At 54.0% G+C, this 115,343-nt stretch carries 83 protein-coding genes and 1 tRNA gene (2 of these 84 cut by a window edge); 38 read left to right on the top strand and 46 right to left on the bottom strand.

All coding sequences use genetic code 11. The features are described from left to right. Positions 1-612: the 3' portion of a ThuA domain-containing protein gene (locus VN12_RS21265; RefSeq protein ID WP_205855113.1), read on the top strand. 294 nt of this gene lie to the left of the window's left edge; 612 of the gene's 906 nt are visible here — the last part of the coding sequence; its start codon lies off the left edge, out of view; it ends in the stop codon at positions 610-612. Positions 613-651: 39 nt separating this feature from the next. Here the strand turns inward: VN12_RS21265 and VN12_RS25965 are convergent, their stop codons facing one another. The 4 genes from VN12_RS25965 to VN12_RS21235 form a co-directional block, all read right to left on the bottom strand. Continuing rightward, positions 652-3,039 carry a CotH kinase family protein gene (locus tag VN12_RS25965; RefSeq protein WP_168164547.1) on the bottom strand — a complete coding sequence of 796 codons (2,388 nt, stop codon included), beginning with the start codon at positions 3,037-3,039 and terminating at the stop codon, positions 652-654. 103 nt (positions 3,040-3,142) lie between these two features. Beyond that, the gene (locus VN12_RS21245) at positions 3,143-3,868 is read right to left on the bottom strand and encodes a DUF4956 domain-containing protein (protein ID WP_168164546.1); all 726 of its coding nucleotides are present in this window, start codon (positions 3,866-3,868) and stop codon (positions 3,143-3,145) included. Then, on the bottom strand, positions 3,865-4,683 hold the full coding sequence (locus VN12_RS21240) for a polyphosphate polymerase domain-containing protein (protein ID WP_146678678.1): 819 nt from the start codon (positions 4,681-4,683) through the stop codon (positions 3,865-3,867). Before VN12_RS21240 ends, VN12_RS21245 begins: the two co-directional genes overlap by 4 nt. A 220-nt stretch (positions 4,684-4,903) precedes the next feature. Further along, positions 4,904-6,142: a PQQ-binding-like beta-propeller repeat protein gene (locus tag VN12_RS21235; RefSeq protein WP_168164545.1), complete on the bottom strand. Its 1,239-nt coding sequence runs from the start codon at positions 6,140-6,142 to the stop codon at positions 4,904-4,906. Positions 6,143-6,387: 245 nt separating this feature from the next. On the opposite strand from VN12_RS21235, the gene VN12_RS25960 reads away from it, so the two are divergent. Beyond that, the gene (locus tag VN12_RS25960) at positions 6,388-6,564 is read left to right on the top strand and encodes a hypothetical protein (protein WP_168164544.1); all 177 of its coding nucleotides are present in this window, start codon (positions 6,388-6,390) and stop codon (positions 6,562-6,564) included. Between the two features lie 81 nt (positions 6,565-6,645). Here VN12_RS25960 and purB read toward each other — a convergent pair whose 3' ends face one another. The 6 genes from purB to VN12_RS21205 all read right to left on the bottom strand — a co-directional run bounded on the left by purB (position 6,646) and on the right by VN12_RS21205 (position 12,359). Then, a complete protein-coding gene (gene purB / locus VN12_RS21230) occupies positions 6,646-8,025 on the bottom strand; it encodes an adenylosuccinate lyase (protein ID WP_146678676.1) in 1,380 nt (459 codons plus the stop codon). A gap of 18 nt (positions 8,026-8,043) precedes the next feature. Next, positions 8,044-8,640 (bottom strand): riboflavin synthase, encoded by a 597-nt coding sequence (locus VN12_RS21225; RefSeq protein WP_146678675.1) that lies wholly within the window; start codon positions 8,638-8,640, stop codon positions 8,044-8,046. Between the two features lie 39 nt (positions 8,641-8,679). Next, a complete protein-coding gene (gene rsmA, locus VN12_RS21220) occupies positions 8,680-9,591 on the bottom strand; it encodes a 16S rRNA (adenine(1518)-N(6)/adenine(1519)-N(6))-dimethyltransferase RsmA (RefSeq protein ID WP_240491219.1) in 912 nt (303 codons plus the stop codon). A gap of 42 nt (positions 9,592-9,633) precedes the next feature. Next, the gene (locus VN12_RS21215; protein WP_146678674.1) at positions 9,634-10,101 is read right to left on the bottom strand and encodes a RidA family protein; all 468 of its coding nucleotides are present in this window, start codon (positions 10,099-10,101) and stop codon (positions 9,634-9,636) included. Between the two features lie 149 nt (positions 10,102-10,250). Continuing rightward, positions 10,251-10,760 (bottom strand): hypothetical protein, encoded by a 510-nt coding sequence (locus tag VN12_RS21210; protein ID WP_146678673.1) that lies wholly within the window; start codon positions 10,758-10,760, stop codon positions 10,251-10,253. A gap of 18 nt (positions 10,761-10,778) precedes the next feature. Then, the gene (locus VN12_RS21205) at positions 10,779-12,359 is read right to left on the bottom strand and encodes a HEAT repeat domain-containing protein (protein WP_146678672.1); all 1,581 of its coding nucleotides are present in this window, start codon (positions 12,357-12,359) and stop codon (positions 10,779-10,781) included. 317 nt (positions 12,360-12,676) lie between these two features. Here VN12_RS21205 and rpsR point away from each other — a divergent pair, with 317 nt between their 5' ends. From rpsR to VN12_RS21170, 7 genes are all read left to right on the top strand, one after another. Next, positions 12,677-12,976 carry a 30S ribosomal protein S18 gene (gene rpsR, locus VN12_RS21200; RefSeq protein ID WP_146678671.1) on the top strand — a complete coding sequence of 100 codons (300 nt, stop codon included), beginning with the start codon at positions 12,677-12,679 and terminating at the stop codon, positions 12,974-12,976. Between the two features lie 123 nt (positions 12,977-13,099). After that, the gene (locus VN12_RS21195; protein ID WP_146678670.1) at positions 13,100-13,525 is read left to right on the top strand and encodes an acyl-CoA thioesterase; all 426 of its coding nucleotides are present in this window, start codon (positions 13,100-13,102) and stop codon (positions 13,523-13,525) included. A gap of 22 nt (positions 13,526-13,547) precedes the next feature. Then, positions 13,548-14,048 carry a hypothetical protein gene (locus VN12_RS21190; RefSeq protein WP_146678669.1) on the top strand — a complete coding sequence of 167 codons (501 nt, stop codon included), beginning with the start codon at positions 13,548-13,550 and terminating at the stop codon, positions 14,046-14,048. A gap of 28 nt (positions 14,049-14,076) precedes the next feature. Continuing rightward, positions 14,077-14,733, top strand: a complete 657-nt coding sequence (locus tag VN12_RS21185; protein ID WP_168164543.1) for an HAD family hydrolase — start codon at positions 14,077-14,079, stop codon at positions 14,731-14,733. A gap of 69 nt (positions 14,734-14,802) precedes the next feature. Continuing rightward, positions 14,803-16,113: a CpaF family protein gene (locus VN12_RS21180; protein ID WP_409994261.1), complete on the top strand. Its 1,311-nt coding sequence runs from the start codon at positions 14,803-14,805 to the stop codon at positions 16,111-16,113. A 4-nt stretch (positions 16,114-16,117) separates the two neighbouring features. Then, positions 16,118-17,083, top strand: a complete 966-nt coding sequence (locus tag VN12_RS21175) for a type II secretion system F family protein (RefSeq protein WP_146678666.1) — start codon at positions 16,118-16,120, stop codon at positions 17,081-17,083. 17 nt (positions 17,084-17,100) lie between these two features. Next, positions 17,101-18,081 carry a type II secretion system F family protein gene (locus VN12_RS21170; RefSeq protein ID WP_240491218.1) on the top strand — a complete coding sequence of 327 codons (981 nt, stop codon included), beginning with the start codon at positions 17,101-17,103 and terminating at the stop codon, positions 18,079-18,081. Between the two features lie 137 nt (positions 18,082-18,218). On the opposite strand, the gene VN12_RS21165 is transcribed toward VN12_RS21170, so the two are convergent. Further along, a complete protein-coding gene (locus VN12_RS21165; RefSeq protein WP_146680026.1) occupies positions 18,219-19,589 on the bottom strand; it encodes a polysaccharide biosynthesis/export family protein in 1,371 nt (456 codons plus the stop codon). A 139-nt stretch (positions 19,590-19,728) separates the two neighbouring features. Next, positions 19,729-20,427, bottom strand: coding sequence for a hypothetical protein (locus VN12_RS21160; RefSeq protein WP_146678665.1), 699 nt, complete (start codon positions 20,425-20,427; stop codon positions 19,729-19,731). Between the two features lie 518 nt (positions 20,428-20,945). Here VN12_RS21160 and VN12_RS21155 point away from each other — a divergent pair. From VN12_RS21155 to VN12_RS21140, 4 genes are all read left to right on the top strand, one after another. Further along, a complete protein-coding gene (locus VN12_RS21155; RefSeq protein WP_168164542.1) occupies positions 20,946-23,615 on the top strand; it encodes an O-antigen ligase family protein in 2,670 nt (889 codons plus the stop codon). A 101-nt stretch (positions 23,616-23,716) separates the two neighbouring features. Further along, positions 23,717-24,733 (top strand): ROK family protein, encoded by a 1,017-nt coding sequence (locus tag VN12_RS21150; protein WP_146678663.1) that lies wholly within the window; start codon positions 23,717-23,719, stop codon positions 24,731-24,733. A 128-nt stretch (positions 24,734-24,861) separates the two neighbouring features. Continuing rightward, the gene (gene lepA, locus VN12_RS21145; RefSeq protein WP_146678662.1) at positions 24,862-26,703 is read left to right on the top strand and encodes a translation elongation factor 4; all 1,842 of its coding nucleotides are present in this window, start codon (positions 24,862-24,864) and stop codon (positions 26,701-26,703) included. A 70-nt stretch (positions 26,704-26,773) separates the two neighbouring features. Next, positions 26,774-27,868, top strand: coding sequence for an NADH:flavin oxidoreductase/NADH oxidase (locus VN12_RS21140; RefSeq protein WP_146678661.1), 1,095 nt, complete (start codon positions 26,774-26,776; stop codon positions 27,866-27,868). A gap of 48 nt (positions 27,869-27,916) precedes the next feature. Here VN12_RS21140 and VN12_RS21135 read toward each other — a convergent pair whose 3' ends face one another. The 3 genes from VN12_RS21135 to VN12_RS21125 are packed head-to-tail and all read right to left on the bottom strand — an operon-like array spanning position 27,917 to position 34,454. Continuing rightward, on the bottom strand, positions 27,917-31,459 hold the full coding sequence (locus VN12_RS21135; protein WP_146678660.1) for a YhaN family protein: 3,543 nt from the start codon (positions 31,457-31,459) through the stop codon (positions 27,917-27,919). Further along, complete coding sequence (locus VN12_RS21130) at positions 31,456-32,706, bottom strand: exonuclease SbcCD subunit D (protein WP_146678659.1); 1,251 nt, start codon at positions 32,704-32,706, stop codon at positions 31,456-31,458. Before VN12_RS21130 ends, VN12_RS21135 begins: the two co-directional genes overlap by 4 nt. Positions 32,707-32,765: 59 nt before the next feature. After that, entirely contained in the window at positions 32,766-34,454 is a 1,689-nt protein-coding gene (locus VN12_RS21125; RefSeq protein WP_205855112.1) for a sulfatase-like hydrolase/transferase, read from the bottom strand. Between the two features lie 150 nt (positions 34,455-34,604). On the opposite strand from VN12_RS21125, the gene VN12_RS21120 reads away from it, so the two are divergent. The 5 genes from VN12_RS21120 to VN12_RS21100 all read left to right on the top strand — a co-directional run bounded on the left by VN12_RS21120 (position 34,605) and on the right by VN12_RS21100 (position 42,786). Beyond that, complete coding sequence (locus VN12_RS21120; protein ID WP_146678658.1) at positions 34,605-36,068, top strand: DUF1501 domain-containing protein; 1,464 nt, start codon at positions 34,605-34,607, stop codon at positions 36,066-36,068. Between the two features lie 548 nt (positions 36,069-36,616). Further along, complete coding sequence (locus tag VN12_RS21115) at positions 36,617-38,704, top strand: efflux RND transporter periplasmic adaptor subunit (RefSeq protein WP_146678657.1); 2,088 nt, start codon at positions 36,617-36,619, stop codon at positions 38,702-38,704. A 16-nt stretch (positions 38,705-38,720) separates the two neighbouring features. Next, on the top strand, positions 38,721-40,022 hold the full coding sequence (locus tag VN12_RS21110; protein ID WP_168164541.1) for an efflux RND transporter periplasmic adaptor subunit: 1,302 nt from the start codon (positions 38,721-38,723) through the stop codon (positions 40,020-40,022). A gap of 95 nt (positions 40,023-40,117) precedes the next feature. Beyond that, positions 40,118-42,349 carry a biotin/lipoyl-binding protein gene (locus VN12_RS21105; RefSeq protein WP_315850176.1) on the top strand — a complete coding sequence of 744 codons (2,232 nt, stop codon included), beginning with the start codon at positions 40,118-40,120 and terminating at the stop codon, positions 42,347-42,349. 101 nt (positions 42,350-42,450) lie between these two features. Beyond that, positions 42,451-42,786: a DUF3467 domain-containing protein gene (locus tag VN12_RS21100; protein WP_146678655.1), complete on the top strand. Its 336-nt coding sequence runs from the start codon at positions 42,451-42,453 to the stop codon at positions 42,784-42,786. A 103-nt stretch (positions 42,787-42,889) separates the two neighbouring features. Here the strand turns inward: VN12_RS21100 and VN12_RS21095 are convergent, their stop codons facing one another. After that, entirely contained in the window at positions 42,890-43,750 is an 861-nt protein-coding gene (locus VN12_RS21095; RefSeq protein WP_205855111.1) for a class I SAM-dependent methyltransferase, read from the bottom strand. A gap of 194 nt (positions 43,751-43,944) precedes the next feature. Between VN12_RS21095 and ilvN the strand changes: the two genes are divergently transcribed. Together ilvN and ilvC are read left to right on the top strand one after the other, a co-directional pair. Then, on the top strand, positions 43,945-44,472 hold the full coding sequence (gene ilvN / locus VN12_RS21090) for an acetolactate synthase small subunit (RefSeq protein WP_146678653.1): 528 nt from the start codon (positions 43,945-43,947) through the stop codon (positions 44,470-44,472). Positions 44,473-44,563: 91 nt separating this feature from the next. Then, positions 44,564-45,571, top strand: a complete 1,008-nt coding sequence (ilvC, locus tag VN12_RS21085) for a ketol-acid reductoisomerase (protein WP_146678652.1) — start codon at positions 44,564-44,566, stop codon at positions 45,569-45,571. A 494-nt stretch (positions 45,572-46,065) separates the two neighbouring features. Here ilvC and VN12_RS21080 read toward each other — a convergent pair whose 3' ends face one another. Next, entirely contained in the window at positions 46,066-46,953 is an 888-nt protein-coding gene (locus VN12_RS21080; protein WP_146678651.1) for a DUF1571 domain-containing protein, read from the bottom strand. A gap of 212 nt (positions 46,954-47,165) precedes the next feature. Further along, positions 47,166-48,392, bottom strand: coding sequence for a glycosyltransferase (locus VN12_RS21075; RefSeq protein WP_205855110.1), 1,227 nt, complete (start codon positions 48,390-48,392; stop codon positions 47,166-47,168). Between the two features lie 151 nt (positions 48,393-48,543). Between VN12_RS21075 and VN12_RS21070 the strand changes: the two genes are divergently transcribed. Continuing rightward, entirely contained in the window at positions 48,544-49,845 is a 1,302-nt protein-coding gene (locus VN12_RS21070) for a hypothetical protein (protein WP_146678649.1), read from the top strand. A 32-nt stretch (positions 49,846-49,877) separates the two neighbouring features. Here VN12_RS21070 and VN12_RS21065 read toward each other — a convergent pair whose 3' ends face one another. Genes VN12_RS21065 through VN12_RS21035 form a run of 8 tightly spaced genes read right to left on the bottom strand, consistent with a single transcriptional unit; the run spans position 49,878 to position 61,214 of the window. Continuing rightward, positions 49,878-51,533 carry a sulfite reductase subunit alpha gene (locus VN12_RS21065; RefSeq protein ID WP_146678648.1) on the bottom strand — a complete coding sequence of 552 codons (1,656 nt, stop codon included), beginning with the start codon at positions 51,531-51,533 and terminating at the stop codon, positions 49,878-49,880. Between the two features lies 1 nt (position 51,534). Next, on the bottom strand, positions 51,535-53,352 hold the full coding sequence (locus VN12_RS21060) for a NirA family protein (protein ID WP_146678647.1): 1,818 nt from the start codon (positions 53,350-53,352) through the stop codon (positions 51,535-51,537). Further along, positions 53,349-55,631 carry a molybdopterin oxidoreductase family protein gene (locus VN12_RS21055; RefSeq protein WP_146678646.1) on the bottom strand — a complete coding sequence of 761 codons (2,283 nt, stop codon included), beginning with the start codon at positions 55,629-55,631 and terminating at the stop codon, positions 53,349-53,351. The genes VN12_RS21060 and VN12_RS21055 overlap by 4 nt, the downstream gene beginning before the upstream one ends. Next, positions 55,628-57,235: a 4Fe-4S dicluster domain-containing protein gene (locus VN12_RS21050; protein WP_146678645.1), complete on the bottom strand. Its 1,608-nt coding sequence runs from the start codon at positions 57,233-57,235 to the stop codon at positions 55,628-55,630. Before VN12_RS21050 ends, VN12_RS21055 begins: the two co-directional genes overlap by 4 nt. A 9-nt stretch (positions 57,236-57,244) precedes the next feature. Next, complete coding sequence (locus VN12_RS26265; protein WP_205855109.1) at positions 57,245-58,033, bottom strand: ABC transporter ATP-binding protein; 789 nt, start codon at positions 58,031-58,033, stop codon at positions 57,245-57,247. A gap of 15 nt (positions 58,034-58,048) precedes the next feature. Continuing rightward, positions 58,049-58,885, bottom strand: a complete 837-nt coding sequence (locus VN12_RS26260; protein WP_205855108.1) for an ABC transporter ATP-binding protein — start codon at positions 58,883-58,885, stop codon at positions 58,049-58,051. Then, positions 58,872-59,912 (bottom strand): ABC transporter permease, encoded by a 1,041-nt coding sequence (locus VN12_RS21040; RefSeq protein ID WP_146678644.1) that lies wholly within the window; start codon positions 59,910-59,912, stop codon positions 58,872-58,874. The genes VN12_RS26260 and VN12_RS21040 overlap by 14 nt, the downstream gene beginning before the upstream one ends. Positions 59,913-59,936: 24 nt before the next feature. Next, complete coding sequence (locus VN12_RS21035) at positions 59,937-61,214, bottom strand: CmpA/NrtA family ABC transporter substrate-binding protein (RefSeq protein ID WP_146678643.1); 1,278 nt, start codon at positions 61,212-61,214, stop codon at positions 59,937-59,939. 569 nt (positions 61,215-61,783) lie between these two features. Here VN12_RS21035 and VN12_RS21030 point away from each other — a divergent pair. The 3 genes from VN12_RS21030 (at position 61,784) to VN12_RS21020 (ending at position 67,324) form a co-directional block, all read left to right on the top strand. Beyond that, positions 61,784-63,367 (top strand): alginate export family protein, encoded by a 1,584-nt coding sequence (locus VN12_RS21030; protein WP_146678642.1) that lies wholly within the window; start codon positions 61,784-61,786, stop codon positions 63,365-63,367. 214 nt (positions 63,368-63,581) lie between these two features. Further along, positions 63,582-65,081, top strand: a complete 1,500-nt coding sequence (locus VN12_RS21025; RefSeq protein WP_256388107.1) for a sigma-54-dependent transcriptional regulator — start codon at positions 63,582-63,584, stop codon at positions 65,079-65,081. Further along, positions 65,081-67,324 carry an ATP-binding protein gene (locus tag VN12_RS21020; protein WP_240491451.1) on the top strand — a complete coding sequence of 748 codons (2,244 nt, stop codon included), beginning with the start codon at positions 65,081-65,083 and terminating at the stop codon, positions 67,322-67,324. The genes VN12_RS21025 and VN12_RS21020 overlap by 1 nt, the downstream gene beginning before the upstream one ends. Positions 67,325-67,398: 74 nt before the next feature. Here VN12_RS21020 and VN12_RS21015 read toward each other — a convergent pair whose 3' ends face one another. Beyond that, entirely contained in the window at positions 67,399-67,755 is a 357-nt protein-coding gene (locus VN12_RS21015; RefSeq protein WP_146678639.1) for an RNA recognition motif domain-containing protein, read from the bottom strand. A gap of 496 nt (positions 67,756-68,251) precedes the next feature. Here VN12_RS21015 and VN12_RS21010 point away from each other — a divergent pair, with 496 nt between their 5' ends. Both VN12_RS21010 and VN12_RS21005 read left to right on the top strand, forming a co-directional pair. Further along, positions 68,252-72,352 carry a cytochrome d ubiquinol oxidase subunit II gene (locus tag VN12_RS21010; RefSeq protein ID WP_146678638.1) on the top strand — a complete coding sequence of 1,367 codons (4,101 nt, stop codon included), beginning with the start codon at positions 68,252-68,254 and terminating at the stop codon, positions 72,350-72,352. A gap of 52 nt (positions 72,353-72,404) precedes the next feature. After that, complete coding sequence (locus VN12_RS21005) at positions 72,405-74,090, top strand: potassium channel family protein (RefSeq protein WP_146678637.1); 1,686 nt, start codon at positions 72,405-72,407, stop codon at positions 74,088-74,090. Between the two features lie 65 nt (positions 74,091-74,155). Here the strand turns inward: VN12_RS21005 and VN12_RS21000 are convergent, their stop codons facing one another. The 5 genes from VN12_RS21000 to VN12_RS20980 form a co-directional block, all read right to left on the bottom strand. Then, the gene (locus VN12_RS21000; protein WP_146678636.1) at positions 74,156-75,958 is read right to left on the bottom strand and encodes a potassium/proton antiporter; all 1,803 of its coding nucleotides are present in this window, start codon (positions 75,956-75,958) and stop codon (positions 74,156-74,158) included. Between the two features lie 154 nt (positions 75,959-76,112). After that, entirely contained in the window at positions 76,113-77,546 is a 1,434-nt protein-coding gene (locus tag VN12_RS20995) for a neutral/alkaline non-lysosomal ceramidase N-terminal domain-containing protein (protein ID WP_146678635.1), read from the bottom strand. 76 nt (positions 77,547-77,622) lie between these two features. Next, complete coding sequence (locus tag VN12_RS20990) at positions 77,623-78,297, bottom strand: histidine phosphatase family protein (RefSeq protein ID WP_168164539.1); 675 nt, start codon at positions 78,295-78,297, stop codon at positions 77,623-77,625. A gap of 4 nt (positions 78,298-78,301) precedes the next feature. Next, the gene (gene lpxB, locus VN12_RS20985) at positions 78,302-79,633 is read right to left on the bottom strand and encodes a lipid-A-disaccharide synthase (RefSeq protein ID WP_240491216.1); all 1,332 of its coding nucleotides are present in this window, start codon (positions 79,631-79,633) and stop codon (positions 78,302-78,304) included. 119 nt (positions 79,634-79,752) lie between these two features. Beyond that, complete coding sequence (locus VN12_RS20980; protein WP_146678633.1) at positions 79,753-80,100, bottom strand: P-II family nitrogen regulator; 348 nt, start codon at positions 80,098-80,100, stop codon at positions 79,753-79,755. Between the two features lie 186 nt (positions 80,101-80,286). Between VN12_RS20980 and VN12_RS20975 the strand changes: the two genes are divergently transcribed. From VN12_RS20975 to VN12_RS20955, 5 genes are all read left to right on the top strand, one after another. Continuing rightward, positions 80,287-80,368: transfer RNA gene (locus VN12_RS20975), tRNA-Leu, on the top strand. A 23-nt stretch (positions 80,369-80,391) separates the two neighbouring features. Then, positions 80,392-81,294 carry a TrmH family RNA methyltransferase gene (locus VN12_RS20970; RefSeq protein WP_146678632.1) on the top strand — a complete coding sequence of 301 codons (903 nt, stop codon included), beginning with the start codon at positions 80,392-80,394 and terminating at the stop codon, positions 81,292-81,294. A 189-nt stretch (positions 81,295-81,483) separates the two neighbouring features. After that, a complete protein-coding gene (locus VN12_RS20965) occupies positions 81,484-82,494 on the top strand; it encodes a DUF6666 family protein (protein WP_146678631.1) in 1,011 nt (336 codons plus the stop codon). Between the two features lie 204 nt (positions 82,495-82,698). Beyond that, positions 82,699-86,481 carry a protein kinase domain-containing protein gene (locus VN12_RS20960; protein WP_146678630.1) on the top strand — a complete coding sequence of 1,261 codons (3,783 nt, stop codon included), beginning with the start codon at positions 82,699-82,701 and terminating at the stop codon, positions 86,479-86,481. 57 nt (positions 86,482-86,538) lie between these two features. Then, positions 86,539-87,636 (top strand): EAL domain-containing protein, encoded by a 1,098-nt coding sequence (locus VN12_RS20955; RefSeq protein WP_146678629.1) that lies wholly within the window; start codon positions 86,539-86,541, stop codon positions 87,634-87,636. Here the strand turns inward: VN12_RS20955 and VN12_RS20950 are convergent. Further along, positions 87,633-88,409, bottom strand: coding sequence for a YceH family protein (locus VN12_RS20950; protein ID WP_240491215.1), 777 nt, complete (start codon positions 88,407-88,409; stop codon positions 87,633-87,635). The two genes, VN12_RS20955 and VN12_RS20950, sit on opposite strands and share 4 nt — an antisense overlap. Before the next feature lie 136 nt (positions 88,410-88,545). Continuing rightward, entirely contained in the window at positions 88,546-89,607 is a 1,062-nt protein-coding gene (pheA, locus tag VN12_RS20945; protein WP_146678628.1) for a prephenate dehydratase, read from the bottom strand. Between the two features lie 259 nt (positions 89,608-89,866). Between pheA and dnaK the strand changes: the two genes are divergently transcribed. Continuing rightward, a complete protein-coding gene (gene dnaK / locus VN12_RS20940) occupies positions 89,867-91,771 on the top strand; it encodes a molecular chaperone DnaK (protein ID WP_146678627.1) in 1,905 nt (634 codons plus the stop codon). A gap of 148 nt (positions 91,772-91,919) precedes the next feature. Further along, positions 91,920-92,621 (top strand): metal-dependent hydrolase, encoded by a 702-nt coding sequence (locus tag VN12_RS20935; RefSeq protein ID WP_146678626.1) that lies wholly within the window; start codon positions 91,920-91,922, stop codon positions 92,619-92,621. Positions 92,622-92,699: 78 nt separating this feature from the next. Here VN12_RS20935 and VN12_RS20930 read toward each other — a convergent pair whose 3' ends face one another. Next, the gene (locus VN12_RS20930; RefSeq protein ID WP_146678625.1) at positions 92,700-94,136 is read right to left on the bottom strand and encodes an ATP-binding protein; all 1,437 of its coding nucleotides are present in this window, start codon (positions 94,134-94,136) and stop codon (positions 92,700-92,702) included. Then, entirely contained in the window at positions 94,133-94,819 is a 687-nt protein-coding gene (locus VN12_RS20925) for a response regulator transcription factor (RefSeq protein WP_146678624.1), read from the bottom strand. The genes VN12_RS20930 and VN12_RS20925 overlap by 4 nt, the downstream gene beginning before the upstream one ends. A gap of 773 nt (positions 94,820-95,592) precedes the next feature. Between VN12_RS20925 and VN12_RS20920 the strand changes: the two genes are divergently transcribed. Continuing rightward, positions 95,593-97,134 carry an OprO/OprP family phosphate-selective porin gene (locus VN12_RS20920; protein WP_146678623.1) on the top strand — a complete coding sequence of 514 codons (1,542 nt, stop codon included), beginning with the start codon at positions 95,593-95,595 and terminating at the stop codon, positions 97,132-97,134. A gap of 140 nt (positions 97,135-97,274) precedes the next feature. Here VN12_RS20920 and bioA read toward each other — a convergent pair whose 3' ends face one another. The 5 genes from bioA to VN12_RS20895 form a co-directional block, all read right to left on the bottom strand. Then, positions 97,275-98,648 (bottom strand): adenosylmethionine--8-amino-7-oxononanoate transaminase, encoded by a 1,374-nt coding sequence (gene bioA, locus VN12_RS20915; protein WP_146678622.1) that lies wholly within the window; start codon positions 98,646-98,648, stop codon positions 97,275-97,277. After that, entirely contained in the window at positions 98,648-99,583 is a 936-nt protein-coding gene (locus tag VN12_RS20910) for a MotA/TolQ/ExbB proton channel family protein (protein ID WP_205855107.1), read from the bottom strand. The genes bioA and VN12_RS20910 overlap by 1 nt, the downstream gene beginning before the upstream one ends. A 62-nt stretch (positions 99,584-99,645) precedes the next feature. Beyond that, positions 99,646-101,652, bottom strand: a complete 2,007-nt coding sequence (locus VN12_RS20905; protein WP_146678620.1) for a hypothetical protein — start codon at positions 101,650-101,652, stop codon at positions 99,646-99,648. A 46-nt stretch (positions 101,653-101,698) separates the two neighbouring features. Next, the gene (locus VN12_RS20900; protein ID WP_146678619.1) at positions 101,699-102,649 is read right to left on the bottom strand and encodes a DUF808 domain-containing protein; all 951 of its coding nucleotides are present in this window, start codon (positions 102,647-102,649) and stop codon (positions 101,699-101,701) included. 163 nt (positions 102,650-102,812) lie between these two features. Continuing rightward, on the bottom strand, positions 102,813-103,802 hold the full coding sequence (locus VN12_RS20895) for an NAD-dependent epimerase/dehydratase family protein (RefSeq protein ID WP_146678618.1): 990 nt from the start codon (positions 103,800-103,802) through the stop codon (positions 102,813-102,815). A 172-nt stretch (positions 103,803-103,974) separates the two neighbouring features. Here VN12_RS20895 and VN12_RS20890 point away from each other — a divergent pair, with 172 nt between their 5' ends. The 3 genes from VN12_RS20890 to VN12_RS20880 are packed head-to-tail and all read left to right on the top strand — an operon-like array spanning position 103,975 to position 108,414. Next, positions 103,975-105,432, top strand: coding sequence for an MFS transporter (locus VN12_RS20890; protein WP_315850175.1), 1,458 nt, complete (start codon positions 103,975-103,977; stop codon positions 105,430-105,432). An 8-nt stretch (positions 105,433-105,440) separates the two neighbouring features. Then, a complete protein-coding gene (locus VN12_RS20885; protein ID WP_146678616.1) occupies positions 105,441-107,336 on the top strand; it encodes a sigma-54 interaction domain-containing protein in 1,896 nt (631 codons plus the stop codon). A gap of 1 nt (position 107,337) precedes the next feature. Next, entirely contained in the window at positions 107,338-108,414 is a 1,077-nt protein-coding gene (locus VN12_RS20880) for a Gfo/Idh/MocA family protein (RefSeq protein WP_146678615.1), read from the top strand. Positions 108,415-108,435: 21 nt separating this feature from the next. Here the strand turns inward: VN12_RS20880 and VN12_RS20875 are convergent, their stop codons facing one another. Both VN12_RS20875 and VN12_RS20870 read right to left on the bottom strand, forming a co-directional pair. Then, complete coding sequence (locus tag VN12_RS20875; protein WP_146678614.1) at positions 108,436-109,509, bottom strand: dihydrodipicolinate synthase family protein; 1,074 nt, start codon at positions 109,507-109,509, stop codon at positions 108,436-108,438. Further along, positions 109,496-110,542: an NAD-dependent epimerase/dehydratase family protein gene (locus VN12_RS20870; protein ID WP_146678613.1), complete on the bottom strand. Its 1,047-nt coding sequence runs from the start codon at positions 110,540-110,542 to the stop codon at positions 109,496-109,498. The genes VN12_RS20875 and VN12_RS20870 overlap by 14 nt, the downstream gene beginning before the upstream one ends. 88 nt (positions 110,543-110,630) lie before the next feature. Between VN12_RS20870 and VN12_RS20865 the strand changes: the two genes are divergently transcribed. Then, positions 110,631-111,464 (top strand): GNAT family N-acetyltransferase, encoded by an 834-nt coding sequence (locus VN12_RS20865; protein ID WP_146678612.1) that lies wholly within the window; start codon positions 110,631-110,633, stop codon positions 111,462-111,464. A 17-nt stretch (positions 111,465-111,481) separates the two neighbouring features. Here the strand turns inward: VN12_RS20865 and VN12_RS20860 are convergent, their stop codons facing one another. The 3 genes in view from VN12_RS20860 to VN12_RS20850 are tightly spaced (at most 46 nt apart) and all read right to left on the bottom strand, a layout consistent with a single transcriptional unit that may run on beyond the window. Further along, positions 111,482-113,665 carry a Tex family protein gene (locus tag VN12_RS20860; RefSeq protein ID WP_146678611.1) on the bottom strand — a complete coding sequence of 728 codons (2,184 nt, stop codon included), beginning with the start codon at positions 113,663-113,665 and terminating at the stop codon, positions 111,482-111,484. Positions 113,666-113,711: 46 nt separating this feature from the next. Beyond that, on the bottom strand, positions 113,712-114,533 hold the full coding sequence (locus VN12_RS20855) for a sugar phosphate isomerase/epimerase family protein (protein WP_146678610.1): 822 nt from the start codon (positions 114,531-114,533) through the stop codon (positions 113,712-113,714). Positions 114,534-114,562: 29 nt separating this feature from the next. Further along, on the bottom strand, positions 114,563-115,343 hold the 3' portion of the coding sequence (locus VN12_RS20850; RefSeq protein WP_240491214.1) for an SGNH/GDSL hydrolase family protein. The gene runs 35 nt beyond the window's last position; the window shows 781 of its 816 coding nt (coding positions 36-816); its start codon lies off the right edge, out of view; the stop codon is at positions 114,563-114,565.

Genomic DNA, 115,343 nt, shown 5'->3' with positions numbered 1-115,343 from the left:
TTTCTCTTCTACACCACGGAAGACCTCACCAAGCCGGGTGGGGACAAAGAACCTCCGATGACCGCACAAGGAAAAAAGAATTTCCTGGAGGCCATCGCAGCCGGCAAAGGCTTTATAGGAAGCCACTGCGCCTCGGACACGTTCCACAGTCCCGGCGATCGCACCAAGGCATCTGCTGAGATCGATCCCTACATTCAGATGATCGGAGGAGAGTTCATTCGCCACGGCCGTCAACAAAACGCAACCATGCGCGTTACCAGCAAAAACTTCCCAGGATTGGACAAGGCCGGAGACGAGTTCACATTGCACGAAGAGTGGTATTCGCTCAAGAACTTCAATCCCGATATGCACGTCATCCTCGTTCAAGAAACGAAAGGGATGCAAGACAAGGATTACGACCGACCTCCTTATCCAGCAACTTGGGCGCGCAAGCACGGCAAGGGTCGGGTCTTTTACACCTCCATGGGACACCGCGAGGACGTGTGGGCAAACCCCGTGTTCGAATCCATCTTCATCGGGGGACTGCGCTGGGCACTTCAAGAAGTAGACGCGGAGATCCCTGGCAATCTCGCCCAAGTCGCTCCGGAAGCGTCCGTGCTACCGAAGCTTTAAACAGCGGAATGTCTACCTCTCTCGGGAGACCCAGAGCCTTTACCTCGCTGCGGTTGGCGCAGCGAGGGCCTTCTTCAAGTACTCGTAACGCGCTTTGGCAAAGTCGAGAATCGACATATCGCGGCCATCGATTCGACCAGAAGACTCGGTCGCAACGGCTTTTCGAAATGCTTCATACGACTCCAGTTTGCGCGTATCCTGCTGGACATACGGGTCGATCATCGGCACGTAATGTTCGATGCGCGATTGCAAGAAATCTCCCCCGAGTATTTCTTCGTTGATCTTCGCGAGGATCTCCAAGTATCGAGCCCGATACTTCGGTACAGCGAGCAGTTTACTACGCAAAGGTTTTGAGCTGTCATCCAGCCCGGTAAGCGGATCCAACTCCACGGGAGATCGCATGGCTCCCCCACGTGGTCCGGGTTCACGATCCCCGCCTCTTCGATTTGGTCTCCCGGGACCGCCCATGCCAGGACCGCCCATGCCAGGACCGCCCATGCCGGGCCCCCCCATGCCGGGCCCCATCGCAGGCTTCAGCGTTTCGTTTGCATCGTGAATCGCGACATGGAAGACTCCTTGGCTGTCGCGATAGAGAGAGTAGTCGCTCGCGCGCGTCCAGTAACCATCGTTGTTGACGAGGCCGATGTCGAGAGCCAGGAAATGAAGGACCCCTTCGACATTCAATATCGGTTCAATCTTCGCAGGCAGATCCTCCACGGGTGTGGTGTTGAGAGTTTTACAGAGTTCGACCAGTGCGTCCCAATCCTCTTTGCGATCTTTGCTCTTGATCTGGTAGGTTCGTTTGTAAGCGTCGAGTTCGTCACCAAAGTATTCGAGTCCCCCACGCCCGCCAGGGCTCCCCGGCACTTTCCATCGAGCCCCTTTCGCATCGGAGAAACGGGCTTCGATGAACTCCTTATTGAACTGTTCCGCATTGACATACAGCCCCCAACTTTCGCCATTGATCACGACATGGACGAAATTGGCGACCGGTGCCAGCGCGTACTTCTGTGCTGCTTCCAGATAGAGGATGGTTCGTAAAAAACTGGGATCCTCGTGGGCGTTGAGCAAATTAAGGGTTTTGCGACCATAAAGACGTTGGTCTTGATCGGCGAAATCGAGTGACAAGTTGAGCGATCGCTTGCTTCCCGCAGGGACCATCCCAAAGGAAGACATCCCCCGAAAATGGACCCCTACCTGCGGGTATCGATTTCCGTCCACAACGAGATCGGCGGGGACATCCACGTCCGTATTGTTGAAATCGGCTAGCTCTTCCTCCCAGTCATTCCCTTCGAAGGTTAGGAATAGCGTCCGTATCACTTTGTCCGTATACAGCGGTTCGGCCGGATAAACCTTCACATCCTCGAGCGAGATGCGAGGGCCGGGAGAAGACGGCTCGGTTCCACGCCGACCGGGAGGCCCAAAACCAGGTCCGCCAGGTCCACCGGGTCCACCGCGCCCACCCGGACCTCTCGGTCCTCCGGGGCCTCCGCGATTGGGTTGCTTCTTGAGAAACGCGCGGGCTTCGTCCCGTTCGGCGCGCTCCAGCCGTTCGTTTCCGTTCTTATCAAACTGAGCGACCAAGGGGCGAGATTCGGACATGGGGCCCCCTCCCATCCGAAAGGGAGGGGCGGGAAAGGAAAACGTCTCGCCAGCGATCTTGTTCCAATCACGCTTTTGCTTTTCATCGAGAAGTGCGAGGATCTTTGCTTCGGTTTCGCTCTGCAGGTTCCCTTCGGGTCCCCCGGGCCCAAACCCGCCTGGTCCAAACTCGGGAGGCCCGAATCCTGGGGGACCAAACCCACCCGGTCGCCGCGGTGGCCCTCCAAAGAGACCGCCGAACCAACCGGGCCCTTCGTTCTCGCGTCGCGAATCTTGAAAGGGAATTCCCAGAGGTTCCAGCAGTTCTCGAAGGCTCTCGCGCTGGGGCCCCGTGAGCTGCAGCTGATCGTGAAGCTCCTTTTCCGCCCAAGCACGAATTCCCTTTCGTCGCACTTGCAATTGGGTCAGTCTTTCCCTTTGCGGAACGCTGAGAATCTCTCTTAGTTTTTCATCGGATTCCCGTTGGATCCTTTCGGTTTGTTCACGCAATTTCCCCAATGCTTCGTCGCGTTGATTTGGTTCCAACTCTGGCAACGCGGCAAAATCAACTTCACCCATTGCCTTCTCGATCGCTTGCCGATGATCGCTTTGGATCGCCTCCAGCTGCTGCTTTTTAGAATCTTCCAGCTTGATCTCTTTGCGGACTTCCTCCATCTCCAGCATTGCGAGCCAGGAATCATCCAATCCTCGACCCGGAGGGCCCGGCATATTCCTTCCCATGCCCGGTGGCTGGCCAAAGGTTGGGAGCTGTGGATATGCGAAGAAGCTGGCTGCGGCTCCGGTGCACGCAATCGTTCCGATCACCCAGCGTAAATAGAACTTCATCCTAGATTCCTCGTTGTAAAGATGAGAAGTACTCCTAGAGGCGGGAGTCCGCGAGGACGCTCGCATTGGATGCAATAGTGTGAATAGCCTTGGCGTCCTGATATCAGCTCGTTGAGTCGACGGCGTCGGGTCTCTCCAGGGCTACGGACTGAACACCTTGGAGCCGGTTGATCCGATTGACCCAATCGAGTGGGTCGACGAGATCGCTCCACTCGACGTCGTACAGGATTTCGATCGCAGCTCCTTGTTTGATGGTCGTAATCTCAACGATTCGCTGAGAAGTGACCGCCTGATCGATCGCGTCCTGGATAACTCCACGCAGTTCGATTCCCAATCCCAATCTCAATCGAATCCTATAACGTTCCGATGTCCGACCCCCTCGCCCTCGCATGCCAGGTTTCGCCCACCATGGCATGTGCAACCCCACGGCTGCGAGACTGACGATCGGAATGCCGATCAAGGGAACGTTCCATTGGGAACATCCAATCGCCATGCCTACGACAACAGCAAAGATCACGAAGGCAGTGTCTCGAGTGTCCTCAACAACGGTGCGGAATCGAACGATTGCGAGCGCTCCCGCGAGTGAAAAGGCGCGCGCCACCGAATTTCCCACCACCGTTGTCACCATACAGATCAACACCGTGAGCAGAACGAGTGTTACGTACATCGATCGATCGTAGTGATTCTGAGATCGATGCTTGGTGAGGCGATAAACTTCAGCAACGGTCCACCCCAATAGGGTGGAACAGATAAATCGAATCGCCAGAGATAGACCGCTGGCCATTTCCCCTTCATTCGATTCAAAGAGCCCATGGATCCACTCGTTCATGCCACTGCTCCGTCTCTTGTTTGAACCCATTCGTTGGGGTCGCTTAACGCCGTTCGGTACTTCGAGAATTTCACGGGTGCGATTTGAAAGTCTTCCACCCACCGTTTCAGGTGAACGGGCAACGCATCGGTGAACTTGAATTCCACCACCGAATACCCAGGTACCATTGGCTGAATGCAATCCGTGCTAGGCAATTCTCCCTCCGTTCGGTTTCTATGGAGAAACGCCGACAATTCCAACCAATCTGCTCGATGGAATCGATGCGTCCCGAGACGATTGTCGATCGTAACTCGGAAAGGCGGCTCCGTTTGTTCACTAATGTATGCTTCACGCTCGTACTCCACCGCGCAGCTCGGGACCAAGCCAAAGGATTGAGCCTCATCCCAAATCGGGGACGATAGGGTCGAAGATTGATCCAAAGCATCGAGCGGAATGAGATCCCGATGTTTCGTGACGACACCTTTCTGGCGGCGTTTACGCTCGAGAAACAGCTCCTGATCCTCGTTGTAACGCCGGAATCGAAACTTGTTGCCGTCGGTTACCGAGGTGCGATGAAAAATGTCGAACGCGACGGTATCCAAATAGAGACTGCAGACTTTGTATCGCCCTGTTTTTCGATCAGCGAACGGATCGGTTTGCAGTTCGTTGCGCGCACGCTCGCGAAGTCGATTGGCTAAATCCCAAGGCAATAAAAACTTGAGTTCAATCGCCCGCTTTCCGTCGTGCCCCCCGTGTGCCAACCCTGGCGACAGGTAGTTTGCAGCCGCAGGGAGCGCGTAACACTCCCCGCATTCCGTTGTCGGGTTGGGATCCATGAGGCAAAGGATAAGAAAAGAGGATCGCAACCAGAGCCTACCTCTCTTCGAAAATCCGAAAGTGCAAGCTCTAACCCCTATGAGACTGGATGCGTTGAGGGGATAGAGTGCTTAACCCAGCCGTTGAGAGAGAGTTCCGAAAGATTTTTTGCAATCCGCTCCTCGGGAAAACTCGAGGCCGAGCCAGGGAAGAATGAGATCTCGTTTTAGGAGAACCAACTTAGGACCAGCTGTACACGGTCATTCCCTTTTGAGACCGAACCATCACTTTTCCTTGGAGAAGACCGACGTGAGCCCAAGCTTCTTCCTCGTTGGTGGTTAAGGCTCGTTCCGAAAGAACTTGAAGTTCCAATGGATTGTGCTGAATCAATCGGAGCGTTCCGTCTTGGTCGAGCGCGAGAATCCGATCCCCGTTGGTGACCAAACTCCAATACTCCCCAAAGGGTTTGGAAATCCAAGCTTCCTTGCCTGTGGATAAATCGAGGCAAGCAAACCGTTTGTTTCTCAGGTGCATGTAGAGATAGTTGCCGAGGACCACGGGCGAAGACATGTAGCCTTCAATTTTATTCTCCCACCGAATCTTCGGAGAACGGTTTTCTTCGATGTCGATCAAAAGCGAGCGACCGCCGTAACTGCTGGTAAAGAGAGCGTTCTTCCAGAGAGTGGGGGTAAGAATGTTCATTCCGCGAAAAGCGGCCACTTCGTATTTCCAGTAGGGCTCCCCGGACTCCAGATTCACACCCGCGAGGAACGTTCGAGTCTGCACGAGCAATTGGCGTACACCGTGCAATTCGCCAATGATCGGGGACGAAAATGCTCCGCTGGTCATCATATCCCCTGCATCTTGAAGAGAGGACCAGAGGATGGTGCCGTCGTCGCACCGGAGTTTGTGCAGGCCTTTGCCGGCCTGGATATAGAGGTGAGCCCCGTCCACAATCGGGGAGCAAACCATGCCAAAGTCAGGTACTTTGCCAAATCGCTCTGCGAAGTCGACTCGCCACTTTTCCTCGCCCGTCGCCGTATCGAGAGCGACCAAAACATCGCGAATCCCGCCTACGAAAAGGGTTTTCCCATCCGTGGCGGGAGTGGCGCGAATCCAATTGCCGTTTCGGGCAGCGAAAAAAGGAACATTCAATGTTCCTTTCCATTCAACTTGCCAGCGGACTTCACCATCCATGACCGAGAGCGCATAGACCGATTCTCTCCCCGCCTTGCTCTCCGTGGTAAAGACCAAGTCGCCCGACGCAATCGGACCTGAATAGCTATCACCCAGCGGACGGCTCCAAAGCGGGACCAAGCTCTTTTCATCCAGCGAATCTGGCCAAGCTCCTTCGACAACGCCGTTTCTGCTGGGACCTCGCCAAGTGGGCCAGTCCAATCGCTCAGCAAAGAGCAAGCGGGGCGTTGTCGCGATTGAGGCCCCTGCGGCCACAGACTTTAACCATGCACGGCGTTCCATTGAGTCCCTCTTTTTACATCGCAGACGATCGACGACCTCGCCCCCCGTTTCAGCACCGTAGGTGGCCCGGTTACGCGTGAGGACTGTAGGAGGGCGGGTCGGATCGTCAAGCTTCTCCAGACGCATAATTTGCGCAATTCGGAATTCGTGCAAAACAACGGTCATGCCGAATGTTCGATCGCGGCTGTTTGACTGGATGTTCGCTCCGTTCGTTGCCGATGACGAGAACAGGGAGTATCGAAAAAATGAAGTCAATCAAAGAAAAACTATCGCAATTCACGCAATCTGGAGACGGTCCGAGTCCTCTGGAATACTCGGTGATCGTCGCCTTGCTCGTCGCCGCTAGCTTGACTGTCATCTCGACCAGCAGGCAGATTGCGCATCCCTATGTCAGCCGCGTTCCCACGACAATGACGCGGTAAAACGATTTTTAGTGCGGGGTTGATCGAGCTCCCGACCGGGGCCTTGTGGATCGACCCTCTCACGTCGTCGGAACGTCGCTTCTAACGCGCCATCGGGGGGTGCACCCCTGTGTACCCAAACGGAGTCACCGCTCTCAATTCTTGCTTGACCTCCTCGCTGACCTCAAGCGAGTCGATGTACTGCGAGAACGTGTCCTGGTTCACCCTCGCCGCACCTCGGGTCAACGCTTTGAGTGCTTCATAAGGATTTGCAATCTTCTCGCGACGCAGAATGGTCTGAATCGCTTCGGCGATCACGATCCAGTTCGCGTCTAGATCTGCCCGAATCTTTTCCTCGTTCAGGACCAGTTTGCCCAATCCCCGATCGATAGAACGAAGGGACAGCGTGAAATGGGCAAAAGGAACTCCGATATTCCGCAACACGGTCGAGTCGGTTAAGTCGCGTTGAAGCCGGGAGATGGGTAGTTTGCTCGCGAGATGTTCCCAGATGGCATTCGCAATTCCTAAATTCCCTTCGGCGTTTTCAAAGTCGATGGGGTTCACTTTGTGGGGCATCGCGCTGGAGCCTACTTCGCCGGCTTTGATTTTCTGCTTGAAGTAGTCCATCGAAACATAAGTCCAAATATCTCGGCACAAGTCGATCAGGATGGTTCCGATGCGTTTGATCCCATCCATCTGGGCGGCCAAGTCATCGTAATGTTCGATTTGCGTTGTGAACTGCTGTCTTCGCAGCTCCAACCGCTCCTCGACGAACTTATTGCCGAAGGCGATCCAGTCGGTGCTCGGATACGCAACATGATGCGCATTGAAGTTCCCCGTCGCGCCGCCAAACTTGGCCGAGCAAGGAATTTGCTGGAGCAGTCGGAGTTGATGCTCCAGTCGCTCGACAAACACCATCACTTCCTTTCCCAGCCGTGTGGGGGATGCGGGTTGGCCGTGCGTTCTCGCCAGCATGGAGACAGGCTCCCATTCCATCGCTAGCCGACGCAGTTTCTCAATCAATTCATCCAGTCTGGGATACAGCTCTCGCTCAAGTGCATGCTTCCACGACAGGGGAACCGCAGTATTGTTCACGTCCTGGGATGTCAGTCCGAAGTGGACCCATTCCCGCTGATCGCCGAGCCCCATGGCGTCCATTTTATCTTTGATGAAGTACTCGACCGCCTTCACATCATGATTGGTCACCTTTTCATGATTCTTGACCTGCTCCGCGTCCGAAACATCAAACCCGGCGTAGATCTTTCTAAGTGCAGCGATTTGTTCCGCACTCAATGCCAAGAAACCTTCCTCGGAGAGAAGAACCAAATATTCGATTTCGACCCAAACGCGATACCGAATCAGAGCAAACTCGGAGAAGTAATGGTCGAGCTTGGGTGCATTCGAGGCGTCATCGATCGAGGCCAGTTGATTGCGATAACGTCCGTCGATGGGAGAGATAGCGGTGAGGTTTTGAAGTTGCATCGTTGGATTGAATCGTGGCTAAGTGTGACGTGGGGCGATCGCCCGTTGGATGTATTTCGCGAGGATGTCCGTCTCCAAATGGACCGATTGCCCGGGCTGGATCGTTCCCAGTGTCGTGACCTCGAGGGTATGCGGAATCAGCGCGATGGAAAACTCCCTATCATCGGCTTGCACGACGGTCAGACTCACTCCATCGATCGTGATGGAACCTTTGTCGACCATTTGACGCAGCAAGCCCAAGGGGGCTTCGAAATGGAAGTGAGACCATTCCCCTTCCTCTCGCCTGCGGACAAGCCTGCCGAGGCCGTCGATATGTCCGGTGACAAAGTGCCCCCCCATGCGATCACCCACTCGAAGCGACCGCTCCACGTTCAACCGATCCCCTGGTACCCGCGTGCTGAAGGTCGTCTTCGAAAGGGTTTCCGACCCGAGCTCAAAGGTGCATCGCGTTGTTTCGATTTCAACGACCGTGAGGCAACAACCCGCTACGGAAATACTGTCACCAAGCTTGACACCTTCGGCGAGCTCACCCAGCTCCAACTTGAGACGCATTCCGGGGCCGTCTCGGTCTGCCGAAACGATTGTTGCGGTTCCTTCAACCAATCCCGTGAACATATCGACGCGTTCGCTTTCTGAGGCAAGTCGTTTTCGGGTTCAGTCCGCTTGGGGAGGAGGAGTAAGCCGCCGGGATTCCTCGAGCAGATCGATGATCTGCTCCACAGAAAGCTGCTCCGCTCGCAAACTCTCGGAGAATTGGAGCTTGGCCAATATTTCGTCAACTTGGGGTTTGCTCAAATGATCTTGGGTCGCGGTTGCCAATTGAGACCGCAGGAATTTCCGTCGATGGAAAAACAATGCGCGCAGCGTTTTGTGGAAGTAATCCAAATCGACGATCCGCTCCCGTTTGGCAGCATTGGGGATGATTCGGAGAATGGACGAATCGACTCGGGGACGCGGCCAAAAGACCGTTGGAGGGAGATTTCGCAAGATCTCGCAATCACACTGCGATTGCATCCAGATGGTCAAGGCACTGTAGTCCTTGCAACTGGGGGGAGATACGATTCGTTCGGCAAGTTCCTTTTGGATCGTGACGACCATTCGTTCCGGCAAGGGATCTACCGAAAGGAGATTGCTAATGATGGGGGTCGCGACATTGTAAGGCAAATTCGCTACGAGTTTGAACCTCGCTCCGGGGAAGAGGGCGAGCTTTTCGCGAACCGTCTCCATGACTTCGTCTCGAAGATGGTTCTTATTCCGAAGGGCATCGAAGGTGAGCATCGTCACATTCGTGTTCTCCTCCAGTTCTCGCGCCGCGAGGACCTGCAATTCGCGGTCGATCTCGATGGTGATCATATGACCGACGTGGGGAGCGATTCGCTTGGTCAGCGATCCCATGCCCGTTCCGACTTCCAAGATCACATCGGTGCGCTGCAGATCCGCACCGCGCGCGAGGATGTCCAAGATATTGAGATCGATGAGGAAGTTCTGCCCATATTTGGTTTTGGGCTGCATTCCAGCCGCCTCAAACGTGCGGCTTAGGTAGGTATAGGTTTGACGTTCTGACATCCTGACGATTGTCGAGTCGCCGATCGGATGCTCAAGGCCTAATCAGGGGCGGATCTCGAAAATCGCTTCGATTTCCACGGCGATACTTCCCGGGAGCGCGTTTGTCCCTAGGGCACTTCGGACGCCGATACCATGATCGTCGCCCCAAAGGTCGACAAAAAGCTGGCTGCAACCGTTGATGACCGCTGGCGATTGCTCGAACTCGTCGGTGCAACGAACCAGTCCCAATAGCTTGATCACCCTGGAAACGCGGTCCAGACTTCCCAGTCCAGCCTTGAGGGTCGCGAGCATCGCGAGCCCGGTCTGCCGAGCCGCCGCCTGCCCCTCCTCGATCGACATATCCGCGCCAAGCCGGCCCGTGATGAGCGTTTTATCGCTGCGAAGAGGACCGTGTCCTGAGACGTAAGCCAAATTGCCCACGATCAACATCGGCTTGTACAAGCCCACCGGCTTCGGGGCTGGGGGCATCTCCAACCCCAGCGATTTAAGCTTGAGTTCCACATCAGACATCTTGATTGCTCCGCACGGGTAAATGGGCTTCCAATTGGCAAACGGACGCGAACTACGGATTCTAGCGGCAAGTGAGAGTGCGTTGAAGGCTGGAAGGGAAGGGAGCACCAGCGACTACTTCGAGCGACTACTTCGCGACTACCGCGTGACTATTTACTATCCTTGGCCATAGCATCCTTCGCCACGGATTCGTATCGATCCAAATCCGTGTTGAAGACTTTCCGAAAAACCTCGCGCCGCAATCGTTCGTCTCCCGTCTTGGGAGCAGCGGTGTGCCAATACATCGGGTCGACGAAAAGAATGGAGGGGGGGGCATCGCTTGGCAATCCCGATGCGACTTGCCGGACCATCGCGCATTCCAGCCGATTCAACCGATGCACCTTCAACAACTTGACGAACAATCGTTTGGGGCTGTTGATCGGTTTTTGATACCAAGTGATGAAGGTGACGGTGCTTTTCCAAACAGCCAGGATCACCATAAAGCTCCCAATCGCTCCCGCCGCGATCATTCCCCAGGGAGTAGGCGTTTCGTCATAGCCTTGGATTCGAAGCAATTCACCCAATGCCGCTCCCTTTGCGACGAAATCAATCAATGATTGGACCGGGGCCACGTCGCACAGCAGGGGAAGGATAGAGAGGATGGATTCCAAAAGACTCATAATGATTTCCGCATTCACCTAGCTCGGGCTCAATTGCAACTGCTCGAGCGCTTGGGATGCAGCTGTCTTGACCGACAAGTCCTCATCCGCCAGGAGCGGGCCCAACAGCTCCAAGGCTGATTCTCGATCGTTTCCGTACGCGATCGCATGGATGGCTTGGATACGAACCGATTCGTGTTCGTCGGAAAGAGCAGCGACGGCGATCTCTTGAAGCCGCTCGTCCTTGCCCAGGTATCGAATCATCCGAATCGCCTTGGTCCGTTTCGCCACCGAGGTGGATTGGGATTCGGTATCGATGTAATGCACACAACTGCTATCTGCAAACCTCACGATGCGGCCATAAGCTCGAACATGCGCTTCGGGCCAAGTATCCGAGATCTGAAAGAGTTCTTCGCAGCGAAATTCACTAAACAACCCATCCACGGCCGTTCGAATCACAGATGGCAGATCGTAGTAGAGCTCCAGCAGATCATCGATGGCCGATTTCAGAGACGCCTTCCAGGGTGGCGGTTCGTAGGCCGTAATGTCGGGCAACGAAAAGCAGTCGCTTAAAACCATCACCACGATCTCTGGCTTAAGTGTCCGAAGGCTGCGAATCGCGCTGGCGCATTCGACGGTGACGTCGGAACGATCGATGAGCGCGGCGCCCACGACAGCCCGAAGAATGACATCGGGAGTGGCCTCTGTCGCGACAAGGAGCCGAAGCAATGCTGCCACATCCAACTCTTCTCGATCGATTTTTTCCAACTCCATCCCCCCGAAACAGGGGAGGGAGAGACTGGCAAGATTCTTGGTGAGCACCGGAGAGACACCAAAACGTTTTTCCAGGGAGCAAAGGGTCTTAAGCGTCTCGATCGGGTTCCGCTCCAGGACGAGCTCTAACGTGTTAGCGCTGGAAAGTTTGCTCCAGAGCGAGCCGCACACGAGTTCGCTTACTTCGGTGCGGTGCAGCGTTCGCAAACGCTTGAGGAGCAGGCTGCAGTGGGGGTCTTGAATGGGCGAAAAAATTTCGCGGAACCCTTCATCATCCCAATGGAACGCGAGGATATATGCATCGACAATCGCACCGACCCGATGTTTTGAAAAGCGGCGAATCGATGGGAGCAGGTCTTCGAGGAGTTGCTCGCGCCCTGGCATGGAGAGGATGCCGACGTTTTGTCTAGCTTGGGCTCCGAAATCGGTTGCGAGCGAATCAAGAAGCTGAGTTGCCACGATCTGTTGCGAGTCTTCCGGAGACTCGGCAACGGAAACCAGATAATGAAAGAGCGGGGCAATCCGAAGTCGGGCGATCGCTACCAGTCCCTGTTGGCGCGATTCGGGGTCCCGCCCCGTCACCGCGGCTTCCACTGGCGTGGCGAGCATCGTGGAATGCGATGCGAGAAACGCGAGTTCCTCCGATTGGCATCGATCGATTCGACGCACAACTGCCCGCATTTCTTCGTCGCCCCCGCGTGCAATCAGACACTGAACCGCCGCCAATCGGACTGGCGGGATGAGACTGCTCATCGCGCATTCCAAAACCGGGATGGATGCCAAGTTGGACGGTATGCCGAGTACCTGAAAGGTCGACTGAAGCGGAGGGGTGAGAGAAGAAAACATCTGGGATTCCTGGGTCGATGAAGTACGACGTCATCCTGTGAAGGCAACCAGACGGCACACGCGAGATCTATCGACGAAAACTACGACAGAGAAGTCGAGGAAGTCCCCGGTAATGCGGCAAACCATGTAGCGCCACCGCATGATTTGCGGACTTTTCCGGTGCTTCGGAGGCTAAGTCTTTCGAAAAACCGACCGACAAACCCTTTTGCCTATTGAAGGGATGCTGATGCCACGATAAGATCCGCGACTCGACTTGTTTTTTTTAGGGGGAAGGAGTTCCCTCGTCCTCTGTTGCTTTCCAGTTTACCGCAAATAACATGTCTGACTTTCAAGGATCCTTTGGCCGTCGTCCCCCCAATGGTAAGCGAGTTCCTCGCAAACGCGCGAGGATGAAGGTGAAGGTCAAGAAAAAGGATCCGTTGCTCGTAGATGGCAAGCGTCCTCGTCCAATGTACGTTGACTACAAGGATGTGGAGCTGCTGTCCAAGTTGGTCAATCGACACGGGCGTATCGTTTCCCGCCGCAAATCCGGTTGCTCTGCAACCAGCCAACACGCGGTGAGCCAAGCGATCAAGCGAGCTCGATTCATGGCTTTGATGCCCTACGTAGGCGAGTAGGTATCTACCTGAGCTCCGGCCGATCATCTGGATCGGCTCCTCTGGGTTTCGGTCAGCCTTCCCCTCGGAGGCTACTTAAGTTCGTCCGCAGCTGAGGCGGCGGCTACTGGAGCAACGAATCGAATGGGCCCTTTCCGATGGGAACGGCGGGTTGAGTTTTGCGAAACGGACGCCGCTGGTATCGCTCATTTTTCTTCCTTATTTCAATATATGGAGCAGGCCGAACATGCCTTGCTCCGCTCGGTTGGGGCAAGCGTCTTTTCCCACGATGAGCATTCTGTCACGTGGCCTCGCGTTCACGTTCAAGCGGATTTTTTGGGACCCGCCACCTTCGAAGACACGGTTTCCATCGAAGTACGGATTCTGAAAATCGGCTCCTCCAGCATTCGTTACGGATTTGCATTGCATGGACCGCGTGGCCCCGTGGCAAAAGGGGAGTCGGTTTCGGTATGCTGTAGGAGAGTGAGGGATCCGAATGGAATGGTTACACTGGAAAAGGTATCCGTGCCAGCCTCTCTGCACTCCGCATTGACCCCCTATTTAGCCTGATTGTTTTGCCGGAGATCGATCGATGTTCAAACGATGTAGCGATTGGAGTCGGCCCCTGTCCCTTCTAGCCACCGGGTGCCTTGCGCTGGGAACGCTGGGATGCAAACCCGAGGCGGAGGTCGAGCGAGATCGTCTGGCTGCCGAGCAGAATGCCGCCGTGGCGGCTCAAGGTGACGCACCATTTCAGGCACAAAAGGCGGAGACGGGTGTCACAGGGAAAGGAAAAAGTTTGGACGATGTTTCGGACTACAACCCGGTCAAATTCATCTCCGGCCCTGCCTCAGCGTTCTTGAAGACCAAAGAACGCGTTTTCTTCGAGATCCAGCTCCCTAAGTCGTTGCAATTGTTCCAAGCCACCCACGGGAGGGTGCCGAAAAGCCACGAAGAGTTCATGCAGGAGGTGATGGCACCCCCGATGAAAATGCCCGATTTGCCGCAGGGATTGCAGTACCGCTATCGCCCCGATCTCGGGGAACTATGGGTCGAGCCGATCCAAAACAATGCCGGACCGGAATCACCCTAGCATCTACGGGAAGCGGAAAGGATTCGCTATGCGTTTCGACGCAGTAATTTTCGATTTGGATGGAACGTTGCTCGATTCGCTGCTGGATTTGGCGGAAACCGTTAACGAGGTTCTGCGATTGCTCGACCGTCCGCCCTACAGGGTTGACGAATATCGCTTCATGGTTGGAGATGGCGTCTCGGTGCTGTTTCAACGAGCACTACCCGAGACGGCGCACGATCTGGTTCTGAAAGAACGAGCGCTCCATCTCTTCGACAGCGTTTACTCTACGAGATGGAATAACCATTCCAAACCGTACGATGGTATCCCCTCGACGCTTGAAATTCTGGAAAACGTGGGCATGCGACTGTGCATTCTCTCCAACAAGCCGGATGCGTTTACGAAAAAGTGCGCTGCGCAATTCTTTCCATCGACAAAGTTTGACATGGTGGTAGGGCATTCCGAACGTTTTCCACGCAAGCCGGACCCGAGCAGTGCGCGCTGGATCGCATCGCAGTTGGGAATCCGTTCGGAAAGAATGGCTTATGTCGGTGATACAAACACCGACATGAAAACTGCGGTGGAGGCGGGGTTCCATGCGATTGGAGTAACCTGGGGGTTTCGCCCCGAGAGTGAATTGCGTGAATGGGGCGCAGACAGCATTGCCAACACCCCCGGGGAGCTTACAAAAGTTCTGACGGGATAGGACCCGCTGGCGGCTCCCTCTTCGCGACGATTTTGATTCGTTCGAATGTGGAAAGCCATGAAGCCAACAATGAGTCCAAGCCGCTCCCCCGATCAAACGAAGCAAGATGACTTTGAAAACATCAAGCGACGCATCCACCAGCGGTTGGTTGATAAGCTCGATCTTTCGCGCGTCGGTGACTTGAAGGGGGAGTCGTTTCGTCGCGAAATTCGCATCGTCGTCGAGCATCTCTGCGACAGTGAAAACACTCACCTGAATCGGTCTGAACGGGACCGGTTGATCGAAGAAGTACTCGACGAGACGCTGGGTCTCGGGCCTCTCGAGTTTCTACTCAAGGATCCCGCGATCAGCGATATTTTGATCAATGGTCCCAAGAACATCTTCGTGGAACGGAAGGGACAACTCGAAAAGACGGCCGTCGAGTTTCGCGACAACGCCCACTTGATGCAGATCATCGATCGCATCGTGTCAAAGGTCGGGCGACGTGTCGACGAAACATGCCCCATGGTCGATGCGCGACTGGAAGACGGATCACGGGTCAACGCGATTATTCCTCCACTAGCCTTGGACGGGGCCGCCGTTTCCATTCGTCGCTTTGGATCCAACCCGTTGAAGCTCGAGGGGCTGCTCAATTACAAAGCGTTCACTCCCGAGATGGTTATGCTTTTGGAAGGGTGCATCAAGGCCCGTCTGAACATCATCATCAGCGGTGGTACGGGTTCAGGTAAAACAACCCTCCTCAACACACTCAGCAGCTTCATTCCAAACGACCAACGGATTGTGACGATCGAGGATGCGGCGGAGCTTCAGCTCCAACAGGAGCACGTGGTTCGGTTGGAAACAAGGCCTGCGAACATCGAAGGAACGGGAGCGATAACCGCGACCGATCTCGTTCGGAACGCGCTGCGGATGCGACCGGAACGCATCATCATCGGCGAGTGTCGCGGTGGTGAGACGCTGGACATGCTGCAAGCCATGAATACCGGTCACGATGGCTCGATGACGACGATTCACTCGAACTCCCCGCGCGACGCGATCGCTCGTTTGGAAACGCTTGTCATGATGGCGGGGTTTGAATTGCCCGTGAAAGCCATCCGTCAACAGATCGCCGGTGCAGTCGATGTCATCATCCAGGCAAACCGGTTGCAGGGGGGTCCGAGAAGAGTTCTCAATATCACCGAGGTTCAAGGGATGGAGCAGGACACAGTGGTTCTTCAAGACATCTATCGATTTGTTCAGGACGGCATCGACGAGAACGGAAGGGCTGCTGGTTACTTCGAAGCGACAGGAGTACGACCTTCGTTCATGCCACGATTAGAGGCTGCAGGAATTCGTTTACCTGCGAGCGCATTCCGTCAACGCATCATGATGCGAGCGTAAAACGATGTTGATCCTTATCATCGCAGTATCTGTCGGGATTTGCGTCGCCGCGATGGTCGGTGCGGCCGCCTTTGCGATTCGTGGGGACGAAGACTCGATTGCGGAGTCGCGTCTCAGTTCGTTGACGAAACGACACAATCCCGATCTCCTCGACAATTCGGACCTTCTTCAATTGCGAGGAGGTGCGACCGGGGGGGCTCGCAATATCCTAGACGAATGGATGGCCAGCACGTTCGATATGCAATCGCTTATCGAGCAGGCGGACATCAAGATGAGTCTAACGCAATTCACTTTTCTGTGTATTGGACTAGCCCTGGCGGGAACCATTGGATGCGCGATGGCTCCGATCCCGATTTTCATTGCACCAGCCGCGGGCGCTATTCTCTTCTTTGTCCCTTTCCTGTGGGTCAATTTCAAAAGGAAACGGCGTATTGCGAAATTCAACGCACAACTCCCCGAAGCGCTCGAGATGTTGAGTCGTTCTCTTCGTGCAGGTCACTCCATCGGTGCAGGGTTTGGTTTGATCGCCGCGGAAATGCAAGACCCGCTCGCCCGCGAATTTGGACGTTGTTTTGAAGAGCAAAACCTGGGTGTATCGCTTGAGGGCTCTTTGGAAAGCATGGCAAAGCGAATCCCGAACCTCGACCTCCGGTTCTTCGTTACGGCGGTTGTATTGCAGAGGACGACAGGGGGTGACTTGGCTGAGATCCTGGACAAGATTGGGCGATTGGTGAGAGCTCGCTATCGACTGGCAGGGCAGATCCAAGCACTGACGGGGGAAGGCCGCTTGTCGGGCGTCGTATTGCTCGCGTTGCCGCCAGGATTGTTCGTGGTGATGTTGTTTCTCAATCGCGAATACGTGATGAAGCTCTTCTCCGATCCGATCGGGCAGTGGTTGCTAGGGGGAGCAATCGCCATGCAATTGGCGGGCGCATTGGTCATTCGCAAAATCATTGATATCAAAGTTTAGAACAACGGAGTCGGGTCGTGAACATTTACATGCTGGGCGCCTTGGATCAACGCTGGCTCATTCTAGGAGCTGTCTTCCTGGGTGTCGGCGCGTTGGCCTGGTTCCTTTTGGATCTGTTTTCGAAAGACCAGCAAGCGTCGGCGGAGATGCGTCTGGACCTTCTCAACGACCGGAAGCGGACGTCGCAATCTGCCGAAGATCGAGTCAAGGGAGTGAACAAGGTAACGAAAGCTTTGGAAATGGCCTCGCCGGCCCTCTCCAAACACTTGGAGCCGAAAACGAAGGAAGAAAAGGGCAAACTGGTTCAGCGACTATCCGAGGCGGGTTTTCGCTCGGAAGAGGCACCTGCGATGTTCCTGTCGATCAAGGTGATCGTCGCGATCTCCGGATTCGTTCTGGCAGGTGGCACGACGGCACTGCTTTCCGGACTCAATCAATCGGTCTTGTTAAAAGCGGTGTTGGGCGGAGGCATCGCATTCTTTTTGCCCGAATTGATCTTGGACTTCTTGCGATCCAGCCGCAAAAAACAGATCACGCTGGGGTTGCCCGATTGTCTCGACCTCATGGTGGTCAGTGTCGAAGCCGGATTGGGATTGGACCAAGCGATGCGGAAAGTTTCGGATGAGATGCGATCGTCGTATCGAATTCTGGCCGAGGAGATCCAACTTTGCACGCTTCATTTGCAGATGGGTAAAGTGCGAGCGAGTGTCCTCCAAGATCTCGGGCAGCGAACCGGCGTTGAAGATCTTCGAACACTCGCGACCCTTCTGATCCAAGCTGACAAGTTTGGATCGGGTGTTGCACAGGCCTTGCGAGTTCAAAGCGATTCGATGCGTATCAAACGGCAACAAATCGCGGAGGAAAAGGCAGCCAAGACGGCGGTGAAGTTGATCTTCCCGCTCGTGATCTTCATTTTCCCCGGAGTCTTCGTCGTTCTTGTCGGTCCCGCTGCGATCCAGATGGCGAGGGAAATGTTCCCCGCGATGCAGGGCAAGTAGCGTCGAGGCAGGCCAACCTCTCCGGTGCTTCGGATGCTCGCCCGCGTTCGCGGCGAGCAGCAGGGAAACGAAACAAGCCCCTCCGACCGGAGGGGCTCGCTATTCGTATCATGCTTCTGTGTTCGATCGCTCGAACGCTATCGGTTGACACCTTGCAATATGGCCTGCAGACCGAAGGTGAAGAAGGTTCCGATACTGAAGTTCAAGACTTCTTCGCAAGGTTTGTATCGGAGGATCAAGGTATCTCCGGGCATCACCAAGGGTCGTTCTCTCGGGTCGACCGCCGCCTTCGCTAAATCAACCTCGATAGTGATCTGACCGTTGCATGGGGTTTTGCGAAGGATGTAGAGAATTCCCGGTGGTACACCTCCGATGGAGTTGACACCGAATCCTCCTCCTTGCTGTTGTCCGCGTTGTCCGATACCGGTCCCTGCCATCGCCATGGCCCCGAGGACGTCCAAGTCGTAGTCGCGTGGGATCAACCACTCACCACCTGCCAACATCCCACCTGTGTAGAAGACTTCCGCTTCTCGTGATTCGATGTGCACCACATCCCCTTCTTCGAGGAGGATATCCTCGGGACGGAAGGAAGGAATCACTCCAGGTGGCAATCGCATCGGGATCTTGATCACGTTGGGATCATCAGGGAGTGGAGGAGGACATCCGCATGGATTGGGATTGGAATAGTAGGTTTGGTAGAACTGTTGGACAAACTGATCACGCTCTTGCTGTCGCACGCGGCTCGCTTTGAGAATCTTGACTTCGTTCTTCGCGTTGATGCCCGGCAATCCACCGGATGACATCAGAGCGTGGAGAACGTCGTTTTGGTAAGCGGGCAGTTTGATCATTTTTCCGGACGAACTCTGGTCGGAACCACGAACGTAGTTACCGCGACCTCCCATTTGATTGTTTGCCTGGAAGAACGGGTTCTGAACGGCGATGTCCTGGCGAACAACAACGACGTTGTAAGTCCGTTCCTGCATGAGCGTCACGCTCGGCTGCAGTCTCGCGTTGTCTTGGACGATCTTCGCATCCAAGTAGGCCTTCTTTACCAAGTTCGTCACTTGTTCAATCGTCATCCCTTTGACTTTGATCGGTTCGATCGAAGGTAGAGAGATGGTACCGTTCTCTTGCACGACAATTGGAAAACCGATCGATGGATCCAACGTGCTTTGCTCTGTTGGCAGATTCACCGGAGGTGGCTCAGGTGGTTTGTCTGCGGACGAGTAAGGCAGAATACCCTCGATGTAGACACCGAGAATATCCCCCGCATCGAGCAGGTATTGTCGGGGCGGCTCCTGTGTCAACCGCGACGGGTCGAGGGGCACCAAATTGTTTTTGGTTTGGGCCAGGAACTGAGGAGGCAATCGCCTCACCGGAATACCGGTGATCGGTTGAGTCAACGATGTGCATCCGGTACTCAGGCCTCCGAGCAGCAACAACCCAGTGACGGTCGCGGATCGGCAGAGTTGGGTTAAGGAGGAAGCGGTCTTCCACCATCGTTTCATTCGGTTCGTCATGGGATTCCGTTCCACAGACATGGTTCGCACCTCAAGGCCCAAGGTGGGCGATCAACATTCGGTTCGTTTTTGCGGGATGGTATCGAGCAAGGTCAGAAACCTCGATTCGATGAGGACAGAGTGCTCGCTACGGATTGGGCACAGCCACAGGCGTTGGGATCAAGCTAGCGCCTGGTTCCAAGATTTCGCCCTCGTGGAGCATCTCTTCGTCCATGGCAGGGTCCCCGAGTCCATTGCCGGGGCGAGCCATATTCGTAATGCCATCCGGTACAGCTTGTTGTGGAATGGGGTACATTCCTTGGTACGACGGATCGAGCATGCCGTGCTGAGCGTACTGCTGTTGGATCGACAACGAGGTCTGAATCTGAGAGTAGTTGCCGATGCCGTCTTCCTCCGCAGCCCGGGCCCCGTGAGGGAATCCAGAGAACCACGCGGAGACTTTGGCTTGTCCTTCGCAAGACTGATAGCGCCACCCCCAATACTCGCGAGGTGCGAACGTTGGCACACAGCCAGTTCCACCATCCGCGACGTCCATGTACCCCGCGCGAAATCCTCGAGCAAAGTCTTTGATGTATTTTTGATTGGCAAAGCAATCTTTGCGAGCGTGCCATGCACGTCTCGCCATGACCACATTGCGATCTCTCAGCATTTTTTCATTCCAACCGGCGTTGTACGTCCATGTGTTATGGAGTCCGGTGAATGCGGAACAGCCGCCGAAAGGTAATACGACGGCGCCCAGTAGTATTGCGACGACCAAGCGACGTCGTGAGCGTATTTTGGAGACATTGCTAATGGCTACAGCAAGCTCCTGGAATTTTACCGACATTCGGATGCCCCCTATTCGAATCCATCAGTGGGGTGGGAACGTGCTGCGGACACGCAGACCCAGGAAGCCCCATTGTTGGGAAGTATCGGTATCGGAGGTGGCAGAGTTTAATCTATGTAACGACCGCACCAACATTGGCGCATTTGTCACGAAAACCGGAACGCTCTCCTGTATCGATCGTGCCGCATCGTCAAGAATCAATCACGAGAGACTTACCTGTTTTTACAAATGCCTCCATTTTTGCCTTTCTTGGAGATTAGGCTAAAGATGCTTCGATGCCTCGTGAAAGACGGAGAATGATGGACAACGACCCCCAGCCCAACGAAGATTTGAAGACGGAACACGAATCAGGCCGCTCGTCGCGATCCAGACGGAGTTCTTCAACTTCTAGCCGGGGCACCCGACGATCGGGCGTTGACCAAGGGCGGGGACGCGCGAGCCGAAGTACGTCGAAATCCAGGGAGAAGAAAGAGGACTGGTTGACCACTCTGGTCGCCTGGCCCATCCGTATCGGCTGCATGGTATTACTCCTTGCATCCCCTTGGTTTTACGGCTCCGCCCCTTGGATTAGCCAGTATTTCCTGAACTGGGGGTTGTTCGCAGGCTCCCTAGCCATCCTGCTGTATGTCTTGATAGCGGCCTTCCGTTCCGGCGAAATTCCGGGGCTACCCGTTGCCTCTTGGTTCTTGTTGGGATTGTTCGCGATCGCAGCTTATCAGACATCGGCACAATATGAATTGCTCGAGTCCTCTCACGCTCCCCCTAGCGTGCAAGTGCAGCGCTGGGCACTAGGTATTTCGTCGGCGCCGCCCCCGATCGATGGCTATACGCTTCACCCCGATTCCTTTGTTGCAAATCAAATCCCATGCGATTTGCAAAGCGTTGCCTCGTCGCCTTTGACCCGCAGTATCGAACCGCTGCATTCTCGAGGCGCGATGGTGTCGCTCTTGCTGTGCGCGTTGCTTTGTTGGTGCGGAGCTGCCTTCTTTAGCTCTCGGCAGGGGCAGTTCTGGCTGTTCTTAACCATCACTTTCACCGGAGTGGCCGTCGCAGCCTTTGGCATTCAAGGTGCCCTTTCCTACAAGGAAGCCAATATCCTTGGTCTCCGCACAGGAGGTTCATTTGCCTCGTTTCAATCCAAGAACTCGGCTGGTGGCTTTCTGAATATTGCATTGGCCGGCGCGATCGGTCTTTTCGCGTGGACGCTCATCCATCTCAAGCGGAAGAAGATGGACGTTCGCTACCGGGTATCAGAAGAGAACACATTCATGAAGCTGAAAGGGGCTGTCGAGGATTTTTTTGCCGATCTCAATACAGCCCAAATCGCTTCCCTCCTATGCTTGGTATTGATCGTCGTCGCGCTCCTGATGAGTCTTTGCCGAGGTGCTATGGTCGCGGCCGTCGTGGCGGTCGTCGGGGCATCGATGATGGCCCATTACAAAAGTCGAGGACGAGGGGGAGCGATCGTCTCAGCGCTCTTGATCTTTGTCTCCGTGGGAGGCATGGTTGCATTGCAGGTCGATGAAGACGTGTATGGGCGCCTGCAGAGCTTGGCCGAATTCGATCTCGAGGAAGACGCGATCAATGGCCGAACCTACATTTGGGGGGTCGCGTGGAAAGCGATGCTGTTCTATGGATGGCTTGGTAGCGGGCTCGGTACGTTCCACTTCGCATACCTTCCTTTTCAGGACCCTTCGTCACCGGGATGGTTCTACCATCCTGAAAGCCTGTTCTTTCAGTGCGCGGTCGACCTCGGGTGGTTCGGTCTCCTCCTGATGATTCTGGGAATCTTTGCGTCGTTCCTATCCATCCAGCGCCGAGTACCCGGTGATGTCTGGAAGTATGGATTCCCCATGAAACTGGCGGGAGGCTATCTGCTGATCAGCCAATGCGCTCATTCCGCAGTGGACTTTGCAATGATCGTCCCCGCGCTCTTCCTCCCAACGTCGATCCTGCTTGGAGCAGCCAGCGCTTCGCTGCGCCGCGCCTGCGCGATGTCCAGCAAATACGCCGACAAGCGAGGGACGCTCGAATCGATGGCGAAACCTATCGCGAAGCCTCGACCGTGGGGAGCCTTGGTGTCGATTTCCGGGCTCGCCCTTCTTTCGGGTGCAATGGCTTGGCGAGCAGAACCAGACTTGGCGAATCTGGCAGCAAGTGAATCGATGGAATGGTGGGTGAAAGGTGAATCGAGAAAACCGATTGAAGAACAATCTCCCGACCGATACCGCGAACTGATTTCGCAGTGGCAGTTAGGGGCCGATGCGTTGAAGAACAATCCGCTCGCGCTCCGATTGCTCGCCGACGCCTGTTTGTATGATTTTCAGCGAAACCAGATGAACAAAGCGCCGGGCAATGTGAACTGGCAACAAGTTTGGCACACGACCGATCCCCTTTTACTCCAAATCGGCCTGGACCGATCTACGTCCACCAAGACTCAGGAAATCCTCGTCGAGCAAGCCGGCGGGAAACCTGCGGTGGAACGGCTTGAGCAAGCGTCTTTGTTCTATGCGCGAAGTCAATGGACAGCGCCCCTGGATTGGCGAGCTTGTTGGGGACGATGCTTAGCGACACTTCAATGCTCTCGCGACCAGATGTCGCGATTGATCTCCCCAGTTGATATGCTCGGCCGACATGTGCCTAAGCAGATGATCAACTCGGCACTATTATTTCGACAACAATTGACCGATGAGCAGCTAGACACGATTTGGAAGCAATCGATGCGTACCAAACCTAGTTCTTCGATTGCCACAGCCCGAAACTTGTTGGTGGAACGAGAGCCCGAAAAGATCGACATTTCGATCTTCCCACCTCGCAGCGACATCCTCCAGTCGCTGGCGCGCTCCGTGTTCACGAAAGAGAAGTATCCGGATTTGAATCGACAACTTTGGGAACTGGCGGTTGAAAAGTTCGATGGGTCCCAATTGCCGATTGGCAAGCGAGAATTGTGGTTGGCCGATGCCTCGAGAGCCCTTGAAAAACTCGACCAGGAAATCGAGCATCTCAAGGGTGCCCGGCGATTTATGCCCACCGATGTGTCTGTCGGACTGCGGTTAGCCAACTGCTACCTTGAGAATCAGGACCCTTTGGGAGCAGAGGCGGTAGCCGAAGAGCTGATCCGATTAGCCCCCAGCGATCCCACGGTGCAATCGTTTCGCAACAGATTGCGAGCCTATCGACTCCGTTAGGGCCGGGAAATTAAGCCTATGGGAACGGCGGGAATTCACCTATACTTTTCCCGTATCGCGACGCTTGCATCAAGCCGCAAATTGTTCCTTTTGCTGACGTTATGACCTCCCAGCCCATTCTGAATATCGCCGAAGCTCGCTCCCCCTTCGTCTTTGGAATCGATGTCGGCGGGACAGGTATCAAAATCGGGTTAGTGGATGATCATGGGAACACGGTTGGTTTTCGAGCCATTCCGACCGAGGAACCGCGTGGTCCCGCCGATGGGATGCGCCGCGTTGCGGAGACTTGCCATGAAATGCTCACCGAACTCGGATTGAGTCTTCGCGACGTCCGTCGCGCCGGTCTCGGTACGCCAGGCAGCCAGGACATCCCGAAAGGGATGCTGATCGAGCCACCCAACCACCCGCATTGGCACCACTTCCCCATTGTTGCTTGTTTGGAAAAGGAAATCGGATTGCCGGTTTCGTTTGCAAACGATGCGAATGCGGCAGCTTTTGGGGAGTTCTGGGTAGGGACCGGTCGGGTGTATCGCAGCATGGTCATGTTGACCTTGGGCACTGGCGTGGGGGGCGGTGTAATCGTCGACGATCGCTTGGTGGTCGGACAGAACAGTTTCGGGGGCGAATGCGGACATTTGATTGTTGACTCTTCGCCCGAGGCACGGTTGTGCGTCTGGGGTGGGGGTCGGGGACACCTGGAGGCTTACGCGAGCGCCAGCGCCGTCGCCGCACGGGCCCAGGAGAAGCTTGCTGCAGGGGCCTCCAGTTCTCTTCAATCGCTCCAATCACCCGTTACCGCAAAGCGAGTCTACGAGGCGGCACTGACGGAGGATTCGTTCAGTTTGGAATTGATCGATGAAACAGCGGTGTACTTGGGAATCGGAATTGCGACACTCGTTCACATCCTCGATCCAGGACTGGTTGTCCTCGGGGGGGCGATGGACTTTGGGGGAAAAGATTGCGTTATCGGACAACGGTTCCTCGCGGCGACCATTCGTTCGTTCCACCAAAGGAGCTTTGAATATGTGGCACAAGGGACTCGAGTCGAATTCGCATCCTTAGGCGGTGACGCCGGATACCTGGGTGCTGCAGGGATCGCGCGAGCCGATCAATCGTGAAACAAAAAAGAGAGCGAATACCCTATGCCCCATGCCTCGTGCGTTGGGGCCTCGTGCGTTGGGAACATGGCTCCAAGTCGATCGCCTCGGAATAAACTTAAACAAGAAGATATCAATAGGTCGCATCCATGAGTTCAGTCAAAGCAGGCGGCAAGCAAGGCGAGATCCCTCTAGCAAATATCCGAAACTTTTGCATCATCGCGCATATCGACCACGGTAAGAGTACCTTGGCAGACCGTCTTCTCGAACGGACCGGAACCGTTGAGATCCGGAAGATGAAGGAGCAACTTCTCGACGCGATGGACCTCGAACGCGAACGGGGCATCACGATCAAAGCAAAGGCGGTGTCGCTGAACTACAAGTACAACGGGGAGGTCTACGAACTGAACTTGATCGACACCCCGGGTCACGTCGACTTTCAATACGAAGTCTCGCGATCATTGAGCTGCTGCGAAGGGGCCTTGCTCCTGGTGGATTCCTTCCAAGGAGTGGAAGCGCAAACCGTCGCGAACGCTTACTCCGCGATGGACCATGATTTGAAAATCATTCCAGTGATCAACAAAGTCGACTTGGTTCACGCGAGAATTGAGGAAGTCACGGCGGAGATGGAACAAGTGCTTGGGATCGACCCCACGGAGATTGTGAAATGTTCCGGCAAATCAGGGATCGGGATCGACGAACTTCTCGCTGCCATCGTCGAACGCATTCCTGCCCCGAATGGGAATATGCAGGCTCCATTCAGAGCGATGGTTTTCGATTCCCACTACGACGACTATCGCGGCGCGATCACTTACGTCCGGCTGATGGAAGGGGAGATCAAACGAGGCGATAAGGTTCGATTCTTGGGCGTCGGTGCCAATTACGAAGTTCTCGAAATTGGCCAGTTTGTTCCCGAACGGAGAGCTTGCGACAAACTGCGAGCCGGTGAGGTAGGGTATTTGATTTGCAACATCAAATCCCTCAAAGATGTCCGCATCGGCGACACCGTCGCTTTGGCCAACGACGTCAATGCCAAGCCTCTCGAAGGATACCAGCCCCCCAAACGGATGGTCTACTGCGGCCTCTATCCCAGCGACGGCCAGGAATTCACCGAGCTTCGGGACGCGCTGGAAAAACTGGCGATCAACGACCCTTCGTTTGAATTCGCACCCGAGACGAGTGAAGCCCTGGGATTCGGCTTCCGCTGCGGGTTCCTCGGACTTCTTCATATGGAGATCATCCAGCAGCGTTTAGAGAACGAATGCAACCTGGACTTGGTCCAAACCGCCCCGAACGTGACCTACGAAATCATCAAACGCAACGGGGAAAAACTGGAGATCCATCGCCCACAAGAGGTGCCCGACTCAGGGGATATCGAAGAGTTTCGACAGCCGATCGTTCGCGTGAACTTCGTCTTGCCCCAAGAGTACATCGGCATTGTGATGAAGCTCTGCCAAGACCGACGCGGTGTGCTGAAAGGAAACGAATACCTTTCCGCCACGCGATCCCTCGTCACTTATGATTTGCCCCTCGCGGAAGTCATCTATGACCTTCACGACAAACTCAAAAGTGCAACGCGCGGGTACGGTACGATGGATTACGAAATCATCGGGTACGAGCAAGCCGACTTGGTGCGCATGGACATCCTCGTCAACGGCAAGCGAGTCGATGCGTTGAGCGTCATCTGCGATCGGCGAGACTCGGACCGCCGTGGCCGTGCCGTTGTCAAGAAGCTCAAAGAGGAGATTGACCGCCACATGTTCGAAGTCGCGGTGCAGGCAGCGATCGGCGCCCGGGTGATCGCACGCGAAACCGTTCCAGCCATGCGCAAGAACGTGACTGCCAAGTGCTATGGTGGTGACATCACCCGAAAACGCAAATTGTGGGCCAAGCAACGCGAAGGCAAAAAGCGTATGAAATCGATCGGCTCCGTCGACATCCCACAGAAAGCGTTCATGGCAGTGCTCGACACGGGTGCTGACAACAAGTAGGTCCGGATCGCTCAGTCTATCTGTTCTCGTCGAATTGTTACCTTTTCCGCTTCCCGAGGTTCGAAGCATTATGCCAGGTTTGTTCGATCCGTTCTCTCTCAAAGATGTCACCCTCCGCAATCGAATCGCGGTCTCTCCGATGTGCCAATACATGTCGGAAGAAGGTGTTGCCAACGAATGGCACCGAGTTCATTACACCTCGCTAGCCCGCGGAGGAGCCGGATTGGTTGTCCTCGAAGCGACGGCAGTCTCACCGGAAGGCCGCATCAGTTGGGGCGATGCGGGGCTATGGAACGACGAACAAGCTGCTGCACTGGAGCCCATCGTCCGATCGATCAAGCACTGGAAGTCCGTTCCTGGAATTCAGATCGCGCACGCGGGTCGCAAAGCTTCAGCGAACCGGCCTTGGGAAGGTGACGATCACATTCCTGAAGGCCAACCGAACTCGTGGACACCGATCGCCCCATCCGCCATACCCTTCGGCGCGAATCTCTCACGCGTGCCAAAAGAAATGACGCTGGAAGATATTCGTCGCGTTCAAAACTGTACCGTTCAAGCGGCCGAACGAGCGAGGGACGTAGGTTTTGAATGGCTTCAACTCCACTTCGCTCATGGTTACCTCGCGCAGAACTTCTGGTCGAAGTACTCCAACACTCGGACGGACAGCTATGGCGGCAGTGCGGAAAATCGCGGTCGCTACCTCATCGAAACTTTGAGTGCGGTGCGCAAAGTTTGGCCGGAACGATTTCCACTCACAGCCCGATTCAGCGTCGTGGAATTCGATGGCAATGACGAAGAACGGCTGGCAGAGTCCATCGACTTGCTAAATAAGATGAAGAGCGAAGGGCTCGACTCCGTCGATGTTTCCATTGGCTTCAACACACCTACGGCACAAATCCCGTGGGGTCCCAATCTTCTCGAAGATATCGCCGCGAGGGTTCTGAAGGAAACAGGGCTACCCGGCACGACCAGCTGGTTCATCGATGGTCCGCAGAGCGCCGACCAAATGATTCGACAAGGAAAAATCGATTTCGCCTCTATTGGGAGACCCCTGTTGGCCGATCCGCACTGGCCCTACCAAGCCGCTAAAGCGCTGGGCGTTGCCGACGCCGCTTGGCAGACCCTACCTGCCCCCTACTCACACTGGTTATCCCGATACCGCTAATGATGCATTTCCGTCTGAACTGCGAATCGTGCAGCTAGCCCTGAACGGTTAGCTGTTCGCTCTGCCGAGTCGGTGAATGCACAGGCGATGAGCAGGAAGAGTGGCTTGAGCAAGCTCCAAGAGATGCTCATGGTGGGTGAAGAAGATCACTTGCGTCCTCTCCGACAAGCCCGCTAGTTGCTCCAATGTTGCAGCGCTCCGCGCGTCATCGAAGTGAACGAGGATATCGTCCACGATGAATGGAATCGGCTCGTGGTGCATCAGCCAGTTTTCTAGACAGGCAAGGCGCAGAGCGAGGTATAGCTGATCGCAAGTCCCATCACTCATTTGTTTCACATGCAAATCGTCTCCCTGCCCCCGACGTACCCCTACCATGACCGCCTTTCCGGCTTCATCCCAATCCACGCGAAGGCCATCGTAGGCACCGAGCGTCATCTTATGAAACGCATCTCCCGCGGCTTTTAGCAACGGTCCTTGATTCTTCTCTCGGAATCGCTCCATGCCCGTGCTCAATACGTGGGAACAAATGCGAAGCACCATCAATTCGCGAAACTGCTCTTCGATCGTCGCCGCCAACGATTCGCAATCCGCGGCAGCATCGAGGACATCTTCTTGACGAAGCAATTGATCCAATGCATTTTTCTCGCGATGGAATTCATCGACCCATTTTTCCTTCTCCGTTTCGAGAAGCATGATTTCGGAAGCAAGCTGCTGGATGCGCGGTTCAATTCCATCTTTCTCTTCATCGGCGTGTTCGACCTCCGACAAAAAATCTGAAAAGTCACCGAGCCCACACTCTGCCCGAAGGCTCTCCTCGAGCGTCCGCAATCGCTCCTGCATGATCCGTTTGCCGTTGGACCGCTCCGCAGCCTGAAGAAGCTCGTCTGCTATGGACACGTTCGCTTCTTCCAGCATGCGTTGGATTGTCGATTGTGCCACCTCGTGGGTGGCTCGCAGTTCGACCAAGTCCTGTTGGATGCGAGATTGTTCATGCTTCAGCCTGCGACGTTCCTCAGCATCGCTGGTCGCTTTCTGAATCTTCTGAGCGAGCAATCGCACTTGCAGGTCTTCGGTCTCCCCTATCCCCTCCGGCGCAATTCTCGCGACACACGCATGAAGCGACTCGAGGAATGCGTTGGAGTCTCGCTCGATTCCGATGATCCGTTTGTGATAATCTGCGCGCTGCGTTTCGTGATCCCTAATCTTTTCCAACGTGTGGAGTATCTGCGAAGCTTCCAAGGGTGACGCGTTGGAGGGTAGTTTCAATCTCCCCATTTCATCGCCCCAATCGCGAATCCACTGGTCGAGCGTCGCTTGGCAATCCTGGACGTCGACGGTGGCTTTTTCCAAATCCAACTTCCCGCGGACCAATATCGCTTCGCATTGCGATCGATCCCGTTCGAGTTGCTTCAAGCCTTCATCGACCTTGGTCGCATAATCGAGGAGCGAGAAAAGGCTCGCCGGTAATTCCTCGATTTGCCCGCCATCCACCAGCCGGAGAGCACCGATCAAATCGTCGATCGCTTTTCGACTCCGCAACTCCAGCTCTTGTATGGCTCGCTGCTTCTGTTCGACGGATAAATGCGCTCGACGAAGCGCGTCGATTTGATCGAGCCATACTTTGGCTTCTCGGGGGGAGCGAAGGGGAATGCCGATCGCATCCCATACTTGCTTCCATCGCTTGTTCCAATTCTCACGCGATGCTTCGGCTTCAGCCATCCAACTGCGCTGCTGCTGGATCTTTACATCGATCCCTTGCTTTTCGATATGCAACTGCGTTTTTGCCGCGACGCGATCCGCATCCTTGCGAAGCGCATCCGAGACATCGTCCGCCTTGTGCATCGCAGCTTCAAATACTTCATCGATAGGCCCCTGCATCGCCGATGCTTGCAGAAACTCCGATCGTTCGGTGGGTGCACTCTCGTTACCACGCAGCTCCTTTTTGATAATTCTCCACCCGTTATCTCGATTCTCTCGCACTCTCTTTAGATCATCTAACGTGAGCACAATCTCGCCCGCTTCGAGCAACGCTAGTTTCTGGTCGCAATTTGCTTTGGCTTGCTCCAAATCACGGATCGACAAATCGATTCTCTTCATGTCCTCCGCGATCGCGCGTTCCTCGTTTTCAAATAGCTCCACGAGAGATCGAGAAGGAAGGTCCACAGACAGGAGTTCTTTCCATTCCAGTTTTGGAGTATCGATGGCTGCGTAAATGGACTCTGCGTGGGATCGCAGCACATCCAGTTCGCTATGGCGCTGGGTCAACTCTTCTTCCAAGTCCCCGTCGCGCGCGATTTTTCGAAGGACCGCATGAAGCGAGGGAGCATGGGGCGTGACAGTCAGACGTGAGATCTGCGACTCCGCGGATTGGATTTCCAATCGCAGTTTCTTCAGTCCATTTTGCGTGGCTCGGAGACGTTCTTCGTGCCCTTCCTTTTTGTTCCCTAATTCTTGAATGCGAGTCTGGCGGGATAGGAGCGATCGCAATGTTTCCATATCAACCGGTTCCACCGGTCGACCGATTTCGCGATGCAATTGCCGAATCTTATGCTCGTGGTCATCACGGTAGGAAATCAATCGCGGGAGTTGGCTTTGAGCATTGAGATGAACTCCCAACTCCTTCTTCAGTTCTTCGACGGCGTTTTGTTCGAGCAATAGTTCGTTTTGATCGGGCAGGGCACCGAGTTGTTTTTCTATCTCGGCCAGTCTCTCGTGCAAGTGAAAGAGTCGCGTTTCGTTCTGCTTCCACTCGATAAGAAGCGCCTGGGCGCGTTTCCCAAAATCCTCATCCAGGAGAGGCACATCCGATTCCGCCGCGAGTTTGTCCGTCGCATTCTTCCATGAGGCCACCAAGGGAATCGATCGAAGAATTCTCTTCCATCGAAGAATCTCCCCCTGTTTGCGTTGAATCTCCAGACTGGTTTCTTCGCGTCGACGCTCGGCACTCGACATGATGGCGCGATGATTTTCCCAAACTTCGGAGGACACCAAGGATCGCTTTCGCTTCTCTCGTGCGACATCATAGGCCTTGATCGCTCCACCTAACGTTCCACCTGGCCCATGCGGCTTGAACAACGATTGCAACTCTTCCGAGAGTCCAGCTTGAACCGATCTTAGCTCTGAGAGTCCAGCTGCACTCGCGAAGAGGGCCTCGCCGATCTCTCCCCCGCCAGCGACAAGGTCTTGGCCTCCCTGCCGCAAGGATTCATGGTTGATACCAAACATGGTTTCAAAAGCCCCACGCTCGACATCTCCAAGATACTTTCGGAGTATTTCGTCGGATACAGGCGATGTATCCGATTCATCTCGGAGCGTATTCTGGTTTCCCTTTCTCCGAACCAAACGCTGCACCGTGCCATCGGAATGACAGACGGTACCACCCACTCTCAGGTTTTTGTAAGGATGCAGAAAGTCGTCGGATGTCCTCGATGGAAACCCGTAGAAGAAGTCGGTGATGGCGCGGAGCGCCGAACTTTTCCCCGCTTCATTCGGACCGAATACCAAATGGAGCCCGTGATTTCCTTTTGAAAAATCGAGCGAGACTTGAGTAAAGGGACCGACCGCCAGCAAATCGAGTTGAAGGAGCTTCATGCTGTCCCCTCTTTTCCTTGCAAACGTTCCATCAATCGCGAACGGGCTTCTGAGACGACATCCGCTACCCACTCGCGTTGTTCCACTGGCAAGGTGTCCCGCAATTCAGCCGGAAGTCTCTTGAGACAATCTTCTCCTAGTGCTTTTGCGAGCGACTCTTGGGTCGCCAACGAGTCGAATAGGTCCTCCAGTTCCTGCCGCGCATCGTCGCTCAGTTTGGCTCGTTCCGCGGGATCTTGCCACGAAGTTGTATTCAACTTCACTTTCTCAATCCAAACAGAATCGATACCAGCTTGTAGACCTAAAGATCGGATCTCGCTGACCCACTTGGTGCGATGGGCGAGAAGATGTTCGTGCAGAGGAGTCCTCCCAATCATCTCCACCCGAATCGCGAGCGTCATACCAGGATGGAGACGGAGGATTTGCTCCAGTGCGACGCGAACCCGATGCAGTAGATCAGACTCCGACTCCACTCCCGTTGCATCCACCACCACCAACTCCCAGCGTAGAACATCCACCGCCTGAAATTCCACCTTGGCAATACGTTCGTGTTCGACGGTAACGAGGAATGCACCTTTGGGACCCGTCTCTCGTATATGACGGCCTTGGATGTTGCCCGAAAAGGCGATTGTGGGCGATTCACATAGGATTTCGCGTTGATGGATGTGCCCCAAGGCCCAGTAGTCATACCCACTTCGCTTTAACGCATCGACCGAGCAAGGTGCGTATCGTTCGTGGCCTTCGCGGCCTGCTGCGCAGGTGTGGAGCAACCCTATGTTCAAGTATCCAGGGCGGGGAGGTGGGTATGCGGCCGAAAGGTCTTCTGTGACCGACGGAGTCGCGAAACTCTGACCATGGATTGCCACATGAAGGGACTCGATGGTCTCGGTGTGTGCAGCATCACTTCGGAACACCACGACATTGGAAGGCAGATTCAGTGATTTGGTCATCCGGTTGGCAGCATCGTGATTTCCCGCGATGAGGAAAAGCGGAATGCCTTCTCGATGAAGCCGACTGACTTGCGAAACAAAAAATAGCCCTGTGTTGATATGCTTCCAGTCGCCGTCATAGAGGTCTCCTGCAATCAGTACGAATGCGACCCGCTTTTCGATAGCGAAGTCGACGAGTCGCGTCAGGGCTTTACGAGCCGCATCACGTATCTCGTCAACGGGAGCCCCTTCGTATTTCTCCAGTCCTTTGAGGGGGCTATCGAGATGGATGTCTGCGGCATGCAGGAATTGGAACATGGGCCTCCAAAGGAAGATTCAATGGGTACGTGGACTACAGGCCTGACAAAGAGCCCGTATTACTTGCCAGATTGGACGAACTCGTCGCGGGAAAGGACTCCGTTCTTATCCTTGTCGAAGCGGATGAACCGACTCGGAGCTTCCTCGGGATCGGGTTGCCCCTGCATAAATTCATCCTTGGTCAAGGAGCCGTCGCGATTGGCATCACGACGTTCGAACATGGCATTGCGGTCCTGTTTTGGTTTTCCTGATGTATTTGCGTTCTGACTGTCTGCCGCCTTGGGATCTTTCCACTGCGGCTTCGCCTCGGGATGCTTCGCTAAAAATTTCTTCATCTCCGCGAGAACATTGGTTTGTTCGGCAGCAAGGTTTTTTGACTCCAAAGGATCGGTCGCGTAGTCGTACAGTTCGTATTCGGCCGTTTCGTCCGATGCCCCCGGCTTCTTCCATTCCACCAACCGGTAACGATCGTTTCGAACGGCTCGCCCGACCACTTGTCCGACCCCCGGAGCGTTGCGAGGATAGACGTGGATGACGTGATCGCGAGCCATCTGCCGAGGATTATCGAGAATGGCTGCGAAACTCTTCCCATCGATACCCTCCGGTGCGGGAAGTCCAGCCAGCTCAGCCAGCGTGGGATAGATATCGACCGTCTCGACCAACGAGTTCGTGCGCACGCCTTGCTTTTTCCCAGGAGCCGAGATGAGTAGCGGGATACGAGCTGCCTGCTCATAGTTCGTGTGTTTGCACCACATTCCATGATCGCCAAGATGCCATCCGTGATCCCCCCAAAGAACGACAATGGTGCTCTGGCTTAACCCCGAACGTTCCAGTTCCGCCAACACCTTTCCGACTTGAGCATCCATGTAGCTCGCAGCAGCATAATAACCATGGATCAACGTCCGTTGGGTAGATTCATCAATCGCGCCTTGTCCTGGCATATCTTTGTATCCCCGCAATTCACCCCCAAATTGCGGAGCGTACGCAGGCGCCCCCTCCGGAGCCGTCGTCCGTTTCGCAAGCTGAATTTGGGTGGGATCGATCAAGTCCCAATACTTCTTCGGTGCAACGAATGGCAAATGCGGTTTCAGAAAACCGACGGCCATAAAGAAAGGCTGATCGGGAGCCTCCGAAGCCTTTTGCAATCGCGTTACTGCTTCTGTGGCAATCTTGCCATCGCCATAAAATTCGTCCGGCACATCGGCCGATTCGAAAGCGGCGCCTCTGGGTCCATTTTTGCTCGAGCGAGCCCCTTCGGTGCTTTCGGGGAGTGCATAGTTGCTCCCTTTGGGACGAAACGAGGGGACGCTCCACGTGCGAGCGTCGTCATGATTCCCGTGTCCGACATGAAAGATCTTTCCCATTCCTTCAGTCTTGTACCCGAACTTTTGAAAATACTCGCCGAGCGTAACCGCGTCGGGCGCCGTCTTTCGAAAATGGGTTTCCAAGTCGTATATCCCTAGGGACTGCGGTCGCAAGCTACACATGAGCGCATTGCGGGAGGGGGAACAAACCGCCTGGTTGCAGTAGGCTTTTTCGAACAAGACACCTCGTTGAGCAAGCCCATCGAGGTTGGGGGTTTTGGCAAGGCCGTCGCCATAGCAACCGAGGATTGGTTTCAAGTCATCGACGCAGATCAACAGCACGTTTTTCTTCGCCGCCACCCGACTTTCCGTCCGCTCGGCCCTGGCCGCAGCGGGGCATATCATCCATAGCGTCAGCCCAATCAAAATTCGAAGTCGGATCATCGGGAACCCCGTGCGAAGGGAGAGGTCGAAACGGTGCATAAGCAGGCCACCAGAATTGTGGAGCATTGTAGCAGAACGCTCGCCCGATCGAAGCTATAATTGACTCCGACTGCGTTCCCTCCGCTAACGACTCGATGTCCCCATCCGATCATGATTCCTGCCTTGCCCCCATCCGACCCGACATTGCGACGACAGTTCTTTCAAGGTGCAGGGGTTCGTCTAGGGGGCTTGGCGCTCGCCTCGCTTTTCGGTTCTTCGACGAGCCGCGGCAGTGACACGGGTCGTGTTCATCCACCCTTGCCCGGCATTCCCCATTTTCCACCGAAGGCCAAGTCGATCATTTACCTCCACATGAATGGAGGCCCCTCGCAGATCGACATGTGGGATTACAAACCTGCCTTGACCGAGCAGTTCGACAAGGACTTGCCAGACTCCATCCGCCAAGGTCAAAGGATCACCACAATGACCAGCGGGCAAGCTAGGCTTCCCGTCGCGCCGAGCAAGTTCAAGTTCACGCAGCATGGAGAAAGCGGAAGATGGGTAAGCGAGTTGCTTCCGTTCACCTCCAAACTTGTCGATGACATGGCGGTGATCAAATCTGTTCATACCAACGCTATCAATCACGATCCCGCCTGCACGTTTGTCATGACTGGAAACGAAGTACCTGGCAAAGCGAGTCTCGGCTCCTGGTTGTCGTATGGATTGGGGAGTGAGAGCAACGATCTACCTGCGTTTGTCGTGTTGACGCCTACTTGGAGTTCGACGGCGGCAGCCCAAGCCTTGTTCACCCGCATGTGGTCGAGCGGGTTTTTGTCGACCAAATACACTGGGGTCGCTCTTCGCAGCAGTGGTGATCCAGTCCTTTATTTGCCGAATCCCGATGGGGTCCGCCCCGAAGATCGCAAGGTCATGCTCGAGGCGCTGAAGTCGATGAACTTAGAGCGCCATCAAGCCATGCAAGATCCCGAAATATTGACCCGCATCGCGCAATACGAGATGGCCTTCCGGATGCAGACCAGCGTTCCCGAGTTGGTAGACATCCGCAATGAACCCGCGTCCGTTCTGGATCTTTATGGCCCCGAAGTGACCAAGCCCGGGACGTTTGCGTCCAGTGCGTTGCTCGCGCGACGGCTTGTCGAGCGTGGGGTCCGTGTAGTACAGCTGCTTCATCGGGGATGGGATCAACACGGTAACATCGCCAACGATCTTCCTGCCCAATGCCGTGATACCGATCAAGCGTGCGCGGCCCTTCTAACGGATCTCAAACAACGTGGGTTACTCGACTCCACACTCGTTGTCTGGGGAGGGGAATTCGGCCGCACGGTGTATTGCCAAGGGGGTTTGACCCGCGAGAACTACGGACGCGATCACCATCCCAAGTGCTTCACCATGTGGATGGCAGGTGGCGGAATCAAAGGTGGGATCGAGTACGGCAAGACCGACGATTACAGCTATAACGTCGTCGAGAATCCCGTCCACGTTAATGACTTGAACGCCACGATCCTGAATTGCATGGGGATCGATCACGAGCGGTTTGTATTTCCATTTCAAGGACTGGAACAGAAGCTGACGGGGGTCGAACCGCAACGCGTCCTCAGCGAGCTTCTCGCCTAAGAGCCCCAGATCGTCGCATGGCATCAGCTGCTTGGCCCCAGGCTCGAGGCGGACAGAGGTCCAAGCGAACGGGGCTCGAAAGGCCCCAGGTGGCCGAGCGATCGACTCGGACCGCAGCCAGGATCGTCGACCGGCACGTTGTGCATACCGCACATTCAAAGTGTCTGCTGGCGCGCGGCGGCAAGTTACGAGGTAAGTTGTTGGATACCTCCCGTCCCCCTGCGTCCCCGTGGGACCAGTTAGCCCCGTTCGGTTTCGCCCGGTTCGGTTTTAGCTAGCAGGGAACCATTTCGCAGAACGCGTAATCTAACAGGTCATGTTAATTGGAAATCTTCGCCCATCCTCACCAATCGGAATCTGTGGAAAAGGGATTTTGGATTCTGAGACCAGTTGTTCCGTTTGGAGCTTTTGCAACGATATCGTTGTCTCTATCTTTGAGCTTATGCGCTAAGGGCATGCGATAAGGTCTGAAGGTGCTGTGTATTATGTTCGATGCATGGATGTCGAACTCTTGGATTCCGTTTCCTTCTTTTTCCTAGACTATTCCTATGTCTTCCGCCACATCGGACGAGAATGTCGAACAGACTAAACGGCGAATACGGAATCTGGTTAGCGAGATAACCGAGCTTTCGAAATCCGACTTGAAGGCGGGTGACTACTATCCTGCCGTCCTCCAAAAGATCATTGCGGCCCTAGCGGCCGAAGGCGGAGCGGTCTGGGTGATCGACCAAGACGGTGCGATGAGGTTGGCCCATCAGATCCAGCTCGATCCGCATCTCATGCAGCCCGATCGCCCTGAGGCGATTCAACACGGCAGGCTCCTTTCCAGGCTGATTTCCCAGGGCCGCGCCGAGTTGGTACCTCCGCAATCGGGGTCTGGCGATCCGGAGGGAGAAGCCAACCCGACCCCCCATTTGCTCGTCACGGCGCCGCTCATCGCAAACAAGCAGCCGGTGGGATTGTTGGAAATCCTGCAGCGAGCCAATTCTCCTGCCGAGGCGCAGCGGGGGTACCTTCGCTTCTTGGAACACATGACCAAGCTGATTGGGGATTGGCATCAAAGCCACACCCTCCAGCAGGTTTCCACGCGTCAGGAGATGTGGCAGCAGTCGGATCAATTTGCGAGATTGGTCCATGACAATCTCGACATGCGGGACACGGCCTACACCATTGCCAACGAGGGGCGACGATTGATCGAATGCGATCGAGTGAGCGTAGCCGTATTGAAAGGTGGCAAAGCCAAGGTGGTGGCGATCTCCGGCCAAGACTCCATTGAATCGCGTTCCAACATCGTCCAATCCCTCAACAACCTTGCGACACGCGTGGTCAAGAGTGGAGAGTCCTTGTGGTACGATGGCTCCACGGAGGATCTTCCACCACAGCTCGAGGAAGCCATCGAGGACTACGTCGATCTTTCACACGGGCGGACCGTCACGGTCCTTCCGATCCGTCAGCCGGAACGTAAAACCGAAGGGGATGTGCTCGCGGCGAGAAATGAAACCAGCGAGACGCGTCAAAGGCGAGAAATCATCGGCGCCTTGATCGTCGAGCAAATCGAAACCCAGCTATCCAAGCCTGTGCTGGAAGGGCGTGTCGATTTGGTCTATGAGCATGCTTGCCGCGCGATGTCGAACTCGCTGGCGCATAGCAATATTTTGTTTATGCCCGTTTGGCGATTCCTCGATCGCGCGTTGTGGATGTTCCGAGGTTCGGCCCTTCCCAAAACGCTGGGAATTATCGGCGTGATCGCCATCGCGATGATTGCAACGTTCATCGTGCAAATCGACTTCAAACTCAAAGGGAATGGCGAGTTAAAACCTACGGAAGAAAAGCATGTGTTTGCGCATGCCAATGGGAACGTCGAAGAAGTCTACGTGCGACACGGGGACTTTGTGAAAGCGGGCCAGCCCTTGGTCCGCATGCGAGATGACGATTTGTCGAAGGAGATCGTCAATCTCGAAGACCAGATCATGCAAGCTGCCCAACGGGTCGAGAACCGAACCCGAACCTTGACCCTCGATTCCTCGATTTTGACTCCCTCGGAGCGCGAACGACTCACGCAGGAGAAAATCGAAGCCGAGACGACTCTCAAAGGTCTTGAAACCCAGTTGCAGCTCGCGCGGCAAATGGAAGCCAAGATGGTGCGAACAAGCCCGATCGATGGAGTCGTCATGACTTGGGATGTCGAGCGAATGCTCAACCGACGTCCTGTGGTGATGGGGCAGGTCTTGATGACGATCGCCGACAAGGAAAAGGACTGGGAGGTCGAAGTCCTTTTGCCAGAGAAGAGGATGAGCTACCTGCTACAGGCATTCGAAGACGAGATTGCCAAGACACCCGGTCTCACCAATCCACAGCAGCTCGTTCTCCCCGTCGATTTTATCATGATGACGGATCCCTCGAAGAGCTACTCCGGCAAACTTTCGTATGCAGGCGTAAGCGGACGAGCCGAACTCAACGCCGAAGATGGTCCCGTTGTCAAGCTTCGGTGCAATCCCGATCCAGAGTCCCTCCGTGCTCTCAGTCGCAATCCGGGGGCCCGCGTTATCGCGAAGGTCAAAGCTGGCCGTCGGAGCGCAGCGTTCGTATGGTTCCATGAAGTCGTTGAGTGGGTCCGAGCTTATCTCTTGTTCTAACGCACAGAATATCGATATGAAGAAGTCAATTTGGGTTGCATGTGCTACGGTTGCTATCGTAGGCGGACTCGCTTTTGCGATCCCGAGCGTTCGCAATTGGATCGATCAAGCGGTACCCTCTCTCGGCATCAACGGTTATCGCGCAGGGAACGATTCACAGAACGATCCCCTGACAGGCCAACCGTCGACTCTCGCGTCGAACAGCAATACCTCCGAGCCTATCGCATCCGGGTTTCCCTCGGGGAGCACGAGTGCGACCGAAGCTCCTTTGCTCGTCAACATCGACCCGAGCAATCCTACTCCCCTCGGCTCCGGCAATCTGCCTCCATCTGAACCGCCCATCGTCCTCGCGCAGGCTCTTCAATCGAACGATGTCCTGTTGCCAGGTGCATCCGATCTCGGTTCACTCCCCAGTGCTCCTGTCGGGCTCCCTCAAGGCAGCGTTCTGCCGAGCAACGCAGTCCCCTCGAGTGGCATCGGTGTTCCGCCTGCCGTCCCAAGTGGTATTCTGCTCGTTCCGATTGCTTCGCTCACCTTCGTACGAGATATCGATGTCGCTGCGCAAGCGGATGGAATCATTACGCAAATGCATGTCGACGAGGGCAAGGCAGTCAAGCAGGGAGATCCGATGATCGAATTGGATACTCGGATCGCTTTGGCTGAAATCATCGTGCAAACCAAAGAGCTAGAGCAGGCCAAACTCAAGGCCGGCGACCAAAGTCAGATCTTGTATTCCGAAGCAGCGTTTGAAGTCGCGAAGAATGAAGTGGAGATTTCTGACAAGCTTTACCGCGACCGTGCTGAAGATCTCAGCACCAATCAGAAAAAGAAACTGGAGCTCAAAAAGGCGGAGTTGCAGATCAATGTGTCCAAGATCGAACACGCCAAGGACAAGGCCGCGGTCGGCGTCTCCGAAGCCAAGCTGGAAGCCGCCAGCGTTCAAACCGCATTGCGAAACATCAATGCCCACTGGGATGGATTGGTAAGCGATGTGAAAAAGGAACAGTTCGATTATGTGCGAGCAGGGGAAGTCATCCTTCGGCTCACCGACATGTCCAAGATTCGCGTCAACGGCCAAGTCCGCGTCAATATCCCCCCTCACTTGCTCCTCAACTCGAAGGCCCGGGTGTCGGTCCAAATCGCCCCCGGAGTCAAGCACGACGTAGATGGCATCGTAGGATTTGTCGCACCTCGAGCGAGCGAACCAGACACGTATCGAATGTGGGTCGAGATCGACAATGTGCGATTGCCAGACGGTCAATTCTTAATGCGAGAAGGGATGAAGGCGACCATTGAAATCGCCTCTCCAACTCGATAATCCCTAAAAGCATCTTGGTTTGCGATCCCTCTTCAAAGCTCGTTGATACCAAGCGAATCAGACACTAGAGAGACGGCTACACATCTATGACAACGATGGCAGATTCCTTGGTCAACAGCGCGATGCGGCCGCTCAAGCTGCGCCGTCGACCGGACCTGGAATCCCGTCGACACAAATACCACGGCCGTTCGTACTGGGTCGTCAAGGAACCGGTTGGACTGAACTACTTCCGATTCCACGATGAAGAATTCGCCATTTTGAACATGCTCGATGGCGAGACCAGTCTTCAACAGATCAAAGACGATTTTCAAGCCCAATTCGCTCCTCAACGGATTTCTTTGCAAGACCTGCAACAGTTTGTCGGAATGTTGCACCGAAGTGGGCTTGTGATTTCTCACTCAGGTGGGCAAGGCCGACAGCTTCGACGGCGTGGGGATCAAAAGAAAAAGAAAGAACAACTTGGCAAGCTCGCGAACATCTTCGCGATTCGATTCCGAGGCATCGACCCGGAACACATTCTCAACCGACTTCTTCCGTGGTTTGGCTGGATTTTTACGACTTGGTGTTTGATTGCCGTTGCCGTGATGGGGCTCGCCGCTATCACGCTCGTCTTGGTGAACTACCACGAATTCAAGACCAAGCTACCGACGTTCCAGCAGTTCTTCTCGGCCAATAACTGGATCTGGCTCGGAATCACCATGGGGTGCGTGAAAATTCTACACGAGTTTGGACACGGTTTGAGTTGTAAGAAATTCGGAGGAGAGTGCCATGAGATGGGAGCGATGCTTCTGGTCTTCACTCCGTGCTTGTATTGCAACGTCTCCGATTCCTGGATGTTACCGAACAAGTGGCAGCGGGTATTTATCGGCGCTGCGGGCATGTATGTCGAATTGATCCTGGCTTCCATCGCCACCTTCCTTTGGTGGTTCAGCGAAGACGGAATGTTCAATTTCCTCTGTTTGAGCGTGATGTTTATATGCTCGGTCAGCACTGTCGTATTCAACGGTAATCCGTTGCTACGATTTGACGGTTACTACATTCTCATGGACTTTTTGGAGATCCCCAATCTTCGCCAGAAAGCGAATGAGATTCTCAAGCGTTGGTTCCAAAAGAATTGCTTGGGACTCGAGTTGCAAGAGAATCCCTTTTTGCCGACCAAGAACCGGTTCCTGTTCGGGGTCTTCACCGTCGCTTCGTCGATTTATCGATGGGTGGTCGCGTTCGGGATCATCTTGTTCCTGAATCAGGTTCTCAAACCGTATGGTCTTCAATCCCTTGGACGCGCGTTCGCAGTAGCAGGGGTCGCAGGGATGATCGTGCCAGGATTGATCGCCACCATCAAGTTTTTCAGAACACCAGGGAGAGCCTCGAAAATGAAACGGGCGAACGTCTTAACGAGTCTGTTGATTGCGACCGCCATCCTTTCGGTATTCTGCTTTTTCCCATTCCCTTTTCACGTCAATGGCTCAGTGGAAACGCAGCCCAAAGACGGCCGAGAGGTGCATGCCATTGTTCCTGGCAAACTGGTGCGATGGCACAAGAAACCCGGGGACAGGGTGCAAGCAGGGGAGCCGATTTGCGATTTGGAGAATATCCAACTGCAACTTCAACTGCAGGAATCGATCACCAAACGCGATCTTGCTAAACAACGCCTCGACCAAATCCGCTATGTCGCCAGCTCCAATCCCGCGCTCGCCTTGACCGCCGCGGAAGAAGAGAAAGCATTAATGACCGCCGAAGGAACGGTGCAGGAACTGGGATATAAACTGCAACGACTCCGAGTCGTCAGTCCGATTGACGGCATCCTATTTCAACCCCCAGAGAAGTCGATCAACAAACAGTCGCAAGCTCAGGAGCAACTTCCTTCTTGGCATGGAAACCCGTTTCAAGCAAGCAATTCCGAGGCGGTCTTCAGCGAGGGTGACTTGCTCTGCATCGTCGCACCCACCAACGAAATGGAAGGCGTATTGGTGATCGACCAGCACGATCGAAACTTGGTCAAAGTCGGTGACCAAGTCGAGTTGATGTTCGATGCGGCGAAGCTGCAGTCGTTCTACGGGAAAATTGCGAGCTTCTCCCAATCCGAAATGAAGGAAACATCGGCCAGCCTATCCACCCAGACCGGGGGTTCGCTCGATACGAAGACCGATGAATCCGGAAGAACTTTGCCCATGAGTACATCGTATCAGGCAAAAGTTTACTTTGACCGAGAGAACATTCCCGTGGGGGGCGGATACCGTGGAAAAGCGAATGTCCACTTAGCGTGGAAGTCCCTGGGATGGCGGTTGTATCGATACGCCGTGAAGACGTTTAACTTTGAATTCTAAGCCAAATTCCGCGCACGCTGCGAGTCGCGTGGTAGAGTGATGTTAACTAGTGAGAGCTAAAAAGCCTCGACGCCTTGTTATCGTTTTTGCAGGAGTGAACAATGTCGACCGAAGTGGAAAACACCGAAACATCCGAGGGCGCGCGTCCGCAAGCCCAGCCAGTACAGGTTCAAGTGAAGGACGAAGACGCGATTGCATGTTACGCAAACTTCTGCCGCGTCACCGGCTCTCCTGAAGAACTAATCGTTGATTTTGGTCTCAACCCACAGCCGGTTGGGATTCCAAAGGATCCGATCGTTGTCAAACAGCGAATCATCATGAATTTCTTCACCGCCAAACGATTGTTGGCTGCTTTGCAAATGTCCGTTCAACGACACGAAGCCGTCTTCGGTGTCTTGGAAACCGATATTCAGAAGCGGCTTCGCGTTCAGCAGTAGTCTTCCCGGCTTCACGACGCCCAACGCCCGTCCTCGTCTGCCCACTCTCCGTGAATTGGCAAATCCAAAAAACCCGCTAGTCCCCTGGCGGGTTTTTTCGTTTCTACCATTCAAATAAGCTCGCATAGCCGCAATCCAGCGTGCGCCCTTCCGAATCCTCGAGACCAGCCTGTTGGATCCTGTTCTTCTCAACCCGACGCATCCCATGAGCGGCGCCGAGAGATCTAGCTAGCTCGCGCAAACGGATATCGGGCGAATGGCCGCACAGCAACGCGAAGCCCCTTTCCTCGTCGAGAAGCTTCCAACATTGGTGAAGCAATGGGAGTAAATCCCGATGAATCTGCCACCGTTCGGCTTGCGTCCCATGCCCGAAACTGGGCGGATCCAAAATGAGTCCGCAGTAGCGATTTCCCCGTCGTACCTCTCGGTCGACGAATTTGACCGCGTCGTCCACGATCCAGCGAACGGGTCGATCCTTCAAACCGGAAAGCTCCCCATTCTCGCGGGCCCACGCGACCGTCGGGCGAGACGCGTCGACATGGGTTACGTGGAAGCCTCTGGCGGCGAGCGCCAACGTCGTCGCCCCGGTGTAGGCGAATAAGTGCAGAACACGCGGTTGGGGTAAATGAGGTTCCGACAGTCGGACGTACTGCTCCTGGAACCAAGGCCAATGAGTCCAATGTTCTGGAAAAATCCCAACCTGCCCGGCTGCGGTTGGTTTGAATCGAAGGGTAACCGAGTCAACCGTCCCCTTCCAATTCTCCCAATCCATCCGACGACTGCATGAGCTCAGATAATGCCAGCCTTGATCCCGGTAAGCGAGATCGACTTTTTCCCAAAGGGGTGAACCCCCCAGGGGGTCAGTGGCTCCTGGAGAGGGTCTCTCCACGACCAATCCCCCTATCTTCTCAAGCTTTTTGCCTTCGCCGAAGTCGATGAGCTGGTAGATGGCTTCGGAATTCACGTTGAAAAAGGAAACGACCAAGTCGTTCGGTAATTGAGGAGAAGACGAACCGGTATGCACCTTGAGAAAACAAGGAATTGAACTATCATTCTCTCCCTTGATGAAAGATGCAATGGGTCGCAGTCCTAGTGACTTGCAGATTGGCGATCCGACTTTCGAATCACGAGCGAGTCACCCTACGATCAAGAACTGGAATGCGGCACGTACTCTCCGCGGTTGTACAAAACGTTCCCGGCGTCTTGGCCCACATCTCTGGCATGTTGGCTTCGCGCGGTTACAACATCGAGTCCCTCGCCGTTGGCGAAACCGAGAATAAGAATCTTTCTCGTATGACGTTTGTCGTCGTCGGGGATAATCGTGTGTCGGAACAAGTGCGAAAGCAGTTGGAAAAGATCGTCACGGTTGTCGGGGTTCAAGACATCTCGTCGCGCGACTACGTCGAACGAGATCTCATGCTCGTCAAGGTCCACGCTCCTACCGGTGCCGTGAGGACCGAGATTCGCGAGCTCGTCGACATCTTCCGAGGGCGGGTTGTGGACGTTGGGCACGAAGAGTTGATGATCGAAATTTCGGGTCGCGAGAGCAAGATCCAGGCGTTTATCGAACGAATGCGTCCCTATGGAATCTTGGAGCTGGTCCGAACGGGACGCATCGCCATGGTCCGAGGCAGCAATCCTGACGCGGTCGCCGAGACCTTCGAAGACCACGACTCCGACGTTTAGCTCGTCACCGTTGAATTTCTTTGGTTAGCCAGCCTCGAGTCGGCTTGCACCTTCCTCCCACATTTCTCGAACACCAGATATCCAATCACTCATGGCTGCAACAATCTACTACGACAACGACGCTGATCTCTCGGTCCTCAAAGACAAGACGATTGCGATTCTTGGTTACGGCTCCCAGGGACACGCCCAAGCACAAAACCTCCGCGACAGCGGTTGCAAAGTGATCATCGGCCAACGACCTGGCAGCAAGAACTACGATTTGGCAGTCAGCCACGGCTTCAAACCTCTGGATATCGCTGAAGCGACCAAGCAAGCGGACATTATCAACATCCTGCTGCCCGATGAAGTCCAAGGGGATCTTTATCGCGCCCACATCAGGCCGAACCTATCCCAAGGGAACGTGCTCATGTGCTCCCACGGATTCAATCTCCACTTCGGACAAATCGATCCCCCACAAGGAGTCGATACGCTACTCGTAGCCCCCAAAGGCCCTGGCCACCTCGTCCGAAGCGAGTACACCAAGGGGGGCGGTGTCCCTTGTTTGATCGCCCTCGGAACAGGTGCGAGCGACACGACCAAAAAGATCGGCTTGGCCTATGCCAAAGGAATCGGCGGAACTCGCGGCGGAGTGATTGAGACCACGTTTGCGGAAGAAACCGAAACCGATTTGTTCGGCGAACAAGTCGTCCTTTGCGGTGGTGTCAGCGAACTGGTCAAGGCTGGCTTTGAGACACTGGTTGAAGCGGGCTACCAACCCGAAATGGCCTACTTTGAGTGCATGCACGAACTCAAGCTGATCGTCGACTTGCTCTACCAAGGTGGCTTGAACTACATGCGGTACAGCATCTCCAACACCGCAGAGTTCGGTGACTATACCCGCGGCCCACGCATCATCACCGCGGAAACCAAGAAGGAAATGAAGAAGATCCTCACCGAAATCCAAACCGGACAATTCGCTCGCGAATGGATTTTGGAAAACCGAGCCAACGCTCCTGCGTTCAAGGCTCAGCGCCGCATCCAACGCAAACATCAAATCGAGCAAGTAGGACAACAACTGCGAAGCTTGATGAAGTGGATCGACGCCAAGGTTGTCGACTAAAGGCATTGCTTCGCTCGCAACAACATCGCGAGACTGCCGAATGCAAGCTCCTTGGATGGGCAAATGGCCATAAAGACTACAGCCTAGGGCAACACCCTAGGCTGTTTCATTTGGTAGCCTGCGATAAACACAACGCAACGACACGTCGATCTAGTCTTCACTCGAGAACAATTCACGGGGCCCCAGAATCACATACCCCCAGACGATCGACAGGGCGATTAAACACTCCAAGCTAAACAGTGTTACGATCCAACTAACAATCCATCGGTGATTGAAAAATTGCAAAAATGAAGCGGCTAGTAGCCATAGTGCAAAAGGGGCGATGAGCGTGCCGGGTAGAGCAATAAGAATCGCAATGGCAAGACGAGCAGGAAGATGAGTGTTTCGCTTTGCCATCAATGCATCGCCCTCCGCACATAGCGTCGGAGAATTCTCAATGGAAACGAAAAAGGGGAGCCACTTGAGGCTCCCCTTTTCGGTGTTTCCAATGCGAGCTATCGCTTGTGGAAGTTGTACTCTTTGTTGTTCGGATCGAAGTCAGCATCGGTGAGACCGACATTGAACTTCAAGTCTTGGTAGGTGTACTCTTCGATCACCTCTAACTCAGCACCAGGCTTCTTGGGCCAATCGTACGCGGCGTAGCGCACAGGGATCTTCAACTGATCATCCATGAAGATTTGAGCGATGTGGAAGTCGTAGTGTGATTGCTGAATGGGGTGAGTGACTTGAATGATCGAGCACTCTCGCTTGCTCACCTTCGCACCGGGGATCAACTCGACATTGCACATGCCATGTCGCTTGTCTCGTTCCCCCCGTTCGATCAGTTTGACAACCAAATTTTCGATTCCAATGTCGGTCAATGGATAGCGTTGGCCGGCCATAGCTAGCATGCCGGTGGGAGGGAGATGGTGGGTGCCGAGCATCCGTTTCATCCCGCCTTCATGGGCAACCAGATTTCCTTCGTTTTGGTTCTCGACGAAGATTACTTCGCGACCCTTGACCGCGGCAGGCTTCAGAAACGCCAAATAAACGCTGAATGGAGTGACAATCTGATTGTTCTCCATCTTGCGATTGCGAATCTTGACGAACATGAATTCGTGTTCACCCAAAGTCGTGTTGATCCGCTCTCGCTTTACCAACACTCCCGTGTAGTCATTGAGATCGCGTTGAATCATTCCAATCGATTGGTGAGCCAGCTGGATGGCGGGATCGAGTGGGTGAGGAACGCTGTTCGGTGCTACGACTTCGTTCTTCGAAACCCGCATCACCGGTTGGGTTAGTTTCGAGGGGTCTTCCTGAGCATTGACGGCAGGCATAGCAACACCCAGCAGTCCCAGGGAGAGAATCGATTGCTTTAGCCAGCTACGTCCATGTCGCTTCATTGAATTCCTACTCCGTTACTTTTCCATCTTGAGCTTTTCGCGAGTGCAAGCCTGCACGATTTTCTTATCGAACCCACACCGAGTGCGGATGAAAAGAAAAAGGTGGAAGCGGTACAATCGGAAGCATCTCTCGATAACAGGGAAGTGTTTTCTTTGTTAAAAGGGAAGAAGTGGGCATCAACGGGACAGGAATCAAAGGATCGCTGCCCTAATCAAGCGGCTTGCCGCACCCCACCGTGGGAATGCGATTCGCGCTCGAGGCTTTCGATGGATTCCTGCGAGGCTGTGCCGCTGCGGAGCGAGACCGCGACATCTTGACCAACCAATCGCGTGTAAAGCCTTTCGAAACCACCGATCATGCGTTGGACGTGGAAGCGATCCAATGCCGAGTTCTTCGCCGCTTGCAATCGCTCGAAGCGTCGTTCGTTTTGATGCAATGCATCGAGCATGAGATTTGCCAGCATGGAAGGATCGTCCCCTCGCAGAATCCAGCCTAACTCTTTGTTTGTGTACGGATTGCGAAGGACTTCCGCGAGTCCATCGCATTCCGATGCGATCACAGGCACCCCTAGCATTTGGGCTTGGATAGCGACGAGCGAAAGGCCTTCGGAAAGGGATGGGTGAACAAATGCATCGCTTCCCGCAATCCATCGTGATGGGTCCGCCTGAAATCCTAATAGCTGAACATGCTTCTCCAACGAATACTTTCGAATCAGTTTTTCCAAGCTCCCTCGTTCTCGCCCTTCCCCACAAATTGCAACTCTGAATTCCGGAAGATGCCACCGAAGATGATGGGCCGCCTCCACCAGGCGGTGGTAGGCTTTGCAAGGAAGCAGACTCCCGACTGCGGAGAAGACGGGCACACTTTTGTCGATCCCCAACTGTTCGCAAATGCTGAATCGAGCCTCCGTCCGCTGAATGCTAGCGTTTTCGACACCTCCATGAATGACCGTCGTTCGGGACTCCGTGATACCGGACTCAATGCAGATCTTGCGAACGGCCTGCGACACACAGACGAGGGAATCTACCAGCCAGTTGTAACGTGCTGCCGATTGAATTGGAAAGGCGGTGTGCTTGACAGCGACCCGTCGGATTCGCTTTTTCCCCAGCAGTGCAATCGAACTCCAATTCACGGCGTGGGTGTCGTTTGCGTGCATGACTTGAACGCCAGAGCTCTCGCAGATCCTTCGAATACGTATAAGATCGCGAATCTTCGGTTTCCGGCTCGGAACGGAAAACTGTCGGTAACCGGCCGTCTGAATTTTGGCGGCTAGAGGGCTCGTCGGATCGGTAAACCAGACGATTTGGTGCCCGCGTTCCATAAGCCCTCGCCCGAGCGACCAAATAAATTGCTCGCCACCACCCCAAATGGTCTGGGAGGACATCAACGCAATTTTGAGTTTTTGGCCATCCATGGAAACTGCCCCGCCCTTAGTCATTGTTTTTGGATTCACTTGGGATACTACCCCTTCGTTCTCCTCAGGGTCCATAGCAAAACTCACCCCCTTCTCCCATCAACGGCCCTTGCACAGCCAATCCAAAGAATGGAGAGTATCACAGCCCCTTCCATTCGCCTCTGCTAGCTATCGAATGAAACTCCGGAAAAACATCCTTCAACCTCTCCGCATGGAATGGCATGGTTGCCCAAGCCCCCCCCTGACGCCCCTAAGTGGAGACAGATCCGTCGCCCAATTGCTCGGGTACGCGCCGCTCCATTCACTCCTTCAGCGCCCTCGCGGACTCATGCAAGCTTACGGACTGGACCGTCGCGGCAGTTTGCTGGCAAACATCTTTCGAATTGCGAATCGAACGCATGCAATCGTCGATCGCGTCGTTATCTTTGCGCCCCCCGAAATCAAGCTCGCTATCGAATCGGTTTGGAGTACCTGTTGCCAGCCGTTTTGGAACGAGCTTTCTCGCGGTGATCGCGGAAGCAAACCGAGAATCACTTTTGTCGGTCACGATCTCGACAACGATTCGATCCAAGGTGCGCTTCATATGCTGGGTACCCACCGAGACTTGCATTGTCACGATATTGCCGACCGATGGGCTATGGTGATCATGGAGCCTGACCAAGGTAGCCTGCGAAGCGATTTGGCTTTCCGTTATTTCCTACCCGCCCTTCGCCGTCAACTGGACAATGATTCCGCACGGATCGGCGAAAGTGTTGTGGCGGTGACCTCACGTAACAATCGCTGGCTGGACCGTTACAAAGGACTGGGGCTTTCTCAATACGTTGACCTCGCAGATCGCATCGGCGTTCCCGATTCGATCTCGACCGCAGCGACTCTCTTATCCGCCGCATTGCTAGGGGTGAATGTCATGGAGTTGCTCGCTGGTGCATCGGCTGGTTCGCAATGTACCGAACAATCGTTCGAGCTTTCGTGCTCCCCGATTCATCTCGCACTCGCAAACGGTTCGATCCATCCGTTTTGGAGTCCTCATCCCCGGATACTCCAACTTTGGGGCAGCAGTCTAAGGCCCATCGGTGAGTGGTATGAAACCATCGTCGACGCGTGGCTGCCGAATACTTTCGCGACGTCTCGATTCGGTTGCGAGAGCGTTGAATTTCCATCGAAAGACACCTTCGATCCCGCACAATCTCCTATTCCGTTAAGCCGATGCGTTCGGCATCATATTACCACAGGCGCATGGCGATTCGATGCGCTCGAATTGGAGCCGGGTGAAACGCTTCCTTCCAAATGGCGGAGCGAGCTGGAACTCGGCATCGAGCAGGGACAGCAATCGGCCCTCGCCCAAACCCAAATTGATCTTCCCATCATCGACGAGCTTCACGTCGGCCAACTGATGCAATGGTTTCAAATCGCGACCGCTATAGAACGATGGCTCCACGATTGCGCATTGGCCGCCGTGGAAAGCGGAGGAAATTGAGCTCCGGTTCAAGCCTTCGCGCGACGTTCTCCTCAGTAAACATCCCGGACATAACGTCCGGATTCTTTCAATTTTTTCAAGTAAGATTGCGCTTGAGTTGGTGTCAGTTTCCCATGCAATGCGATGACTTCTAACAACGTATTTTCGACATCGAGCGCCATCCGCCGCGCATCTCCGCAAACGAAAAAATAAGCCCCGGACTCAAGCCATTCGAACAGCTCTGCACCATTCTCTTTTATGCGATGTTGAACATAGATTTTCTCGGCAGTGTCGCGACTAAAGGCGAGATCAAGGCGAGAAAGCACGTTGTTCTCCTCCCACCTCGACAATTGTTCGCGATAAAGAAAATCGTTCTCTCGCGTCTGATCACCGAAGAAAAGCCAATTCTTTCCTAACGCTTGATCTACTTCCCGTTGCTGTAGGAAGGCGATAAAAGGTGCGATGCCGGTACCCGGTCCAACCATGATCATCGGCGCCTTAGGATCCAATGGGATCGTGAAGCCATGGGACTTATGAACAAAAATCTTCACATGACTACCGGGCATCAATCGGTCGGCAAGCATTGTCGATGCGACACCTTTCCTCGTCCGATCTCGGATCATGCTCTCCACTCGACTTACTGTCAAATGGACTTCGCGAGGGTAACGAGACTGGCTGCTCGCAATGGAATAAAGTCGCGGCGCGATGGGTTGCAGGCAATCGATGACGATTTGAGGAGTCCATGGTATGGACGGGAATAACTCCATGAACTCGACACAATCCAGATCATCGAATTGATCCGATTCGGAAAAGGCCTGAAGCTCCGCAACGATATTTGCATCCGCACGAACCTGCCCATTCCTTTTGGGTCGTTCCTTAATCAGTGTCACGGCCGCTTCAACAATCTCCATCGGTATTGTTCGCAGGCAACGGTGTTGCAGTTCGTCCTTCAAACCAACGCATTTCCCGTTCACGACAGCGTTTGCATCTAGGGCCAATCGCGACGCGATCAGAAATCGATCGACGAGTTCGGTACAGTTGGTCGGATAAACTCCCAGAGCATCCCCTACTTGGTATCGAAGCCCCGAATCAGGCAAATGAATCACCACATGCCGAGTGTCCTTCAACGAGCCGCGTCCGTTTAATCGATCGGAGGAGATCAACTCAGCGGATACAGGATTGGCGCGCGTTCCCATTTCTTGTTCCGCGTTAGCGTCCACATGGGGGCCGGAGTTGCGAGCCCCCGACGTAGCCAGGTTTGACGCGGGAGCCGAAGATTCCTTGACCAGTTTCCGCAGCATCTTTGCCGTCGCCGCGCCGCCGGGCGAGCAGAGTGTCAAATTTTTCTCGCTGCCGTTCGCGATCGCCTCTGCGTACGACTTGCAAAGGTATCCGCATGACCCGCAGTTCAATTGGGCCATCGCCGCCATCAGCTTTCGTTCGGTCGGTTGCTCCTGCGCCAATCGCATTCGTTCCGTGATCGAAAGCGACGAGTCGTGCCATGGATAGGACGACACAGACTCCGAAGAGTTGGTGGGAGACGGATTCTGCTCTTTCGCCTCGATCGCGGTCCCCGTCGAGTGCTGCACTTCGGATCCACCCGGCAGTTTAGGATCCAACCCTCCCAATACACCGGATAAAAATCCATTGAGCCAAGCTCGTTGCTCTGCGGAAAAGGGAGCGGAATCGGGTACAAGCTGCAAATTCATCTCAGTTCATCACTCCCGTTCGTTGTTCCGATAGCAGGGATAGCCAATCTGCCGTTTTTGAGAAGTCTGCGAAGGATTCCACGCCATTTCGATGTTCGAGATACAACCGGAGGATCCGTTCGACAGCGGCGGGTACCCCATTCTCGGGCACAGACTCTAAGACCTTGGTTGCGATCGCATGATCGAATCCTGTACGCCCTCCCAAAAGAATGTGATACCCATCGATCACTTCGTCTCCCCACTCGACTTTCGTGGCGATCAACCCAATATCACCGATGGCGTGTTGAGCGCAACTGTGGTGACAGCCGGTGAAATGGATGTTGACCGGCTGATCCAGTTCGATTCGATCTTCGAGATACGTCGCCAGCTCCTGGGCGTTTCGCTTGGTGTCTGCTCCTGCATATTTGCACCCTGCACTTCCGGTGCACGCCACCAGTCCCGCCCGCACACTGTTTCGTTCCCATTCCAATCCCAACGCGGAGATCTCCTCTAGGACTCGAGGAACATCCTCAGTAGGAATATGAGGAAGGATGATGTTCTGCCACACCGTTAGCCGAAGCGTTCCATTCCCAAACGTGCCGGCAATTGCCGCTAGGCCACGGCATTGCGTACTGGTCAATCGACCGACGGGGCAGATGACTCCGACATAGCACCGATCGAGTTGTTTTTGACGATGGACATCGACGTGTGCCCAGCGATCCACATTCTCGGTCGCAACATAGTCCCTCGGTTCGACCCGTCGAATGGGCGCCTTGTATTCTTTCTCGACTTCGTTCAGAAACTTCTCGAATCCCCAGTCGTCGAGAAGATATTTGAGACGCGCTTTCTTGCGGTCGGTCCGATCACCATTTCGAATGAAGACTCGAAGGATTGCCTCGCAAAGAGGTACACATTCGGAAGGAGCAGCGAGAACACCAGTCGATCTCGCGAAATCCCCGTGTCCAGTAATACCTCCCAGACCAAGTAAAAAGTAGATACCTTTTGGAATACTTCGGACTTCGCGCTCTACCCGAACGGCTTGCCAGCTCACATCATTCGTCTCAGCAAGACAGCTGATTTGTCCACCTCCATCGAACGCGATATTGAATTTGCGAGGCAACCCATAGAGCTCTGGCTTGTGGAGAATGTGGTAATGCAATTCCTTTGCGAGCGGCAAGGTCTCGATGAGTTCGGTCGAATCGATGCCACTAAGCGTACTGCAAGTCACATTTCGAACATTGTCGGCCCCTGCACCCGTCGTCACAATTCCGAGATCTCGCAAACCGGAAAGAACGTCCATCGCGCGTCCAGCGGGTATTTCTCGCAGTTGCAGATTGGCACGCGTCGTCACATCCACAAATCCACCAGCGCAATCGTCCGCTAGCTCGGCCACTCCTCGGAGCTGCTCCGCTCGCAAGACTCCCCCAGGAAGCCGCATCCGACACATATAAGAGTCTTGAGCGGGTGCAACATAAAAGAGTCCACAAAATTTGGTCAAGAAGAGGTCGGTCCCTTTTGGAAATTCCCCCGACGCGGACCGACGTCCGATTTCTTCCCACATTCCAAGCCCGTTTTTCTCGCGTTTGGCCTTTTCCTCCGTAACAAGTTGCTTCCCCGAAGCTTCGAAACGTTGCTGCGCTTCCAGGTGCATAGCAGAAAGATGACTTGTCGACGGCCCAACCTTGCCCCCCACTTGCAGCACCGTGGACAAGAGTTCTTTGCTCCCCAGCGAGCCGCTTAAAACAGGCAACTGCCGAATCGTGCGAGCCACATCGGTCCCGAGGACTAGCCCTTGTAGATAAGCCTGCTGCTCTTTCGTAAAGGTCTCTGGTGCGTTCATGGTTCTCCTCTTCGTTCTCTTCTGCGTTCTCTTCTGCGTTCTCTTTTGGGCGTCTTCGGTTCTTGGACGATCCGTACAATCGAGTTTTTGAAAGATGGCTGGCGGGAATAGGGATCGATGTGTTGCAGCGTCAGATGATTGGTTTGATGGTCGTGCATCGGCATAAATACTTGCCCTACCTGCAAAGTGGACACAACAAATGCTTGCACCCGAGCTTTTCCACGAGGGCTTTCAACCAATACCCAATCCCTTGTGCGAATCCCCAATCGGAGTGCATCCTCCGGATGAATCTCAATGTAGGGATCGCTCGGATACAGAGCTCTTAATACCGGGCTTTTCGACGTTCGAGTTTGCGTATGCCATTGGCTCACTGTCCCTCGCCCCGTAAGCAGAAGAAACGGAAACTCTTGGTTCGGAGTTTCTGGCATATCGCGAGGCGACTCAAACAGGAACTTCGCCTTGCCGTCTGGATGGAAGAATTTCCCATCGGCGAACAATCGCCGCTCTTGGGATGGCTCACGATCAGCGCCAATGGAATTTTGATCCAGCGATGACCAAGGCCATTGAATGCCACCTACGGCATCGAGCTGTTCATAGCTTTGAATGCCTGTCATGTCGTTAGGCATTCCTTCGCTGATAATCTTCAGTGACTCAAAAACGTCGGCGGGGCTTTTCCACTTCGCGAACAAAGAGTCGCATCCCCATTCCTGTGCAATCAGACGAAAAATGGAGAAATCCGAAAGGGCTTGGCCAGGCGATTTCGCAATGCGCTTCATGGTCCCAATTCGGCGTTCGCTGTTGATGAAGGTTCCTTCTTTTTCTCCCCAAGCTGCTGCGGGCAGAATTAAATCGGCTTGCTGCGCTGTCTCTGTGGTCGTGTACATGTCTTGAACGACGAGAAAATCAAGCTTCTCTAGAAGTCGCTTCGCCCGCATGCTATCGGTCCAAGAGTGAGCGGTGTTGGTAGCGATCACCCAGAGAGCTTTTACCCTTCCGGTATCGATACCATCCATGATTTGGTCATAGGCCCAGCCTGAATCCGTCGGAATTTTTTCCTCAGGAATCTGCAACCGTTGCGAGATCTTTTGCCGGTGTTCCGCGCTGGAGAAATCGTGGTGCCCGATCAAACTGCTAGTATTGCTGAACAGTCGTGACCCCATCGCATTGCACTGACCTGTAATGCTATTGGCACCGGTGCCCGGTCGACCGATGTTGCCAGTCATTAATGCGAGGTTGATGATGGCCTGTGCCGTGCGAACTCCTTGATAGGACTGGTTCACTCCCATTGTCCACCAGAACGAGACACGCTTGGAAGCCGATAAGTGGTCGGCGATTCGATGCAATTGCTCCGTGGAAAGTCCCGTCTCCTGCGCCGTGCGGTCCAGTGTGTATTCGGCAATGAACTCTCGAAGCGCTTCAAAACCGACGGTGCTTTGATGGACGAACTGCCAGTCGACGGCTCCGCGTCGATCGACTTCTCTCGCCAGCCCATACAGCAAGACCAAATCGCTTTTCGGTTTGGCTTGCACATGCTCGGTCGCGGCCATCGCGGTTTCGGTTTTGCGAGGATCCACGACGATGATCGTTGGGTTTCGTCGATTCCTTAGCACCCGCTGCCAAAGTATGGGATGGGCAACGCAGGGATTTGCGCCGACGAACATCAAGACATCGGATTGCTCGAAATCTTCATACGTGAATGGTGGAGAGTCGAATCCAAAACTCTGCTTGTAGGCCACCGCTGCGGTCGCCATGCACTGGCGTGTATTCCCATCACCATGTTTGATTCCCATTCCAAATTTCGCGAGACAACCGAGAAAGGCCATTTCTTCCGTCGGTATTTGGCCCGTGCTTAGAAATGCGACCGAGTCCTCGCCATACCTTTGCTGAATCCCCTTGATACGTCGACAAAAATGAGAAACCGCTTCCAACCATGGGATCTCTCTCACCGTGTTCGTGTTCCGATCTCGCAGCAAGGGAACTGTCGCACGATCGGCTGCATCGAGAACCCGAATCGCTTCCCACCCTTTGGTACAAGCCATCCCGCGATTCACCGGGTAATCCGCGCGAGGGGTCACGTTCACGGGTTTCCCATCGACGAGGTGGACTTGAAGCCCACATCCTGTGGAGCAATAGCCACATACCGAATTGGCGGTTGCATCCGGTACTTTTGCAATTGGCAGAACCCCAAGTCCTCGGTGGGTTTCAATCTGTTTAAGCTGATCGGTGAGCGGTCCCGTCTTCGCGATCAGTTTGGGTGCATTCGAAAGCCATGGGATCATGTTGCAGCCCCCGGCATTCGTTGAAATACACACGATGCAAAATAAATCCATCGATGAACGGCATGAAAGGCGATCGCTCCTAGAAGTGCAATCTCATTTCTTTCCATGAAGATGGCTATCAGCGTGATGAAACTCAAATTGAGGAGCCACCCAACCTGTGGCATCAATTCCTGTCTCATCAATCTCCCGCTACGCGCTGACACATCCTGTCCAGAAGTGTCATGAACATGGTCGCCTCGCCATAAATCGATGCATTTGGGGATGGTGGCAAGCATCGAAAACGCCCAGGCCCCCCACATCCAACCGTAGGGCAACACAGCGATCGATCCGTAGCCCAGGCATCCCAATCCGAGGATGGTCCAAGCCATGTCCCAAATCGTTCGCGACCAGCTCCACACCCGCCTTCCGGTCGCGATATAGATCATGGCGGAACAGTAAGCCCCAATCCACCCCAGTATCCCGGTCGCGTACGTTCCAGGAGTCACCAGGAGGCCTACTCCTTGGAACCCCAAAGCCGATAGTGTCATAACAACCGACGTGGTAACGGACGAGGCCATGAATGCGCCCAGACCAATCGCCTCACGGCTCAGCCAGCTGGTTCGCCAACCCAAAAACACTCGATAGGCATAAAGCGGACGTCCCAAATGAAATAGGGCCGCGTGAACACCGACTACTCCTAGAAAGGTCGCCAACCAAGCGAGCGCGATGGTGACTGGGCCTGAAGGAGAGCTAATGCACAAACAAGACCAAACTCCAACACTGGCTTGGGACAACGTCAACATGGCGACCAAAGGCCAGTGGCCATCCTGCACTGATTCCGTAGCGGATTCGAGCGACTGAAGTCCCCAGTTCGAAGTGTTCGATTGGAGCAGAGCCGATCGGCGAGCGGTCTTAAATTGGGTTGTTGGCTGCGTAGGGAGACTGGCGGGCGCGGTAGCAACGAGAGCTTCCTCACGGGAGGCCGGTCGACATTGCTCGCGGGTCACGACCGAGATTCGAATGGCCGCGTTCGGGCACGCTTGAACGCATGCGGGTGCTGCACCCATCGATAGCCTTTGAGAGCACATATCGCATTTGCGTACAATTCCGAGTCTCTTGCTGTATTGCGGTACTTCGTACGGGCACATCATCGTGCAGTACTTGCATCCGAAACACTGATCGTCGAGATGTTTGACGATTCCGGTTCTTTCGTCTTTTTCATACGCTTTGACAGGACAGCCCTTGAGACATCCGGGATCGACGCAGTGATGGCAAGCGGTTGTTACATGTTGCACCACGGGCAGATCGGCCTTTGTGCTCGTGATCGTACCCACTTTGCGCCACGTCTCGCCCTCGTCGAGGTCATTCAAGTTATGGCAGGCAACGACGCAGGCTTTGCAGCCGCTGCAGGCGTCTAAATCCACTTCGAACGCGTATTGCTCTCCAGCTTCTGGTACCGTCATCGGGACGAACGCCCGGTAGACCTCTTGATGCAAGTCCGCTTGCTCATGCCAGTAAGAAAACGAATCCACCGCACTCATGGTGCGTTGATCATTCAGCAAATCCTCGAGACGAAGATATCGCGGAGCGAATTGGGTTCGGATTCGATCTTCGATGACAGACATCGCGTCTTCCTATGCCGCTTTCGCAGTGGGGTGTTCAAGGAACTCGATGACATGTGCGCGATGTGCGAGGAAGTCCCCGCTCTCCAAGACCGTATCGCGATGTCGAGGGCGAGGTAAGGTTACGGTCGCGATGTCGCCGATCGTCGCATCGGGACCATTGGTCATCATGACAATTCGGTCGCTCAGCAGTACCGCCTCGTCTACGTCATGTGTAACCATCATGGTGGTAATCTGATACCGGCTCCAAACATCGAGCAACACATCCTGAAGCTCGAACCGTGTAAGTGAATCGAGCATCCCAAAAGGCTCGTCGAGCAACAGCATCTTCGGCTTCAGCGCGAAAGCGCGCGCGATTCCGACTCGTTGTTGCATTCCTTGCGAAAGCTCTGTGGGTTTCTTTCGCAAGGATGCGGAAAGCCCAACTCGCTTCAACCATTCGGCTGCGATCTCCGCAAGTTCCGATCGCCGTTTGCTCGGTTCGACTTGCTCCAGCCCCAGAGTCACATTTTCCAGTGCTGTTAGCCACGGCAGTAAATGGGGCGATTGGAAAACGACTGCTCGATCCGGACCTGCATCATGCACCTCGCGGTGATCGAGCACGATTCCACCGCCGTTGAGTTGGTGCAGACCTGCGATCATCGAAAGCACAGTACTTTTACCGCAACCGCTATGTCCGATGATGGAAACAAATTCCCCCTCACGCATGTTGAGCGTAAAGTCACGAACGGCGACGAATGGCCCGTGATCGGTCTTGAATTCTTTGCGTAGTCGCCAGCACTCGAGATAGTTTTTTTGCATAATCGCTGAAGGATCTCATCCTATGGAGACGGTGGAAGCCAATGGCATATCGTTCTCTCCAGATTCCTCGTAGGATCGTTGGCGAGCAGACATGAGTTCGGTAACGATCGCCTTCTTCAGTTTCTTAAAGGATGGATGATGCGCAATGGAGTCTCTGGATCTTGGACGAGGTATATCGACAAAGAAGGAGTCCCCCAAAGTGGCACCACGAGGATTTGGTAAGAGAGGAATTACACGATCCGACATCAAAAGAGCTTCATCCACGTCATTGGTGATCAAGACAACCGTTCGACGTTCGCGATCCCAAATACTTAAAATCTCCGTCTGGAGTTTTGCTCGGGTTAATGCGTCGAGCGCGGAAAGCGGCTCATCCATGAGGAGCGCTTCGGGTTGCATCGCAAGCGTTCTAGCTAACGAGACGCGTTGCTTCATCCCTCCGGACAATTCGCCTGGCTTCTTATGGATCGCGTGCGAGAGATTGACCATGGATATATATCTTTCGCAATGGGCTCGTTGCCTGGTTTGAGGCCATTCCGGAAAGACTTGCTGCACAGCGAAGAGGACGTTCTCGATAACGCTAAGCCAAGGTAACAGAGAGTAGTTTTGAAATATCACCCCTCGCTCGGGCCCAGGCCGATTGATGGCAACGCCTCGCCATTTCACTTCCCCGTGATCTGCGATTCGCAATCCAGCTAACAGAGAAAGGAGCGTCGTCTTGCCCGTTCCGGAGTATCCAACAATGGATACGAATTCACCCTCTTCGACGTGTAAATCGACGTCCCTCAAAACCTCGCTTCTCTGCGGGCCTCGGCCGTACCCTTTGAATACTCCTTTGAGTTCAAGCAGTGGCATCGGAATTCTCCTGGCTTAAGACCACGGCAACCGCATGCGCTCCGAGTGAACTGGATGCGATGGAACGCGTCGATCGCGGTTGAAGTCGCAGGCCTTGCATCGCACGAAAAACGATCGATGGGCAGCTTAATAGGAATGTGGCATTCTTCTCGATCACTGTCATAAACCGATCGAGAACAAATCCAACGAATCCGATCAAGATGACGGCGGCGATCATGGGACCGTAAGTACTCGATTGGTACTGTATGTTGACGAATGCTCCGATTCCGTTCTTTCCCGAGAGCATTTCGGCAGCCACAATAACCAGCCATGCAATTCCTAGGCTGAGCCGGAATCCCGTAAACATGTAGGGCAAAGTGGCTGGTAGCAGGATTCGCGAAAAGAGCTTGAGCGGCGATAAGCGAAGTACCTTCGCTACGTTGAGATAATCCTGAGGCACTGCGCGTACCCCCACAGCCGTATTCAAGATCGTTGGCCAAATGGAACACATTGCGATAGTAACAACACACTGCAATTGCGTGGCATCGACCTCTTCGTTGTATCGGCGGATGGCGACAACCAATAGCCCAGCCAATGGAAACCAGGCTAACGGTGAGATGGGTCGAAGAATCTGAAAGATGGGATCAAACATCTTTGCGAAACCTTGGCTACCTCCCAATAGAAAGCCGATTGGTATAGCGGCGAGGATGGCAACGCAGTACCCCATCCCGACGAGCTTGAGCGACCTCCAAACTTCCAATCCTAGTCCATCAAACCCTTCGTCTTCATTACGGGAAAAAGGATAGGAAGCGAGGTGCATCATGCGAGCTCCAAATCCCATCTCCTCGGAGTATGTGGCCGGAGGTGCGATCCAATACTTCGAGCTCTCCTCCCAGGTCGTCATGGGAGACGGAAAGTCGCTTTGACCAGCCGCTTCATCCCATGTGACCCAAGAGAGGAAACACCAAAACAACAAACAGATGCCTACTCCTACCGACGGTAAGAAGATGTTGTCTGCAATAAACTTTTGAATCTTGAATGGTTTCATCGGTACGTGGAAGCCTTTCGAGGGCTAACCCTTCATGTTGTGGATGGAAAAGGCAGATGCGTAGGCCTCCATGTCACCCTGAGGATCGAACGCGATAGAATCCATCAAGGTCCAAGGTCGATCGTCTTTCCCAAGGTGCTTGTATCCGATCTCTTGCATCGCTTCTTCGTATAACCCAGGCACCATGACTCGCTCGGCGACTGCATCGTAGCTCGAGGGGGCTTCGATCATTCCCCAGCGTCTCAATTGTGCGAGCCACCACTTCGCATAAGAAGTCTGCGGGTAATTGCAGTTGCGAGAACTAAAGATCATGTAATCGGGATCGTTTTTTACCCTGCCATCTCCATAGTCCATGCTCCCCGTCAAACGTCCTAGAATTTGATCCTTACTGCATTTGATGTAAGAGTCCTTGGCGACAATGGCACACTGCTCGGGGCGATTCGTGAGATCATCGAGCCACACACTTGCTTCGTGAAGCGCTTTCAACACAGCCTTCACGGTTTTGGGATGTTTGGTTGCAAACTCTTCCGTGAACGCGCAAACCTTTTCAGGATGATCCTTCCAGATTTCTTGTGTTGCGATCGACGTAAAACCTACCTTCTCCGCGATGGCACGCGCGTTCCAGGGTTCGCCAACACAGAAGCCATCCATGGTTCCAATCTTCATGTTCTGAACCATCTGGGGCGGTGGGATGACAATCATTTCGACATCTTTGTCCGGGTGAACTCCACCGGCAGCGAGATAGTATCGAAGCCACATGGCATGCGTCCCGGTGGGGAATGTCATCGCGAATGTCGGTCTCTTCCCCTTCTTCTTCGCTTCGTCTACTAGCGGCTTCAGCGATTTGGGGTCGCCGGCAACCTTTCCCTTCCAGCTTTGTTTCAACGTAATAGCTTGGCCGTTTCGATTGAGAATCCAAGGTGCAACCATTGGTACTGCCTTGGATCCCGAACCGCCGATGGTGCTCGCGATTGGCATTCCTAAAAGCATGTGAGTGCAATCGATATCGCCTTTGATCAAGGAATCGCGAACGGCTGCCCAGTTTGCAGGTTTCACGGGCTCCGATGCGAGCCCGTACTTTTTGAACATGCCCTTCTCGTGCGCGATGGCAAAGGGAGAGCAGTCGGTTAAGGCAATAAAACCGAACTTGATCTTTGATTTCTCAGGTGAATCGCTGGCGTAGATCGCTGGTGTGAAGGAAGGAAAAGTAGCAACGGTGGCCGAAGCCGTTGCGACAATCGCTCCCTTGAGCAACTGGCGACGGCAAGGTCTTCGGGGGGCTCGATCAACTTCAACAACCATGATGTCTCTTTGGAAACGGGAACATGCTTCGGTTCACGTGGATCGGGAGAGCTCACCACTTCATGTTGCCTTACATACGCAGTTGGAATGCCAGTCGAAGGCCGCTTTCTCGCGTACAAGACCATCGGACTCTATTAGCAACCGAACGCTAGCCATTGACGATGCGGGTATGGCCGCCAGATCGCCATTGGGACGAATCAAGAATTCCAGAGATTCTCGCGAGGAAGGGTCGTGCTATCTTTCTAAGCATCGATTTCATCACACTGCAACGAAATGAAACGCAGACCTTCGGGGCAATGTGATCACGACGAAGCCATCTGTGGCCAGAGAATGATCGCTGGGCTCCCTCCTAACACTCGCGTGGCATCCACATAGGATAGTAGGTCTGGCAAACTGTGCCGACAAACGATTTCTTCTTTAGCTTGAATCAGTTGGGTGCCGATGGCTGCCTCCGACCCTCGGCGGCAAAAGGACGGTCAACAACGAGAAAACGAACTTGGCACTCAGGATTGCCTGGGGGACGAGTCCGAATGGACGATGGATGATCGAATCGAAAAGGATTTCGACGAATGCGATGGTATTTCTATTTGCCGACCGCCGGCCTCTGTGTCGCCTCTGCACTGCTCACGAGTTCCCTCTCGATGGGAGCCCCACAGGAAACGGTACTACACAGCACCGAACCTGAAGTTGGCAATCGCGAAGTCGATGGGCAGCCAGAGGCCCTCGGTTCAGCCGAGTCGCTCGAAACAGCTCCAACTCCCGTTGACGCGAATCCGGGGAAAGCGGACGCAGACAAGAAAAAGAAAGAGGCTCTCAAAAAGAAAGTCAGTACGGCTTACAAGGATCCGTTTTACCTCAATGATTTCAGTTACCTAAACGATCCCAACTACAAAGGGAGCCAGCTCGGTGAAGGACTGAAGGGGATCGAACTAGGGGACCAAGGTCGTTTGGATATCGGTGGACAGTACCGGCTCCGACATCATTCGGAACGGAACATGCGAAATGTGAATACGAGCCCTGGAACTGCGCTCGGTGGATTGACGGGGCGAGACGACGACTTCTTGCTGGAACGCACAAGGCTCTATTCGGACTACAGAATCAATGAACGCTTCCGCGTCTACGCCGAGTTCCTACATGCCAAAAGCCATTTCGAAGATTTCGCTCCTCGCATCATTGAGGAGAACGAGTTTGACATCCAGAACTTGTTTGGCGACGCCGTTCTCGTTGATTCAGAGCTGGGGAAGCTTTCTGGACGATACGGTCGTCAAGAATTGCTCTTTGGAGCGCAAAGACTGCTGTCGCCGCTTGATTGGGCCAACACGCGTCGTACGTTTGAAGGGGGACGGTTGACTTGGTCCAACGATCATCGCACGACAGATCTGCTTTTGATGAGACCCGCCACGGTTCGCCCCAATGATTTCGACACTCCTAACCAAGACCAAGCGCTTTGGGGTGTTTACAATTCGAGCAAAGTCGTCGAGAACGGGACTATCGATACATATTATCTCGGGTTTGAGAACAGTGCGACCGACTTGCATGTCCACACACTCGGCTCCCTCATCAAAGGGGAATCCAACGGACTTCTTTGGGATCACGAACTAGGCTATCAACTTGGTCGAAATCCAGATGGGTCCAGCATCTCCGAATTCTCGATCACATTGGGATTAGGCGGCAAGTCAACGGCGAGCATGACGCCAACTCTATGGTTCTACTATGATTGGGCCAGCGGAGACGATGACATCAACCAAGGCTGGAACCATCTGTTCCCATTGGGACACCGATACAATGGCTTTATGGATCTGTTCGGTCGGCGCAATCTCCATGACATCAATTCCTTGTTGACCTTGAACCCCACCGAAAAATTCACCGCACTCGTCTGGTATCACTATCTGTTCTTAGAAAACGGTAACCAAGGGCCTTATGGGCTCAACATGGCTTCGTTCAATCCCGGTGGGACCGTGGGTGATCGCGAACTGGGTCACGAAATCGACCTGATGGGGACGTACAAACTGAACCCACGAAGTGATTTGGTTTTGGGGTTCTCGCACTTCTTCGCAGGAAAGTATTACGAGACGAGCACTCGATCCGATGGCTCTGCGTTGTTCAGCCAAGATGCGAACTTTTTCTATACGCAGTGGAATTACAACTTTTAGGGCCTAGGGACTCGACTTTCCGACGGCCAGGATCGGGGGTGAAACGGTTTCCTCGTTCCAAGATTTGCGCCGGTTGAGTGAGGAAGTTTCGCCTCTGCAAAGGTATACTGATCCCGTTGCGTCTTTTTCCGAAGCAAAACGCCTCTCCCGTTTTGCCCGCGAGCCGAGGGGCTGCCACCTCTGAGCTTGCATCGTTGCATCTTCTCTAAAGCGAGTGATTTTGATTTTGGTCGGAGAAGCCAGAGTTTTAGTCATTGATGATGACCCCAGCATGGTTCCCCTAGTCGAAGGACTTTTGCCCAAGGGGGTGAGCATCATCGGTGCACGCACGCTTCAGAAGGGGAAAAGCCTCGCTGCGGATCATCGTTTCGATGTTATTCTTCTCGATCAACTGCTTCCGGATGGCGCGGGATTGGAATGCATCGAGGCTCTCCTTTCAAACGATCGACTTCGGCCCATATTGTTTGTCACGGCTCAATCCGATGCGAGTACCGCCATCGAAGCCACGAGAAAGGGAGCTTTCGACTATCTACCGAAGCCGCTCGACTTTTCCTTTCTCCAGCAACGCCTCTTGGAAGCGCTCGAGTATCGAGAGTTGATGCGAACCCCCGTCGTACTCGATGACCCCATGAATCCGTCCCAAGAAATTTTGGTGGGACGATGCCGATTGATGCAGGAGGTGTACAAGTCCATCGGTCGATTGGCAGCGATTCGAAACGCCGTTCTGATTGAAGGGGAACCCGGGACAGGAAAGGAACTCGTCGCGAGAACCATTCATCAATACGGCGAATTTCGATCGTTTCCGATCGAGAAACACATGGCGAACGATATCGATTCGCTGATCGCAGAGCTCTCGAATCCCAAGCCAATCGATCATAAGGAAGGACAGCATCGGACCATTCTCGTCGAGGATATCGAGCATCTCTCCCTCGCAAACCAATCTCGCATCTTGCAATTGCTTCGCGACGAGACAGAGTCATCGCCTAGGCGCACGAGGTGGTTTTTTACGACTTCCACATCAACTCGCCATCTGCTCGACAGAGGTGTGCTCCGTAGCGACTTTTTTTATCTATTGAGTTCGACACTCATCGCCCTTCCTCCCCTCCGAAGGAGAGATGGCGATCTCGAGCTGCTGGTTTCCCATTTCCTACAGAAGGCGTCCCAAATTCGATCGACGCAGGATGGCCATACGCCCAGGGTCAGCCCCGAAGCAATGCATTTGCTACGTGAATACTCGTGGCCCGGAAATGTGGCCGAACTAAAGAGTGTTTTAGATCGTGTTTTGCTCGAGTCCAGAGGAGTTATCCAAGCGAACGATGCGCTACGAGGTCTGCTCAGCGATCTTCGAACGAATGACACTCCGTCGCATGCGAAGGACAGACATGGATTGGAATCACCGAATTCCGACTCCGCCGCCAGTGCGAGCAACACTCCTCTCAAGTCCTTTGACCTACTGGCCTATGCGAAAGAGCAACTAAAGGACCGACAAGTATCTTCTCTGTATGACCTTTGCATCGAAAAACTGGAATTGACCTTGCTGCCCTTGGTATTGCACCACACATCGGGAAACAGAGCTGCCGCAGCTCGCATTCTGGGTATGACGCGAACTAGTCTTCGGAAGAAGATGCTGACGCTTGGTTTGATAGCTGACGAATCCATGGATGATCCGGAGGCAGGACCAGAGGCTACGAGCGAAAGCGGAGCTGGCGTGTGATGGAGACGAATTCGCTTTTTTCGAAAGCGCCAATCGCTCGCTTACGAGTCTTGTACATCATCGCTCTTTCGCTGATTGCTTGCCTCTCCATTGCCGGACAATGGCTTATTCAAAGGACATTGGAATCCATCGAACAGGATGCGAGAATTGTCAACGTGGCGGGTAGGCAGCGTATGCTTTCCCAACGCATTTCTCGAACGATCCTCGAACTTTCAACACTGGAAACGTTGCGAACGGATAACGGCGATGCCTCCATAAAGCTGCATACGCTTCGCGAAGACATAGGGCTATGGATCGACAGCCATCGGCTGCTCCGAGGTCGATCTGGTGACTATCCGAATCAAATCTTAGAGACTCATCGCATCGAAGAAGCGTTCGCCGGTATCGAGTCGGACTTTGAACTTATTCGCTCAGCGGGCCAATCCCTGCTAGAAAACGAATCGAACACGCTGGCGATTCCAGAGATGATCCAAGCCAGCGACCGGTTCTTGCTGGGGATGGATCAAATCGTCGGACTTTACGAAATGGAAGCACGCGATCGAGTTAGCCGTCTTGAATCGACGGAGAGAGCGCTGCTATGGATCACGCTTGGGGTGCTCCTCTTCGAAGGGATCTTTATCTTTACGCCTGCGATACGTTCGCTGGTTCGATCCTTTGATCGGGTGGAGAAAACACACTCCGAAATGGTAGCAGCCAAAAAAGCTGCGGAGATCGCAAACCAAGCCAAGAGTGACTTTCTCGCGCGCGTCAGCCATGAACTTCGGACTCCCCTCCACGCCATCTTAGGAACGCTCGGGTTGATCAAGAAATCAACTCTAAGCGATATCGATGTGCGAAGGATGCGAATGGCGAGTCAGGCAACCCGCCATCTCAACCAGTTGGTTAGCGACTTGCTAGACGTTTCGACACTCGATTCCCGGAAAGCCATTCGCGTTCGAAGAAAGAAGGTGAGATCCTCTCGTTTCCTCCAAATGGTCTCGGGGCTCCTGGTGCCAGCCGCGGAGCAAAAGGGATTGGAGTTTCACAGCCATACCCAGCCGTCGTTTCCCGATTGGCTCGTATTGGATCCGATTCGTACCCAACAGATCATTTTGAACCTTTTGCAGAACGCGATTCGCTATACCGAGCGTGGATTTGTGAAATTGGAGTTTGCGTTTGAGCCTGAGGATCGCGGCGAGGATCAAGGGGATCGACGGCGGGGCAACCTAAGGATACGTGTCTCGGATTCGGGAATCGGGATCTCCGTAGAGCATCAACGACGGATCTTCGACGCGTTCGAAATCATTGAACAACCGAAGGTTCGCGGCGACTCACTCCGATCGACGGGAGAACTGGGGACACGGCTTGGCTTGGGGCTGAGCGTGGTCGAGTCGCTTGTGAACGCGATGGACGGTGCGATCCAACTGGAAAGCGAGCTAGGGAAAGGAACGACCGTTTGCGTTTCCCTACCGACGATGGCGTTGTGGGAAGTAGCTGCGGCTCCGAAAAAACCGATCGCCCGTGAATCTACGAAGTCGCGACGCAGGAGATACGATCGCAAGGAGTTACGTCCGATGGCATTTGTCGTCGATGATTGTCGTGCGAATCGACTACTGTTGCGATCTTATCTTCAACGACTTGGGTACCAGACCCGGGTATTCGCCACAGGCACGGCTCTGATCCAAGCCCTGCAAAACGATACTCCGTGTTGGCTTTTTCTAGACTGGGAATTGCCAGACATTGCAGGTCTGGACTTGCTCACAGCTTTGAGTCGAATTGAGAAGAGGATCGATACCGTTGTGATCACAGCGGATTCGCTCGCGGCACCTTTTGTCCTCGAGCATCCATATGAGGTAAAAGATTGTTTTGCCAAGCCGATCGATTTCCATGCTTTTCGAATGCGTCTGTCCAAATTAGTTGGCCCTAGCCCAGACGAATGTTCCATCCGACAGCCAGGATCCGAGTCCATTCCGTCGGGAGACAGTTGGCTTGCTTTGGAAAAGCAACTCCAGCACTTGGTTTTGGAGCAGAGCGTAATCGATTGCAAAGAGTTGCGAAGATCGATCGAAGAGAATCGGCTCGACTGCATTCGTATGATTGCGCACCGGTTACAAGGGAGTGCCGGAAACGCAAGGCTACATCATATCGCATCGCTCATGGTCTCATTGGAGAAAGCTGCGATCGACGAAGATATTCCGCATTGCAAACAACTTATTGACGAGTTCGGATCGAATCTGCCGCTCAACGACTCGATGCACCAATAAAAAAAGCCAGCTCTATGACTAGAGCCGGCCTTTGATTGTTTATGTCATTTCTCGCTGTGGCGAGAGATGCAGTCTTAGTAGCGGGAACCGCGCGATTGGTAATCTCGCTTGCCGCCGCCGCCACCACCGTAACCATTGTCACGGCCGCCGCCGCCTCCGCCGTATCCACCGCCGGATGGACGGCTTTCACGTTCGCGAGCTTCGTTGCAGGAGATTTCGCGATCGCCGAGGGTCGTTTGGTTGAGGCCTTGGATGGCTGCTCGCGCTTCTTGGGAATTGCTCATTTCCACGAAGCCGAAGCCACGGGATCGACCGGTTTCGCGGTCGGTGATGATGCTAACCTTGGTCACATCGCCGTACTGAGAGAACGCATCACGCAGTTCGCTCTCGGTAGCACGAAATGAAAGATTTCCAACATAAATATTCGTCATAACACTACTCCTATCCAATCCACACATCCATCATCAATCAAGAAAGCAGGCAAACTGAACGGGTAGAAAAACCAAGTCAGAAAACCCAATCCGTACGACAACGCGAGCAAATCAGAAAATCAAAAACGGTTGCAAGTTCGTCGCCCCGAACAACCCGTTCGGATCACACACACAAACTGCAAAAAAACTCCAACTAACAGAAAACCGAATCCTCGAAGAAGTGAAGCCGCCACAAAGGGCTTTGGGTTCGTCTTGAGAAGAAGTTGGATCAACTGAAAATCAGACACCTGAAGTGTGCCCCTTTCGTCGGCTAAAGTCAATCGAAAAAGTGAAAGGAATTTGAGAAGCGGGAAGAATTCAGAGGAAATCTTCCCCCACTTTTCTATGCGATTTTTCCATGGGGTGCGCAGAGCCAACGGAGTCCCGATTTGGAAATTACAATAAAGGCTCCCTTCGAGTCCCGCGCAGTACCTCTTCTTTACAGCGAGTTTGTCGCATGCTTCAAAACGCACCCCATCCACGTGGGAAACTTGGGTTCTCGTCGTTGACTCTGTTCCTATGGATTTTCTCGCTTTGGGTCCCTCATGTCGATGCGCAAACCACCGACATTCCCCCCGCGCTCCAGGACTGGAAAGCATGGGTTCTGTGGGATGCAAGCCAAAAGGTTGCGCCTCCTACTTTCGATATTCCTCAAACTCGCATCCATTCTTGGTCTTCTAGCTTGAACCTCGAAGTTCTCGCCGACAGAGCCACCTGGCAGATGGAGGTCGTGGTTTTCGTGGACACTTGGGTTTCTCTCCCGGGGGACTCGCAGAATTGGCCCCAAAATGTGGCGTCCAATGGTGTTCCGATTGCCGTGCTAGCAAATCAGGAGCATCCTGCGGTGCAGCTCGAGCCGGGTACTTATCAACTGAACGGGGAATTCCGCTGGAGTGCGATTCCACAAAAGATCTCCTTGCCCTCATCGATTGGAATCGTTGCGTTGATCCGGGAGGGTGCTCCTATCGCCATCCCCAATTGGGACGCAGCCGGAACACTCTGGCTGAACCGGCAGCCGAATGAGCAAGCCGTACAAGATCTGCTCTCGACCAACGTCTATCGATTGATCCGAGACGGGATTCCTCTTTGGTTAACTACGCAGGTGGAGCTTTCGGTGTCAGGACGCAGTCGCGAAGAAAACCTTGGATGCATTCTGCCTGACGGTTGGCAATTGTCTTCTATCGAAGCTCCGATCCCCGTCGCGATCGACGACCAGGGTGAGATGAAAGTTCAAGTTCGGCCCGGCAAATGGATCATCGAGATCTCGGCATATCGCAAAAGCGACCTCCGAGAGTTCCGCTACGCGGAAGGCAAACGGCCAGCCGTTCCCCAAGAACTGATCGGGTTCCAAGCGAATCCTAGCTTCCGAGTCGCTGAGCTTGAAGGTCTTCAGCCCATCGATGTCCAAAAAACCACCTATCCCGAAGCTTGGAGATCCTGGCAGGTCTATCAGTGGCAGACCCAAACAGCATTCCAATTGAGCGAAAAGATGCGTGGAATGGGAATGCAAAAGCCGAAGGGACTCGCGATCACAAGGCATTTCTGGTTGGATGACGATGGAAGTGGAATCACGTTTCAAGATCGACTGCGAGGGGAACTGCAACAATCATGGCGACTCGATGTATCCGAATCGCATCAATTGGGAATGGTGCGACTCAACGGGGAACGACAACTGATTACATCCAATCCGATCAACGGCCAGCAAGGAGTTGAAATTCGAAGTCGGAATCCAGACTTGGAGGCCTTGGGTAGAATCGATCGCTCGACTTCCCTTCCAGCGACGGGGTGGATCGCCGATGTCGATTCGTTGCGCGTTACTCTGTCGCTTCCTCCTGGCTGGCGCATGTTTGCCGTCTTTGGAGCAGATAGGGTCGAAGGCGATTGGCTCACTGCTTGGAGTCTGCTCGATCTTTTTCTTGTACTGGTCTTTGCTCTCGCTGTTTATCGACTCTGGGGGATCCCCGCGGGAATTCTCGCACTGATTGCATTTGGAATCTCGTATCACGAACCAGGGTCACCCCGCTGGACCTGGTTGTTTCTTTTGCTTCCTGTCGCCCTGCTCCGCGTGGTGAACGATGGCGCAGGAAAGCGATGGTTGGAAGCTTGGAGGCTTCTCGCCTTAGGTCTTATATTGCTGAATCTCGTTCCGTTTTTGTCTCGAGAGATCCAGTTGGTCCTCTACCCTCAATTGGAACCTGTAGGCATTCCCTACTCGGAGAGACCCATGTTCCCAACTCTCGAGAAGGGCTACATGCAATCGGCGAGCGTTGCAGAGAGCCTGCGTGAAGATTCCCCGCCTGCTCTCGAGTCCCAAAGGTCATCTCCCTCCTCCGTGAAGTCCAATGCGAGCAAGCAAGAAGCAGCGCAAGCGGCCAACTTGGCATTCGATCCTTCCTCAAGGATGCAAACCGGTCCTGCCAAACCCGATTGGCTGGGCACTTGGATCGTTTGTCGTTGGGATGGTCCGGTAACAGGAGAGCAGCGACTTTACCCGGTCTACATTCCCCTTACGCTACACCGAATTCTCGCGGTCCTTCGATGTTGTTTGCTCGTACTCCTAGCGGCGACGCTACTTCGCTCCCGTACGAAAAAGCGCTGGAGCATTCCTACCCAAGTGATTCAGCCAACGACTTCTTCGGTGATTCTATTTGTTTTTCTTTCTAACGCTTCGTTTTGTTTTGGGCAGTTACCCGATCAAGTCATGCTCGACCAGCTGCGGCAACGACTACTGCAGTCCCCAAATCCAATACCGAACACCACCACGATCGCTCAGCTAGACGTTCGCATTGAAGAAGCCGAAATAGAGATGTCCCTGGAGGTCCATGCAGCGCACCAAGTTGCCATACCGATTCCCGGAAAGCTGTCGATTTGGTCTCCCGCGATGGTGCGAATCGAGGAATTCGGGGAAGCAAACCTAGCGAGGCCTTCATCAACGCCACCTGTTTGCCGCCGAGACGATGGGCACTTGTGGGTCGTTGTGCCGGCCGGAGTGCACCGAATTCAAGTGAAGGGCTATCTCGCCGTTGCCAATGACTGGGAGATGGGTTTCATTCTTCCGCCGAAGCGGGTGAGCATCTCGGCACCGCAGTGGCAGGTGACGGGAGTGAATGGACACGGGATTCCTGAAAGCCAACTCTTCTTTACGCGAGTGGAGAAATCTGGATCGGAAGAAGCGAAGTACGATCAGCGAGTGTATCGTCCGATTGTTTTGGTCGAACGAAGGCTGGAACTCGGGCTTGTCTGGAAGGTGCACAACAAGGTCACCCGGTTATCGTCCACTGGAAAAGCCATTGCGTTGCGAATTCCGTTGATACCAGGTGAACGAGTCATGAGCTCGATTGCCGATGCCGATTCCAAGCTGGTTCCAGTGAATCTGACGGCCGACCAATCGGAATTCGCCTGGGAAAGCGAATTGGAGCCCACACCATCTCTGGTGCTGGAGGCCTTCGATTCGAGCGTGGACGGCCTGAACGCGTTGGCGTCCGGTGACTATGTGGAACGATGGGTCTTGATCAGTTCCCCTATCTGGAACATTGCCTCCACGGGATTGACTCCCATTTACGAAGAATCTGCAGGCGATTTGATACCCACTTGGCAAGCTTGGCCAGGTGAGAAGGTAACATTGGACATTCGTCGTCCCCAGGCAGTGGCTGGCGAAAGCGTCACGGTAAAGCGTGTCGCACGAACGATTTCCCTGGGTGCACGTCAACGCAAGACAAACTTGACGGTCGACGTCGTGAGCAGCATCGGCGGAGATTTCGTCCTTCAAATTGAACCGGAAGCCGAGATCGGATCTCTCACCCTCGACAAACGAAAACAGCCTGTTCGACGGATCGATGGCCAATTGATGGTGAACCTGCAACCCGGGGAACAGCAAATCGAGTTGAGCTGGGAAACGAACCAACCCCTTGCAACCTGGACCAACATCGAATCGGTCCAATTGCCGGTGATGAGCGCCAACGTGACCACGCTCGTAGAAGTTCCATCGAACCGTTGGATCCTTTGGACCGATGGACCTCTGCGCGGTCCTGCGGTCCGCATGTGGATCTATCTTTCGACGGCATTGTTACTCGCTATTGTCCTAGGCAGTCTGTCCACTTCACCTCTCACGCGATTCGAATGGATCATGCTCGCGTTGGGACTCACGCAGTTGCATGCCATAGCGGGAATCATCGTGGTCGGCTGGCTGTTGTGGCTTGGCTGGCGCCAGCGAACAGACCCAAGTTCATTTCGTGCTTGGCAGTTCAATCTGCTTCAAATCCTGCTGGTTGCTATGACGTTTATCGTCTTTGGAATCCTTATTGTCGTCGTAGGAAAAGGTCTTTTGGGAAGCCCCGAGATGTTCATCGTAGGAAACGGCTCCTATGGTCATTTCCTCAACTGGTACGCTCCAAAAGCCTTGGGCGAACTGCCTCGACCGTCCATTGTTTCGGTTTCCATTTGGTATTACCGATTGGCCATGCTGCTTTGGGCCCTTTGGCTCGCGTCGGCTTTGGTTCGGTGGTTGCTATTGGGTTGGAAATCGTTCAGTAGCGGAGGACGGTGGCGTACCCGATGACGCATTTTTCGAACATAAGAAACGTCTCTCGCCAAACGGGTAGGATGCCTTCATGAAATCGATTGCACTTGCATTGAAGATGCTCGCAACTCCGTCTCGGAGGCGGAATTTCTTGGCGCTTGGGAAACTCCTGGTCGCCTTCGTGCTGATGGTCTTCGTCTTCACGGTGGCGTTCCATTGGCTGATGGAGATGGAGGGACAAGAGCATTCATGGATGACAGGGGTGTACTGGGTACTGGTTGTGATGTCGACGCTAGGATTCGGCGATATTACCTTCCATTCCGATTTAGGCCGGCTATTTTCTGTAATAGTGCTTTTGTCCGGATCGGTGTTCATGCTGATCCTGCTACCCTTCATGTTCATTCAGTTCTTTTACGTTCCGTGGCTCGACGCGCAAGCCTCCGCGCGGGCCCCACGTGAACTCCCTCGAAACGCATCGGGGCACGTAATTCTCACCGGTCTTAGTTCGGTGGAACGCTCTTTGATTCGCATGTTGGAACGAGAGAAATGGCGCTACGTGCTCCTGGTATCGGATCTCGCCGAAGCGTTGCGTCTCCACGACGAAGGCTTCTCCGTCATGCTGGGGGAAATCGATGACCCCAACACTTATTTAAAAGCCCGGGCTGAGAATGCGGCCATGGTCGTCGCGGCCCAACGGGACACGACCAACACCAACATTGCATTTACCGTCCGAGAAATCTCATCGGCCGTGACGATCGTCTCCGTCGCTTCCTTTCAAGCATCCGTCGACATCTTGAACCTCGCAGGTTGCAATCAAGTGTTGCAACTGGGAGAGATGCTAGGTCAATCCTTTGCGCGTCGCGTTTTCGGAAGGGATGCGCGAAGCTTGGTGATCGGAGAGTTCGGCAAGCTGTTGATTGCCGAAGCTGCGGCTGCTGGAACACCGATGGTAGGCCGAACCCTCAAGGAAATTCGATTGACCGATTACGCAAAAATCAGCGTGGTGGGGGTCTGGAATCGAGGTCATTTCGCCATCGCGGGTCCCGATACACTCATTGAATCGAGCACCATCCTATTGCTCGCAGGAACGCGTGAAGAACTGGACGAATACGATAGTCTTTTTTGTGTCTATCGATCTAATAGTGCATTCACCATCATCCTCGGGGCGGGACGCGTGGGACGAGCAACCGGCAAGGAATTGGAGACCCGCGGTCTTGACTACCGTATTGTTGACCGAAATGCGGAAAGGATCCGCGATCCGGAACACTACGTGCTGGGAGATGCAGCGGAATTAGAAGTGCTCGAACAAGCTGGAATCATGAAGTGCTCTTCGGTGGTGATCACGACTCACGATGATGACGTGAATATTTACCTCGCAATCTACTGTCGACGCTTGCGACCCGATATCCAAATCCTGGCTCGAGCCAACCAAGACCGAAACGTTTCCACCTTGCATCGTGCAGGTGCCGATTTTGTTTTGTCCTACGCATCGAGCGGTGCAAGCTGCATGTTCAATATTCTCAAGTGCGGAAATTCCGTTTTGCTTGCAGAAGGACTCGACGTATTCAAAGGGCCTGTCCCTAAAAGCATGGTGGGACATACCCTCTCCGAATCTCGCTTTAGACAGACGACGGGGTGCAATGTCGTCGCGATCGAAACGAACGGGGAGTTCAATGCAAAACCCTCTCCCGATTCGCTCCTCGCGGAGGACTCACAGCTCGTCATCGTAGGAGACGCCGAAGCGGGACGCCGCTTCTTTGAAACCGTGAATTCGTAAACTCTGTCACCTACAGGCGATTGGCACCGTGGATCAGCGGTGAGGTACTCTCGGTACAGTTCCCTTCAGACCGACTTGGACGCATCGCCTAACTCCGGTGCATCCGGCTGTTCTTGGAGAGTAGGCTTCCCGTCGGTAAGATTCGGTCCGTTCCCAAATCGCATACCGATCAGCGTCGCGTTTCCTTTGCCATCCATGCTCCGGACCGTAAACGTAACAGAACCGCATTCGATTATTGTCCCGTCCGAAATCTCTCTCTCGGGGACTTGTTGACGTAGCCACTGACTGAGCGTCGATTGCGGATCGCTCTCCAATTTAAGACCGTAGGATTCCTCCAGATCGGCCAGCTTTACAATCCCGCGTATCGGAAACTCAACTTGTTCGGGCCAGCTTTCCAGTTTGGCTTGCGAGCGAGACCGCGCGAAAACATGATCGACCGCCTGACGAACGTTCCGATGCACCACGACAATGATATGGTCACCCGCTGCGATGCGCGAGCTACCCTTGGGCAATTTGCTCTTTCCTTCACGCACAATCAGGGCGATGACCACTTCGTAAGGAAGAGCCAGATCGCGGATCAATTTTCCTGCCGCGAGCGTATCGGGCTCGATGAAGTAATCGACGATGTCCGCATCGACCTCGTACACGGAACTAATCTCCAACGTGATGGGAGGTTCTTCCTTGGGTTTGATGTCCAATTTCAGCTTATTCGCAACCCAGCTCAGCGAAGATCCCTGGACGACCGCCGAGACAAGCACGACGAAGAAGACGACATCGAAGATTTTGGAAGCTCCCTCGACTCCAGCCATCAATGGGAAAATGGCCAACGTGATCGGAACGGCTCCCTTGAGCCCGACCCAAGAGAGGAGCAACTTCTCACGTAGGTTGTACTGCGACCAAATCAAGCACAGAAACACCGCCAGGGGACGCGACACCAAAGCGAGAACGACCGAGATCGCCACCCCAGCACCAATCACGTCAACAAATTGACTGGGGAAGCAAAGCAAACCAAGCAAAATGAACATCACGATTTGCCCCAACCACGCTAACCCATCGTGAAAGGCCAATGTTCCCCGACTGAAGGGTGTTCGATAGTTGCCAACAATGATTCCTGTCAGATAGATTGCAAGAAACCCACTCCCCCCCAACGTGGCGGCCCCCCCATAGGACATCAAGCCAAACGCGACGGCGAAGATGGGATAAAGTCCCGCTACTTGAAGATGCACGGTGCGCAGGGCCCAGACAGCCAAGTAACCGGCGGATATCCCTACCACCAACCCGACCAATATCTGCCGTAAAAGGAGGAAGACGAGGCTTTGCCACGAGTTCAATCCGCCGGTCAGGTATTGGAGCATGCAAATGGTCATAAAGATCGCCATCGGATCGTTCGAACCACTCTCCACCTCCAACGTGTCGGCCAATCTTCTCCGAAGGTGAATCCCACCTGCTCGCAGAATAGAAAAGACCGCCGACGCATCGGTCGAACCAACGATACTTCCCAGAAGCAATCCATGGGAAAGACTCAACCCCATCAACCAAGACGCAGCCAACCCTGTAACTACGGCTGTGATCACCACGCCGAGAGTGGCGAGAATCCCCGCAGGTTTCCAGCACGACCTCACGGATTCCAAAGGAGTGGAGAGCCCTCCACTGTAAAGGATGATGGCGAGAACGACCGTACCGATCGAATACGCCAACCCGTAGTCGTCAAACGCGATGCCGCCGATGCCGTCGGAACCCGCGAGCATCCCCAACCCTAAGAAGGTTACGAGCGCAGGCATTCCAAACCGGGACGAAAACTTGCTCGACAATACTCCGAGCAATAGCAAAAAACTCCCCACCAAAATCGCTGAGTCGATATTGGCCATCCGTTGTAACCGTTCCCTTCCTAACGCGGCGTTGTTGCAATCAAGCTCCTACATCGAGGGGCTGATTCTAAGAGAGAAGGGGCCGCCAATGGAATAAATTTCCCTCCAAGACGCGATTCTTGCATTCGTCAAAGATATCGATGGCCCCTAAGGGCTATCGACCAGCCTCGCTCTGCGACTGGACAACAAAGTGCTCCTGCAATTGCGCGAGCGCAGCGTCGACCAATAATTCTCCACTTCCCACGTCGCAGCGTGCCGAGACCACTTCGTAATTCCCCTGCGGATAAGCTTGCCGCGTCGGAATATAACCGATCGAACCATTAGCAAGCTCATGCACCGAAGTGACTCGAAAAGGGGACCCATCCTTGATCGCGATCCCCAACTGGACGAATATTTCCCCGGGCAAAGAAACCCAAGCGATTTCACGACCGAGCGAAAGGACTTGCACCTCGACCGAATAAGGTTCGTGATTGCGGGCTTCGATATCCAAAATGCGAAATGCTTCGACCATGTCGCGGAAAGGTGGTTGCGGAGTCTGAGTCGATTTTTCGGCAATCTCCTTCGCCCAAGCTACGCGTTCTGCAGCATGTTTCGCCACCGGGAGTGTTACCATCCGCGAAGATGCGTGGAGTCTCGCCCCCTGCGCTGCTGGCAAATCGCTCCACGCGCGAAGCACCGCGCCAGCTAGACGCGTTCCGATGCGTGCGGCTTCTGCGTGCCCCTTTTGCGGAAAAGCTCTGCGGACGTCGATGTGATTCACATCGCCGCAGCACCCCGTGGAGTACTGCAAATGGCATCGGTCACCCATTACCTGCTGAAGGGATTGAAGCATGGCGTACGGCATGTCGGCGCTCCACTGCGTACCACCGACCGTGTCCAAGTGGATGGAGAAATTGCTGAGCAATCCCGCCAACTCGGAACCCTCACGATAGATGGCGACAATGGGTAGTGTGGTATCGGTAGGACCTGCCTCGCGCACGATTTTTGGATTGAGTTTCCCAGGATTCCAGCCGACACTTCCATCGCTCATGAAAAACCGGCGATTGAAAGCCAACTCCTGCTCCTCACCAACGCCCGCATGGACGCGGACATTTCCAAGATTCTTCATGGCCTCGGAAATACAAACTGCAATTTTGTCCGGCAATTCCGCCATGTACTTTTCGGTCGCAGGATTGGCATTCCCCAATAGCTGATAGCGAGCGTTGGCCGGATCGTACATCACGGGGCCCGTGTGGGAATGGGTTGCTGAAATGAGAACATGCTCCCCGGGAACCGATGTCTTCGAAGCGATTCGCGCGCGAGCTTCGGTGGTAAGCCACCGTGTTGTAGTGATAAGGTCCAAAGCGACGAGAGCCACTCGAGTGCCCCCGTCGTCCAGGACCGTCGCGCGGCACCACAAGGGGTCATGTGTTTCCGTAGAGAGACGCCCTTGGTAGTACCCCGCCATCGGGGTTGGTACTGTAGGGGTAATATCCACTTTCGCGAATCCGGCTCGCAAGGAGGATTCGGACTGGCCATAAACACAATCAACCAGGGCGACTCCAAGAATCCAGCCAAGGATCGATACAATCAAAATTCGCCAGGACATACACAACCGCCAAACAAACTCGAGAACAAACCGCACATACCGAAATAGCAAAACGATTGTATCAGATTGATCGTAATCAATGCGTCACGAGCGTCTCAGGCAGATGATGGAAGTCGTTCCAGTAGTGCAACTTCCAGCGATTATCTTCAAAGAATAGACAGGAGACCGAAGTATTGATCGGTTCCGATACGAGGTGATCGAGATCCTCGATTTCCAGCATGGCTTCGAGCAATCGAACTTTGAAATCGGCATGGATCATCATCAAGACGCGATGATTTGCATGCAGGTCCATTTGCGATTCGTACCACCTACGCACTTGTCGTGCGCGTTCCCGTGCGAGTTGTATGGTCTCGTAGCATTCCAGTTGATTCCACCCCGCCTCCCCGATCCGTTCGTCGATCTCCCAGTCCGGATAAAGGGATTGAATCTTCGAACGAGGTAGCCCTTTTTCTGGAGTTCGCCTCCCTATTTCATGCCCGCTATAACATCCTCCTTGTTCATATAGGTCTTGTCGAATCCAGGGCTGAATTCCCATTCGCTGGACCACCGGTGCAACGGTTTGCAATGTCCGCAGAAAGGGGCTGCAATAGAGGAGAGTCGGGGCATAGCGATCCATCCGGGAGGCCAAGTGTTGAGCTTGCTGCCTGCCAACGTCCGTAATACCAGGATCCGGAACCCTCAATGTATCGGGATTGGCATTGTTCTCCGACTGGGCATGGCGGACTAGATACAAAACGGCTCTCGCTGCCATCGTGTTACGCCGCTTTTCGAGACACAACAGAATTCGGGAGATCCGATTCGTCGATCGGCAATGTACCGTGGCTGGTGGATGCCAACTCCTGCAATAAGAACTTGGCTGTCGCATAGCTTGCCCCTGGACGGGCAAACTGATTGGAGAGTTCGATCAGCTTTCGACGTTGGTTCAATCGATAGGCATTGTCGCTAAGTAGTCTCGACATGTGCTCGACAACCGATTGGACCGAAGTCTTCGATGACTTTGAGTCAAGTGAACCATGGGAGATGCATTCCGGTAGAAGGGGTTCTTCCGCGATAAGATTGGGAAGCGAAATACTCGGAATTCGGACCAACGCTTTGGCCATGCAATACGTCGTGGTGTTCACGTGGTACATCACCGTGGCAGGTTTCCCGCGCGCCATCATCTCGAGGGATACGGATCCGCTCTTCATAATCGAACAATCGCACAATTCGATGATCTCGCTCGTCTTTCCAGCGAAGATGTGAATCGGAAGTTTCGCATCGCTGGCAGTCAACGAATTCTTGCACCAAAGCGCATGGGAATCTTTGAGCGCCGCTACCATGAATTGGACATGCGGGAATTGCCGCGACAGTTTGCGGATCGCTTCGAGTTGCAGCGGCCAAATGTGCTTGACTTCATGGTCGCGCGAGCCGGGCAGGACCGATACCTGGATCTGGTGGTTGCAACGCCATCGATCTATGAATTTTGTATCGAGCGGTTGCTGGGCAATGTGATCAAAGAAGGGATGCCCCACGTACGTCGCGGGCATTTTCTTGCTCTCGAACCAAGCAGCTTCAAAGGGAAGATTGCACAGTACATGGTCGACGTGCTTCCGCATCTTGGCGATGCGCCAGCCGCCCCATGCCCACAACTGGGGCGGAAGGTAGTAGTAAACCGGGATGCCGTACTTCTTCGCACGCTTCGCGATATGCCAGTTGAAGCCGGGGAAGTCTACCAGGACCACGCCATCGACCTCTCCGCGAGCAAACGACATCTCTGCCAGTTTCGCAATCCGGAAAAACTCCCGCAACTTGGGAAGGACTTCGGCAAACCCCATCACCGCCATGCTGGTAAGGTCGAAGTCGAGTTCCAATCCCGCTTGGATCATCCGAGACCCACCGAAACCTCGGAAAGTGGAGGTAGGCGAAAGACGCTTCAGTGAGCGGATGAGATTCGCAGCATGGAGGTCACCACTTGGTTCCCCCACGGAGAAGAAAAAACGTTGTCCCATGTACGTTTCATCACCCAACGAGTCGAGCATCGATCCATCGATATAGATTTGACTACAGTCACCATCATGACTGCACTCAGTGAACTCGTTTTGATTCATCGGTTATCGCTCGCCAGGGAATTCGGTACAACCCGCCGGTATACGTGAAATTGGAGAACCGGGGCAAGATCAAGCGTTTGATTTAACGGTTGGGAAAGATGGCGAAATAACGACGTGCCTTAAACCGAACTGGGGCCTCGGCTACCGGAATCGATCGTAATCGCTTCGATGGCTGGCAGCACAAAAATCTTTCCGTCCCCGATGCTTCCCTGCGAACCTGTTTTCGCAACGCGGCAAATCGTGTCGATGGCTTTCTCGACGAAATCGTCGTTCACGAAGATCTCCAAGTTCACTTTGCGCAACAAGTGAATCTGATACTCCACCCCCGCGTAAAAAGCGGAATGCCCCTTCTGACGACCATAACCCTGCGCGTCCAACACCGTGGTTCGGTGAATGCCTGCATTCTGGAGCGCTTCGCGTACGGCCTGTAGTTTATTGGGTTGAATGATAGCCAGGAGCAGTTTCATGCAACGATCGATCTCGTGATGGAGGTGGGGTCGTCGAACCCAGACGTGGAAAATCGTCGAAAAATCAGTGTCTAGGAAGGGACGCGTCCGTGGAAGGGGGCTGACGCTAGAATGGCAGGAGATGGGCCCGCCGGCGGGTCTTGCAGGCAATCCCGTAGCGAGTAGACTACTTCGCGTTGTGGAGACGGTCGCTTGGTGAAATTGGCAGACACGCAAGACTTAGGATCTTGTGCCGAAAGGCGTCGGGGTTCGACTCCCCGAGCGACCACTCTTTCCCTCAGGTGAATCAGCTTGGATTCCTTTTTTCTCCTCGCCAGCCCTCAGAATCCCAGGATCAAATCGGCTGCTGCATTGCGCGATGCCAAATCCCGCAGGCAACAAGGACTGTTCTTAATCGATGGGATCGGCTTGATCGAAAGGGCCCTGCAGGGGGGCATCTCTCTGGAGCAACTATTCGTTCGCGATGATGCGGACTCGATGGCCCAGCTCAGAAGTCTCCTCGCGAATTACCCACTGAACGATGCCCAGTCCTGCTGCTTTCGCGTTGCGCCCGCGGCGATGGAAAAATTGCAATACGGCCAGCGGGACCTCGAACTCATTGCCGTCGCCAAAGTCCCCAAGACCGACTTGGATGGCTTTTCTGAGCGAGTTCAAACTCGCTGGTCCCATTCAAAACGCCCCAACAGCGAGCCCCAAAGGGAGGTTGCGAGTCGCCGGTCCCATCCGTGTTATCTAGTCCTTGATCGGATCGAAAAACCAGGAAACCTCGGCGCCGCACTTCGGACCGCCGATGGCGCCGGAGTCACGGGAGTTCTCCTCGCGGATCCCATTTGCGACGCCTGGAATCCGAACGCAGTTCGCGCCAGTCTAGGCGCCCTATTCACCGTTCCGATTGCGATCGCCACAGAAGCCGCTGTGCAGGCTTGGCTGGCAAAATCCAACATCCAAATATTCGCTGCTCGCGTGGAAGGCTCCAAGTGCTACACGGCAGCGAATTATCAACAGCCCCACGCCATCGTGATCGGAAACGAGGCAGAGGGACTTCAACACCGCTGGCTCGATCCATCCATCAAACCGATCGCGATTCCGATGTCGGGAGTGGTAGACTCCCTCAACGCATCGGTTAGTACCGCTGTCGTCCTCTACGAATCCAAACGTCAGAACGAAATGCTGATCGCAACGTCTCCTCGCTAGCAAATGCACCCGCAGTGCGACGGCAACTCCCATTGCTAGCAATCAGGTGCATCTGTTTGTTAAAATACAGCAGCTGGGGAAAGAAACGGCAAGATGGGGAATCGGATCAACCGATCGATCTATTTGTCTCTTCTTTGGGTTTGAATCGATGCGTTGTGCATTCCCACAACGCGAAGGTGAATCGCAAATATGCGTTATTACAGTCTCCTAGCTAACTTCCTCTGGAGTGGCTTCACCATCTCTCTGGCGTTTTCACCGGTTTCACAATTCGCCAAAGCCGACTTTGAAGTGATGTTTCACGATCAAGCGTACGATCCGGCACTTCCGATCACAGCAGTCGAACCCGAAGACATCGCGCAGGTAAAAGCCTCGGAGTGGAATGGCTATTTCCCCAGTCTCTGGCGATGGGAAGAAACGACCATCCTTGGTGCGATCGATGGATCGAAGCAACCACAGGACTTCGGCGTGAATGCGAACCTGGGTGGGCAGGCCGCGATCAATACGGCCTTCCCCGTATTCGAGTCGCTAGGAATTGGAATTCAGGCCGGGACTAGTATCGTAGCATCCTCCAACGCGGTGCGTGTTTACGAACTCCTGGGAGAAGAGACGGGTCGCACCCAAAGCTTCACGACGCTCGGCGCTTTCCAGCGAACCGATAGCGGATTCGGCTGGGGGTTCGTGCACGACTTCCTTTACGAAAAGTCCTTTGACTCGTTCCAGCTCGGTCAATGGCGGATGAAGGGAAGCTACCTCTTCAACCCTCGGAACGAGATCGGTGTCAACGCTGCGTTCCGATCCAATTCCGATACCGGCGTCTTCGGAGCGAACACTCCGGTGACGCTTCGGCCTATCGATCAAGGGTCGGTGTATCTGAGGCACTTCTGGAAAACCGGTGCACAAACAACGGGATGGTTTGGTTTGGCGGACGAGCACAGTGAGAACAACGCAGTGACCGGACCGTCCGCATCGAAGAACAATCCATTCCTCTTCGGCGCTGATGTTCTAATGCCTCTAACACCTAGTCTCGCGATTTACGGCGAAACGAATATTATCATGCCGAGCGACACAGGCACGGTGGATGCTTTTCTCGGTATCCAATGGTATCCGGGCGGCAATGTTTTCCGAGCGCGTCGCGGGCGCTATAGCCCTATGATGTCGCTCGCATCACCAACGACCTTCTCGGTCGACCTGTTGCAATAGCCCGCCCAGTCGGCGAGATCTGTTGACTGGCTTATTCTCCAAATGACGGAACAATCGTTAAACGCCGCAGATTCGAGTTTCGAGTCTGCAATGTTTGCGAGCTTACTGGCTCTCTTCGCCAATTGTTGAAATCGGAATCCTAGGGTAGGGGTGGTCCATCCTGACCCGTGATTTTGATCATAGGCACTTCGAAGCGTATTCCACATGGCAACTTTGATTCCGACGGCTGCTTCCCTCAGCATGCCCCTCCCTTTTCTGGGGCAACTGCAGAATCCACCCCCTCTGAAAACCGCGGATTCAGAGGATTGCCGCTTCTCCCAATGGCGACTTCTTCCAAACTCCAATCCACCCCGATATTTCGCCTGGGACTCCGAAACGAAGTCCGAAGTTGAAATTCGTTTTATGCCATGGCTCCAAAACCATCCCGAAGGAGAAGAGGCCTGCCGAACGCAATGCGAACGAATCCACCAGATTCGGGACCCCTTGGCCAGAAGGGTTCTCGATTTCGGTCGTTCGGAAGGTATCCCTCGCATGGTCTTGGCTGCTTCCGCTACCAAGCCGCTCAAAGATTTCCTCGTTCAAGCCGACCGACTCCGGAGGGTCGAATTGGCACTGAACCTGCTTTGGACAGTCCATACTGCCTGCACCCACGGGCTATTCCATGGCGACCTAAACGCGGAATGCGTGCATGTCCTATCTGACGAACCCTTTCAAATCCAATGCGACTATACGGAACGGTTCCTAAGAGAATGCCCAACCGTCCTTGCTACGGCATCCTCGCTATACGAATCGGATCTTCGCGCTGCGATCGCTTTGGTGCAGACGCTGGTTTTGGAATCGCTGGAGACCGACGAAACAGATTCCCAGCCCCCTGCCCGACACTGGGCCGTTCTCAAACGGCTAGCGCGAGAAAAAGTCGAGGCGACTCAACTGGAGTCCCAGTTCGATGCTTGGTGCAAAACCCTGGGTGATTGCATTCCTGAAAATCGAAATCCCTTTTATACAAAATGGGTTGCGCCCCTGGATCGAACCCTAAGCGTCGCAGTCCAAGAACATCTCCCCCGCGGTGCTAAACATGCCCGCATCGATTCCGATGTCCCTGAAGATGTTCAATCGAACTTCGCAATGGAAGTTCCCGAATTGGATGGCTCGCATCGCGATCCTAGCGAAGACACCGACGAGAAGACCTTTGTTTCCGCCGTGGACCATCCGGCCGACGCAACGGGATCTGTTCATCGCATTCTCCGTCCTGGAGATTTGCTGGGGAACTATCGCCTCCACCGTCTGCTGGGACAGGGTGGGATGGGAATGGTCTTCCAAGCGACCGATACGCTGGGAGGGAAAGCGGTCGCGGTGAAAGTCCTTTTGAATCAACATGGCGACAATCCGCACTCGGTTCGTCGATTCACCAAGGAAGCCCGCATCCTAGCCAGCGTACGCAACGAATATGTAACGGAATTACTAGAGGTCGGACAGGCCCTTGGCTACCACTTCCTCGCGATGGAGTACGTCGACGGACCAACTTTCAAATCTTGGTTGCGAGGAAAAGCTCCCCTACCTGAGCGCGATGCGTTGCAGTTTATCGCAGATCTGTGCAAGGCTTTGTCGCAAGCCCATGCGCAGCAAATCATTCACCGCGATATCAAACCAGATAACATTCTCTTAGCCTCCCGATCGGAGACCGCTAGTCCCGACTCTACGTCGTTGTCGGATTGGAGAATCAAACTTTCCGACTTCGGTATTGCAAGACACATCCATCAATCGGCCTCGATGGAAGTAACGCGTGCGGGGACCATGCTCGGTACACCGATGTATATGGCACCGGAACAATGCAAAGGGCAATCCGAAATTGGACCTGCTGCCGACGTGTATGCAATCGGAATCATGCTATTCGAAATGCTCACAGGTGACGTTCCGTTTCGGTCCGACGATCCGATGAAGACTGCCGCAATGCAGTGCTTTGATCCGCCCCCCGATTTGCAAAAACGCAATCGAGCGATCTCCGATCGAACTTGCCAATTGGTAACGCGGATGCTTGCCAAAAATCCTTCAGACCGATTCGCTGACGCGACACAGCTGCTGTTGGAAATCAACCGAATCCTCAACGGAACACCCTCGGCCCTTGAGGATCATCCGCGTCTCCCCACCCATGAATCCAAAAAACTTTGGACGCGCACCTTTGAATGGACTCTTCAAAGCCAAGCCAGAGACCTCTGGCCCCTCGTCAGCGATACGGATCGATTGAATCGGGCCGTGGGTCTCCCCGCCGTTACGTACCGAAACGAACAGGACCCCGAGCGGGGTTTACGCAAATTCGGTTCGTTTCACTTGGGTGCTGTGAAAGTCTCCTGGGAAGAGCATCCGTTCGAATGGATCGAAGGGCGACGCATGGGAGTGTTACGCGAGTTCTCAAGTGGACCGTTTAAGTGGTTCATGAGTTCAGCAGAGCTTTTACCCCTGCCATCCGGAGGTACCAAGCTCATCCACACGGTCAAAATCGAACCTCGCAATACACTCGGAACAATCGTCTCGACAATCGAAGCGGGCTGGAAGGGTGGACGCGCGCTCGACAGGGTCTACAAACACATCGACGAGTTCTTGCAATCCAAAGCGTCCTCGAATCAAGTGATCGATCCCTTTGAGGATGCCCCTAATCTTTCGCGCGCCCGATCGAAAAGACTGGATGACCGCGCCGAACAGATGCGTAGACTGGGGATCGATGCGGAATTATGCAGGATGCTGTCCCACTTCATTCGCTACGCTACCCCCCAAGCCGCCGCGAAGATCCGTCCCCTGGCGTTGGCGAAGACGCTGGGTGTCGATCCTGACATCCTGTTGGATGCGTGCATCGTCGCCGCCTCCGTGGGAATCCTCCAGCTGCACTGGGACATCCTTTGCCCGAGTTGCAAAGCTCCGGCTGCGTCGGAACCGCTCTTGTCACGAATCGAAAACCACACTCAATGCGACGCTTGCGATTCGGATTTTCAATCGAACCTTGCGGATTCGATTGAAATGGTCTTTGCGGTTCACCCCGAACTACGCGAAGTCGACTCCGCAACGTACTGTGTTGGCGGACCAGGGAACTCACCCCACGTGATCAGCCAAGTCCGATTGCAACCGGGAGAGCGTATCGAGTTGGAACTCCCAATCCAAACTGGCAACTATCTGCTTCGCACGACTCAATCCATCGAGTCGCAGACTATTTCTGTTCGCAGTTCCCACGCTCCATCGCAACTCGAGTTCTTTCTCAGCAATCTCGGACAATCCAGTTCGATCCCAAGCCTTCGAGAAGGAGCGGTTTCACTCTTTATAGAAAACAACCTAGACAAACAGCAGCTTGTCCGACTGGAACGAACTATTGTCCGAGACGATGTTGTCACCGCCGCTTCCGCATCCGCGATCACAAGATTCCGAAAGCTCTTTCCCGATCAGGTCTTTCAGAGCGATGTGCCGGTGACTTCGGAAGATCTGACTCTGGTCGCCCTGCAAGTCAACAATGTCGAATCGCTTTACGATCGATTGGGTGACACAGAGGCTTATAGAACGATCCAAAATTTCATGCAGGAAGTCGAGAAGCAAGCCGCTCCGCATCGAGGTGCTGTAGTCAAATCGATCAGCGAAGGGATGCTGTTGTCGTTCCGAGATTGCGGCGCTGCAATCCGATTTGGAATTCACCTGCAAAACGCGCGATGCCACGATCCACAAATGGCACCCTTGCAGGTGGGGATCGCTGTCCATCGCGGGAGGCTCCTGATTTCCAATCAGAACGGGCGATTGGACTACTTTGGTAGCAATGCGAGACTGGTTATGCAAATCGCATCGAGGATTCAAACGGGAATATCAATGACCGAACCAATTTTTAGCGATCCATTGGTTCAACATATCGTGAAAGAGACCGAACTACCAATCACGCTTCAATCGCGAGAAGTATCACCGGATCGCAAGGTGCTCTTGCAGGAGTGGATCCTCGCCAACGCACAGCCGTGATCGCGACGGTTCCCGATTTCGAACACGAATCCATTCACGACCACAGAGAGCTTTGAAATGATGAACTGTGAGACGATTGCATGTGCCAATAGCTGTTGGACCTTGGTGGAATTTGGTCCTGGGGAACAGCAAAAGAGGTCGATAGCGCTTCAGCAGCGTTCCCTTGTCGTCGGACGAACCGCCGACGCAGACGTTTGTATTCCGGAGGTCTCCGTCTCCAAACGCCACGCGCGGATTTCTTTCGACGAGAACGAAATGTGGGTGGAAGACCTGCAGAGCACAAATGGTACGTTTTTGAACTGCCATCCCGTGCAGCGCAGTTCGGTTTGCGAAGGGGATTTGCTTCAGTTCGGTAATGCGCTTTTTCGCGTTGGAAAGGAAGATCGATCCGATGCAGGAGCCACGCATGAGCAAGGCATTCTTCCCTGGGCACAAACACTTCTGCATTTTGATACCTTGCTTTCCAAGCGAGCGGTGATTCCATTTTTTCAGCCCATCATCACGATGGCGGAGAGAAAGCCCATCGCGCACGAGTTACTCGTACGAAGCAAGCTAGAAGGGCTCACAACTCCGGCAAACATATTCAGCGCAGCCGATCGTTTGGGCCAGAACGCGACCTTGAGCGAGATGATTCGAGAGGAGGGCCTATCCGTAGCCGCTCGCTCGCAACATGCCGATTCGAACTATTTCTTGAACACGCATCCGTGTGAAGTGGTGAACGATCGGCTTCTTGACTCGCTCTTTCGATTGAGGATGCAGTATCCGAATACCCGTATCACACTTGAAATCCACGAAGCATCTGTGACCGATCCAAGGTCCATCGGTAAATTGCGAGACACGCTTTCCGACTTATCCATGCAGCTCTCGTACGACGATTTCGGGGCTGGCCAAGGTAGATTGCTCGAACTGGGAGAACAACCACCCGATGTACTCAAATTCGACATGCAGTTGATTCGGGACATCGATCAAGCTCCGGGTTCCAGGCAGGAGCTGTTAGCCGCTTTAGTACGACTATCCCGAGATCTGGGAACCATACCGCTCGCTGAAGGTGTAGAAACCGAAGCCGAGCATAGAGTCTGCGTCGCAATGGGGTTTGAGCTGGGGCAAGGTTTCCTTTACGGTCGCCCCGCCCCTTTCCCGGCACCCGACTGCTAAATACCAAGTTCTTTTTCGATATGCGTCAAGCGCTCGTTCAATCCTCCGATTAGCAGCTTGAGCTGCTCGATCTCGTCCATCACTTTCGAGTTCGCCGCGGAGGGGGCGAGCACGGCCGATTGGGTGCCCGCGGAGGTTGAGGGCTCGTCATCCTCGGCCGCAGATCCTCCTTTTCCGACACACTTTGCTAACAGTTGATCTCGTTCCCATTCTGGATAGAGATTGTGCGAGACCAATTGGCCGCGTCCAGGGGGCGTGAGTTCGAGAACCAAATCTCGTCGCTTAAGCTCGTCAAAAATTTGCTGCATCTGCGAGAGATCTGCAATGGGCTCCATTCTCGAAGCACGCGTACGAAGCTCGCCGATCGTTTGTTCACCCCGCAGCAGCAACTCGGTCAACACAGCGGCCTCGGTTTTGTTAAGCCCGATCCAGTTGTACGCGTAATGACGAACCTTGGTAACGCGTCCCGATCCTTGAACAATCGTCACCGCACCGAGTGCCCGCAGCTCGTCCACAATTGTTTCGATTTGCTCCGCGGAGTAATTGGTTATCGGCTCGCGATTGCTTTTTTGATTGCACCCGGTGGCCAATCCTGTGAAGGACATGGGATAGGCGTCTGGAGTCGTTTTTGACTTCTCCATGAGCGTCCCCAGAACGCGACGTTGCTTGGCTGTGAGAGGTTTCCAATCCCGAGCATCCTCCGCAGGTTGCGTCGGAGCATGGGTAGGGTTGGAAAAGGAATCATCTATCGATGCCGATTCATCTTGATCCACGGTGAGCTCGTCCTCTGGCTGGCGTAATGGAATTGGCGATCGCCAATGGTTTCGTCCGTAACGTTAGACCCCATTCGCTCTTCCAAAACAAGGTGCCATGGGTACGAGTTGCGGGGCAACGCTCGCTGCGTTCCGATCAGCGGACCGTCACCCCCTTAGGGTAAGACCCAAGGCAATTCAATCGGATCGCGGCTTTCTCAAGCGAACGAATCGCGTTCTCGACATGGGACTGGGAGCGATGCCCATCCAATTCCACGAAGAAGAAGTACTCGTTCGCCACACCGGGAACAGGGAACGATTCGATCCAAGTCAAATTGAGACCATTGTCTCGAAACATCAGCATGACATCCGCGAGCGCCCCGGGTTTGTGAGGAACTTGAAACATCAGCGACGTCTTATCATTCGAGGAAGGCGCTGGCTCGTCGTTTCCGATAATGGCAAACCGGGTGATGTTGTTCTGATTATCCTCGATCGATTCGGCGATCAGATCCAGTCCAAGGGCGATCCCCGCATCGCGGGACGCGACCGCAGCGGCTCCTACCGTGTGAGTGGCAATTTGTGCAGCAACCGCAGTGCTCGCCACCTCCACCCATCGAGCGTTGGGTAGATGTTCTGCCAACCAAGCCCTGCACTGAGAGAGGGCCTGCGGTTTGCTATAAACCTCTTTGATTTCCGAGCGACCGCACTTCGCCAAGAGATTGTGATGGATCGGCAGGAGCACCTCGCCGCAGATCCGAACAGGACGGCGTATGAACATGGTGAGGGTGTCGACAATCCGTCCGTCGGTCGAGTTCTCAATCGGGACAACTCCATAGGTCGATTGCCCTCTCTGGATCTCTTCAAACACGGCTCCGATGGTTTGAACCGCCTGAAATCCGTCGTCCGCCCCGAAGTACTTGCGAGCAGCCGAGTAGGAATACGAGTACTCCGGTCCCAGATAGGCGATGCGAGTCGGCTTTATAGCGTGTTGAAACGATACTCCCGCTATAAAGGGAACGACCCGTTCGGCAAGGTACCGTTGGTCAGGATGACACACTTCCAATGCTCGACGAAGGGACTCATGACAGTGCGTCGCCAAACCGGGCAACTGTGTCCCCTCGGAAGAATCCTCCGCAATTTGCCGAAGCAAGTCGATCCGCTTCGCAAGCAACTCGACGATAGCTCCGTCGACCTGTCCTAATTCTCGTTTTAAATCCATACCCTTAGCTCTTCTGTCAAATTGGCGTGTGGGAGGAGGGCTGTTCCCGTTCCGCTCGACGCCCCCAGGCGAACGGACGGACAATCCTTGCAATTAACCTGTTGTAACGAAACGACTTACAGCCGCCTCACCCGACGCACTCCCCAATTTGGCACGACGATTGCTTTCAACCTGTGCTCATCGAAGAAGCGTGCAGATTCGTGGCTGCGGCGCTCGTCCGAACCAACCGCGTCCCTATCGTAACTAGAAGGAATCACTTATGTCATCCGGTGAAAAGATTATTGGAATCGACTTGGGAACCACAAACTCCGTGGTCGCGGTCATGGAAGGCTCCGAGGTCAAGGTGATCCCGAATGCCGAAGGAAACCGCCTCACCCCTAGCGTGGTTGCCTTCACCGACAAGAGCGAAACGATCGTCGGTGAACCTGCTCGCCGTCAAGCTGTTACGAATCCCCGTCGCACCGTTTATTCGGTCAAGCGATTCATGGGACGACGCCACTCGGAAGTGGAGTCGGAAGAGAAGATTGTTCCGTACCAAGTCGTCGGAGGGGCCAACGAATACGTCAAGGTTCAGATCGGCGATCAGCAATTCACTCCGCAAGAAATCTCCGCCAAAGTCCTCCGCAAATTGAAGGAAGCTGCGGAAGCTTACCTGGGGCACCGAGTTTCCAAAGCCGTTATCACGGTTCCCGCGTACTTCAATGATGCTCAGCGTCAAGCCACGAAGGACGCTGGTCAGATCGCTGGTTTGGAAGTGGCTCGAATTATCAATGAGCCCACCGCCGCTGCCCTGGCCTATGGATTGGACAAGAAAAAGGATCAAAAGATCATCGTCTTCGACTTGGGGGGCGGTACGTTTGACGTGTCGGTCTTGGAAGTCGCCATGAGCGGCGATGATAGCACGAGCAAAGTCTTCGAGGTGATCAGCACCAGTGGGGACACGCACCTCGGTGGTGACGACTTTGACCAAGCGTTGGTGAACCATGTGGCAAACCAATTCCAAAAAGACAACGGCATCGACCTGCGAAAAGAACCGATGTCGCTTCAGCGTCTTCAAGAGGCTTGCGAAAAGGCCAAAAAGGAATTGAGCTCGCTTCCGCAAACCGACCTCAATCTGCCGTTCATCACCGCAGATGCGACTGGCCCTAAACACTTGCAAATGACCATCACTCGCAGCGTGTTCGAGTCGCTGGTCGATTCGTTGATCGAGCGATGCCGCGAACCCGTCATGCAAGCGCTTCGCGATGCAAAGATGAAACCATCCGACATTGACGAAGTCGTGTTGGTCGGTGGATCGACCCGTGTTCCGAAGGTGCGACAGCTCGTGAAGGACATCTTCGGCAAGGAACCACACCAAGGGGTAAACCCGGATGAAGTGGTTGCCGTCGGAGCCGCGATTCAAGGCAGTGTTCTGTCCGGTGATCGCAAGGACGTTCTCCTTCTCGATGTGACCCCGTTGACCTTGGGGATCGAAACCGAAGGTGGAGTGCTCACCGCCTTGATTGAGAGGAACACAACGGTTCCTGTGGAAAAGAAGCAAGTCTTCTCGACCGCCGCCGATGGGCAAACTGCAGTGACGGTGAGTGTCTTCCAAGGGGAACGCAAAATGGCCCAGCAAAACCGATTGCTCGGTCAATTCAACTTGGAAGGAATCGAGCCGCAACCTCGCGGTGTTCCCCAAATCGAAGTGAAGTTTGACATCGACCAAAACGGGATCCTAAACGTTTCGGCGAAGGACTTGAAGTCGAGCAAGCAAGCGAGCGTCAAGATCGAGCAATCGAGCGGTCTTAGCAAAGACGAAATCGAACGCATGCGTCGCGAGGCTGAATTGCACGCGGACGAAGACAAGAAGTTCGTCGAGCTTGCGGAAGCAAAGAACCTTGCAGAGAACATGATTCATACTCTGGAAAAGATGATGAACGAGCAGGGAGAAAAACTTTCGGCGAGCGACCGAGAGCCACTTCAGGCCGCCATCAAGAAGGTTCGCGATGCGATTACAACCAACGAGACCGCCGCAATCAAATCTGCGACCGCTGAGTTGGAACAATCGGCTCAGGCTTTCCGGGCAGCAGTGGGAGCGCAGGCCTCCAGCGCTGCACCTGCGGGTGAAGCGAAGAATCCGGACGACGATGCGATCGACGCCGAATTCGAAGTGAAGAACTAACCTTCTTGTGGTTCGCACCATGAAAGAAAACAGCAACGGGGACGCAAGTCCCCGTTTCGCTTGGTATCGCCTCCGTTATCATGTTCGGACGACGCTAATGAGTGCATCTTGAACCATCGTCACCAGACTTAAACGGAAAGAGCAGCGAATGAACATCGAAGCAACATGGCTAGGACATTCGACTTGGATGATCACCCAGGGGGACCATCGCGTATTGATCGACCCATTCGTCAACGACAACCCTTCGTGCCATGTTCGCGACACCGACTTGAACCCCACCCACATATGTATTTCCCATGGGCACTTTGACCATATCGCAGACGCAGCGTCCATCGCCAATCGTGTAGGGTGCCCCATCTACGCCAATTATGAGATCGCAACATGGCTCTCGACGCAGCATGGCGTGAAGCACGCGGTTGGGATGAACATTGGAGGGAAAGTTAAAACCGATTTCGGCACGCTCCAACTTACTCCCGCGATCCATTCGTCCGGACTTCCAGATGGATCCTATGGAGGACTGGCTGGAGGTTTGTTCCTCACGTTCGAACGCGATGAATGGAGTCATCACCTCTATTACCTTGGTGATACGGCCCTGTTTAGCGATCTCAAATTGATGCAACGAAATCGAGTCGATACGGTGATTGTTCCAATCGGGGATCTCTTCACGATGGGACTCGAAGACTCCGTGCTCGCGGTGGAATGGGTCGGTGCCAAGAATGCGTTTCCGACCCACTACAACACATGGCCCCCCATCGCACAGGACCCACACCGTTGGGCCAATCTCATTAAGCAATCCACCAGTGCGAAGCCGTTCGTCCCCGTCGTAGATACGCCTGTCATCATCGAGTAACCAAGTTAACGGTCACAGTAAGATCCGTCAGACTGCAGGTACTTTTCATCGGAGATAACCGGAAAGGTTTGTGGCTAACTATCGAGATTCCAATTTGAAATTGTCGATGGATAGACATAGACGGAAACATGTACCGCGAGGCGATCTTCTATCACACTCCAAACGGCCACCAAGTGCCGTCGCAATGCGTTTGGCGATCGCGAGTCCGAGTCCGCTCCCTGCAATACCACGACGGCGCACGTCTTGCGACCGAAAAAAAGGTTCAAACAGTCGAGGCATATCCTCATGGGCGATTCCATGCCCCTCGTCAATGACCTCGATGACCGCCTCGCCCTCTCTCTCTTCAGCTCGCACGATGATAGGCGAACCAGGGGCACTATACTTCAATGCGTTGGAAACAATGTTGTCGATCACCCTCCCCAACAAGGCAGGCGTTGCTAGTACACAAGTGGTTTTGCTCAATCGAATGTCCAGTTGCAGGTCATTGCTTCGAGTGGGCGCAACCCATGTCGCCGATTGACTCTCGAGCCAATATTGCAGTTCGATCCGACGCAATGGAGGTGATTCAGAGTCCGACTCACTCCGTGCCAGGAATAACAACGACTCGACGATCTCCTGCAAATACCGAGTCTGTCCTCGCAATAGTTCCAGATTCGATTGATACTCGGAAACACCTCGAGGACGTCGCAGCGTGACTTCAATTTGCCCCAACAGGACTGTCAACGGAGTCCGCAACTCATGCGCAGCATCGCCAGCAAAACGCCTCTGCTGATCAAAAGCAATTTGTTGTCGATCTAAAAGACGATTGAATGCTGTTCCCAGCTCGGTTAGTTCGTCGCCCGCATAATGAAATACCAACCTTGCCTTGAAGTCGGTTCCTGAAATCACTTGCGCTTGCCTAGACATGTCGGCCACGGGAAGTAATGCCTTTCGGACAAACCACCTTCCCATAAAGGCTGCAATAGACCAAGCCAATAAAGGAAGCGACGTGACAAATACTAGTAGCCGGAAGTAAATTGCGTCACGGGGTACGGAAGAGCGTCCAACCGTGACGGTCAGCTGATCAAATTCATCGGGTTCCCGTTCCAGCCGTTGGGGATTCGGAGCGACGACTCTTTCACTCATGAATATCCACCCCTCCAAGTTTCGAGTCCTCACTTCCCCATCGTCCATTCGACCCAGGAATTGGTTTTTATATGCAACCGCTAACAGACGATCATCCGCTACACGAGAACATTCGACGATCTGTACCTCATCGCCAACCACAATCCACTGAACTTCACCGAATTCGTCTTGCGTTCCAAAATGGATTGCATGTTCCTTCGGTTGCCACTTCACTTCCGTCTCTTCAACTTCGGCGGCCGCGACCAATGAAGATAGCACCCCACGAAGTTCGCTCGCGAATTGATTTTCAATGTATCTGAAAGTGACGGAATAAAAAACGAACGAATAGATACATAGGATGACCGCTAAGGCGGAGAGAAAGAAAATGCTAACGCGATTGATCAAACTCATTCGTCAACTCGCTGCAGTTCCAATACATAGCCTTGGCCTCGCCGGGTGTGAATAACACGTGGTCCGTATTTCTCTAATTTTCGACGCAGGTCTTTAATGTGGACTTCCAGTGTATTGGAGAGCCCGTCAAAGTTTTCGTCCCATACCGATTTGTAAATCCTCGTACGTGATAGTACTTGTTCTGGATTCCGAAGGAACATGGACAGGAGCGAAAGTTCCTTGGCGGTTAAATCGATCGGAGCCCCCTCGCGTGTGGCACGCTGCTGCGTTAGGTCGATGCGAATCTTCGCATACTCCAAGTGAATAGAATCGGCCTGCCCCTGCCGCCGCAGAAGAGAACGCACACGAGCAAGAAGTTCTTCAAATGAAAAGGGTTTGGTGAGATAGTCATCGGCTCCCGAATCGAGCCCTTTGACACGCTCGCTAACACCATCGCGTGCAGTTAGGAACAACACAGGAGTAGAGCGATCTCGTTGACGAAATCGCTTTAGAAGCTGTAACCCATCTTCGCCCGGAAGCCACCAATCGAGAATGATCAAGTCCCAAGTTTCGATTTGCAAACGCAACCGAGCATGATTACCGTCCGCGGCGTGGGATACAACGTAGCCTTCTTCTGTCAACCCTCGCAACAGAAAGTCGGCAATGCCTGGCTCATCTTCGATAACTAGGATACAAATGCTCATTTGATAACTTGACTCAAACAAGGAAAAAAGTGCGGTTATTGGACATCGTAATCGCCAACATGAAGCCAGCCTGAACGGAATCTAAAGTTCTTTTTATCTTCGCTAACCCTGCCGCTTCGGAAAGTGGGTTTCAAGCTGCTTTTGCGAATCGTAAAGCCAATTTCAGATTCGCTTCAGCAAGTCTTTAGAAATGGTTGCGATATTGCTCACAGACACTTTCGCTTGCGTCACAACAGATCGGAGAAGAACGATGCCACTTCTTATTATCGTCGTCCAGGGCACTGCCGCGACCACCGCTGCCATACTCATCCTTGTTTCTCTCTATGGATACGCCAAAGCCGGGGTAGATCGCTCAAACAAGTATTGGTCCCATTGTAGAATTGTGGATCCGCGATGGAAACTGGAAGGTCGAGACACAAAAGCAACACGAGTGGGCCGACTTGACCGTCGCTCCAATTAACGGAGAGGTACTCGCTGAACGTGGTGACGATCCAGTAACCGCTCGAATCTTCGCGGATCGTCTATACGACTGACATGCAATCCTTTGCACAGCATCAATCTAATTGATCTTTTATCCGTAAAAGGAGCAATTTCTGTGGCGATCCAAGTAAAAACGGGGCGATCATTCAAAGAAATCGGGCGAATCATTCGGCCCTCGTTGGCATGACACGGACCTTCACTGCATTCGTTGACTCGTGCTATCTCGCATGGTCGCTACAAAAATCGGATTACATTAGCTCGTCACATTCATAGGAAAAAAGAGGCGTTGATTCATGACACATGGAGCTGGGGTAACTGGATTCCTACTCGTACTACTGTGCTTCAGTCGCGTCGCTGCGCAATTGCCTGACGAAGTATCGGCTACCCTTCCAGCCTCAGAAGTAGACATCGAAGAAACAGAAGCCTTGGAAATTCCTCAGAGTCCTCCCACAACCGCTTCGACACTCGACGAACTCGTTCAAAGACTGCAGAACGCGGAGAAGCGGATCGCGGAAATGGAGATCTCAGAATCTGTTGACCTAGAATCGACAGAGGAATCGAAATCGACGCGCTTTCCTGACGAGTCCAAACGAAGACTCGAAGAACTGTGGTCGAATCATCAAGACAAAAAGAACAGCAACCGTCCTTCAGTTCAGATGTTCGGACGGATGCATCTGGAGGCACTAGGATTTCCAAACACATCGCCCGGTATCGCAAACTTTGAAAACCCAATCACGGGCACGGACGTTGAGGACAGGATTCAATTCCGTCGGATTCGTTTGGGCGCGCAAGGTAAAATACGGGACACGGGGCTTTATCGTATCGAGTTCGACTTAGGCAACCCGAGCCGCAGCACATTTCGGGATACTTATGTTGGGTTCGAGGAATTGCCCGTCTTTCAGACCTTGTTGATTGGAAATCAGAAGCGACCGTTCGGCCTGGATGCTTGGAATAGCAATCAACATGTTGTTTTTTTCGAACGTCCGCTGGTAATCAATGCATTCAATCCAAACTTCCGTCGACTGGGTATCGAGTCCTATGGACACTCTGACGGAGACATTCTGAATTGGCAATTCGGTGCCTTTGAACTGGAGGATGTCAAAGGTATCGGGCGGGATATCGGTAGTCCGCTGCATTTCAGCCTCAATGCACGATTCGCAACAGCACCTTGGTACGACGAAACGTCGGAGGGACGAAGCTATTGGCACCTCGGTGTCGCGAATATGTACGCAACAACGGCGTCGAGCTTAAGTGCATCTGGGAACAACGGCGACTTGGCCAGTTTCAATGTTCGACCTGAGTTGCAGACGACGAACCCATGGATCGACACGGGCACCTTGCTCGGTGCAACAGATTACAATTCCACCGGCTTGGAGACCGTACTGAACCTGGGTTCCCTTCAGTTGCAGGGCGAATACCTGACGACAACTGTCGATCGGCAAAGGGATAGCTACCTAAATTTTCATGGCGGCTATTTGCAAGCAGCCTATTTCTTAACCGGCGAATACATGCCGTGGGATCGCAAATCAGGCCGATTAGCTCGCCCCAAACCGCGTAAGAATTTCTTCGCTGTCCGAAATCGTCGAGATCCAGCCGAGACAGGTTGGGGAGCATGGCAAATCGCCGCACGTTGGTCATACCTCTCGTTGTGCGACCGGGATGTCCAAGGAGGCCGTCAAGAAGATATCACCCTTGGCTTGAACTGGTACTGGACGACTCACAGCAAGCTAATGCTGAATCTTGTCGATGGTCGAATCCAGGATCGCACACCAATCAATGGTTTTTCAAACGGAACTTTTACGGGCGCAGGCATACGCATTCTGATGGACTTCTAGGGGAGAAAAAAGAGATCGCAATACGCAAATTCTCTTGAAGCAAGTTACTTGATTTGAGCGCTTTATTTAATGCCAATTCGAGACCCCCATCTCAATTCATCGCGCCCACGCTGAAGATACTGGCACGTCGATCGAACGGATTAGGTCATCGAGGCAGCGACTTGCTGGACGGCTTGTCGAATCTTGATAAACAGCATCGACAATTCATCGTCGGTAATGGACAGAGGCGGAACAATGGGCAGGGTATTGCCGAGAGGGCGAAGCCAAATACCCTCCCGATGCAATTCGTCACACACGCGTCGGACGGCCTGGCATCCTAGCTGGTAGCTGGGGGCATTCCATTCGATCGCCCCCAGCATCCCCAAATAGTCCACGCGTTGGACACACCCCATTGACTGTACCGCACGCAGCTCCGAGTCCATTCGATCCACTCTTTCCCCCATCACTCCTTGCTCAAGTACCGCTTGAGTTAAATCAAGGGTTGCATTGGCAGCAGCCGCAGAGAGTGGATTCCCACCATAGGTATGACCGTGATAAAGGGTACGAGTCGAGTCGCCAAGGAACGCGTCAAAGACTCGCCCCGACGTCAATGCTGCACTCATAGGCAAATAGCCACCCGTTAGCCCCTTCCCTATGCATAGAACATCTGGCTGCACCGATTCATATTCGCAGGCGAACATCCTTCCACAGCGTCCCATCCCTACTGCAATCTCATCGACGATAAGCAACGTATCGAACTCCCGACAAAGAGCTGCCATCCCACTTAGAAAACCGGGTGGATGAAAGACCATGCCTGCCGCGCACTGAAGCAATGGCTCGACGATCACCGCTGCAATCTCACGGGCATGTTGCTCAAACAGGAGCCGATACTCCCTGAGATAGGATGCCAGCAGGAAATCGTTCTGGTGAGGAACGATGCGGGAGCCAGTGGGACAAGGCCCTCGTAGAACAGGGAAAAGTAGGGGACCGAACAATCGATGGAATCGCTCGACCCCTCCGACCGAAACGGTACCAATCGTATCGCCGTGGTAAGCATTTCCGAGCACGAGAAACTGGTTCCGCTCGTCTTGACCGGCCCCCGACTGCTTCCAAAACTGGAATGCCATCTTCATAGCAACTTCGACAGCGCTGGCCCCATCGCAACAGAAGAAAACGTGTTCTAGCGAATCGGGCGCCAATCGAATCAATCGATCAGCTAGTCGTATGGTCTCGGGATGGCTCATCCCGAGATTGGTAACATGAGCGACCTTCGCGAGCTGCTCGACGATAGCTTGATTGATACGTGGATGGGAGTGGCCATGCACGTTGCACCAAAGGGAACTGGCAGCGTCCAAATAGCGATTTCCTTGGATATCGATGAGCCAGTTGCCTTCTCCTCGATCGATGATCAACCCATCGTAATCAGCCATCTGCGAAAAAGCATGCCAAACGGTTTCCCGATCAACGGACTGCAGCCACCGTATCTCCTGCTCGCTGTAAGCGGACTCATCGCCTCTCAAATTCGAATGCAACATTAGGTGGATGGAATGGAGGGAATTGCAGGAGGATAAACACGGTGAGTTGCCACGTCGCGTGGAACCAATTCTTTTCCAACCGTTTCAAACCGGGTCCGCCCTTCGAACCCTTCGAATCGTGGAATGAGTGCCTCCACATCTTCCTCGATCGTTCCGAAGACACGTGTGATGCGTCCCTCGAAATAGTGAGATATTACAGCAGCAGGAATCGCGACGACCAATCCCGCCAACGTCGTCACGAGCGCCTCATAGATACCCACCGCGAGAGCATCGGCTCGGTTTTGCCCGGCTGTTAGCTGAGTCGTATCGTGAAAAGCCCGAATCAATCCCCACACCGTTCCGAGCAGACCGAGAAGCGGAGCGATCCCCGCCGAAAGATTGAGCCACCGAACATTTCCATAAGCCCGATCCGCTTCCCGCTGCAAAGTTTCTTCGACGCTCGATTTCATCTCCGTAGGCGATCGCCCTACTCGCCCCAACAGTGATCGCACTGCCACTCCTGCGGACGAGGAGTCGTTTACAACACACAGATGCACCGATCGGGGATCGACGTCCACCTGTTTTGCATATTGCCGCAGGGACCGCCTAAGCTTGCGAGGATACAACCGCCCCATACGCAACCCAATCAGACGATCGACCGTGAACGCAACCACAACCAAACTGACCAAGCCGATTGGGATCATCAAGAATCCGCCGCTGACCAACAACGACAGAAGATCAATCCGAACCTGTTTGCTGTCCGTACTCCCCGTCTCTTGTGGCTTTACCGATGCCGCCCCAGCGAGATCCTGTAACTCCCGATCGGTCACCTGCGAGAGCCCGATTGCCGCCCCCGAAAGGAAAAAAGCGATGGCGAGCAAGAGACTGCGAAGGGGAGATCGCATGATCGTTCCATCTTTCATAAGCCGAGCGGCTCCATGTTGGATCGTTTCCATCAGTAGGATTTCATTTGGAATCTCCGGCATTATATCGCGACTTCCCGAAGTTCGAGATATCCCTACGGATTAACTTGAAAAAGCGTTAGATCGCGAGATCGATCCGACACCGGTATTCTGGAAATCAAACCTTTCCCTTCGAGTTCCGCGAGCTGAATCCGATAATCTCGTTCCAACATATCATCCCACTCCGAGAAACCAAGCTCCGATGAGTCGATCAAGGCGATGTGGGTGATACGCTGTCGCTGGAGCGACTCGCGAGTCCATGGCGCGAGGCGATACGACTGCACCCTCTGTACGATCGTCCGTTGCGGAATGTCCAATCCATCCCAGTGCCCGATCAGCAGTAGGTTCCCATCGACGGGCAATTCTCCTGCGATCGTTTGACGAAGTATTTCGCGAGAATACCCATAACTCCCCAGCTTGTCATTGCGCCCCTCTGGCTCGACATGCTCTTCGAAGAGCAAACGATCCAGGCTTCCCAATAGTCGATTATCCCATCCGGGCTGGACCAGCACATTCACAAAACTTCCAGCGCCCAAACTCCCCCATACCAAGAGCCATAGCCATCCCCCTCTCATCGACAAAAGGGACTGTGCGCCCACCGCAAAAGCTGCCATCAGGAAGACGCTAAACGGAATCCAGACACGATCCGGTTGCGACAACACTACTCCGAACAATAGGAACGCCAAGACAGAGATCCCCCCCCATCGCGATTCTCGCAAAGACTTGGCACCAACGAATCCTTCTCGCAGCCAACCCCATAAACAAGTCGCTGCCCATGGGATGGAATAAAGGAAAGAAAAACCTAGGAACCGCAGAGTCGCACTCGCGACAGAGTACTGCGAATCGGAAGGGATCTGGAGGGTATAAACAAGCCACCAACCCAATGGCGCAATAAAGCACATGGTGGCAATCGCCCTTCCGCAGAAGGATCTCTTCTCTTCAGATCGAAAGGGATGGAGCCAAACATACACGATCCCCAGACACGCAGCTCCAGCAATCACTTCAGGTCGCCCTAGCCGGATCAGCTCCATCCAACTCGGAAACGAAATCAAAAAAAAGAGAGCCGTGATCGCTACCAAGACTCCACGCGACGAGGCAATGCGTATCGCAACGAGCATAACCGCAGCGCTGAACGCGAGGGACGCGAGCCATTTACCTGAAATCGCAGGTAGGTATCGCGACCGGATGATACCCCGGAGTTCTGACTGCGTCGCCACCGGATCCGCCGGCTCTTCCGATACCGCGTTCCCAATCTCTTCCCTGCGCGCTGGTTCTCGAGCGATCACCCACAACATAGCAATATCTTCCAACCCAGCCCAACTGCCTCGTGTCCCTCTGGAGCCCCAGCCGGTATCTGGACTCTCGGATAGAACCGAGTAGTTTTGCGCCCAACGATCGCGTTTTACTTCGCTATCGAGCGTCGGCAACCATGCTCCGAGAGATTGAACGAAAAGCAACAGACCGCTTGCCGCGAAAAACAAACCGGTGAGCCGACGCTTCCAAGATATCTGACTCCAGTCTTGCTGATCCGATGTTTGGTCGGTCCTCAACGGGGAGTCTCCGGGAAGACGGCACCCGCGTGTACCCGTCGCTCCCACGACGAGGACGAACGCAACAGCTAGAACCGTGGCGAGAAGCGTCTGATTGGGAAATACGAAGTACGCGACCGAAATAAGCGTACCCGTTCCGCAGTATCCCAACAGAAAACAAAAAAGCACCCGAGCGATTCGGCTTTCATTGGTGATCCGGGCCAAATCCATCCTTCGGCCGCCCCAAGCTCCCAGAGCCGTATAGATCGCCGCGCATGCGATGGACCAGAGAACCGGAGGTAACCGATCCATCAACTCGATGCGAGACAGACCGTTCGTCCATTGTTCCCAAATCCATTCTGGATGAGCGAAGAGTAACCAAGCATGATCCAGTCGAGAAAGTGCTACGACATCTTCGTGCACGCTTTGAACGGGAATCGATGGAACGAGAAGAACAGCCCCGTTGAAGAGAAACCAGCCAACGAGGAGCAGGATCACCCAAGTCCGACGAAACGCTTCGGAAGGCATTAGCATGTTGTTCAAGAAGCGTTGGTGGTTTGACTACACGTTCGTCGACGCGTTACGATCCGTGGTTGGACGACGCGGCATGGGACGGCTTTCCAAACACAATCCGTCTTCCGATCGCGATCACTGCGACGACGATCGCCCCGGCGATGACTCCCACAATCCCCTCTGCGACGATCAGCACCGGAGATCGAATCCATCCAGAAAGGTTTTCCATGGCGTGATCCAAGTTCTCAACAAAATGATGCACCCAATCGATCTTGTGAACGAGAATACCGCCACCGACGAGGAACATGGCGAGTGTCCCTGCGACAGATAGAAACTTCATCAAATAAGGAGCAGCCCAGAGAATACCACCTCCCAGCGACTGAAGACCCGGTTTCGAAGAACGCTTCCAGTAAATCCCTAAATCGTCCAGCTTCACAATCCCAGCCACCAAACCGTAGACACCTATGGTCATCAAAACGCCTATAGCGCTGAGGACCAGGAGCTTCACCAGAGAGCTAGACTCTGTAACGACGTCGAGCGAGATGACAATGATTTCCGCAGACAAAATAAAGTCTGTGCGGATCGCTCCCGCAACCTTTGATTTCTCCGCGGCAACGATATCCACCTCCGGAGTTGCTATCGCTTCCTTATGCGACTTTTGATGCGATTCGACTTCGTCGTGGGAATGCAGGAATTTATGCAGAAGCTTCTCGACCCCTTCGTAGCACAGGAACCCTCCACCTAGGATCATCAAAGGATCGATGAGGCTGGGCAAATAAATGCTTAGCAGCAATGCTGCGGGGACCAAGATGAGTTTGTTGATCGCGGAGCCCTTCGCAACCGCCCACACGATCGGTAGCTCTCGATTTGCTTGGACACCCGTAACTTGTTGTGCGTTGAGAGCTAAGTCATCCCCGAGCACGCCGGACGTCTTCTTTACGGCGACTTTCGTCAATGTGGCGACATCATCGAGAACCGATGCAATGTCATCTAACAGCATAAAAAATCCGGAGGCCATGCTGAATTCTTTCTCAGTGCGAAGGGGTGGGTCGCGAACCCATCCACAAAGGAATAGGACAACTTGCAAAACGCGATGCACAGTCTAGCGGGACCTGGCAAAAACCGTGAGCGGTACAACACCGGGCCTTACCAATTTCGTGTGAAATTGCGATGAGAATGGCTCAGTCGGCCAGGGTACCAACCAGCTCCGCAACCAATTCCTCCCGATTTTCGGGCGGTCGATAACCCAAACGTTCGATCGCATTGTGAATTCGAAAGTAGTGATCGACGCCGAGCTGTTTGGCAACAAACCGAGTCATGGGTGGCTCGTCTGATTTGCGTAGCAGCGCATAGACCCCCTCGAGCGCCGCGCCCAATGAGTAGGCCAACGCCAGAGGTATTCTCATCTTAGGTGGAGTCAGATTCGCGAATGCGAGAATCGTGCTAATCCAAGCCCAACATTCTTGCGGAGCGCCATCGGTGATGAAGTAAGGGCGACCCGCTGCGGCAGAATCTTTGTCGCTCAAACGCTGCAACGCCCCCACGTGCGCGGCTGCAGCCGCATCGACATGCACTGTATCAATCAAATTCTTTCCATCTCCCACACAAAGCAAACGACCTTGGCGACAGCGAGCGATGACGCGCGGTATGAGGTGCGGATCTCCTTTCCCCCAGATCAAGTGAGGGCGGAGAGCGCAAGTTCGCAATTGACTGGAGTCTGCAGCGAGCACCTTTTGCTCGGCAATCGCTTTGGTTCGAGGATAGTGACAAAGCCAATTCGTGGGATAAGGGACCGACTCATCGATATGACTTTGCGGCGAACCGTCGAAGGTGACGGATGGCGAACTCGTGAACACAAAATTGCCGACTTGAAATCGCTGGCAGCATGCGAGCAAGTTTTCCGTGGCTTCAATATTGGCCACCACAAAGTCCCGAGCAGGCCCCCACACCCCCGCCAACGCCGCGGTATGGATGACGGCATCGACATCTCGACAAGCCACCTCGCAGGCCGAACGATCCGCTGCAGAGCCTTGATAAGCTTCCACCCCGAGAGCTTCCATTTCCGGATATCGACCGCGGGCTAAGCCCCGCACCCGATAGCCCTTCGCCAGCAGCTGCCGGCAAATTGCCTTACCCAAAAAACCACCGTAGCCGGTAACGAGGACCTTCATCGTAAAAGAAAGGGTCTTGAGTTAGGAAAAATGGGTAGTCGAACCGTAAAAAGGGGATCGGTATGGTTCGCAAGGTGGGCCAGCCGTGTAAAGTATTACGCAATTGGATCGGTACCGCCATTGCACGAGGATCGATTTTTCCCACCCACCGAGGACTCCCCAAAGCATGTCTATGAGTTCATCTGCGAATCAAACGCCAGCCCCCATGAGCAAAACCGTTGTTTGGCTCGTTTGTATCATGGCTTCCATCGGATTTGCGTTTGACATCTACGAGCTTCTGATGCTCCCGCTGATCTTGGACTCGGCAATCGGATCGTTAACCCAAGGGAAGATGACCCCTGGGTCGGAAGATTACATTCGATGGGCTCGAACATTGTTCTTTGTTCCTGCGTTTGTAGGAGGCATTTTCGGCTTGCTCGGCGGTTACTTGACCGATTACTGGGGACGCCGACGGGTATTGACGTACAGTATTCTCCTCTACGCCTTCGCGGCCTTGGCGGCTGGTTTTACCACCAATCTTTATCAGCTCCTCCTCTGTCGATGCTTGGTGTTTGTCGGTGTTTGCGTCGAGTTTGTCGCCGCAGTCGCTTGGCTTGCCGAGCTCTTCAGCGATCCTAAGCAACGGGAAAAGGTGCTCGGCTTTACCCAAGCCTTCTCTTCGCTGGGAGGCATCCTGGTCGCGATTTCCGCTGGTCTTTGCGCATACCTCGCTCAACGGCAGTTGGTTCCCGCCATTTATGGCGTTCACGAAGCTTGGCGTTACACGCTGATTTCGGGTGTGATCCCCGCTCTCCCTTTGATCTTTATTCGCCCTTTCCTGCCCGAGTCTCCCGCGTGGCAAATCAAGAAAACGGCCGGGACACTCAAACGCCCCAACATCTTGGAGTTGTTCAGTCCTCAATTGGCAAAAACAACCATTGTTACCACCCTGATGTTTGCAGCTTCTTATGGCATCGCATTTGGAGCGATTCAACAACTACCGCAAATTCTGAAGGCCCCGGTTGGAGGTCATAAAGAGATCCTGGCGGTCGGGAAGGCAGCTGTAGCGGAAGCCAAAGAGAAAGCGGCGAAGGAAGGGCAACCGGAGTTGACCGAACAACAAATCAAAGCGATCGCCCGTACCGCCAATGATGGTGCAGCGGCTGAGGTCGCGAGCATGCAAGAAATGGGAGGTCTCCTCGGCCGCGTCGCATTCGCGCTCGTCGCACTCCTCGCGATCACGCGCCGCGATCTCTTCCGAATGTTCAGCTGGCCCGCCCTCATTTTTATCCCCGTTTTCTTCTGGTGGATCTCTACGAGCCTACAAGAGGAATCGCTTGAGACGATTCGCTGGGGGATCTTTATCGCAGGTTTCCTCACCGTTGCGCAGTTCAGCTTCTGGGGCAATTACATTCCGCTGGTATTCCCCGTCCATTTGCGGGGAACAGGTGAAAGTTTTGCAGCCAACATCGGTGGCCGGATTATCGGTACCTTTGCGGCGTTCTTAACACTGACACTCTCCGAATCAAAACCACCGAATCCTGCTCAGATCGCCGTCGTCGGCGCTTGCGTGGCGGGAGGTTACGCATTGGTCGGGGCAGTGCTTAGCTTCTTCCTACCTGAACCAGGACCTGAAGCAGAAGAAGCGTAGAGCAATCTATGAGCTCTCTCGTCGAAAATCTTTTTCAAACCTTGGAAGGGGCACGAGCGATCGATCAGCTCCTCCAAGCCCCGCTTTCCGCTTGGCTCTCACACGTGGGCTCCAAGTCTCTTGTTCTAATGCAAGGAGCCAAGGGGGCTTGGAAGAAGTCGCTGCAATTGGGAGTTTCGGCACCAGAACCTCCCGATTGGAACTCCGCCAGTGAAGCGCTCGATTCCCGATCGGCAGCAGAGTCAGGCATTTGGTCGTATTATCCCCTCCACAGTGAGACCCATCGCGACCTCGTGCTGTGCTTGCACCCTCCCGTCTCTACGAAACTACGTGCGGACGTGGAAACCGATAGCGTTGCCATCGCGCGCGCCATCGATATCTGGCATCGACAACAGCAAAAGTCTCGCGAAGTCATTCGGCTCAACCAAATCCTTAATGTCGCCGCCGATTGGCACTCTCATCAAGATCTTGATCGGCTGCTCCAAGACATCGCGCAAGCGGCGACACGATTGCTCAAATGCGATCGCGCCAGCATCTTCCTTTGGGACAAGTCCGCTCGCGAACTCGTGGGGCACCCAGCACTCGGGATCGAAGGGAAACCGCTTCGCATCGCCGATGACAAAGGGGTCGCGGGCGCGGTTCTAAAGAGCCTTCAACCACGCCGCTGGGACCGCTCTGACCCTCGCGACGAAGTGGATCGGCGTGTCGATACGAGCAGTGGATATCGCACCGACTCCTTGCTGGCCGTCCCGTTGCTCGACCCACGTGGCAAACCCATGGGTGTCTTTGAAGTCATCAACCATGCCGATGGTCGCTTCGACAATCAAGATGAAATCGATTTGCTGGAACTCGCTCGACACGCATCCGCCGCACTTGCCAATACACAGCAGATGCAGCGATTGGTTCAAACGCGTGATCGCCTCACGCGAGATGCCGTCCAGCAAGTGCAGTTGATCGGCAATTCTTCAGAAATGGAATCCTTGAAAAAGACCATCGAGAGAGTTGGCGATACCGACCTCGCGGTCTTGATCCTCGGCGAAAACGGTACCGGTAAGGAAGTGGTATCGCGACAAATCCACTACCAGAGCAAACGACGTTACGAACCGTTCATCGCAGTCAATTGTGCAGCCATCACCGAAACACTGCTCGAAAGTGAGTTATTCGGACACGAGAAAGGTGCCTTCACCGACGCGCATGAAACGAGAACAGGGAAGTTTGAGTTGGCCTCGGGTGGAACCTTGTTCCTCGATGAGATCGGCGACATGAGCTTGGCCGGCCAAGCCAAATTGCTGCGCGTTTTGGAAGAGAAAGTCGTCGTCCGTGTCGGCGGGTCAAACACTATCCCCGTCAATGTACGGGTGATCGCCGCTACCAATCAAAACCTAGTGGAATTGGTTAGGCAGAAGAAATTTCGCGAAGACCTTTACTTCCGCTTGACGGTGGTCACGATCAATCTACCACCGCTCCGACAACGAAGTTCAGATATCCTCGAGCTGGCCGATTTTTTCATGGCCATGTTTTGTACGAAGATTGGGCGCCCCAAGCCCGCTTGGAGCGAGAATGCCAAACGTCGATTGCTTGCGCATGATTGGCCAGGCAATGTTCGAGAGCTTCGCAATATCGTCGAACGGGTTGCCTATCTATCGACCGACGATGTCGTGCATGACGAGGCGATTGACTTCGTTCGCTCCCCTCGCTCGCAGCAGTCGTCCGAGCCCGGAGGAATCGATTTGCACAAGTCGCTCGCAGACGCTACGGCCGACTTCCAGATCCGGTATATCGAGGAGCAAATCAAAGCTTCGCATCGCAACGTCACCCAAGCGGCGGAGCGAATGGGTCTTCAACGATCCAACCTCTATCGCAAGATGAAACAGCTGGGAATGAATCAACCCGAAGGGGGATAACATGAACCATTCGCGTCGCCGAATGATGGCGAACACTCTTTCCTGCACCTCGTTGAGCGTTCTGTCTCCCTTGATCTCTCTCGCGTCGACTGCTCCGGAGAATCGACCGATTCGAATGGGACAAATCGGAGTGGCGCACGCCCATGCGTCAAAGCTCTCGGTCTATCGTCGTTCACCGGACTTTGAAGTGATTGGAATCGTCGAAGAGGATGAAGCTCTACGCCGATCGGCAACCGACAAAGAACCCTACCGAGGATTGCCCTGGATGACGCGTGAGGAACTGCTTGCCCAGCCCGGCTTGCAAGCCGTGCTCATTGAAACGGAAATTCGCGACTTGCTTCGCCACTCGGCGGCTTGCTTGGATGCGGGGTGTCATGTGCACATCGATAAGCCAGCAGGAACGTCGCTTCCTGAGCTAGAGCAAGTCTTGGAGATTGCTCGACGGGGGAATCGCATCGTGCAGATGGGGTATATGTATCGTTACAACCCTGCCATTCGTCTGCTTCATGAATTCCTAGATGCTGGCTGGCTCGGGGATGTGTTCGAAGTCCACGCGGTGATGAGCAAACAAATGACCTCGGCCGAACGAAAGGTTCCTGCAGCCTACCCCGGCGGCATGATGTTTGAACTCGGTTGCCATCTTATCGACTTGGTGGTGCGAATCCTGGGTGAACCCCAATCGGTCTATGTTTCGAGTAAACACAGCTCATCCATCGCCGATACACTGCAAGACAATATGCTGGCAGTACTAGAATATCCCACCGCCTCGGCGACCGTTAAAACCAGTTGCCTAGAAGTCGACGGTGGAAATCGCCGTCATCTCGTCGTGTGCGGTACCGAGGGAACATTTCACATCGAACCGCTCGATAATCCCAAAGTACGCCTGCTTCTAGATCGGCCCCGGGGGAAGTTTCGAAAGGGGGAACAAACTATCGAACTCCCTCGCTACACGCGTTACGTTGATGACGCGCTCGACATGGCAAAGGCAATCCGCAGCGAAAAGGACTTTGCCTACAGTTACGATCATGACTTGGCGGTGCAACGAACGGTTCTGAAAGCAAGCGGTCTATGGATGTGATCGTCCGTGTGCGCCCGATGCTCATCCATTCTTTTCTTGACCATCCATCCATCGGCTGACATACATATCGTCGATCAAGTGCGGATAGAGTCGTTGAACGCGATCGATTTCTTCCGCCTGACCAGGACTGAGCGTTTCTTGTTCGTCCAGACAACAATTGGATTCGATCAATCCCTGCCCATATAGGACTTCTTGGATCCCCGCGATGCATCCGTGAAATCGATTCGCCGCGTCGAAGATGGCGGCATTCATGTCGGTGATTTGATGGGACAATCGCAAGAGCTCTCGTAGCTCGGTGGTGCTTTCATCGGGAGATAGTTTGAACACCCGCTGGCAGCGTCGATGCAGTTCTACCGCCGTGTGGGTCCAGCAAGCCCAATGGCCCAGTAACCCACCCTGGAATCGTACAGGACGGTTTGCATGGGTTTCACCGAGGAAGTATTCGCTACACAAATCGACCAGAATGGAGTCATCGTTTCCGGTATAGAGAGCGATCTCGTCGAGTCGATGGGAATCGTGCAATGCCCGGACGACATCCAAGGTTTGATAACGATTGAATGGTGCTATCTTGATCGCGACCACGTTGGGCAACTCGCAAAAGTCACGCCAAAAACGATACGAAAGAACTCTGCCTCCCACGGCGGGTTGCAAATAAAAACCGAAGAGTGGAATGATCTCACTCGCCCGGAGGCAATGATCGAGTACATCCCTTTCCGAAGCATCCTTCATCGCACCGAGAGAAAGCAACCCGACGTCATATCCGATCGATCGTGCCAACTCGGCTTCCACGGTGACCTGTTGTGTGTCGCCACAAAGGCCAGCCACCAACACCGTGTCGCGATGCGACCTACCTCGCGCGATCTCGCAGGCAAGACGCAATACCGGTTCTAGCAGTCCAACCCGTGGATCGTGAATGGCAAACTGCGTTGTGTGGACGCCCACAGCCAAACCACCCGCTCCGCAATCGAGGTAGTAGCGGCTCAAACGCGCTTGGCTGACCTCATCGAACGATCGATCTTTTCTCAGAGCCAGGGGGTGGGCCGGAATGACCAACCCCTCCAACAACTGGCGACGCAGCGCCTCAATATTTTCCATCTCGACTCTCAAAGTGCGTGGGTTTGTTCAGAAGCCGGCCACCTGTTTGAATCCAGTGACCGATCCATCGCATCATGGTTTCCAACGAAACCAAAGGTCGACCGAGTCTCTCCACCATCCGATCCGTGTTACTGATCAGCGCCAGCGGTTGCTCATTCCCGGAGAAGGACGGTGTTCGTCCGAGGAGATTACCAAACTGTTCTGCGACGACCCGCACCGAGTAAATCGACGGGCTGGTCATATTGATCGCCACCGAAGGGGATTCACAATATCGAAAGGCACGCAGACACATGGCATTCGCATCTCCCTGCCAGATCGCGTTGAAATACCCGACATCGAGTGAAATGGGTTCGCCGTTCCAAACTTTGGTCGCGATATCCGTCAACACACCGTATCGCAAATCGTGCGCATAATTGAGTCGGAGCAACACCGTGGGGTTAGCCTGCGAATCCAAGCGGGAATAGTACTGAAATAACCGTTCGCGCGCAACGGCAGCGTTGGCATACTCCCCATGCGGTGTTAGGGCTTGGTCCTCAGAACAGCCTCCCGTGGCGATGGGGACATTGGGGTAGACATTTCCCGTCGACAGCGCAACGACTTTGCAACCACGATAGCGCTCGGAAACGTGCATCGGTGCAATCGTATTTGTGACCCATGTCGGTACCGGGTCGACGGATGTCCCGAATTTCATCCCCACCAGATAGAGCAGATTGCTCGTTTCGGGGAGTTTGGAAACGTTGTCGCGGCAAAGGAGATCCGTGCACCGTGTTTCAACACCTTGACCTTCCAACCAATCTCGCGCTGCTGGATTCCGAAATCGACTGGCCGCGATCACTTGAAGATCCTTCCCTATCGCTTCTGCGGCACGCTTGGCTAATACGGCCAAGGTCGGTCCCATCTTGCCACCGGCCCCGACCACGACTAGGGGTGATTCCAATTCTCGAACAGACTCGAGAACACCAGAGTCTGGCTTTGTTAGAATGGCGTCGAGCTGATCTTCAGTCTCGATCAAATCAGGTAATTCGGTGGCCATTGTGTCCAGGTGTGGGTAAGGAAAAAGTCAGATGCGGTCGCAACAGTATAAACATTCCGCGTCGTTGTAGGTTTGGAGAGGAAATGCAGTGTCCCTATCGATTGAACTCTTCACGGAAGATGATATCCCCCATGCAATGCAACTCGTGGAACAAGCGGGATGGAACCAGCTACCTGCCGATTGGCATCGTGTGCTCGGATTAGCTCCCAACGGATGCTTCGTGGCCCGGCTAGATGGCACCCTGGCCGGAACGGTCACAACGATTTGCTACGGTACCGATTTGGCCTGGATTGGAATGATGCTCGTAGACCACCGTCTGCGACGGCTAGGAATCGGGAGACGTTTAATGGAACGCGCCATTGCCGAATTGCAGTCGCGTTCCATTCGCTCCATCCAATTGGATGCGACTCCGGTCGGCAAGACGCTGTACGATCAGTTGGGTTTTCGAACTGAACTTGCATTCCATCGTTGGCATAGGCCCGGAAACGCAAGCAACACACCCCATTACCCAAACCGATCGACGGGTGATTCGCAGGGGGCTCTTGCCGAAAACCATTGCACGCTGGACCGAGTCACCTTTGGCGCCCATCGTAGCGAATTGTTGGCCCGATTGGCCGAAAGCTCCCAAGCGGTCACGTGCCCCGATGGTTCGTTTGGTTTGCTCCGCGCGGGCCGGATCGCAGATTACTTGGGACCGATATCCGCTACCGAACAATCCGCTGCTCCAATTGTGAGCGAGCTCACTGCACGGACGGATCGCGATTTATTTTGGGACATCCCCTCGCAAAATACAGGTGCCGTGTATTTGGCGACTCTCCATGGATTTTCGCCGGTGCGTACCTTGTTTCGCATGACGATTGGATCGGCTCCCACCCCTCACTGGGCGACGATGTTCGCCCTTGCCGATCCAGCACTTGGGTAGTCGCATCGGACTTTCGCCTACTGTTGGAACTTGCGAGTGAGCGAAATTCTCTTCTTGGGAATATCCACTTCGAGGACTTTCACCTTCACCATGTCCCCAACCGAGACGATGTCGTTGGGGTCTTTCACAAACGTGTTCGAAAGTTGCGAGATATGGATCAAACCGTCTTGATGGACTCCAATGTCGACGAACGCTCCAAAGTGAGTCACGTTCGTGATCAAGCCTTCCAAAACCATTCCCTCCTTGAGGTCCTCCATGGATTGGACTTCGTCCGAGAACCGGACTGCTTGGAATTCACGCCGAGGATCGCGTCCCGGCTTGCTTAACTCTTGAATCACATCGGTGATTGTCATCGCGCCGAACGAACTGTCGGCAAGATCGTTGGCTCGCACTTTCTGCTCTATGCCTTGCATGCCGACCATTTGTTCGACCGGTACACGCAAGTGTTTCGCGATGCGTTCCACCAGCGGATAGCACTCGGGATGGACTGCGGAGTTGTCGAGAGGTTGCGCACCTTCGCGAATGCGTAGAAAACCCGCCGATTGTTCGAATGCTTTAGGACCAAGCTTCGGGACTTTCATGAGCTGCTGGCGATCGGCGAAGCGTCCTTTTTCATCGCGGAAACGCACTATGTTTTCCGCTAGCTTGGGTCCAATTCCTGAAACGAACGATAACAATGAGACGCTCGCCATGTTGAGGTCGACCCCGACTCGATTCACGCACGACTCCACCTCCCGTTCCAAACACTTCTTCAAAAGCGACTGGTTAACGTCGTGTTGGTATTGGCCTACACCGATGGATTTGGGATCCGTCTTCACCAATTCTGCTAAGGGATCCTGCAGTCGATGCGCGATGCTGATAGCGCCTCGCACGGTCACATCCAAATCCGGATATTCACGCCCGGCGAGTTCGCTGGCGGAATAGATCGAAGCTCCCGACTCGCTCACCATGGCTTTGGTGATGGAAAGCTGATGCGATCGCAGAAGATTGGTGAAGAACGAGTCCGTTTCTCGCGACGCGGTCCCGTTGCCTATTGCGATCAGCTCGATTTTGTAACGCTGAATAAGACCGAGAATGATCTTCTCGGCACCCGCTGCATCGGAGGTTGGAGGTGTGGGGTAAATGGTCGCGTGCGCAAGATACTTTCCGGTGCCGTCGACAACGGCTAGTTTGCAACCCGTGCGAAATCCAGGGTCAACTCCCAGAGTTACACGTGGGCCGGCGGGAGGGGCAAGGAGCAGTTCTCGCAGGTTTTTAGCAAATACCTGGATAGCTTCTTCGTCAGAACGTTCTTTGAGTTTCTGCATCACCGTCGACTCGGTGACGGGTAATAGCAAACGGTCGAAGCAATCCTCCACCGTGGCATTGAGTTCGCGATGAAATTCAAATCTTGGATTCCTGACAAAGTGCGAACGCATTTGAGCGATTACATCATCGCGATCTACTTCCAAGCTCGCATTGAGAACTCCTTCCGTTTCGCCTCGCTGGATCGCCAAGAATCGGTGCGAAGGGATCTTGGAAACGAGTTCACGATAGTCGAGGTATTGCTCGAATTTATCAGCAGCCTCCTTCTTGCCACGTTTCACCTTCGAGACAATCAGACCGCGCTTCATTGCTAGGTCCGCAATCCAAATGCGAGTTTCTGCATCCTCCGACCATTGTTCTGCAACGATGTCTAAAGCTCCCGCTAAGGCTGCTTCCTCGTCCGGCACCCCAAGCTCCAACTGCACGTAAGGCTTGAGGACTTCGAGACGCGGTTTTCCAAGGTTGGCTTGGCGGAGCAACAGTTGCGCTAAAGGTTCGAGCCCGCGTTCTTTTGCAAGAGTCGCTCGCGTACGACGTTTGGGTTTGTACGGCGCATAGATCGCCTCCAGCGTAGAAAGATCTTCGCACGTTAATATCTGTTTCTGCAATTCGGGAGTGAGGGCGCCAAGTTCGCAGATGGTCTTCAGCACGGTTCCCTTGCGAGCATGAAGCTCCCGGGCTTTTTCAAGTGAATCTTGGATGAACCGCAAAGCAACTTCATCGAGGCCTCGGGTCGCTTCTTTTCGGTAGCGGGCGATAAACGGGATCGTATTGCCGGCATCTAGCAATTCCACCGCTGCGACCACTTGCGCCGATTGAACTTGAATAGCCTTCGCGATTTCAGTGCAAATCGCTTTCAAATCGAACGGGACTTCAACGAGATTTTGGGAAGACATGGAGATTGGTTGGGAATACGCGAGCAGGCTTCACGACATTGCTTGATTAGCTCGTCGCAGTGGAGCGGAACTGGATGCGGTTGAAGGAGTCGATGGTTTGCTGTGCGGCTTCGCGAGCGCTGGGTAGAGAGAAAACTTCAGCACTGAGATAGCCGCTGTAGCCCGTTTCTTCGAGGGCTTGAACCAACGGAAGCCAGTCCAAGTGCCCTTTTCCGATCGCCTGCCGATTCGAATCGGCGAAATGCACATGCCCAATACGCCCTGCGCAATCCCGGATCGATGCCACCATATCGGCCTCTTCGATATTCATATGAAACCAATCCGCGAGCAACAGGGTCGAACCGAGCCCATCTATGAGTTCCGCCCCTTGCGCCAAGGTGGTGGCTTGATCGGTCTCATAACGATTGAGGGGTTCGTAAAACAAAGGACGACCAAGCACTGTAGCGAGCTCGTTCAATTGCTCCAATGAATCACGCAACCATTTACGAGCTTCTGACTTGGAAAGTGTTGGGCTAGAACGACCCTGCATGCTCCCTACGATGGCGGAGGTTTCTAATGAAGCAGCCACGCGCATGATCGATTCGACGAACTCGATCGCTCTACGTCGTTGAGCGCCATCGGGATCGCAGAGCAATAATTTGTGCTTTACCCATCCAGCCCCTGTTCCGATGGCAGCGACCTTCAATCCAGAGAGTCGAGACGGTAACTGCAATGCTTGAACCGTCTGGGCATCGGGGGGAAAGACCTCGATCGCATCAAACCCGAGTTCGCAAGCGGTGCGGATCGCGTCGTTGGCATCGTTCCAAAACACGAATGGACCGCCAGTGGCTTCCGGGACGAGCGACAGAGTAACGGCAGAGTGAATCATACGTGGTTCGCCAAATCGATAGGGGGAGACTACTCTTTCGAAGGTGTGGTCGGCGCGATCAGCTTATTGGCTTCCAGCACCGGACGAAGCGTTTGGGCCCACTTGCGATATGCGATATCGTTGGGGTGAAGGAGATCGGGAAATTCTTCGGGCTTTGCGTCCCCTTTGTCATTGGCGAAGAGGGACCAAGTATCCACGACGGTGACTTTCTCGTCGTCCTTGACGCGAGCCTCCAACAGTCGATTGATTTCGCGTATCTTCGATGCAGGTCGCGCTTTGCTTTCCGAAGCGGGAAAGACCAAACACAAAACTACAGGAGTCTTTGGGTTGTGTTGGTGAACTTTTTGGATAATGAGAGCGACGTTGCTCGCGATCGTCTCGGGTTCTGCTTTTTCTTCTAGATCGTTGGTTCCCATCAACATGACGATCCCGCTGGGATTCAAACTCAATACATCTTCGTTTAGTCGCAGGAGCATACCTCGCGTGGTATCGCCCGAGATGCCTCGGTTTGCAAGTTTCGCCGTTTCAAACTCACCTTTGAAATTATCCCCCCAACCTTGAGTGATAGAGTCCCCAAAGAACACCAACGCTCCTTGATCTCGTTCTTTTTGTTTGTTCCATTGCGACCGTCGTTGCTTCCAAAGATTTCGAAACCAATCGTATCGGCGGATCGGTCCAGAGCCTTCGATACCGTCATCTGTTGGTGGCAGCTCGAAGGAATCGGACGGAGAGGCCGGTTTGTTGCTCGTGTCCTGTGCCAACGCCGGAAGGATCATGAAAGAGCCGGAGACGAAGGAAAACGAGAAGAGA

Source organism: Pirellula sp. SH-Sr6A (assembly GCF_001610875.1).
GTDB lineage: Bacteria > Planctomycetota > Planctomycetia > Pirellulales > Pirellulaceae > JBKCUI01.
This window is presented reverse-complemented; position numbering and strand designations above follow the sequence as displayed.

What these genes read in the sequence shown, in the direction of transcription:
- VN12_RS21075 (WP_205855110.1), bottom strand. Translation starts at nt 48,392, where the DNA reads ATGACTAAGGGCGGGGCAGTTTCCATGGATGGCCAAAAACTCAAAATT.
- VN12_RS20965 (WP_146678631.1), top strand. Translation starts at nt 81,484, where the DNA reads ATGCGTTATTACAGTCTCCTAGCTAACTTCCTCTGGAGTGGCTTCACC.
- VN12_RS21050 (WP_146678645.1), bottom strand. Translation starts at nt 57,235, where the DNA reads ATGTCTGTCATCGAAGATCGAATCCGAACCCAATTCGCTCCGCGATAT.
- VN12_RS21215 (WP_146678674.1), bottom strand. Translation starts at nt 10,101, where the DNA reads ATGTCTGATGTGGAACTCAAGCTTAAATCGCTGGGGTTGGAGATGCCC.
- VN12_RS20880 (WP_146678615.1), top strand. Translation starts at nt 107,338, where the DNA reads ATGAACCATTCGCGTCGCCGAATGATGGCGAACACTCTTTCCTGCACC.
- VN12_RS21065 (WP_146678648.1), bottom strand. Translation starts at nt 51,533, where the DNA reads ATGAATTTGCAGCTTGTACCCGATTCCGCTCCCTTTTCCGCAGAGCAA.
- VN12_RS21010 (WP_146678638.1), top strand. Translation starts at nt 68,252, where the DNA reads ATGCTTCAAAACGCACCCCATCCACGTGGGAAACTTGGGTTCTCGTCG.
- VN12_RS20860 (WP_146678611.1), bottom strand. Translation starts at nt 113,665, where the DNA reads ATGTCTTCCCAAAATCTCGTTGAAGTCCCGTTCGATTTGAAAGCGATT.
- VN12_RS21110 (WP_168164541.1), top strand. Translation starts at nt 38,721, where the DNA reads ATGAAGAAGTCAATTTGGGTTGCATGTGCTACGGTTGCTATCGTAGGC.
- VN12_RS21120 (WP_146678658.1), top strand. Translation starts at nt 34,605, where the DNA reads ATGATTCCTGCCTTGCCCCCATCCGACCCGACATTGCGACGACAGTTC.
- VN12_RS20875 (WP_146678614.1), bottom strand. Translation starts at nt 109,509, where the DNA reads ATGGAAAATATTGAGGCGCTGCGTCGCCAGTTGTTGGAGGGGTTGGTC.
- purB (WP_146678676.1), bottom strand. Translation starts at nt 8,025, where the DNA reads ATGCAACTTCAAAACCTCACCGCTATCTCTCCCATCGACGGACGTTAT.
- VN12_RS21185 (WP_168164543.1), top strand. Translation starts at nt 14,077, where the DNA reads ATGCGTTTCGACGCAGTAATTTTCGATTTGGATGGAACGTTGCTCGAT.
- VN12_RS21030 (WP_146678642.1), top strand. Translation starts at nt 61,784, where the DNA reads ATGCGATGGTATTTCTATTTGCCGACCGCCGGCCTCTGTGTCGCCTCT.
- VN12_RS21080 (WP_146678651.1), bottom strand. Translation starts at nt 46,953, where the DNA reads ATGAAGCGACATGGACGTAGCTGGCTAAAGCAATCGATTCTCTCCCTG.
- VN12_RS21240 (WP_146678678.1), bottom strand. Translation starts at nt 4,683, where the DNA reads ATGGATCCCAACCCGACAACGGAATGCGGGGAGTGTTACGCGCTCCCT.
- VN12_RS20960 (WP_146678630.1), top strand. Translation starts at nt 82,699, where the DNA reads ATGGCAACTTTGATTCCGACGGCTGCTTCCCTCAGCATGCCCCTCCCT.
- VN12_RS21180 (WP_409994261.1), top strand. Translation starts at nt 14,803, where the DNA reads ATGAGTCCAAGCCGCTCCCCCGATCAAACGAAGCAAGATGACTTTGAA.
- VN12_RS21015 (WP_146678639.1), bottom strand. Translation starts at nt 67,755, where the DNA reads ATGACGAATATTTATGTTGGAAATCTTTCATTTCGTGCTACCGAGAGC.
- bioA (WP_146678622.1), bottom strand. Translation starts at nt 98,648, where the DNA reads ATGTTGCATTCGAATTTGAGAGGCGATGAGTCCGCTTACAGCGAGCAG.
- VN12_RS20980 (WP_146678633.1), bottom strand. Translation starts at nt 80,100, where the DNA reads ATGAAACTGCTCCTGGCTATCATTCAACCCAATAAACTACAGGCCGTA.
- VN12_RS20905 (WP_146678620.1), bottom strand. Translation starts at nt 101,652, where the DNA reads ATGCTAATGCCTTCCGAAGCGTTTCGTCGGACTTGGGTGATCCTGCTC.
- VN12_RS21235 (WP_168164545.1), bottom strand. Translation starts at nt 6,142, where the DNA reads ATGGAACGCCGTGCATGGTTAAAGTCTGTGGCCGCAGGGGCCTCAATC.
- VN12_RS21175 (WP_146678666.1), top strand. Translation starts at nt 16,118, where the DNA reads ATGTTGATCCTTATCATCGCAGTATCTGTCGGGATTTGCGTCGCCGCG.
- VN12_RS20990 (WP_168164539.1), bottom strand. Translation starts at nt 78,297, where the DNA reads ATGGCAGCGAGAGCCGTTTTGTATCTAGTCCGCCATGCCCAGTCGGAG.
- VN12_RS21100 (WP_146678655.1), top strand. Translation starts at nt 42,451, where the DNA reads ATGTCGACCGAAGTGGAAAACACCGAAACATCCGAGGGCGCGCGTCCG.
- lpxB (WP_240491216.1), bottom strand. Translation starts at nt 79,633, where the DNA reads ATGAATCAAAACGAGTTCACTGAGTGCAGTCATGATGGTGACTGTAGT.
- VN12_RS21020 (WP_240491451.1), top strand. Translation starts at nt 65,081, where the DNA reads ATGGAGACGAATTCGCTTTTTTCGAAAGCGCCAATCGCTCGCTTACGA.
- VN12_RS21210 (WP_146678673.1), bottom strand. Translation starts at nt 10,760, where the DNA reads ATGAGTCTTTTGGAATCCATCCTCTCTATCCTTCCCCTGCTGTGCGAC.
- VN12_RS21130 (WP_146678659.1), bottom strand. Translation starts at nt 32,706, where the DNA reads ATGTTCCAATTCCTGCATGCCGCAGACATCCATCTCGATAGCCCCCTC.
- VN12_RS26265 (WP_205855109.1), bottom strand. Translation starts at nt 58,033, where the DNA reads ATGCAAAAAAACTATCTCGAGTGCTGGCGACTACGCAAAGAATTCAAG.
- VN12_RS21115 (WP_146678657.1), top strand. Translation starts at nt 36,617, where the DNA reads ATGTCTTCCGCCACATCGGACGAGAATGTCGAACAGACTAAACGGCGA.
- rsmA (WP_240491219.1), bottom strand. Translation starts at nt 9,591, where the DNA reads ATGTCAGAACGTCAAACCTATACCTACCTAAGCCGCACGTTTGAGGCG.
- VN12_RS20870 (WP_146678613.1), bottom strand. Translation starts at nt 110,542, where the DNA reads ATGGCCACCGAATTACCTGATTTGATCGAGACTGAAGATCAGCTCGAC.
- VN12_RS20925 (WP_146678624.1), bottom strand. Translation starts at nt 94,819, where the DNA reads ATGAGCATTTGTATCCTAGTTATCGAAGATGAGCCAGGCATTGCCGAC.
- ilvC (WP_146678652.1), top strand. Translation starts at nt 44,564, where the DNA reads ATGGCTGCAACAATCTACTACGACAACGACGCTGATCTCTCGGTCCTC.
- VN12_RS20920 (WP_146678623.1), top strand. Translation starts at nt 95,593, where the DNA reads ATGACACATGGAGCTGGGGTAACTGGATTCCTACTCGTACTACTGTGC.
- VN12_RS21165 (WP_146680026.1), bottom strand. Translation starts at nt 19,589, where the DNA reads ATGAAACGATGGTGGAAGACCGCTTCCTCCTTAACCCAACTCTGCCGA.
- VN12_RS21225 (WP_146678675.1), bottom strand. Translation starts at nt 8,640, where the DNA reads ATGTTCACGGGATTGGTTGAAGGAACCGCAACAATCGTTTCGGCAGAC.
- VN12_RS21060 (WP_146678647.1), bottom strand. Translation starts at nt 53,352, where the DNA reads ATGAACGCACCAGAGACCTTTACGAAAGAGCAGCAGGCTTATCTACAA.
- VN12_RS20935 (WP_146678626.1), top strand. Translation starts at nt 91,920, where the DNA reads ATGAACATCGAAGCAACATGGCTAGGACATTCGACTTGGATGATCACC.
- VN12_RS21245 (WP_168164546.1), bottom strand. Translation starts at nt 3,868, where the DNA reads ATGAACGAGTGGATCCATGGGCTCTTTGAATCGAATGAAGGGGAAATG.
- VN12_RS21105 (WP_315850176.1), top strand. Translation starts at nt 40,118, where the DNA reads ATGGCAGATTCCTTGGTCAACAGCGCGATGCGGCCGCTCAAGCTGCGC.
- VN12_RS21135 (WP_146678660.1), bottom strand. Translation starts at nt 31,459, where the DNA reads ATGAAGCTCCTTCAACTCGATTTGCTGGCGGTCGGTCCCTTTACTCAA.
- VN12_RS21195 (WP_146678670.1), top strand. Translation starts at nt 13,100, where the DNA reads ATGGGCCCTTTCCGATGGGAACGGCGGGTTGAGTTTTGCGAAACGGAC.
- VN12_RS20885 (WP_146678616.1), top strand. Translation starts at nt 105,441, where the DNA reads ATGAGCTCTCTCGTCGAAAATCTTTTTCAAACCTTGGAAGGGGCACGA.
- VN12_RS20930 (WP_146678625.1), bottom strand. Translation starts at nt 94,136, where the DNA reads ATGAGTTTGATCAATCGCGTTAGCATTTTCTTTCTCTCCGCCTTAGCG.
- VN12_RS20900 (WP_146678619.1), bottom strand. Translation starts at nt 102,649, where the DNA reads ATGGCCTCCGGATTTTTTATGCTGTTAGATGACATTGCATCGGTTCTC.
- VN12_RS21205 (WP_146678672.1), bottom strand. Translation starts at nt 12,359, where the DNA reads ATGTTTTCTTCTCTCACCCCTCCGCTTCAGTCGACCTTTCAGGTACTC.
- VN12_RS20895 (WP_146678618.1), bottom strand. Translation starts at nt 103,802, where the DNA reads ATGAAGGTCCTCGTTACCGGCTACGGTGGTTTTTTGGGTAAGGCAATT.
- rpsR (WP_146678671.1), top strand. Translation starts at nt 12,677, where the DNA reads ATGTCTGACTTTCAAGGATCCTTTGGCCGTCGTCCCCCCAATGGTAAG.
- ilvN (WP_146678653.1), top strand. Translation starts at nt 43,945, where the DNA reads ATGCGGCACGTACTCTCCGCGGTTGTACAAAACGTTCCCGGCGTCTTG.
- pheA (WP_146678628.1), bottom strand. Translation starts at nt 89,607, where the DNA reads ATGGATTTAAAACGAGAATTAGGACAGGTCGACGGAGCTATCGTCGAG.
- VN12_RS25960 (WP_168164544.1), top strand. Translation starts at nt 6,388, where the DNA reads ATGAAGTCAATCAAAGAAAAACTATCGCAATTCACGCAATCTGGAGAC.
- VN12_RS21125 (WP_205855112.1), bottom strand. Translation starts at nt 34,454, where the DNA reads ATGATCCGACTTCGAATTTTGATTGGGCTGACGCTATGGATGATATGC.
- VN12_RS21040 (WP_146678644.1), bottom strand. Translation starts at nt 59,912, where the DNA reads ATGAAACCATTCAAGATTCAAAAGTTTATTGCAGACAACATCTTCTTA.
- VN12_RS20955 (WP_146678629.1), top strand. Translation starts at nt 86,539, where the DNA reads ATGATGAACTGTGAGACGATTGCATGTGCCAATAGCTGTTGGACCTTG.
- VN12_RS21160 (WP_146678665.1), bottom strand. Translation starts at nt 20,427, where the DNA reads ATGTCGGTAAAATTCCAGGAGCTTGCTGTAGCCATTAGCAATGTCTCC.
- VN12_RS21055 (WP_146678646.1), bottom strand. Translation starts at nt 55,631, where the DNA reads ATGATCCCATGGCTTTCGAATGCACCCAAACTGATCGCGAAGACGGGA.
- VN12_RS21035 (WP_146678643.1), bottom strand. Translation starts at nt 61,214, where the DNA reads ATGGTTGTTGAAGTTGATCGAGCCCCCCGAAGACCTTGCCGTCGCCAG.
- VN12_RS20890 (WP_315850175.1), top strand. Translation starts at nt 103,975, where the DNA reads ATGAGTTCATCTGCGAATCAAACGCCAGCCCCCATGAGCAAAACCGTT.
- VN12_RS20855 (WP_146678610.1), bottom strand. Translation starts at nt 114,533, where the DNA reads ATGATTCACTCTGCCGTTACTCTGTCGCTCGTCCCGGAAGCCACTGGC.
- VN12_RS21000 (WP_146678636.1), bottom strand. Translation starts at nt 75,958, where the DNA reads ATGGCCAATATCGACTCAGCGATTTTGGTGGGGAGTTTTTTGCTATTG.
- VN12_RS21005 (WP_146678637.1), top strand. Translation starts at nt 72,405, where the DNA reads ATGAAATCGATTGCACTTGCATTGAAGATGCTCGCAACTCCGTCTCGG.
- VN12_RS26260 (WP_205855108.1), bottom strand. Translation starts at nt 58,885, where the DNA reads ATGCCACTGCTTGAACTCAAAGGAGTATTCAAAGGGTACGGCCGAGGC.
- dnaK (WP_146678627.1), top strand. Translation starts at nt 89,867, where the DNA reads ATGTCATCCGGTGAAAAGATTATTGGAATCGACTTGGGAACCACAAAC.
- VN12_RS21070 (WP_146678649.1), top strand. Translation starts at nt 48,544, where the DNA reads ATGAAACTCCGGAAAAACATCCTTCAACCTCTCCGCATGGAATGGCAT.
- VN12_RS21140 (WP_146678661.1), top strand. Translation starts at nt 26,774, where the DNA reads ATGCCAGGTTTGTTCGATCCGTTCTCTCTCAAAGATGTCACCCTCCGC.
- VN12_RS25965 (WP_168164547.1), bottom strand. Translation starts at nt 3,039, where the DNA reads ATGAAGTTCTATTTACGCTGGGTGATCGGAACGATTGCGTGCACCGGA.
- VN12_RS20995 (WP_146678635.1), bottom strand. Translation starts at nt 77,546, where the DNA reads ATGTCCTGGCGAATTTTGATTGTATCGATCCTTGGCTGGATTCTTGGA.
- VN12_RS21155 (WP_168164542.1), top strand. Translation starts at nt 20,946, where the DNA reads ATGGTATTACTCCTTGCATCCCCTTGGTTTTACGGCTCCGCCCCTTGG.
- VN12_RS21190 (WP_146678669.1), top strand. Translation starts at nt 13,548, where the DNA reads ATGTTCAAACGATGTAGCGATTGGAGTCGGCCCCTGTCCCTTCTAGCC.
- lepA (WP_146678662.1), top strand. Translation starts at nt 24,862, where the DNA reads ATGAGTTCAGTCAAAGCAGGCGGCAAGCAAGGCGAGATCCCTCTAGCA.
- VN12_RS21150 (WP_146678663.1), top strand. Translation starts at nt 23,717, where the DNA reads ATGACCTCCCAGCCCATTCTGAATATCGCCGAAGCTCGCTCCCCCTTC.
- VN12_RS20910 (WP_205855107.1), bottom strand. Translation starts at nt 99,583, where the DNA reads ATGGAAACGATCCAACATGGAGCCGCTCGGCTTATGAAAGATGGAACG.